We start from the raw sequence: 115,343 nt of genomic DNA, 5'->3' as shown, positions 1-115,343 counted from the left end.
GACATTATGGTTGCGGTGGCGTTGAAGCTGCTATGGGAGACGATCAGTTTGGCTTGATTGACAACTGGCTAGGGCATATTAAAGACACCATCGTCAAGCATCAAGCCGAGTTAGATAGCGTACCGGAAAGCGCACGTTTAGCGAAGCTGTGCGAATTGAATGTTATTGAGCAAGCAAAAAATGTAGCAAGAACAACCATCGTAAAAGATGCGCGTAAGCGTGGGCAAAATATTACCATTCATAGTTGGATTTACAGCCTGAAAAACGGAGAAATCACAAATTTAGGGTGTGATTTTTAACCTTAAATTCGGAGTGAATACTTACCTGAAAAGAGCCAGTTTCGCTGGCTTTTTTATCATCAATCATTATTTGAATGTGTAACCAGTTGAAAATAAATGTATTTTTCATTGTGGATTTTAGTTTCATAACTGTCACTTTATTGAACACTGTAAATAATTACTAACAAATTAAGGTAAATATTTACACAAAGTGCACCCATGAGCACAAGGCTTATGATATAACAAGAATAGCTCAAAAAGTGAGCTGTAAATGCGCTTATTTTGTTCGCAACATAAACGTTGAAGAAAACTAAAAAAGGGAATACACATGAAAAACAACAAGATTTTCTCTGTGGCTCTCACAGCCGCGGCCGTTAGTCTCGCGTTATCATCTACTGCCTCTCAAGCTCAGCAACAATCAGAAAATATCGAAAAAATTCAAATTACGGGCTCTCACATTCAACGCACTGATATGGAAGGTCCCTCTCCTGTTACGTCTATTGGTGCGGGTGATATTGCCAAAACAGGCGTGACTGATTTAATCGGATTATTCTCAAAGCTGCCTATTTCCGGTCAGGGAACATTTTCTACTCAGGGGAATAGTTCAGATGATACCGCGAACGGAGGATCGAGTGTCTCACTTCGAGGGTTAGGTGCTGATTCAACTTTGATTCTGGTGAATGGTCGTCGAGTGTCAGTTTCTCCTTTCGCGAAAGGCATTGATACTGCGTTTGTTGATATCAACAATATTCCACTCGCTGCGATTAAGCGTGTTGATATTCTTAAAGATGGTGCGTCTGCCATTTACGGCTCTGATGCCATCGCGGGTGTAATTAATATTATTCTTAAAGATGATTTTGAAGGCGTTGAGTTGTCGGCGAAGTATGGGGATACCTCAGGCGCTGGTGGCGAAGAGCAAAATGTTAGTATGGTTTTCGGTAGTAGCTCAGACAAAGCAAGCCATACCTTTATTCTTGATTATTTCGATCGAGAAGAAACGCTCAATGGTGACAGAGACTTTTCGCGTTCATCTAATCAGGCGGCGCTAACAGGTCGTCAGTTTGCGACAGATTTTAGGAGCTCGTCGGGTTATCCAGGTACCATTGAATTAGCGTCCGATCCAGCCACACGTATTCCAGATACGTTTGGTAAAGATCAGTGTGCGCCAGAAGATATTGATAATGTGGATAATCTATGTCGGTTCGATTACGGTCCGTTTGGCTCTATGTTTCCAAGTGTTGAGCGTTTTAGTTTTAACTATATGGGTAAGTTTGACATATCAGATTCATTCCGTATTTTCACCGAGCTAAACGGTCAGAATTCAAAGACCGTGGTAAAAGGTGCACCAAGTCCGAGTTTTGAAGAGCTGTTTATGTCAGCTGACAATCCAAACCATCCCTTTGCGAACGATCCGACTAGCGTCTTCTATCAGCAAGATCTGACTATGCGACGCCGTATGGTTGAAATAGGCGCACGTGAAAAACAAGTGGATACGGATTACTATCGCGCCATTCTTGGTGCAAATGGGGAGTTTGGTGATTGGAATTGGGAAGCCGCATACAGTTATATCAAGAGTGAATCAAACGAGTATGGTGCAGATGGATATCCAAACACGGTACGTATTCAGGAGTCTATAGATAACGGATCGTTCAATCCCTTTGAGCCGAGCAATACTTCACCAGAAACACTCGCTTATTTAGAAACCAATACGACACGTGTGGGTAAATCTACGAATCGTATTTATGACTTTAAAGTCAACGGCCCTCTTATGAAATGGGGGAATAACGATATCATGCTGGCTGTGGGTGCCGAATATCGCGAAGAAACGATTGAAGATAATCCAGATGATCAATTCTTACGTGGTGAGATTTTTGGTACGGAGTCTACCAAATCTGCTGGCGAGCGTGATAGTACAGCGATTTTTGCTGAGCTGGCCATTCCTGTATTGGATGAGGTAGAGGTGCAACTGGCGGTACGCCATGAAGATTACAGCGATTTTGGTACAACCACTGATCCAAAAATTTCATTCTTATGGTCTCCAGCAGATAACCTTTCAATCCGAGGTTCCTATGGCACGGCGTTCCGCGCGCCCTCATTGGTACAATTGGGTTTAGGTCGAACAGACGAGTCTCCGGAGGTGCTTGATAAGTTGCGATGTAACGCCATTGGTGACCCGAGCCACCGTAGTTGTAAGTTAGAAGAAAATATTGCGGTATTTCAGGGTAACCCAAATCTTCAGCCTGAAGAGTCTAAAAGCTACAATATTGGTGTGATCTATGAAATCACCGATGACCTAGATATTTCCGTTGATTATTATAGCTACGATATTGAAAACATCATCGACTCAGACACGCAGTACTTATTAGAGACGCAAGGTTTAGATGAAAATGTAGTGGTTCGTCGGTCTACGAATATTCCTGGCGATCCGGGTGAAATTGTGCAAATCAATGATTCATTTCAGAACATTGGAGACATAGAAACATCTGGGTTAGATATCGATCTTGGCTACCGTATGGAAACGGCGCATGGCGACTTTGACTTTGGTTTGGTGGCGAATTGGGTACTTGAGTTTGAAGAGCGCCGCCCTGGACGCATTGAGGCCGTAGAAGGTGACTATGAGCAGCCAGAACTACGTTGGACGTTATCTTCAGGCTGGACGCAAGGTGATTGGACAGCCAGCTTGGCTGTAAATTACATCGATAGTTTCCGCCAAGACTCGACGGTGCGTTTTCCAAAAGATGAAGACGGCAACATTGTAGCAACCCTGCCTGACGTGAAGTCAATGACAACGGTTGATACAACAGTAAGCTATCGGGGCATTGAGAATACCACGCTTACGTTGGGTGCAACCAACTTGTTCGATGAAGAACCTCCGTTCAGCTACAGTGAACTGACAGGTTACAATCAAGACGTGCATAGCGGTTTAGGACGTTTTGTGTACTTCCAGGCGAGCTATACTTTTTAATTTATAGCGTATAAGTGAATATGGCGTCCGTGTACACCTGTGCAGCGGACGCTTTTTTATTTGGCTTAACATACTTTGATGACGTTACCGATTACCGAAGCAATTATGACCCTTTTCACTGTTCGTTACGTTTAACCTGTCGAAATAATCGTCGAAACTAGATTATTTTTCGCTACCAAGTGATAACATACCGTTTTAATGCTGTTGGAGTTTTCCTTGTCTCTCCATAACCCCCACACTACAGAAGTAAACAAACCTGCATTGAGTTTGGCTGAATTTGTTTCGTTGATGGCGTTGATGACGTCCCTAGTTGCGTTAAGTATTGATGCGATGCTTCCTGCGCTTGATCGTATTGGGCTTGAACTTGGCAGTCAGAATCAGCAAGAAACCTATTTAATTGTATCGCTATTTTTTATTGGGATGGCATTTGGTCAGCTGTACTATGGTCCTGTATCTGATACAAAAGGTAGGCGGTACGCGATCGTATCTGGGTTGGTAGTATTTAGTGTGGGCACTGTGATATGTATGTTCGCACCCACGATGGAAATTCTATTGTTGGGGCGCGTGATTCAGGCATTTGGCGTGTCAGGGCCTCGAATTGCATCTTTAGCGGTTATTCGTGATCAGTACGCAGGTGATGCTATGGCTCGGGTGATGTCGTTTATCATGATGGTCTTTATTCTTGTTCCTATGATCGCACCATTATTTGGCCAACTCATCATGCTATGGTTTGAATGGCGGCACATATTTACCGCGTTTTTGTTTATTGGTTTTGCGGGTGGTGCTTGGTTTTTCTTACGGCAACCAGAGACACTGCCAGCAAATAAACGTCATGGGTTTAGCTGGGCTCGCCTTTTCGATTCAAGCAAGTTTATTCTGACTCACAAAGTGGTGATGGGTTACACCTTGGCAATGGGATTTATCTTTGGTGCGTTTGTCTCCTATCTTGGTGCTTCTCAAGCCATCTTTGACGGCATATATCACGTTGGACAGGCCTTTCCTCTTTATTTCGCCGTGTTGGCATTCTCAATCGGTTTTGCCTCTTTTGTAAATGGCAAATTGGTTATGAGGATGGGCATGTTTACGTTGAGTAAAATTGCTTTGGCCGGTGTCGTACTGGGAAGTACAACCTTGAGCATCCTGGCCCTATCCTACACGGGTAAACCCCCGTTGCCGATTTTTGTTATGGTGCTTTTCACCACTTTCTTCTTCGTGGGTATATTGTTCGGAAACTTAAATGCGATGGCGATGCTTCCGCTAGGACATGTGGCGGGATTGGGTGCAGCCATAATAGGCTTTATCAGTAGCTTTCTTTCTGTGCCGATTGCCATTTTCATTGGCAGCTATATTGTTGATTCTGTATCGCCGATGGTGATGGGGTTTTTGGTGTGTTCTATTGCTGCGTCAATTGCTGTGTTTTGGGCAGGTAATCCCCACCAAAAAGAGGATAGCCAAGAGATGCCAGAACAGGTAATCGAATAATCAAGGTACAACTCAACCAGTGAGAGTAGCGACATCAAGCGCCACTCTCGCAGGCTAAGTAAATGTATGTGCTTAATTTCTAAAAATTGTGTCGTGCGTAGCAATGTTATACATAAAAATCTACCCCTTGAGGCGTATAACAGAAACGCGAAGACGCATTAGTACTACTTAACTAAGCGAACAATTGGTGTGGTTTGAACGTGAGATTTTGACAAGTCTATAATTCGCGACATGCGCTCGCCATTTTTCATCTTGTCATAGTGCATACTTTTAACTTCTAAGTCGCGACAAAAATGACAGAAAGTATTGAAATCTTTGCGAGTAAAATCATCCCCTTCACGCGTCATTTGCGTGTCTATGTACATGTGGTCACCGTTAACTGAAAGAGTCGCTACAGCCGTGTAGGGATCTCCGTAGTTTTTCACACGTAACGCTCTGACCAACTTTACTTCGAAAATCCAGTCATCCATGTGGGTAAAACGTGATATTGACGGATTCATTGGCGTTCTCCACTAAGAACCATGTTTGTTATAAGTTAATTGGTATATGAATACCAAAGCTATGCAAAGCAAAGCTTATGCCACAGAACACATCGCCCGAGACATATAGGCACAACATGATAGAGAGACACGAAACTGTCGCAATTTAGCTACATTTGTTAGCTTGAAGCGCACGCGTCACGGGATGAATATTTCCACGAAAATAAAACGTGTTAATAATCATTCGGTTGGGTATAAGAAAAAATAAGAATGACTGTATCAAATTTGATACACTTACTTTTTACATTGTTGCCAACTTGTGTTTGTACTTATTGGTATCGGCGAATGCATAAAAGGCTTAAGTGATTATTTGCCTTATATTGCATGCACTTTAACACAAGTTATCGCTTACTTACGACGCGAATTTTTTCACCATCATTGCTCCTTTAATCAAATAACGTTGATGAACCAATCAAATCGCCTTCATGTTAAAAGAATCAATATTTATACCAAAGGGCGGGGTTATCTCATCCGATGAGAGTAACAGAGTGCTTTGGTATGCCGAGTTACAAAAATAAGGCTCTTGTTGCTTAAGTTGAAGTAAGCCTTCAAAATCAAGGAGAATATGCGCCACAAGACAACTCGTAATGTGGCTGCATATGCGTTCAAACCGGCAGTACATACAAGAAAAATAAAGGAAAAATCATGCATCCAAATAGACATGCTATTGCATTTGGAAGTCTCGTGTTTTTGGTGGTATCCGTTGTAGTGATTATTATTGGATTATTGTGGGCGTGGCCTAAATACAAAGTGTACAAAAAAGAAATGGATGGTATTGCAGCGCTCAAAGAGGCTGAGTGGAGTAAACAAATTCTAATTGAAGAAGCTAAGGCGAGAGAGCAGGCCGCTCTGATGCAAGCAAAAGCAAGGATTACGCTTGCGCAGGCCGAAGGCGAAGCGAAAATAGTCCAAGCCAAAGCAGAAGGTCAGGCAGACATAGAGCGCGCTAAAGCCGCCGCGGAAGCCAATAGAATTATCGGTGAGTCACTAAAAGGGAACGAAGAATACTTACGATATGTTTGGATAAAAGGGCTTCAAGATGGTAGTGGAGAACGTATATATATCCCAACAGAAGCAGGTCTTCCGATCTTAGAGGCGGGCAAGGCAAAGAATTAAGCTGCTAGGTACACAGCTTTGTCATGTTGATATTTGTCAGTAGTGATATCGAATTGCGAGCGCATGACAATAACCATGCGCTCGCAGTAATAACCTCATTATTTGGCGAGTTGTGCTTCCCATTCTGCCGACCATACTCGCAAAGGATCGAGCGTCACCATCAGTGACTTTCCTAATTCTGTTAGCTGGTAGCCATCTTGCGAAGTAAATATAAGCTTGGCTTCAGTGAGCTGTTTGATGCGGCTATTCAGTACTGACGGAGACATGCCGTCACACTTTTCTTGTAAGCCTCTGAAGCTCAGCGGTGTTTGATTCAATTCCCATAAAATTCTCATGTTCCATTTACGGCCCAGTAAATCAAAGGCAGCCATAATTGCGATGCCTGTTTGAGAGCCTCTAACTGGATTTTTGGGTAATGGTGTCGTCATGCTACTTGTGCTTCTAAAATCGTAGCGGTATAGTTTGCTACTAAATAAGTAGCATTATACGTATATTTAATCAACTAAGCGAGGAAAGCATGTTTTTGGTAGATATGAGTTTTACCGATATGGAAAAGATTACACCGGCGTTAACTGATGCTCATAGGCAGTATTTGCGGACACAATATGAGTCAAGTCAACTTTTGTTTGGAGGAAGAAAAGAGCCAAGAACAGGAGGGATGCTGATCTCAGCCCATAGCAGCAAACAAGAGTTACTCGGCATGTTGTCATCAGATCCGTTTATTAAAAGTGGTGCTGTGAGTTATTCAATTACGGAGTTTACGCCCGTGATGGCGTCCCAAAAATACATGAGCGTTGTGGCTGACTATGGGTGAGTATCTAATGCCGACACAAAAAAGCCCGACCAGAGGGTCGGGCGAAGGGGCTTGTTAAAGCACCTAACGACAGAAACGGGGGATAGTTACCATCATTCGTTAATTAATAATGGCTTTCATGTCTGTCATATACCCACGAAGGGCTTGACCTATGGTCTCTACACCATGGTTTCGTAAAGTCTGGTTTATGTTAATGAGTGTTTTGTTGTCTGCTTTATTCGAAGACGCGTCTATCCCTTGTCCTATTAGCTCGAGTGAAATCTCTGGCATTAACTGCTCACGTAACAAGGGGATTGCCGCATTGGCAAATAAGTAATTACCGTATTCTGCAGTATCTGAAATCACAACATTCATTTCATATAAACGCTTTCTGGCGATAGTATTTGAAATAAGTGGTGTTTCGTGAAGCGATTCGTAGTAAGCGGATTCTGGCAGAATGCCCGCTTCTACCATGACGTCAAACGCCAGCTCTACACCCGTTTTGATCATGGCTACGAGAAAGATGCCTTGGTCGAAGAAAGTTTGCTCGTCGATTTTACCTTCGTATGCTGGTGCATTTTCGAAGCCAGACTCTTTTGTTTCTTCACGCCATTTAAGTAAGTTGGCGTCGCCGTTAGCCCAATCATCCATCATGGTGCGCGAAAATTCACCACTCATAATGTCATCTTGGTGTTTTTCGAATAATGGACGTAAAAGCGTTGTCAGTTTTTCAGAAAGCGCATACGCCTTAATTTTAGCTGGATTCGACAAGCGATCCATCATGTGGCTGACGCCGCCTAGTTTAAGTGCTTCGGTAATCGCTTCTAAACCGTACTGAATCAGTGCCGCAGCATAGGCTTTATCCATGCCTTCCGACACCATTTTATCGTAAGCTAGAATGGCGGCAGTTTGCTGCATTCCACATAAAATGGTTTGTTCGCCCATTAGATCGGACTTTACTTCTGCTACAAAAGACGATGCTAATACGCCTGCGCGATCTCCTCCTGTTGCGGATGCAAGCGCTTTTGCTATCTCCCACCCTTTTTGCTCAGGATCGTTTTCTGGATGGACGGCAATCAGTGTCGGAACACCAAATCCGCGTTTATATTCTTCCCGTACTTCTGTTCCCGGGCATTTGGGGGCACACATTACCACGGTAATATCGTCGCGAATTTGTTGGCCTTCTTCGACGATATTAAAGCCGTGAGAATAACCCAGAGTCGCGCCTTTTTTCATTAATGGCATGACGGCTTCAACCACACTTGCGTGTTGCTTGTCTGGTGTCAGGTTATAAACCAAATCTGCTTCTGGGATTAATGTTTGATATGTGCCAACGGTAAAATTGTTATCGGTTGCACGAATATACGAATCGCGCTTTTCGTCAATGGCGGCTTGGCGCAACGCATATGACACGTCTAGCCCTGAGTCGCGCATGTTAAGGCCTTGATTTAATCCTTGTGCGCCACATCCGACAATCACGATTTTTTTGCCTTTCAAGGCGCTGCAGCCCGAAGAAAATTCATCGCGTTGCATAAAACGACATTGACCCAATTGAGTCAGCTGTTCACGTAGTGGTAACGAATTAAAGTAATTAGCCATAACATCTATTCCAAATTTCCAAGTCAGTGACGATCTTGCGATGTGAGAAGCATAGGCTAGTTTTCATATTGAATAAAATGATATATTTGCAAGTAAGTGTTGCATAAAGTGAAACAATGAGGCGTGTGATGGATTTCAAAAGTTTAGCGTTATTCGAACACCTCGCTACGAGTTTACATTTCGGTAAAACTGCGCAGGCTCGCCACGTTAGCCCGTCTACCCTGAGTCGCGTTATTCAGCGCTTGGAAGACGAATGTGAGACTTCACTGTTTGTTCGAGACAATCGAAAGGTAGCGCTGACACCGGCTGGTAAGCGAATGCTTGAATTTACGCAGCGAGTGCTGGCAGAGTACCAGTCTCTTAAATTAGAAATGGACGATCACGGTAAAGCGATACAAGGCGAGCTGAGTTTGTTTTGCTCAGTGACGGCCAGTCAATCTCACCTACCCCCATTGCTTGACCAATTTAGGCTACACCACCCTTTCGTGGAACTCACCCTAATCACAGGTGATCCTGCTGAATCAGTGAGTCATGTTGTGGAAAAAACGGTAGATACGGCCATTGCCATTCACACACCTGATTTTCCAGAAGACATGTCTTTTTACTCATTGGATACGTTGCCACTGGTGATGATTATGCCAAAATCCGTGGTGTATCAGAGTGTCAGCGATATCGACTGGCGAAAACACCCTGTAGTACTCCCTGAATCGGGGCCATCTAAACGGATTGTGCACCATTGGTTTGCCGAACAAGGTATTCGGCCCAAAGTGTATGCGCAAGTTGGCGGAAATGAAGCCATCGTTAGCATGGTGGCTTTGGGGTGCGGGCTAGGTATAGTACCAAAAGTGGTGCTAGAGCACTCAACGTTATTACAAAAGGTAAATTACCTTCCTGTGCCGACAATGGAGGCCTTCGAAATTGGTCTATGTTGTCTGTCTAAACGCGAGAAAGAGCCTGTTATCAGTGCGCTTATTGCGCAAATAAAAGCGCGTAATTGATACCGTTACAATGCCAATACCGTTCAATGTTGCTTTAGTCGAGCAAATATTGCGTCTAGTGCACGATAAGATAATGCTTCTTTGATATGCATTGCCGACACCTTTTCTGCTCCCCCTAAATCGGCGAGCGTGCGACTCACCCTAAGTACTCTGTGATACGCCCGCATCGACAGTCCCATTGTATCTATTGCATTGTGCAAATACGCTTCATCACTTTCCATCAAATTACACACCTCTTTTAGCAGAGCGCCAGACAGGTGCGCATTTAGCGTGTTTTGTCTGTGGTACTGACGTTGTTGAGCATCGAGAACGCGGCGGCGAATTGTTTTTGACGTCTCTTTGCTTTGTGCTTCAAGGCGTCTCAAATCGGCAGGATTGATTTGAGGCACATCGACTTGCAAATCAATTCGATCGAGAAACGGCCCAGACAATCGATTCAGATAGCGCAAAATCTGATCAGCAGACGAGCGTCCATCATCCATACTGCCCGTTGGACTTGGATTCATAGCCGCAACCAATTGAAATTGAGCAGGAAATGTGGCTTGACTAGCTGCTCTGGAAATACAAACTTTTCCAGCCTCTAATGGTTCACGAAGTACATCGAGTACATGGCGGTTGAACTCAGGTAGCTCGTCAAGGAATAGCACTCCCTTATGAGCAAGCGATACTTCACCGGGGCGAGGAATGCTGCCTCCTCCCACGAGTGCGGCCGCTGAGCTGGTATGGTGAGGCTGACGAAACTGTCGAATCTTCCAGGTGTCGGGCGATGCAGGTTTACCCATCACCGAGTGAATGGTGGCCACCTCAAGTGCTTCTTCGTCACTCAACGTGGGCAAGATGGTCAGCAGTCGACTCGCTAGCATGGTTTTGCCGGTGCCTGGTGGCCCACAGAATAGAATATTATGACGCCCAGCTGCGGCGATCTCTAGCGCCCTTTTGGCCAAAGATTGGCCGATAATGTCTGCCATATCTTCATCATATTGGCATACTGTAGGGGGGACATTTCCCTGAGTGACAGCCAGTTTTTCTGTGCCAGTGCAATGTAAAAATACGTCACGCAAATGTTTAGCGGGAAGCAAAGAGACATCACTGACTAGGGCTGCTTCTAGTTGGTTGTCTTGCGGTAGCAATAAGGGTCTTTGTGCATGCTTACAGGAGTGCGCTACGGGAAGGATGCCATGAATAGCACGAATTTCGCCAGATAATGCCAACTCACCCACGATCTCAGTGTTGTTCAAGCTTTGCGGATCTATTTGACCACTGGCCGCGGCTATGCCTAATGCAATTGCTAAATCAAATCGACCGCCCTCTTTGGGTAAATCTGCTGGCGCAAGGTTGACGGTGATTCGTTTAGCGGGAAATTCAAAACCTGCATTGATGAGTGCGGAACGGACTCTATCACGCGATTCTTTTACAGAGGTTTCAGGGAGCCCTACCATCTGAAATGCAGGTAATCCGTTGGATAAGTGCACCTCTATGGTTATGAGGGGAGCATCTATACCAACGCTGCCCCTTGAAAGCATAACGGCCAGTGACATTCGCAAATTCCTTTTGCTTTAACAATTTTCGCTAGCCTATCTCATTTAAAGTGGAAGCATCAGTCCAGATTTTTAGGCGGATGAAACACATTTAAGTGCCAATGATAACGCACTGCGAAGAGACGACTAACGAGTGTAGTAAGCATGGCTATAATCATGCAAATGTGGAGGTTCACATTGAGAGCGCTTGCAGCCACGTAGGCAACACCACCCAAAATACAGGTAGTGGCGTAGAGTTCTCCTTTTAAAACTAAAGGTACTTCGCGGCAAATAACATCACGTATCAGTCCGCCGAATACGCCAGTCATGGTACCAAACGCAATCGCGATTAAGGGCGTTACTCCAACATTCAATGCCTTTTGTAAACCCATAAGGTTGAAGAATGCGAGCCCCAACGCATCAGCAATGAGAAGGAATTTGAGTGGAAACCGATGACTTATGCGTAGCCATGCAATTGTGCCGAGTGCACCGATTAACACCGCGTAGAAAAAGCTTGGGTCATGAATCCAAAACACGGGTAGGTCTAAAATCATATCACGTAGTGTGCCCCCACCCATTGCTGTGACTGACGCGAGCACTACAACGCCAAAGCCATCCATGTGTTTTTTGTAGGCCATTAGCGTGCCAGAAATTGCAAATACTACGATTCCGGCAAGATCAATCCAATGCAACCATAACGACATAACAGGCTCCTATGATGGGTAAATATTATTATTTTGGCGATTAGATCACGCCATTGCTTGATTTATACGAGCGAAACATGATACCTCTATAAATAGTGACGACAAATTAAGTTATAGACCTATTCCAAGATGATCAACATGCGTGTCAATGTGGTCCAAGTCAGTGTGGTGATTCAACTGCGGGGATAGGTGTGTGCGTTCACAAAGATTTACCAAACCCTCGCAAGCATTTGCGGGGGTTTTTTCGTTTATAAAGACTGTAAAGTTAAAAACGCAATTGCGTTCGATAAGTTTAACATCGGTGCTCACGGTTTTACGCTGAAACACGTATTATTCGTAATCGTAAAACTAATCATGCGACGTTAACTATTCAACGTGCTGTCCCCTGCATTGAAAGGAAAAGAAAATGGCTAAAAAACCAGCAGATTTAATTTGGTTCAACGGTGAGATTATTCCATGGGAAAAGGCCACCGTGCATGTCATGACACATGCAATTCATTACGGTTCTTCAGTATTTGAGGGGATTCGTGCTTATAACACGCCCGATAAAGGCACCTGTGTTTTTCGTTTAGAAGAACACAACCGCCGTTTGTTCGACAGTGCGAAAATTTATCGCATGACAATTCCTTACACTCTCGACCAAGTGAATCAGGCGACGTTAGATATTATTCGAGAGAACAAGTTGAAGTCAGCTTACATCCGCCCTATCGCATTTTATGGTGATATTGGTATGGGTCTGCAAGTGCCTTTCGGTCAGGAAACTGAGCTTAGTATTGCGGCATTTGAATGGGGCGCGTACTTAGGCGAAGAAGCGCTTAAAAACGGTGTTGATGCTGGCATTTCCTCGTGGAACCGACTGGCAGCGAATACCATGCCAACGGGTGCAAAAGCGGGTGGTAACTATTTGTCATCTCAGCTTATTTCTATGGAAGCACGTCGTCATGGATACGGCGAAGGTATTGCATTAGATCGTAACGGATACGTGAGTGAAGGTGCAGGTGAGAATATTTTTGTTATCCGAAATGGCGTGGTAACCACCACACCTAAAACGGCTGCAATTTTACCGGGTATCACACGCGATACAGTGATTACACTACTGAAAGAAATGGGCTACGAAGTCCGTGAAGAGAATATTCCGCGCGAATCTATGTACGTTGCGGATGAAATTCTAATGTGTGGTACAGCGGCAGAAGTCACACCAGTACGTTCCGTTGACGGTGTTCCTGTCGGTAACGGTGGCCGTGGCCCAATTACAGAAAAAGTACAAAATATGTTCTTCGGTTTGTTCAATGGCACAACAGAAGACAAGTGGAATTGGTTAACGCCTGTATACAAATAGGCATTTTATGAAAGGATAGAGCATGCCCAAATTACGTTCAGCGACAACAACTCAAGGTCGCAATATGGCTGGCGCGCGAGCCTTATGGCGCGCAACTGGAATGAAAGAAACGGATTTTGGAAAGCCCATTATTGCGATTGCTAATTCGTTTACGCAGTTTGTCCCTGGGCATGTTCATCTTAAAGATCTTGGTCAGCTGGTTGCCAGAAGCATTGAAAAGGCAGGCGGTGTGGCCAAAGAATTCAATACCATTGCAGTAGATGATGGTATCGCGATGGGGCATGGCGGTATGCTTTACAGCTTGCCCTCGCGCGAAATTATCGCAGATTCGGTAGAGTACATGGTTAACGCGCACTGTGCCGATGCGATTGTGTGCATTTCGAATTGCGACAAAATCACGCCAGGTATGCTAAATGCTGCTATGCGTTTGAATATTCCCGTTATTTTTGTGTCTGGTGGCCCTATGGAAGCGGGCAAAACCAAGTTATCTGATCAGATTATTAAGCTTGATTTAGTCGATGCAATGGTGGCCGCGGCAGATCCTACTGTCGCAGATGCCGACAGCGACGAAATTGAGCGTTCAGCATGCCCTACCTGCGGCTCATGCTCAGGTATGTTTACCGCAAACTCGATGAACTGTTTAACTGAAGCCTTGGGGTTGTCTTTGCCAGGTAATGGGTCCACACTGGCAACCCACAAAGATCGGGAAAAACTGTTCTTACAGGCAGGTGTCGAAATCGTAAAATTGTGCGAACGTTACTATCAGCATGATGACGAGTCTGTACTTCCGCGCAATATTGCGAACTTTAAAGCGTTTGAGAATGCAATGAGCTTGGATATTGCCATGGGAGGTTCAACAAATACGATCCTGCATTTACTCGCAGCGGCTAAAGAAGGGGAAATTGATTTCACGATGGCTGATATCGATCGCCTTTCGCGAAAAGTACCGCATTTATGTAAAGTTGCGCCTGCTACGCCAGAATATCACATGGAAGATGTGCATCGAGCAGGTGGAGTGATGGCGATTTTAGCCGAACTTGAGCGTGCGGGCCTGCTGCATGGAGATGTGAACCATGTCTTGCGCGAATCATTGTCTGACGTGATTGCCAAATGGGATATCACTAATCCAGAAAACACCGACGCCCTGCACTTTTACCGCGCTGGCCCTGCTGGTATTCGCACCACGCAAGCGTTCAGTCAGGATTGTCGTTACGATACGGCCGATACCGATCGACAAAATGGATGCATTCGCCACCGCGATCACGCCTTTAGCGAAGAAGGTGGTTTGGCTGTGTTGTTTGGCAATATCGCGGAGCGAGGCTGTATTGTAAAAACCGCAGGAGTGGATGAATCAATTCACCGTTTTAGCGGCCCCGCACGAGTTTATGAAAGTCAGGAAGATGCGGTGGCGGGTATTTTGAGCGATGAAGTACAAGCCGGTGAAGTGGTAATCATCCGGTACGAGGGCCCGAAAGGTGGGCCGGGTATGCAAGAAATGTTGTACCCGACGTCTTACTTAAAATCAAAGGGTTTAGGTAAGGCGTGTGCACTTGTAACAGATGGCCGCTTTTCTGGTGGTACGTCTGGGTTGTCAATTGGCCACTGTTCGCCTGAGGCTGCAGCAGGAGGCGCGATCGCGTTGGTTGAGCCGGGTGATCTTATTGAGATAGACATTCCTAACCGCACCATCAATTTATGCGTCAATGATGACGTACTTGCTGAGCGTCGAGTACAAATGGAACAACGTGCTACGCCTTATGCACCTGTAGACCGTGAACGAGTTGTGTCGCCAGCGCTCAAGGTTTATGCCATGTTGGCGACCAGTGCAGATGAAGGTGCAGTGCGCGATCTGAATAAATTGGAGGGGTGATATGTCGTACACACCTCATGAGTATCTAAAAAAGGTACTGCTGTCGCCTGTCTATGATGTGGCGGTTCATTCAGATCTTGTTAGGCTGAATAAATTGTCTTCGCAATTAGAGAACGATATCTTTCTCAAGCGCGAAGATCAGCAACCCGTAAAATCGTTTAAGTTGCGTGGTGCGTACAACAAGTTGAGTGGGTTAACACAAGCGCAGCTTGATGCTGGTGTTGTGGCCGCGTCAGCCGGTAACCACGCTCAGGGAGTAGCGTATTCTGCCAAACGCAAAGGAATTAATGCTACCATCGTTATGCCTGATACAACGCCTGATATCAAAGTTGATGCCGTGCGCAGTTTTGGTGGTGCGCACGTGAATGTGGTATTGCACGGCAGTAACTTCGACCAAGCTAACGAGGAAGCGATTCGTCTTGCCACCGATGAAGGCATGACATTAATTCCCCCTTTTGATGATGAAGATGTCATTGTTGGGCAAGGGACAATTGGGCGCGAACTGCTAGAACAGAATCCCCACCTCGATACGTTATTTATCGCAGTGGGCGGTGGCGGTCTTGCCGCTGGTGTTGCCTATTACCTTAAGCAACTTAAACCAGAATTAACCATTATTGCTGTGGAGTCGGAAGATTCCGCCTGTTTACAAGCTGCATTAGAGGCTGGTCACCCCGTTACGCTGCCATCTGTGGGTATTTTCGCTGACGGAGTGGCGGTGAAGCGCATGGGAGAACATACCTTTGCGTTGTGTCAGCAGTATATCGACGATGTGATCACGGTAAACAGCGACGAAATTTGTGCGGCTATAAAAGACATATTTGATGATACACGTGTCATCGCAGAGCCAGCAGGGGCGTTGTCGGTCGCTGGTATTCGTAAGTATGTTGCCCAGCACGACACGCAAGGGCGAGTGATGGGAGGGATTTTGTGTGGCGCGAATATTAATTTTCATACGCTGCGCTATGTGTCTGAGCGCTGTGAGCTAGGCGAACAAAAAGAAGCAGTATTCTCTGTCACTATTCCCGAAAAGAAAGGGGCGTTCAAAGCGTTTTGTCAGGCGCTAGGCGGCAGAGTGATTACCGAATTCAATTACCGCTTTAGTCGAGATGAAAACGCGCAAATCTTTGTTGGCATTAAATTACGTGAAGGGCTGCAGGAATTTCAGGTGCTACATGAGCAACTGCATGGATTGGGATATCAGCCTATCGATCTCACCAACAATGAAATGGCAAAGCTACACGTGCGTTATATGGTGGGAGGACGCCCTCCTCATCAATTGCGTGAGCGCATTTACCGGTTTGAATTTCCTGAGCATCCCGGTGCATTAATGAAGTTTCTTAACACCTTAGGTGAGCATTGGAATATTACCCTGTTCCACTATCGAAACCATGGTGCTGCTGAAGGTTTAGTGTTAGCTGGATTTGAAGTAGATGCTGAACAGGAATTGTCGTTGCTAACGCACCTTGATGAACTAGGTTACGTTTATCTTGATGAAACTGCTAATCCTGCTTACCAGTCTTTTTTATCTCATCCAGCATGATGAAAACGGCATCGTACTGAGAGCGATTAAGGCGAGCTTAGCTCGCCTTTTGTTCAGTTTCATGCAGTAATTTTTCTAATCGTTGCTGAATTTCAGGTGCAATTAATCCGACAATCTCGTGTCTCAATGCTTCGCTAGTTGCACAATGCGTTAACTGACCGTCTTCTGATGCACCAATAATTTTTTGCTCTTTTAGTGCATTGATAAAGGTCGAAAGCACATTCTTATCATAAAACTCAGGAGAGCTAATGCCGTGCAATGCTGACAATCGTTCTGCCAGTAAACGCCCTTGCTTCTCTAGTGCGCCGCGGCTGAATTGCTTGTCTTTTTCAAGCAAGGTCAACACGATGGCATAACGATGCAGCGTCTCTTGTACACTTCTGTGAAGTAACCACAATGAATATGATTGAGGTGATGTTGCAGGTGGAGCGCAAATCTTCTCGCCGTCTTCCACCAATAATCCTTGGTTCACCATGGCAGAAATAAGTTGCTCTACATAGTGTTGGGCCGCATCTTGCGACATGTGAATAAACAATTCTCTTTGTAATAGCGGATACAGTTGACGTACCAAGGTGGTGACGACTGTTCGATCTGGTGATTGGTGAGCAACAACGATAGCAGCAATAAGCCCAGGTAAGGCCACCAAGTGCATGATGTTATTGCGGTAGTAAGTTAAGGCAACGGCATTGCTGCGTTCAAGCGATACAATCTCGCCAAAGCTATCTTGGGTTACCGCTATTTTATTTAACTTGAGGGTGTTGGTGACAATCTCTTTGCCAGAAAGAGCAGGCATACTCACCGACGCACTATATGGGCATGCCCTTAGTAAGTTAAGGTAATCATCAATGGCAGTTTCAAGTTCTTCACGGCTCATGGCGCGTTTTTTAGCCGACAGTAGACACAAAGCACACAACGACATTCCTGTTATCGCTGCTGACTGATTAATACGGAGCATGACTTCGTTTGCCAATGCATTGACCGTGGGTGTTAACCATTTGGGTTTTTTATCTGGATCGGCACTTTGTGAACGCCAGTCCTCTACTTTACTGTCGAGGAAGTTGTTGAGCTGAATTGGCTCACCAAAATTGAGAAAACCATGACCATAGTTTTTCAATTTGCGAATAGCTGAAAAGATTTGAAATGCTGATTCTTTCTTTTTCGTACTGCCTTTTAGCTCTTTAAGGTAGCTACCCACTTCCATGACGTGCTCATACCCAATGTACACAGGAACGATACTGACAGGGCGGTTGATGCCTTTAGTCACAGCCTGCACAGTCATAGCAAGCATCCCCGTTTTTGGCGGTAACAATCGGCCTGTTCTACTGCGGCCACCCTCAGCGTAGTACTTAACAGAATAGCCACGATTAAAAAGCAGCTCTAAATATTCTCTGAACACCGCCGTGTATAACTTGTTACCCGCGAAACTGCGGCGAATGAAAAATGCCCCACCTCGACGAAAAATCCCGCCAACTGGCCAGAAGTTTAAGTTAATGCCTGCGGCAATATGGGGTGTAACTAAGCCTTCATGATAAATTACATAGGTTAATAACAGGTAGTCCATGTGGCTGCGGTGACAAGGAACATAAATGATTTCATGGCCATTTTGGGCGAGCTCACGGACTTTGTCCGCATTGCCGACTTCAATGCCGTCGTAAATTTTATTCCAGATGCGTGTAAGTATGCGGTCACCGATGCGGATCAGGCCTTCTCGGTAGTCTGCAGCGATTTCATTAATGTAACTTTGTGCTGTCGCGCGGGCTTTGTCGTTAGATACTTTCTTGTGCTTGACCTCTTCTTCAATCGCTTTTCTGACGGAGTCTGAGCCAAGAATTGCGTTATTAAGATCTTGGCGTTCTAACAACGTAGGACCTGTTAGTGTTTGACGTTTACGATGAAAGTGAGTGCCCGCCAATCGAATTAACTTGTGAGCGATTTCTTCGTCTGTGCCTTTTAATTGTGTCATGGCTTTGGAAGATACCGCTTTGCTGTAGCAGACAAAATTATCGCGGCCTAAAAATAAAACGATAAAAATTTTTCGTAACCAGCTTGGTGATGCGCGATCGGCAAGTAAATCAGACCAACCAGATGAGGATTTACCCGGAGCTCTGCCCCAAAAAATAGACACGGGTACAATTTGCAGATCGACTTGCTCATCTTTGCGATGCAATCGGAACAAGCGTGTAAAGTCATCCGCAATGCTGGTAGGCTTGCTGGTGCCGCGAAAAACTGACTGAGGTTGTTGCAGAAATAGGCACGACTTGATATCTCGCTTACCGAGTTTGATAGGCTTGGTCGGATCGGGCAGGCCTAACGCATCTGCCGACATTTTCAATGCAACCTGATCGGTGAGCGAATTTGTACGTAAGAGATAAATAATTGGTTTGGATTTATCGATACCCAGCTCATTTTCAATGTCTGCTGGAATACTGTTTGCTCTCACAAGCCATTTAACAGGGGTAGAGATGATCGCTAGCAGCAACTTTTGCAGCCAAACCATATAACGTTAACCTCACTTTAAAAAAACGCGCGAAGGATAGCACGACCCGCACTAATTTGCTTGTCGTAAGCTACTTTTAGACTAAATCGATAATTTTTTCAGGTACAAACAGCCACTTAGCATATCGAAATTTCTAATAAAGAGCAGCTAAGACAGCACAAATCTGATAAGGGTTCCATTTTTATGCGAATAAAGGCAAGAGCACTGACACTGATTGAAACATTGCGAACCAGTTTTTGGTTCGTACCGTCCTGCATGTTATTAGGCGCGGTGGTTCTGGCAAAGACGCTAATAGAACTCGATAGAAATGAAGTTTTTCACAATATTACATTGCTCAAATTTGTGTATGAGAGCAATTCAGACACCATCGTTTCGTTATTGACGACCCTCGCTGGCTCAATGATTACCGTTACCAGTATTGTGTTTTCGATAACGGTGTTATCGCTGTCGATGGCTTCTCAACAATTTGGTCCGCGCTTGATACGTCATTTTATGGCTGACAATGGCACGAAAATGGTCATGGGAACGTTCTTAGCTACTTTTATTTATTGTATTTTAGTGGTGGAAGTGACCGATGAATTTGAGTCTCGTCAACAGGTACCGGGTATGGCAGTCTATGTCGCGGTATTGCTGAGTCTGGCCAGTATTGGCGTATTGATTTTTTACATTCATCACGTTGCACGGACTATACAGGCCGATCAGGTGATTAGTGATGTTCATCGTCGTCTAGATAACACCATTAATCGTTTATTCCCAAGCGATGACGATCAGGCGCAAGGTGTGGATTGTGACGCATCTGTCATCAACGAAGCAAAAGCTAAGTACCCGTGTGTGACGCATATATATGCAAGCGAGAGTGGTTATGTGCAGGCGATTGATTATGGTGGACTCAAGCAGATAGCGTGCTCACTTGATGCCTGTATTGTTGTTTCTCATCTGCCTGGTAATTATTTGGTGAAAGGTGCAAAACTACTGACACTGCATCACTTTGCAGTTAAAGCGTCTCTTGATCACGCGAGGTTCGAAGAAAACATAGTGATTGGTTCACAGCGCACGCCTGCGCAAGATCCGGAATTTGCGGTTCACCAATTGGTTGAAATTGCCGTTCGGGCTTTATCACCGGGCGTGAATGACCCTTATTCAGCCATTGCATGCGTTGATAACCTGTCGGCGATGATGTGCGAATTGACTCAAAAAACCTTCCCGTATCCGTATTTGGTTGATGACGATCGTGTGTTCAGAGTGGAGCGTAAGCCACTTACCTTCGCAGACATTGGTCACGCAGCCTTTGATCAAATTCGCCAATATGCCAAAGACAGTGTAGCGGTGACCATTCGGTTGATAGAAGGCTTAAGCCACATTACTGATAGTGTGAACAGTATTCAGCAAAAAACCTTTATTCAAGAGCAGCTTGCCAGTATTGAGCAGGCACAGAAATCTCAAGACAACGCTGATTGTGATAAAGAAGATATTTTTTCACGTATTGAAGCAGTACGCCGAAAATTGCGAGCGCTACGTGCGCTCGACAATAATGCAGTGTCTGTTGGACGTTAAGGATTTACGTTACGCTTAGCTGTGTTGGTGATATCTCGACGCGGCGCTGCAAATTTTCTAGCATTTTTTCTGATGGCAGGAAGAGGCGAATATCATGGGTGACGCTATCTAGCGCATCATAAATATAATCAAAATGTGTGCAACCTAATATTAAAATTTGCACACCACTTTTTACCAAAGCACTGGTAAGTTCGCGTAATGCATGAAGATTAACAATCATATCGGGATCGAGCCCCGCTTCTATGTCTTCAACAATTTGCAAGTTGCCAATCCCAATCACTTTGGCTGTTGGATTAGTTGCGAGGATGTTCTTTTCGATGTTTGCACAGCTTTGGCAATTGGCCGCCAGCAACCCGAAATTACGGTATTGATGAGTCAGGTTTTGGTACACCTCTAATGGCGTGACGACTGGCACAGGTGAGAAAGCATGAATGCGTTCAAGATCAATGGCCCCAGAGAGGGAGTTACAGTAAATCATGATGCAATTCACGCCTTCATTGACCAATGTCGTAATGGTTTGCTCTACAAGTTCGGTTAGGGTAATGCGATCAAGGGCTTGCAAATTGGTTTGCGCTTGCGGTGTGTGAGAAATGCTTAGACCGAACCCAACTGTATTTTGAGATTCAAGATAATTAAGACCAAATTGTGTGTCAGTCATTGTTCCCGCGATGACGCCAACCACCACGTGACTAGATTGAATTGTATTTTTTATCATGACTTCACCATCGATGTTTGTGAAACTGCTTTGTCAACGTTAGGAATCGTGTTTAGGAATTTGCGTGTTAACCAATCTAAGTACATGCCGTAGGGTCTTCCTAATAATCCAGCAATGAGACTCACGGTAAGTGCGGCTTTGAGCATCTCTATGCTATCAGCGCCCCCCAAGTACATGTTGCCCAAGTAAAGGGGCATTTGGAATGATAGAAATACCAGCGTATCGCCAAGGTATAATCGAAACCAATGTTGATGGTGCGATAACCCCAATTTGATGAACACGAATTCTCTCCACACACCAAAAGGGCGTGCCACCAGCGTATTGAGAAGCAAAGCTACCGCTCTGACTTTTACATGCTCTTGCCAGCTCATACCAGCAATGACGAGTTCTATTGGCAAAGCGACAGCATAGGAAAAGCTGTTCATTGCCCAAATATCAATGAACCTAACTCGCCACTTCTCAGAAAACTTTTCTCGCCACCGCTTCATTGCTACAAAACTACTCACATTTAACGTGGCGGGATTATTCAGTTGAAAGACGTTGATGTAAAGCGATTAACGGTGATTAAAACCTTAAACCATGTAAGGTTTTTGACACGCCTGATAGTAAAGCTATAACAAAGCCTAAACTGAAAAATCGAAATAAATCATTGAGATCTCCGCTATACTGGATATACTCACAGGTAAACTGTATGGAAAAACAGGCTGTTTATGCGTCCACTAACCCCCAGACAACAAGAAGTTCTCGAACTAATTAAAACGACCATGGCTAACACAGGTATGCCGCCAACGCGTGCAGAAATCGCACGTGAATTAGGCTTTCGTTCTGCTAATGCCGCCGAAGAGCACCTTAAAGCGCTTGCGCGAAAGGGGGTCATTGAAATTCTTCCGGGAACATCGCGTGGTATTAAACTGAATGTGCCTGCTAACGATGAAGAGGAAGAGCAAGGGTTACCGCTAATTGGTCGTGTCGCTGCGGGTGAACCTATTCTCGCGCAGGAGCATGTTGAATGTCATTATCAAGTCGACCCCAACTTATTTAAACCAAGCGCAGACTTTTTGCTTCGTGTAAATGGCATGAGTATGAAAGATATCGGTATTTTAGATGGCGATTTGCTGGCTGTACACAGAACAACCGATGTGCATAACGGGCAAGTGATTGTGGCGCGAGTTGAGGATGACGTTACCGTTAAAAGGCTCGAAAAGCGCGGCCGTGAAGTTCTATTGCATGCTGAAAATGATGCATTCTCGCCTATCAAAGTCGACCTAGCTTCTCAGCCTTTCAGCGTTGAAGGCATCGCGGTTGGCGTAATCCGAAACGCAGATTGGATGTAAACATTCCAGCGTCTTGAGTGATATTGCAGATTTAATGGATAGGTTTCTTCTTAAGTCTGCAATGTGCCTTATTAGCCAATCGACTGGCCTTCCCACCTATTTCCACTCCGGTATTTACTGTTCAGAAGAATTGCTAGGTAAATGAGTCATTTGCCGTAATCCCTAATAATTATCTCAGAGAAAATAAATTACCTTTACGATTGTGTGAAATATAATCAAAAAGATTAAAAAATAATAAAATTACTAGACTCCATCCTCTAAATTGAGTATTTCTTATACATCTTTTAACAAAAGAATAACAATAAGCTGTCAGAACATTAACCATCTTGTTGGGGTTTTAAGCCATACTCCTTAAAAGGAATAGGATAATGGACAGAGGAGGTGCTGAGTGAAACATGTGTTGTCTCGTGCGTTAATCTTTGTTCTGTCATCGTTGGCGATTTTGCCAGTGTTGGCAGCATCTGAAGACACCGTTGATGCATATCAACTGAACCTTAGGAAAGGAGTGACGGACATCAGCGGTGAGGTGTATGACCTTCACATGCTTATGTTCATCATTTGTGTTGTTATCGCCGTCATCGTATTTGGTGCGATGTTTTACAGCATACTGTTTCACCGAAAGTCTCGTGGGGTGAAACCCGCTAACTTTCATGAGAGTGTGAAAGTCGAAATTGCGTGGACAATTATTCCTTTTATTATTCTTATTTTTATGGCGATTCCCGCTACCAATACATTAATTGCGATGGAAGATACTGAATCGGCAGATGTCACGGTACTTGTGACGGGCTCTCAGTGGAAGTGGCACTATAAGTATATGGATAATGACGTGTCATTCTACTCAATACTCGCCACGCAACCTGAACAAATTCAGAATAAATTTGAAAAAGGCCAGAACTACTTACTTGAAGTTGACCGCCCTTTAGTGATTCCCACAGGCAAAAAAGTACGATTTTTAGTCACCAGTGACGATGTGATTCACTCGTGGTGGGTGCCCGATTTTGCTGTAAAAAAAGATGCGAACCCAGGATTTATCAATGAAGCGTGGACGAAAGTCAATACGCCTGGCATTTACCGTGGTCAGTGCGCAGAACTATGCGGAAAAGACCACGGCTTCATGCCAGTTGTTGTCATCGCCAAAGAACCCGCAGAATACGATGCTTGGATCGCTAAGCAAGAGGATATTCAACGTAAAGCCAAAGAAGAAGAACAAAAGCTTTTGGCCATGAATATGACAATGGACGAACTGATGACAACGGGTGAAAAAGTCTATCTTAGCGCCTGTGCAGCATGCCACATGCCAAATGGAGAAGGCTTACCAGGTGTGTTTCCTCCGTTAAAAGGCAGCCAAATGGTGAAGCATGATATGCAAGCCCATATCGATATTGTTGTTAACGGGAAATCCGGAACGGCAATGCAGGCATTCGGAAAGCAACTCAGCCTGAAAGAGCTCGCTGCGGTAATTACTTATGAACGTAACGCTTGGGGCAACAGCACAGGTGAAACCGTGCAAGCCAAAGATGTTAACGCGTTAATGAATGGCCAGTAGGAGATTGGAGATGAGTACAGTAACACACGACACCCAACACGACGCGCATCATCATGGCGCACCTACTGGAATAAAGCGCTGGTTATTTACCACCAATCATAAAGACATCGGCACGCTGTATTTATGGTTTGCCTTTATTATGTTTTTAGTGGGAGGGGCAATGGCGATGGTGATTCGGGCTGAATTATTTCAGCCGGGATTGCAAATAGTCGAACCTGACTTCTTCAATCAAATGACAACGGTTCATGGACTGATTATGGTCTTTGGTGCCGTGATGCCCGCTTTTACTGGATTAGCAAACTGGCTCGTGCCGATGATGATTGGCGCACCCGATATGGCGCTGCCCAGAATGAATAACTGGAGCTTCTGGATCCTGCCTTTTGCCTTCATTATTTTACTGTCTTCGCTGTTTGTTGAAGGAGGCGGCCCAGCATTCGGTTGGACGTTCTATGCTCCTCTGTCTACTACCTATAGTAGTGATTCTACGGCGTTGTTTGTATTTTCTGTCCACATCATGGGGGCGTCTTCGATTATGGGGGCTATCAACGTGATAGTGACCATCTTCAACATGCGCGCACCTGGCATGACATGGATGAAGATGCCGCTGTTTGTATGGACATGGCTCATTACCGCCTTTTTGCTAATCGCTGTCATGCCAGTGCTTGCGGGCGCGGTAACAATGGTGTTAACCGATAAGTATTTTGGCACGAGTTTCTTTGATGCGGCAGGTGGCGGCGACCCTGTGCTATTCCAGCATATTTTCTGGTTTTTCGGCCATCCAGAAGTTTACATTATGATTTTGCCAGCGTTCGGCATTATTTCGCAGATTGTTCCCACATTTTCTCGCAAAAAATTGTTTGGTTATGCCTCTATGGTGTACGCCACAGCGTCGATTGCATTATTGTCGTTTATTGTATGGGCACACCATATGTTTACTGTCGGTATGCCGCTGGCAGCAGAACTATTTTTTATGATGGCGACCATGTTAATCTCCGTCCCTACGGGTGTGAAAGTGTTTAACTGGGTCGCCACAATGTGGCGAGGCGCGTTAACCTTTGAAGTGCCGATGCTATTTGCCTTAGCCTTTATTGTGCTGTTCACTATTGGCGGCTTGTCTGGACTAATGCTCGCTATCACGCCAGTCGACTTCCAATACCATGACACCTATTTTGTCGTTGCTCATTTCCATTATGTACTCGTAACCGGCGCGGTTTTTTCCATTATGGCGGCAGTGTATTACTGGTTGCCTAAATGGACGGGCAAAATGTTTGATGTGACTTTGGCTAAATGGCATTTTTGGTGTTCGCTTATTTCAGTCAACGTGTTGTTCTTCCCCATGCACTTTATTGGCTTGGCTGGTATGCCTCGACGTATTCCTGACTATGCATTGCAATTTGCTGACTTTAATAAATGGATCAGTATTGGAGGCTTTGCGTTTGGTTTATCGCAATTGATTTTCTTGTGGCTACTGATTAAGGCGTGTCGCAAAGAGGGAGAGGCAGTCTCTCCACAAGTATGGGAAGGGGCTGAAGGGCTTGAATGGGAATTGCCATCGCCTGCGCCTTACCACACCTTTGAGACGCCGCCGGTTATCAAGTAAAGGCTAAGACAATGACCATGCAAAACACACCCAATCACAGCAAAATGGTACTCAAGTTAGTGGCGATTGTGATTGGGATGTTTGGATTCGGATTCGCCTTAGTACCTCTTTATGATGTGTTTTGCGATATTACCGGTATCAATGGAAAAACGTCGAATACTGCGAGTGTTTATCAGAGTGTAGAAATTGACGAGAGCCGTTGGGTAACGGTTGAGTTTATTACGCGGACAAATACAGGCATGCCCTGGCAATTCGAAGCCAAAACCAAGCGTATTCGCGTTCGGCCCGGCGAAATGAACGAAGTGGCATTTTATGTCAGAAATCCCCTTAACCGCCCCATTGTTGGTCAGGCCGTACCCTCGGTGTCTCCTGGCACTGCGGCAATTTATTTAAATAAAACAGAGTGTTTTTGTTTTAACCATCAGCCTTTAAATGGCAAAGAAGAAGCGCTGATGCCAATGAAGTTTTACGTAGACCCACAACTGCCAAAAGATATTACGTATTTTACAGTTCAGTACACCTTGTACGATGTGACTTCCTCTGCACAGGAAGTGGCGAGCAACCAAGGGTAAAAGGAGGACGACATGTCACAACAACAAGAATACGAAAAGTACTATGTGCCCGAACAAAGCCCTTGGCCAATCGTTGGTGCCGTCGCCTTGTTCTTGATTGCCGTAGGCGCTGGAAATTATGTAGTAGAGGTTACAAAAGGCAAGGATGGTTTTGGTGGATGGATTCTGGTAGCTGGGATTATCACATTACTGGTGATGCTTGTTGGGTGGTTTAACAATCAAATCCACGAATCTATGCAAGGTATGCACAGTAATCAGTTAGGACGCTCCTATCGACAAGGCATGGCTTGGTTTATCTTCTCGGAAGTGATGTTCTTTGCTGCGTTTTTTGGTGCACTTTTTTATGCCCGTGTCATTGCGGTTCCATGGTTAGGGGGCGCGTCAAATAATGAAATGACGGGGCAAATTTTGTGGCCAGAATTTGAGGCCGTTTGGCCGTTACTGAGAACACCTGGCGGAATTGAAACCACTGCAATGGGCTGGTATGGCTTACCCTTGGCGAATACGTTAATTTTACTTGTGTCCTCTGTTACCTGTCACTTTGCTCATGTTGCATTAGAAGAGAAAAACCGTGGGCGCTTAAAGCTTATGCTTGGTGTAACGATTTTACTTGGGCTTGCCTTTTTGTTGCTTCAAGTTGAAGAATACGTTTACGCCTATAGAGAAATGAATTTAACCCTTCAATCGGGCATATACGGCAATACCTTCTTTATGCTTACAGGTTTCCATGGGCTTCATGTGACCCTTGGAACGATCATACTTATCGTGTTGTTCTTTAGAGTATTGAAAGGTCATTTCACCCCAGAAAACCACTTTGCATTTCAGGCTGGTAGTTGGTATTGGCACTTTGTTGATGTGGTTTGGGTAATGCTGTTTTTCTTTGTTTATATTCTCTGATACCCAATACGTCACGGCCTAATAAGGCCGTGGATTCGGCGTTATAAGCCCTGTAGCGATGGCGAGTAGTAATACAACAATAATGATCACCGATGTCAGTACGCGTCTGCCAATATACTTACTCATTGGCTCACCATTGGGGTTGTTTTTCAGCATAATGACCATCGCCTTGAACAAATTAAACACCATGAAAATGAGCAGTAAGCCAATGATTATTTTTACCAACACGATGAACGCTCCCATATTATGAGTGTGTCGACAGTGCGTACCAATAAGTACTCTCGTCGAGGTCTGTGGGGCGCGATTGTCGCAGTTATCGCGTCGTTAACGATGACATCGCTCGGTATCTGGCAATTACAACGTGCCGATGACAAGCATCAGCGGCTAACTCAGATAGAGCAAAGGCAACAACGTGCGCCTCTTTCTATTTACGACCTACCAAAAAATCTTGATCAGGTTGAAGATTACCCCTTAACCATATCTGGAAATTGGCAAAAAGAATATATATTCCTGTTAGATAATCGAATAAATAATGGACGTGTTGGCTACGAAGTGCTTATTCCAATGGAGATGGACATGCGCTTTGTATTGGTTAACTTGGGTTGGATAAACGCACCTAAGTCGAGAAATGATTTGCCAGATATTAACGTGCAGGAATTACCCATGACGATCCAAGGTACGCTTTACTTGCCGAGGAGAAACCCCGCGATTACTGAAACCGCTAACTCAACTGATACCTGGCCAATGCGAATTCAGCAAGTTGATATTGCGTTGATGTCGCGTTTTTTTGGTAGTCCGCTAGCGCCTTTTGTCGTACTTGCTGACCCCGATGAGTCGTCTAAGTTTGTTCGTGAATGGACACCCGTGGTGATGTCTCCACAAAAACATCTTGGCTATGCCATTCAATGGTTCGCTCTGGCGGCCGCGTGCATTATTGTAACGGCCGTAGCGATAAGAAAAGGAATCCGATCTAATGACATCAAATAATGCGCCTTCCGCCACGTTTGAATCTAAAACGTCAAAAAATAACTTTGCAGTCATTGCCTTTATCATTGCGTTTATATTGCCGGTGATACTCGCTAAGTTTGCGCTGGATTATGATTGGTTTAATCGAGGAGCAACAAATAAAGGGGAGCTGCTCAACCCCGCATTAGACTTTAGTCCTATCAATTCCACTCACAGTCAAAAATGGCGTATTGCGTATATTATGCCGACTAACTGCGATCAATCGTGTGAAAACGCAATATTTAGTTTGTCTCAACTTCATCAGGCATTAGGCAAAGAACAAGATCGGGTAGAGTCGGTTATTGTATGGACACCCAACAGCGATGTGAAACGCGTGAGTGATATCGCTGCGGATCACCATTTTGCCTTGTTAATGAGTGAAGATGAAAAAGTAAACAATGTGTTTAACTCAGTCGAAACTGGTGGTATTTTCATCATTGACACGTTGGATAACGTCATATTGCGTTACCCAATACAACAACAAAAACAAGAAGCTGTGCTTAAAAGCCGCGATATTTTATCTGATTTGAGGAAGTTGCTAAAACTCTCCCGAATCGGTTAGGGGAATGGAAGTAATGAGAAAGTTGGTGTTGGCGAGTATCGCTTTAGCGTTTGTCGTCATTATTCTTGGCGCGTATACACGATTAACTGACGCAGGCCTTGGCTGCCCTGATTGGCCTGGATGTTATGGCCATTTAACTGTGCCGCAAACTGACGCCCGTATCGCCCAAGCAGAAGCCAACTTTCCAGAACGACCTGTTGAAGCTCACAAAGCATGGAATGAGATGATACATCGTTATTTTGCGGGGGCTCTTGGGTTATTTATTCTAGCCATCTTTGTTGTGAGCGTGGTTAAGCGCGGATACAACCAGCCGCTGAAATTACCGTTTTTCTTGCTGTGTCTAGTGATATTTCAGGCTGCACTAGGTATGTGGACTGTTACGCTGAACTTACTCCCCGTTGTAGTGATGGGACATTTGCTTGGTGGGTTTAGCGTGTTGGGGTGTTTATTTTTACTATACCTACGCTTAACGCCCTATCGTATTCCTGGTGGCGACCCGATGATGCAAAGTTTAGGCAAGTATAGCTTATTAGGAATAGCTATTCTTGTTGGGCAAATTGCTCTGGGAGGCTGGACATCAGCGAACTATGCTGCCTTGGCGTGCACCGAAATGCCAATATGCGAAGGAAACTGGCTGGCAAGGCTGGATATTGCTGGCGCATTTAGTGTGCCAGAAGCTGACAATTACGAGTATGGCGTCCATAACTATGCACAACGCATGACCATGCATATAGCGCATCGCTTTGGTGCCATTATCACGTTTATTTATCTTTGTTGGCTGGCATTGAAGCTCTATAAGTCTGCCTCATCCGGGCTTGTTAGAGGTTTGGCAGTACTGTTAACTGTTGTGGTTAGCGTGCAAATATTACTTGGCGTAAGCAATGTTGTATTTAGTCTTCCTATTTTTATTGCCGTTTTACACAATGCAACAGCGGCGTGTTTGTTACTGGTAATGATCTGCTTATGCTACACCCTTTATCGAAAAACATAGGAGTTTGGACATGGGTAAGTCACTCGCGGTTGAATCGAATAAATCTGCAAGCTATCGGCCTCAAACCACTTGGCGTGATTACTATGAACTTACCAAACCCAAAGTGGTATTGTTGTTGTTGCTTACGGCGCTAGTGGGAATGTGTTTGGCGACACCTGATTGGGTTGACCTTCAAGTACTGTTAGCGGGCATGATTGGCATTGGGTGTTTGTCATCTGCAGCCGCAGTCATTAACCATGTTGTCGATCACCGGATTGATGCGAAAATGGCACGCACCTTTAATCGTCCCGTGGTGAAGAAAAAAGTGTCACCTTCCCGCGCTATTGTGTTCGCGGCTACTTTAGCAGTGTTAGGTTTTCTTATTTTAGCGCTGTGGGTGAATACCCTCACCGCATGGCTTACGGTGTCTGGGTTGGTGGGGTACGCGTTTATTTATACCATGTATCTTAAGCGTGCAACGCCTCAAAATATCGTGATTGGTGGGCTTGCAGGCGCTATTCCGCCATTATTGGGGTGGACAGCAGTAACCAACCAATTGCACCCTCATGCGTTATTATTGGTTCTGATTGTTTTTACTTGGACACCCCCCCATTTTTGGGCGTTGGCCATACATCGGGTTAAAGACTACGAGCGAGCTGAGATCCCCATGCTTCCTGTTACCCACGGCGTAGAATTTACAAAAACGTCGGTATTACTGTACACCGTATTGCTTGGTATTGTGTGTTTATTGCCTTATTTAGTGGGGATGACGGGCCTTATCTACTTAGTTGGGTCAACGTTACTCAATGCTGGATTTTTATATTATGCTTGGAAACTGAAGTTTGCATGTGAAGACAGTACGGCAATGAAGACCTTTGGTTTTTCTATTGTGCATTTGATGGTACTGTTTGTGGTGCTTCTCATTGACCACTATTTTAAGTACAGCTTATGACACAACGTACTCTTGTTGGAATAATTGCCGCTATCGCTCTGATTTTAGGGGGAGTGTTATCCATTTATATTGCGCCGCCTGCACCTAAAGCGAATTACTTTCAAGCGTATCCTCAGCCAAGGGCACTAAGCGACTTTGGATTGACAGCGCATTCAGGAGAGATGCTTAGCCCTGATTGGTTAGAAGGGAAATGGACGCTTACCTTTGTTGGATACACGTTTTGTCCAGATATATGCCCAACTACACTGGTAGAGCTTAAACGAATTTACCCCGATTTGCAGTCAATACAATCAGAGCAGCCGATACAAGTGCTGTTTATTAGCGTTGATCCCGCACGAGATACCACAGAACGATTGGCTGAATACATTGCGTTTTTTCATCCAGAATTTGTTGCAGCTTCGGCCGAGCACAAAGTGCTTTATCCTCTGATCAGAAGTATGGGAATGATGTATGCCATCGCCGACGACACATCAGACGGAGAATATCTGGTGGATCACAGCGGTTCGGTGGTGGTAATTAATCCTAACGGCCACGTCGTCGGACGATTTAAACCTGTAATGGAGCCGGGAAAGCTCGCTGTTAGTGATGGCGAACAAATTATCACTGATATGCCTTACATATTGGAAAACTACGGCAATATATGATTCGACAAGCCAGTCCCGATGATGTACCGCAATTAGCGACGTTAGTGAAAATGTCTGGCAAAGCGAGCCTTACTGGCGTGCTAGATATTTCGCCGTCACTGTGTGCATCTCAATTTCTTCTTTTTGCGGTTGCTCAAGATAATGGGCATTTTAGTTATCGTCAGCACATCGTAATTTCGCCAGAGCCTTCAGATCCACAGCGGGCTATTCAAGGATGTGCGGCATACTGGCCGCGCCTTAACAATGCACAAATGCGAGAAGCAACCATAAGAACGTTTATTCATTTTTATGGTGAATTACACGTTAAGTCTGTGCTTTTGAAAGCCCAGTATCTTGATAAAGTTATCTGCCTGCCAGAGCCTGAAAATTTGCCCGTAGGGCATATTGCTATCGAAGAAAGTGCGCGGCGTAGTGGGAAAGGTACGGCGTTATTAAACGCGCTAAAAGCTAAAGCAATCGAACTGAATCGTCGAGGGTTGGAGCTAGATGTCGAGTGCCATAACCTCCCTGCTATCACCTTGTACGAACGATTTGGTTTCGCCATTACAGGACAACACTTTCCTTGCGAAGGCGGCAAGAAAATAGGGCTTATGCCCCACTTTCATATGAAACTGTCGTTGTAATTTTTGCTAGTGGCTTATTCAAGCCAACTTCCATCAGCGTTAGGAACAAACCACGGCTGAGAATACCAATAGAAACGCCCTGCTTGTGTTTTACTTGGCGCCGTGCAATTAATTCTGGTTCGGCCTGCAGCAAGAGGCTGAGGTGGCTTAATCACTACTGTAGTGGAAGTTTTGTCTGTCTCCATGAATTTACCATTGAAAAAGCAATTCACCTGAGACGTATTAAGATCGCTTGTTTCTAGCGTTATAATTTGTAATGGCTGCGTACCGATAAAAGGAGTGAAAGGATCTTGACGGGTTTTATTCGTTACCGGCATTGCCAGACTGTTAAGCTTTACTTTTAAGGTATCTAAATTGGCGTAAATACCCGCTGCGGCAAAGCGGGGTAACGCGCCGAAATCACTGAATGACGCTACTGCACCAGAGTGTTGCCCAAACCCAATATAGCCTAGCTCTAAAACGCGTTCTTTCAATGTTTGTGAATACTCACCATACGGATAAGCCAGCCATTTTGGGGCGTCTCCCAGTTGCTCAACAAGTGCTTGTTGTGCTTCATTAATATCTTGTGTGATGCGCTCAAGCCATTGATGTTGATCTTCGGTAGGCTTTTGCTCCAATAAGTGGCGGTGGTCGCTTGTGTGATTAGCAAACGTCACCCCTTCTTTACTCATTGTTTTTACCTGTTGCCAAGTCAGTTGATCATTCCGTTTTTCAATCTGTGGAGGGTTGATGAAAACCGTGTATGGAATCCCCTTTTCACGAAGTAACGGGTGCGCGTTTTCAAATATATTACGGTAACCATCATCAAAGGTGATTGCAACGGAACGCGGCGGCAGTGATTCGCCACGCTGTAACTTGTTCACCATTTCTCCCAATGCCATGACGTGGTGATGTTCGGATAGATAATCGAGGTGTTTTTTAAACTTCTCGGGTGAAATCGACGTACTGGCAGGCGTAGATGTGCTAACGTGGTGATAAACGAGAATCACACCGTTATCTTCACCCTGTGCTTTCGTTGCGACGAGGATTAGTGTAAATATCAGAACACAGTATTTTAAAATCAGTTTCATAAATAAGAACATTAATTCTTTATGGTCAAATTGTTTTCTAGTGTAGCAACATTTCTAGATAAAAAAGAGCACCTTCGTCTTCTTTCTCTAACGTTTCCTATGATACTGGCAAATATTACTACGCCATTAATAGGACTAGTGGATACGGCCGTAATGGGGCACTTGCCTGCGAGTCATTTTCTTGCAGGTGCTGCTATTGGCGCTTTGATTTTGACCCAACTTTATTGGGTGTGTGGATTCATCCGCATGTCTGCTACGGGACTGAGTGCCCAGGCTAAAGGGCAAAGTAACCTCGACGAAGCTGGTAGAGTCTTAGTTCAAAATGCCGCGATTGGGCTAATGATTGGTGCATTGGTGGTGATGCTGCAATCGCCACTTTTATCACTTGGCCTTTACTTTGCCGATGCCCAAGGCGAGCTATTAACCAGCGTGTCTCAATATTTTTATGTGCGAGTATGGGGGGCACCGGCGGCATTAATCAACCTAGCATTAATTGGCTGGCTCATTGGTCGACAATGTACACGCCAAGTCTTGATCATACAGATAGTTGGCAACCTGATAAATGCTGTACTGGATGTTGTTTTTGTATTTTACTTGGATATGCAGGTTGAAGGCGTAGCATTGGCAAGCGTGATAGCGGAGTACAGTATTTTAGTGTTGAGTATTGTGTGTATCATACAACGCATTCCCGCTATGCCATTTAGCTATAAATGGCTTCAGCCAAATGCGTTTACACAGGTATTTACGCTTAATACCGACATGTTAATTCGAAATTTGGCACTGCAAGCTTGTTTAGCCTTTGTCACTTATCAGGGCGCGAGGCTCGGAACGCAAATAGCCGCTGTGAATGCGATACTGATGCAATTTTTTGTTTTGATAGCGCTTGGGCTTGACGCTATCGCATATGCCGTTGAGGCATTGGTTGGTGAAGCAAAAGGCCAAAAAGATTTGAATCGAGTCAAATTAGATACGTATCGTGGCCTTTGGTGGTCTTCGTGCTTCGCAGCTTTATATGCATTGACCTTCTATTGTTGGGGCGAAGAGATAGTTCGCGTGCTTACCGATCAACAAGCATTGCAACAAGCATCTACTGAGTACTTGCCGTTTATTATTGTGTTACCACTAGTTGCCCATTGGTGTTTTTTGTACGACGGTGTATATATTGGGTTGACTCATGCGAAAACGATGCGCAATTCCATGGTAATCAGCGCGGTATTAGTATTTTTCCCACTATGGTGGCTGACTGAGAGTCTGGAAAATGTTGGCCTCTGGATATCCCTGTTAGGATTAATGTTAGCGAGGGGGCTTACTTTGGGGGTGGACTTTTATCGTCGAACAGTGTCGGGGAAATTCTAGGTTTATCAATGAACTTGGCAAAGCGGTTGGCGGCAATGCCTATGTAGCCTCTTGCCGCGAAACCCAAGCCGATGAGTAGAAATACCATGGCAGGAAGTTGGAACCACATCCAAAAGTAGGCACCAGCAAAAATGAGAAACGCACCAACACAAAATAAGATTAGGCCCAACTTAAACCGCATCCAGCTCTGTTCTGGGTTTTGGCCTAATCTAAAAATGATATGACGCACCATCATCTTTGTTGATTTAATCAGTAATACGAATGCTCTCCAGCTTCGTGCTCTGTGGCATCTTTTACCGCAGTCAGCTCCTCTGGGAACATTGACAGTAGTTGCTTCTCTATTCCTTCTTTTAAGGTAACATCTACCATCGCGCACCCGTTGCAACCACCACCAAATTGTAAAATGGCTTCACCTTTGTCAGTAATTTCCATTAGCATAACCTGACCGCCATGGTTGGCTAGTTGAGGGTTAATTTCGCTTTCTAGTACGTAAGTAACACGCTCCATCAAAGGCGCATCATCAGACACTCTTCGCGCTTTTGCGTTAGGTGCTTTAAGTGTAAGCTGAGACCCCATTTGGTCAGTAACAAAGTCAATTTCCGCATCATCAAGAAATGGCACGCTTTCTTGATCTACAACAGCATCAAAGCCATTGAAATTCAATTTAGTATCTGTATCTTCAACTGCGTCTGCTGGGCAATAAGACACGCCACACTCTGCACCTGGTGTGCCAGGGTTAACAACGAAAACACGGATATTCGTGCCTGCGTCCTGTTTTTCCAACAGTTTAACGAAGTGCGCTTGTGCGGCTTCTGTAATGGTGATCATAATAAAATCCTGACATCAAATATGATATATATCGTACCAAAATTACCTGACTAAAACACTCAAGTAATGGTGTCATTTCTTAGATTTTCAAATAATTAATTAGAATTAATTGCAATTCTTGCCCATTATTGGAATTTCTCCGACACTGAAATATCATGCACTTAACAAGAAAAATTAAATAGGATCAACACGATGCGATTTATGACGCTAATGGCTTGCGCGCTAGTATGGGTGAGTGGCGTAGCACTAGCAAAAACGGATCTCGACTACTTACCTAGTGACGTAAAATATGATGCCAGTATACCCAAACCGGCTGACATCCTTGGCGCCCCAGTAGGAGAGTGGCATGTTAGACACGATCAACTCGTTACTTATATGCGTACATTGGCCGAAAAGTCAGATCGTGTATCGTTAGTAGAAACGGGGCGAACCCATGAGAATCGTCCACTTTTATTGTTAGCCTTTACGTCGTCAGAAAATCAACAGAACCTAGATGCGCTGCGTGAAAAACATGTTGCAGTGGTGCGCAGTGGTAAAACGCCTGACGCGTCTTCTCCGCTTGTGCTGTGGATGGGATATAGTGTGCATGGTGATGAAGCTTCAGGCAGTAACGCTGCGTTATTGATCGCTTATTATCTTGCTGCCGCGCAAGGCGAAAAAGTGAATCAACTTCTTAAAGACAATGTCGTTTTGTTAGATCCTGCGTTGAACCCTGATGGGTTGTCACGATTTGCGCAGTGGGTCAACATGCATAAAGGGGCGACGCTGGTCAGTGATCGTGAACATAGAGAACATGTACAGGCATGGCCAAGTGGCAGAACAAACCACTACTGGTTTGACTTGAACCGCGATTGGCTATTACTGGTTCACCCTGAATCTCGTGCGCGAATTAAAGAATTCCAACGTTGGAGACCGCATGTTCTTACTGATTTCCACGAGATGGGAGCCGACTCGACTTACTTCTTTCAGCCAGGCATCGCGTCTCGTAAAAATCCTTGGACGCCAGAAGAGAATGTGACGCTAACCAACGCACTGGGCGAGTATCATGCAAAAGCCTTAGATGCTGCAAAGCAACTCTATTTCACGCAAGAGAGCTTCGATGACTTTTACTATGGCAAAGGCTCTACCTATCCTGATGCACAAGGCACGATTGGTATACTGTTCGAGCAAGGCAGTGCGCGCGGTCATTTACATGAAACGATTAATGGCGACAGAAGCTTCCCAGAAGCGATTCAAAATCAGGTAACGACTACTTTATCGACCTTTGACGGTGCGCTCGCGAACAAAGATAAGTTAATTGCGCATCAGCACACGTTTAATCAAGAAACTAACAACCTGATTAAAGATGATGAATTAACGGGTTACATGATTCGCGAGAGTCACGACAAAAGCAAAATAAAGCAATTGCTTGATGTTCTGAGTAAGCACGAAATAGAGGTTAAATCGTTACAAAAAGACGTAACGTTAGATAACATTAAATTTGCTCATGACAGCAGTTATTTTGTTCCCTTAGATCAACCCAAGTACCGCTTAATTAAGTCGATTTTCTCTGAGCGCAAGCGCTTCAAAGACAATACGTTTTATGATGTTTCTAACTGGAATTTGGCATTGGCCTACAACTTAGACTTCTATCCTGTTGATAAGAAATTATGGCGTAATATTCCAACGGAAACATTAAACGTTGCTCAGTCGAGCAAGCAAGAGAAGGTGCTAGAAAGTGCCTATGCTTATGCGTTTTCTTGGCAAGACAGCCAAGCGCCAGCAATGTTGCAAACCCTAATAAAAAATGGGGTAAACCCTCGAATTGCCGGGCAGTCGTTTGCAGCCAAAACCAGTCAGGGAGAAATCAGTTTTGCACAGGGCAGTATTCTTATACCGCGTGCCGTAATGCAGCCTGACAACCTAGCGGCTATCTTAAATGAGGCTTCACGTCAGCACGGGATCAAAATTTGGTCATTGATATCAGGGCTTACAGCACAAGGCATCGACTTGGGTAGCCGTTTTATGCTGCCATTAGAGATGAAGCGAGTCTTGATTGTGGGCGGAGAGCAAACTTCTCAGTATGAAGTTGGAGAGGCCTGGCATTATTTGGATAAAATCATTGGCATGCCTGTCTCGATTGTTGAATTATCACGCTTAGACTCTATCGATATGCGCCGATATTCACATATGATTTGGGTGAATGGGCGATACGGTGACGTCGATGAAGAACTCAGTAAAGAGATTGAACGCTGGGTGAAACAAGGGGGCGTGCTTATCGGCCAGAAAGCTGGCGCTAAATTGTTTGCTGAAAAAGGATGGTTAAAAGCAGAATTTGCAGAACGGAGTCTATTGCAAGATGCATTTAAAACGGATGATTTGCAATTTGGTGATCGTGAAGCGTTGCATGGTAAGCAACGGGTAGCGGGCGCAGTATTTAACACGCATTTAGATATCAGCCACCCATTGGCATTTGGGTATACACGAGACACGTTGCCAGTATTTAGAAATCATACCCATGTAATGAAGCAACCCGCCAAGCCATTTCTAATGGTCGCTCAGTACACAGATACGCCTCTTAGAGCAGGCTATGCTGCAGATGAGGTGGAAGACGTGATCGCTAACTCGGCTGCCATCGTGGCACATGCGAACGGCTATGGTCGCGTGATTGCCTTTGCTGATAATCCGGTGTTCAGAGGTTATTGGCTAGGTACGCGCCGTTTGCTATCAAATGCAATTTATATGGCACCGTTCATCGATGTGGACGGCTAATCGCTAACGCAAAGACGGTAATATGCATGTCAGGGTTAAGCGATTTTAACACTTGGCATGCATGATTCGCCGTAGCACCTGTAGTAATAACGTCATCCACTACTACGACGCGGTGACTGCCTAAAGGTCTTTTTTGACTAAATACATTGTTCATATTTTTCTTGCGTGAGGGCGCATCTAATGACGCTTGTTGTGGCGTTTCTTTGTGTTTTATTAATACTGGATCGATTGGCGCGTCTATCAAACGTGAAAGTGCTTTGCTTATTTCGTAGGCTTGATTGAATAGCCTTGAAGAAAGCCGTTTGTTTGATAAAGGTATGGGAATGATTCGCTGAGCGTTGATATAGCGCTGCATCCAACGTTGATGAATGTGAAATATCTGTGAAAAGCTTTGCTCTATTGCGAGCTTCCCGCTAAATTTATATTCAGAAATCAGCCGCTTCACGGGATGTATGTATTCTGTAGCGACATAGAGTTGATCGATAAATTTGCATTCTAGAGACTGTGCGGTTGAAGGTTCGTTCAGCATGTTCCCCTTCAATACATCCATATTAATAAATGGTAGATCGGCAATGCACACATCGCAGAGTGCATTTTCTGTGTGCTGATGACAAGCAACACACAGTTTCATCGGCAGTAATTGCGATATCATTCTACTAGTCAGACTTGTTTTCATTCCTTGAATCCCTAAACTTCCCATTTTTGTGCAATCCTTGCATTTGGTGTGAGTGTAAGCAGGTAGTGAAATGAAGACAAGTACACTTTTTACAGAGACGCGAGGCAATGGTCCCGATTTAGTGATGCTACATGGCTGGGGCGTAAATAGTGGCGTATGGCAGCCGATAAGCCATCTTCTCCAAGACCATTTTCGCGTTACTTACATTGACTTACCTGGCTTTGGACGTAATGCACACTATCCAATTATGCCTTACACACTGAATAATCTGTCTACAGTTGTTAGTGCCTACATACCAAGTAGAGCCCGTGTTTTAGGGTGGTCGATGGGAGGACTCCTCGCTCAGCATATTGCCTTGACACGTCAAGATTTAGCAGGACTGATTACCGTTGCTTCGACACCCAAATTTGTTTCTGAAGGCAGTTGGCCGGGAATTAAACCTGCGGTGTTGTCGATGTTTGAAAAGCAACTTAAAGGTGATTTTACAAAAACACTCGATCGCTTTCTGGCGATTCAGGCTTTGGGAAGCGCGTCAGCCAAAAACGATATTAAAACCATTCAACATCATGTTGAACAGCTCCCTATGCCATCTGAGGTAGCGCTGCATAATGGCTTAGTCATTTTATCTGAAACCGACTTACGCGAAAAAATGCAAACCATTTCTATACCGATGTTGCAGATCTTCGGCAAGCTCGACAGTCTTGTTCCCAAAGCAGCAATTGAATTAATGCAGCATAATCAAAATGTTACTCAGCACATTATCGATCATGCGTCTCATGGGCCTTTTATCTCCCATCCAGAGGCCTTTATCGATGGCCTATTGAATTGGCATCAGGGGCTATAATTGTCACCTCATTTGTCTGCGTGATCATTAAGAAAAGACTTCCAATTTCACGCGTTTTGTATAATAATTGTACAAGAGGTATGAGAGGGGTAGTCCATGTCTTTTGAAGTTTCGAACAATTTGCAGTCTGCCTTTGCGAGTGGCAATTACGGTTTGCAGAAAGCGTCTGAAGAGATCACTGAGGCGTCTTCTAACATCGCGCGTCAAAATATTCGTGAGTCCGTCGAGGCAGAAGGAAATGCAGCACGCCAAACGAACCCAGCTGACGCGGGTAATTCAACGCCACAAGCAAATACAGGCTCAAATTTAACCAACGATTTAATTTCGTTGAAAGAGAACAGTATATACGCACAAGCGTCTGCGAAAGTGATTAGTGTTGCCGACAGAACGATTGGGCGTTTAATTGATGAGATAGCGTAAACACGCTGTAAACAGATGAACATTGTAACTCCGCTTCCGACAAACATTATTTTTACAACGGCGAACGTTAACACCGAAGCGGCGCGCCGAGATAATGTCATGCGTGAAACTGTACCGCAAACGGCGGGTACAGAAAATTCTGCATCGGAATCTGGCTTAGGCTCCGAGTCTGACCGCGTCAAACAACCGGGTACGAATCAACAACCCGTTACTTACGAGCGACCTCAAAATCAGCAACAACAGAATGCAGAACGTGCTGATGACCAAGCGAACAAAGATAACGCTGAAGACCCCAGTGCTGGTAAGGAAGAAGCCGAGTCACGCCAACAACAGCAACAAGAGCAAGCTGAACAACGTGAAATTCGTGATTTAAAAGCGCGTGATTTAGAAGTTCGTAACCACGAGCAAGCTCACGCCTCAGTGGGTGGCCAATACGCAGGTGCGCCTAAGTACGAGTATGAAAACGGCCCTGATGGCAAGCAATATGCGGTTGGCGGTGAGGTGTCTATCGACATTTCTGAAGAAAGTTCACCGGAAGAAACCTTGCGTAAAATGCAGCAAGTTAAGGCTGCTGCTCTAGCTCCAGCGGAGCCGTCACCTCAAGACTTACGCGTAGCAAATGAAGCAACACAAAAAGCACAGGAAGCCCGTGCAGAGATGGCTGAGCAGCGCACTGAAGAGGCGCAAAAAGCTTATAACAGCGCGTTTGAAAATGCTGAGGGCCAATCAGGTACTGCGACCACACCTTCGCAGAATGTTCCCGATCTCGATGAAATCGTCGATGGGCGTGATATTGGCCCGCCGACTCGATCGTTAGAAGAGAGTGATCCCGTCGCTGAAGCTGTAGGCCTAGAAGTGGACGATAGCGAATATAAAGCGGCTGCGGCGATGCGTGAACGTTTGGCAAGCCGCGACGAACAAACATTGCAACGTGTTGCGGTGATTGAAGGCTTTTACGGTAGTGTCAGTGCACCTAAAGAAGATGGCCTCGCGCTTCAGGCATAAGATACCTAGCGTGTAATAAAGCTGGAAGAAGGTTATTTGCAGTGTGCGTTACACAACGCGTATCTTACCCTACATACCAACGCTCTTCTTGTTTTCCAATTACGTATTGTTTGCTATGCAAAGTGTCACCGTCAGATCTAACTATCAGAGCAGTGATCACCACACGCCTGTCTGATTACTATTCCATCATTGATAGAAACTGAGAAACCACGAGATTAAAAGTCATACAAAATATATGATAAGAGCGAAGTGAGTGCTTATTTAATAAGCGGGAAAAGTGGAATGACTCACTTCTCCCGCTTAACGATGACCTATGAGGGTTATTTGGTTTTTGCTTTCGCGAATGCATCTGCAAAGGCATTACCCATTGCACTATTGGCAGGTTGCGATTTGTCCTTGTTGCGGTTGTCTCGTTGAGGCTTCGCCCCACCCTTACCAGCATTACGGTTGGGTTTATTGTTACCAAATGCACCTTGTGCAGATTGGGTGTCGTCGTCTAAACGCATCGTGAAAGAAATACGCTTCCTACCTGCATCGACCTCTAATACTTTCACCTTCACAATATCGCCGGCTTTCACAACCTCGCGGGGATCAGATATGAATTTGTTCGTCATCGCTGAAATGTGCACCAACCCGTCTTGATGTACGCCCACATCAACAAATGCCCCAAAATTGGCCACGTTAGACACTACACCTTCGAGAATCATTCCAGGCTTTAAATCATTGATGGTGTCTACACCTTCTTTGAATTCGGCCGTTTTGAATTCAGGGCGAGGATCTCGTCCTGGCTTATCTAGTTCTTTGATAATATCCGTTACCGTTGGTAACCCAAACTCTTCATTGATGAAGTTATCTGGACTTAACGTTTTAAGTAAATCACTGTTACCAATCAGGTCATTGACCGCACACTTCGCAGTATCAACGATATCTTTTACGACAGGATAAGCTTCTGGGTGAACGGCCGATGCATCTAACGGATTATCACCATCAACGATTCGAAGGAATCCTGCAGCTTGCTGAAATGCTTTGGGGCCCAAGCGTTCAACTTTCTTAAGTACACTACGATTGTTAAAAGCACCATGTTGATCACGAAAGGCGACAATGTTCTGCGCTAACGTTTTATTCAGGCCAGACACATGAGATAATAAAGCCGGAGATGCCGTATTCACATCAACACCTACTGCATTTACACAGTCTTCGATAACGGCTTCTAGTGATTTGCCAAGTAAACTCTGGCTCACGTCATGTTGATATTGACCCACGCCAATGGCTTTTGGCTCGATTTTTACTAATTCAGCCAGTGGATCTTGCAAACGTCGAGCAATCGATACAGCGCCCCTTAGCGATACATCCATATCAGGCAACTCTTTCGATGCTAGCTCTGAAGCTGAATAAACGGATGCGCCCGCTTCGCTTACCATGATTTTCTTTAATCCAAAATCTGGGTTCGCTTTAATTAATTCAGCAACGAGTTTGTCGGTTTCGCGTGAGCCTGTACCATTACCAATACTAACCAATTGAACTTTATACTGTTTGCACATGCTGGCCAATGTGCGAATTGACTTGTCCCACTGGTTTTGTGGTGCATGGGGAAATATCGTATTGGTGGCTACGACCTTGCCCGTAGCGTCAACAATAGCAACCTTAACGCCCGTTCTTAGGCCGGGATCGAGACCCATAGTGACTTTCGCGCCAGCTGGTGCAGCCATCAGCAAGTCATTCAGATTTTTAGCAAATACCTGAATAGCCTCCTCTTCCGCACGTTCACGCAACGTACCAAAGAGTTCGGTTTCCATATGAAGCTGAATCTTTACTCGCCATGTCCATTGCACTACGCCTTGCAAGAATGCATCGGCAGGACGATTGGCAAATTGAAGATCATTATGATCAGCGATGATCGTTTCACAGTACGAGCTGCGATCGCCTTCGTCCTTTTCAGGATCGGCATTCAAACTGACTTGAAGCACACCTTCATTTCTGCCCCGAAACATCGCTAATGCTCGGTGCGAAGGCGCATTCATTAGTTTTTCACTGTGATCAAAGTAATCTCCGTACTTCGCGCCTTCTTTTTCCTTTCCGTCGATAACTTTACTGGTGATATGCGCATTGGCTTTTAAGTGCTTACGTACCTTTTGAAGGAGTTGAGCATCTTCGGCAAAACGCTCCATTAAAATGTACTTCGCACCATCGAGCGCGGCTTTCTCATCGTCGACACCCTTTGTAGAATCCACAAAGGTGCGGGCCTCTTGGCTAGGATCCAAATTTGGATTTGCTAATAATGCGTCTGCCAACGGCTCCAATCCGGCCTCTTTGGCGATTTGACCCTTGGTACGACGTTTAGGCTTGTAAGGAAGGTATAAATCTTCCAATTCGGTTTTATTTTCAACTAGGGAGATTTGCTTCGCGAGTTCGTCTGTCAGTTTACCCTGCTCTTCAATCGATTTAAGAATCACGCCTTTGCGTTCTTGCATTTCACGCAAATAGCCAAGGCGTTGGGCTAAAGTACGTAGCTGAGCATCATCAAGGCCCTTTGTGGCCTCTTTACGGTAACGGGCAATGAAGGGAACGGTTGCGCCCTCGTCAAGAAGTGTTACAGCGGCAGAAACTTGCGCTGGCTGCACCGACAGTTCGGCAGCAATTTTTTCAATAATCATTAGAATCCTTTAACAGGCTCGTTTACTCATTTTCTATAAACGAAATAACAATGGGGGCGAACCCCGTGATTACTAGGTGTGTTGATCTTTGCTTTACACGCTCAATGGCTGTTGCTTTTATTTCTGCAATCCCGCCACTATATAGGATTATCGATCCTTTATGTACAATATATCTAACCTGTAAACAAGGCTTACACGAATTAAAGCGAGAAAACCGATAAACATGAAACGGTCTAACTATATCACTCGAGATGGATGGGAAAAACTAGAGCGTGAACTACGATTTTTGTGGAAAGAAGAGCGGCCACGTGTGACACAAGCGGTTTCAGAAGCTGCTGCGTTAGGCGACCGTTCTGAAAATGCAGAATACATTTACGGCAAAAAGCGTTTGCGTGAGATTGACCGCCGAGTGCGCTTTCTCAGTAAACGGTTAGAACAGCTGACGGTGGTATACCCTTCCAAAGAACAGGAGGGTAAAGTCTTCTTTGGCGCTCAGGTGACATTAGAAGATGATAGTGGCGACGAATTTACCTATCACATTGTTGGTCCTGATGAATTTGACCCTAAAGAAAATAAAATCAGCATTGACTCACCGATGTCGCGAGCGCTTATTGGAAAGCAGGTGGATGACGAAGTCGATGTGCATACGCCTACAGGTCATAAGCACTATTTTGTTAGTCAAATTTGTTACAAAAAATAGCGAGACAATGACAGGAATTTTTGTGCATTTCAGCTAGTATTTAAGGTAGTTAAGTTGAATTCAATTGCCTCGTTCACCCGCTTTTGAATTCACCTTTACTGGCGCTGCCGCCAGTGTTGCTGCCGCACGACGAGCAGGTAAATTTATCAAAACATGTTTTAACGTACATTGAGATTGGTTAGGCAGTTATTGACAAAAATTATCTGGATAGGCTCCGGATCGTAGGTCAGCTGTAGAGGCCAAATGTGTAAGAGGGAATAAGGTTCAGCAGGGAAAATTAAGCTGAGAGTGTCATAAAACGAGCCGGGCTTTCGCCCGGCTTTTCATTATTCTGAAATGAGTCAGATTATTCTGCTGTCGTTGGCTCTTCTGCTTTAACGACTTCAAGTAGCTCTACTTCAAATACCAATGTCGCGTTGCTAGGAATTTGACCCGCTGCGCGCTCACCATATGCAAGATCTGAAGGAATGTGGAACTTGTATTTCGCACCTGGCTTCATTAGCTGTACACCCTCTGTCCAACCCGCGATTACGCGGTTAAGAGGAAAGATAGCTGGTTCGCCACGGCTATAAGAAGAGTCGAACTCAGTACCGTCCAGTAGTGTGCCTTTATAGTGTACTTTTACCGTATCAATAGCACGAGGAGATTGGCCTTCACCTTCTTGCATCACTTCATACTGAAGACCTGAATCAGTCGTTGTTACACCTTCACGCTTTGCGTTTTCAGCCAAGTATGCCTTGCCTTCTTCAAGATTAGCTTCGCCGTCAGCTTTTGCTTTAGCCGTCATCGCTTCTTGCGTGCGCGTTTTTAGCGACTCAAGCGTGGCTTGCATTTCTTCTTCAGTAAGCTGGCCTTTGTCTTGTATTGCAGCTACAAAGCCTTTCACGATAAGTGACTTATCAAGCATTACACCCATTTCTTCTTGCTGAGAAAGGTTTTGCTCAAGGAACTTACCCATATTTGCACCGATTGCATAGGCTTGCTTCTGATCGTCGGTCTCAAGTGTAACTTGCTCTACAAGCATTGGATCCGCTTTTTCTTGTTGACATGCCGTTAAACCGATTACAGAAGTAACCAGCATGGCGATCGCTGCCTTTTTCATTATAATTCTCCAAAAAGTAATAAAATCTACGCGTTTTACTGAGTTAAGTATGTCAACACTATGTGTTGCCGAGCGGTATGAATTTCAACACCTGCAACGCGAAAAGCTTATACTAAACGATGCGAGAAATTCCACAACCCAAAAAGGAAAACAGTCAATATGCGTTATTTGACTCTTTTGTTAACCATGTTGCTACTGCACGGATGTACTGGCGCAATCACAACACCTGAAGAATCTGTCATATTGGCAGAAGACGGGGCTTTGGCTGCCGATGTGTCATCAGACAATACCCTTGCGCTCATTTCCAGTGTTAACGATGGCATACTTGTTTGGGATATTACCTCGCGAGAAAAAAAATTCCAATGGAGCCATCAGGGCGAAGGCAATAATCTGGTCACAAATATTCATATTGCGCCTGATAATTCACATGCGGTCACGTCAGATCGAGAGGCCTTTGCGATTTGGAGTCTTATTTCGGGTGAGCCGATAGGCTTTTGGCGAATAGATGAATCGAGCATCCGAGATGTCGCCGTGAGTAATCAAGGACGCGGCATATTGGTGGGCCGAGGCAACGGCAAGGTGATGTTTTTTGAACACGAAACCGGTCGACGTATCGAGTTTCTGGGGCATCAAGAAAAGATCAACAGTGTGGCGCTCTCGCCGAATGGATTTTACGCATTAACGGGCGGCAATGACTACGTCGCGTATTTATGGGACACACGAACCGGACAAGTGATACATCGTTTTCCCCACAGTAGCCGAGTGACAAAGGTGGCGCTTGATGATCAAGGACGATACGCGTTTACCGCAGACAGCAAACGCGACGCGATTGTATGGGATGTACAATCAGGAGAAATGATCAGCAACTTATCGTTTATTCAGCGCCAAAAAATATTCAGTACGGCAAGATTTTCTCAAGATGGTAAATACTTGCTTACCGGTTCACCAACGCGCCGTGTTAACCTATGGAATATTGGCGATGGTAGCGAACATACGGAATGGAAAGTAACGCCCAAAAAAGGAAGTCGTCCTCAAAGCGCAGTCGTGTATGCGACAGGCTTCTTACCAAACAACAAATTACTCACTATCAGCAGCAGTGGTCTCGCTGAAGTGTGGTCACAGTGATACAAAAAGACATGACGAACGTAGAAGACAGATTAGAAGAGTTAGAAATGAAAGTGGCGTTTCAGGAGAACACGATAGAATCCCTGAACGACGCCTTGGCATCTCAACAGATCCAGATTGAAAAATTAGAATTTCAGCTGAGGCATGTTGTAGAGCGTGTTAAGCAGCTTAAACCATCGAATATTGCCTCTGAAGCTGAGGAGACGCCGCCTCCCCATTACTAACCTTGTTTCGTATAACTGACGTTGCAGAAAAAGGATATAGTTTTATGCAAGACTCGCCATCGACTCAAGACAAGGCCAAAACACTAGTATCTACATCGGGTGATCCCCTTCGAGGTAGCGCCGAAACAGACCGTTCTGTCGAACGTAAAATCGAGAATAGCGAATTCGTTTCTGTTATCGTTAAACGCACCGATGAAACATTTCGTCATCCAGATGATATTCTCGAAAATGCGATTCACGAAGGCATGGAGCAACACGCTAGGCCTGCATTTTCGTTGTTTCTATCTGCAATCGCAGCGGGCATGATTTTGTGTTTTACTGCATTGGCTGTCGCTGTCATGGCTACGATAGTAAGTGATTCCTCACATGGCGTAGGCCGAGTCGTGTTGGCTAGCGTGTACCCGCTGGGTTTTGTGCTGTGCATATTGAGCCGCACGCAGTTATTTACAGAGCATACCGCAACGGCTGTTTATCCTGTGTTAGACAAAAAAGCGCAATATTCCTCACTGTTACGTTTGTGGGTGATTGTCGCGGGCGGAAATATGGTAGGGGGCTTGATCAGTGCGAGCATGTTGGCTGCCGCCGATGGCGTGGTGGGTGCCGCTGAGGGCTACCTTAAATTGGCGCACCACATTATGGAGTTTCCCGCCTATTCACTATTCATTAGTTCGATTCTTGCTGGATGGTTAATGGCGCTAGGCGGCTGGTTAGTGTTAGCCACGCATTCTACCCTTAGTCAGATTATCAGTATTTATATTGTGACCTTTATTATTGGATTAGGTGGTTTGCACCATTCTATTGCTGGTTCAGTGGAATTATTTGCAGCGTATTTTGCTAATGACAGCATTGACTTTATGTCTTTACCGCCAACCATTGGCATTATTTTGCTCGGCAATATGGTGGGCGGCAGCGTGTTTGTTGCTGTACTAAATTATGGGCACATTCGCCATTCTCAACGTGGTGAGAAGAACGCAGCAGCGAGACGAGCGCCCAAAGCTAGCTAGCAGGAGATGGTCTCGTACACGATATGTGGCGTTATTCCGGTTTGAATACGCCAATCACGCTCTCATTTTCACGGGCATGACGAGTAACAGTGTCGTCTGCCTGTGTTTCTTGGTAATCACATTGCGTGCACTTAATTTTTTCAACATTATTTTCGGTATAAAGCATAATCGTGTCGAGCGCTTTGCACTCAGGGCAGGTTGCGCCCGCGATAAAACGTTTTCTTTTCATGATTAAGTCAAATTCTGATTGCTATCGGTAGTCGGATTTTTGCTATTATACGCGAATTTTCGCCATGGCAGTTCAACACGTATGATTCAAATTAACAGCCTTTCGCTAATGCGCGGCAGCAAAACTTTACTAAATGAGGCCAGCGCCACGATTTATCCGGGCCATCGTGTCGGACTTATTGGTAAAAATGGCTGTGGTAAATCCAGCCTTTTTGCGCTTCTGCGTGGTGAACTTCACCCTGATTCTGGTGAGTGTCTCATTCCCCAAGGCTGGCGCATCGTGTCTGTTGCGCAGGAAACACCAGCAACTGAACGGTCTGCAATTGATTACGTGATTGATGGAGACACGTTGTTTAGAGGGCTTCAGGCTCAATTACACGAGGCAGAAAATGCCCACGACGGAGAAAAAATCGCACACCTTCATAGTGAGCTTGAACAAGCCGGTGTGTATGATATTTCATCTCGCGCTGCCACTATCTTGGCTGGGCTTGGATTTACGAATGATGCGCTGAATCGCCCCGTTTCAGATTTTTCGGGCGGTTGGCGCATGCGTCTAAATTTGGCTCAAGCGTTGTTGTGCCCATCAGACTTGTTATTGCTGGACGAACCGACTAACCACTTAGATTTAGACGCGGTGATTTGGTTAGAGAAATGGCTGTCTCGTTACGAAGGCACATTGATTCTGATATCTCACGATAAGTCTTTTCTTGATAGTACTGTGTCTGAAATTGTTAGTTTTGAACAGGAATTATTATTCTCTTACACGGGGAACTATGCGTCCTACGAAAAACAACGTGCAGAAAGGTTACGCTTGCAAGACATTGAGTTTGAAAAACAGCAGGCAAAAATTGCGCACTTGGAATCCTTTATTAATCGCTTTAAAGCGAAAGCCAGTAAAGCCAAACAGGCTCAAAGTCGCATTAAGCAATTAGAAAAAATGGAAACCTTGCTACCTGCTCACAGCGATTCGCAATTTTCGTTTTCTTTTTTTGCGCCCCCCAAATTACCTAACCCATTGGTTAAAATGGAAGAAGTAGAAGTGGGGTATGATGAAACAGTTATTTTGCATCATCTTCATTTAAACCTTGTTCCGGGCTCAAGAATTGGATTGCTGGGACGAAATGGTGCGGGTAAATCAACGTTAATCAAGCTGCTTGCCAATGAGAAGCAGCCTATGGCGGGCGAATACCTAACGTCTACTGGGCTTAAAATTGGCTACTTCGCACAGCACCAGTTGGAATTTTTACGTCCAGATGATTCAGCATTGGCGCACTTGCAAAGACTCGATAAAAAAGCCACTGAACAATCGTTACGCGATTTTTTGGGTGGTTTCGGCTTTCACGGTGACGCGGCATTAGCGCCAGTTGCCCCCATGTCTGGTGGAGAAAAAGCTAGGTTGGTGTTGGCATTATTGGTATACCAAAAACCTAACCTATTGCTATTAGACGAGCCTACCAACCATCTAGACTTGGATATGCGACATGCATTGAGTCTGGCCTTGCAAGGTTTCGAGGGAGCAATGGTACTGGTATCTCACGATCGCTTTTTGTTGAATACGGTCTGCGATGATTTCTATCTCGTCGATCAAGGGCAGGTTGCGCCTTTCGCTGGAGATTTGGATGATTATAAGAATTGGATCCTGAAACCTGCGGCCTCTCAAGTACTTCAGTCTGAAGTAACTGACCAAGAAAGTGTTGACGCTAATGAACCCGCGAAAAGTTTAGATCGTAAAACGGTGAAGCGTTTAGAAGCCGAGTTTCGTCAGGCGACCTCAGGGTTGAGAAAGCAAATTCAGCGTTATGAGAGCGAAATGGATACGTTGCAGGCATCTCTTGAAAATGTTGAAAATACGTTATCTGACGCGACGTTGTATGAAGATGAAAACAAAGCCAAACTGAAAGAGGTATTGGCGGAGCAGGCACGTATTAAACAGGCCCTAGAAGAAAACGAAATGCAATGGTTAGATGCGCAGGAAGACCTTGAACAGCAACAGAAGGCATTTGATGCACGACTTAACGGCGAATAGTTTTTGGCAGTTTTCATTGCGCTTTTACGGGCAAGAAAACATTGAGAAAACCTGTATTACCTTACAAGAGCAATACGGTTTTAATGTGAATATATTGCTGTTATGCCGTTTTCTCGAGGAGTTTTCATTGACCCTTAATTCAGAGCAAGTGGGCAGTTTAATGCAATCAATTTCAGAATCTGAAACGTCATTGCGAGCTTTTCGATTGCGGCGCAAGCAAGCGAAGGGAACGAAAAAGTATGAGGTATTGCTACAGCAAGAGCTCGAGATTGAAAAAGTGCAACAATCTGCACTTATTCGCCATGTTTCGGATTTAGATTTAACATGCTCCCTGTTTCCAAATGTCGCAAGTTACGCGACTTACAAGGCAATTGACTTGAACAAAGTGACGGCGCTGGTGCCCTTATTAAATGCACTGAGCCGCTATGACCTAGCAACATTTATTTATAACAGTAATGACAAAATCTGAGAAAAACCAATCGCGCAATGCTCTATACGGGCGCGTGGTAAAAAGCACCTTCTCCCCACCTTGGTGGGCCAAGAATCGCCATATTCAGACTATCTTTCCTCGCTTTTTACAAAAGCGTAGAAAACTGAATGTAAAGCATCAGCAACTTGCGCTGCCTGACGGGGATTTCCTTGATATTTCTTGGGGAGAGAAGCCTGAAAATCAAAAAGGAATGGTTGTTCTTTTTCATGGGCTAGAAGGGTCGGTGCGTTCTCATTATGCTAATGACATGATGGCAGTGTTGAGAACAAGAGGGTTTTGGCCTGTGTTGATGCACTTTCGTGGTTGTAGCGGTCGTGCAAATACTCTTCCTAGAGCTTACCATTCTGGCGAGACAGAAGACGCGTTGTTTTTTCTGGAGTGGTTGAATAAGCAATATCCGAACATTAAAAAAAGCGCCATCGGCTTCTCGTTGGGAGCGAATATGCTGCTTAAGTTGTTAGGTGAAAACCCCATGCAACGGTTTGTGGAGTCTGCTGTAGCGGTGTCTCCGCCGCTTAGGCTAAGAGAGTGTGCTGATAGCATTAATCAGGGGTTTTCACGCGTGTATCAACGGTACTTACTTAATAGCATGGTGGCAAACTTAGCGAGAAAAATGCAGAAAGTCGATTTTGGGAATACATTGAAGCTTCTGCCAAATGAGTTGAAAAAGCTAAAAAGTTTCCGAGATTTTGATGAGCATGTCACCGCGCCCTTACACGGATTTAGTAGTGCGAACGACTATTACGCACGTTGTAGCGGGATTCAATTTTTACGTCAAATACTTACCCCTACATTAGTCCTACACGCCAAAGACGATCCCTTTATGAATGAGCATGTGATCCCTGCCCCTGCCGACTTATCTAGCGCCGTGCGTTATGAGCTAAGTGAGCAAGGTGGGCACGTGGGTTTTATGCACGGAACGCCATGGCGACCGACAATCTGGATGCATGAGCGCGTAGCAACATTTTTTGAAAGCCAGTTAGATATAAGTGTAAAACATGCGGTTTAGCATGTATTGCTTACTAAGGTAAATAGCAGTTATGAGAATACCCGTTTCAGAATTAGCGCCAGAGACACTATATAACATTGCGGAGTCATTTGTTCTAAGAGAAGGAACAGATTATGGCGAACAAGAGGTGGAGTTAGAGGTGAAAGTGAATGAGGTGATGGCTCAACTTCGTCATGGCGATGCTATATTGATTTATTCGGAATTACACGAGTCTATTGATATCGTTGACAAAGTCACCTATCAAACTCGATTAGATCAAGAGCGTGAATAAAAGTACAGCCTCTTACTCTTCGTATGAAGGAAGAGAGACACCTGAACTGATGTAATCATAATTCAGGCTGCCCCAGTAGAAATGGCGTTGAATAGGTTGCTTACTAACCTGTTATTCGCCTTTAAATATCAGGTTGAAGCTCACCGGTACGGTATAACTGATATTCGATAACCCTGCGATCTTTTGTAATGCATCAACGCCCCCATTAAGACCGAAATCACGCGCATCGATCAATACGGGTTTAATGCTGGTAGCAAGCAATTGATTGTCTATTAACTTTGTGACTTGAATGTCGAATGGAATCGCCTTTGATTTCCTCATAAGTGACAGGTTACCTTCCACCTGTATCTGGCGGGTTTCACCTGCTTTCATAGTGAATAATGAATGACTGATATCTGCGGTTAGCGTAGCGTGTTGGTTGTTGGCAACATCAAACAACATATCGCGCATGCGCGTATTTCGAATATCAATCATCGTATCCAATGATGCTAGATTAATGGCAACGCTGAGTTTGCCGTCAGAAGATAATGTCCCTTCTAGCAATCCAAAATGGTTGATTTCGCTAACGTGCACATTTTTTGTGGTAACAAAATGCAGTGAAGATGCATCGTTGTCGAGTGACCAGTTGGCTAGTGCCGCGCTAGAGGCAAGCGTAAGCGCCGCCAATAATGAGTATTTCATGTTAATTATCCATTTGATATTGAACGATATTCTTCCAGTCTACGTTAGGGTCACCCACGATAACAAAGTCTGGATTCGTTAAGCTGTCTCGTTGATTGTAAGATAAGGGCGAAAAGTCAGCCGCCATAATCTGCCCGCCCGCTTCACTAACAATACATTGCGAAGCGCCTGTGTCCCACTCTCCAGTGACGCCAATACGTAAAAATACATCTGCTTTGCCTTCGGCAATAAAGCATGCCTTTAAGGAGCAGCTGCCAAGGGGAAGCGTTTGGTAAATGCGGTTGTCATTCATTTGGCTCATGACCTTTTCACGTGCCTGCCGGCGGCTAATGGCAACCATAACAACACCGTCATGTGGGTCATCTAACTTGCGTACTTTGATGGGGCGATTTTCTAATGAGCTAGATTTAAACGCGCCCTGCCCTTTTGCTGCGTAATACAGAGTTTGTCCTGTTGGCCAATATATAACGCCAATCGTTGGCTCGTTATTTTCAACCAATGCTATGTTTACAGCAAAGTCACCGCTTCGAGCAATGAATTCCTGTGTGCCGTCAATAGGGTCAATGAGCCAATAACGCTGCCAATGTGACCTGTCAGATAGCATTCCATTGTTGGTTTCTTCCGACATAATCGGTATGTCAGGGGTTTCCTTGCTCAAAATCTGAGTAATAATGTCGTTTGCGTGATAATCGGCGGAAGTGACTGGAGAGTCGTCTTCTTTTTCATGTTCAGTGAAATCACCGCTATCGTAAATGGTTAGTATCGCTTTGCCAGCTTCTGTCGCCGCAGATTTTGCGATGTCTAGTAATCGGGTTCTGTCTTCGTCGGGCATTATCGTCCTCGTAACCATTGCTCAGCTAGAAACAGCGCGGCAATACAGCGGGCTTCAACGAAATCCTCTCGAGCGAGAAGTGCTTCTTTGTCTTTAATCGACCAACGGATTACCTCTAAAGGCTCCGGTTCATCGCCTTCAAGTTTTTGTTCGTACAAGTCATGTGCCACTACTATATTCATTGTAGCGTCGAAAAACGCAGGTGCCATGCTGACACTGTGAATATCATGCATATCTCGCGCAGCATATCCGACTTCTTCCTGTAATTCGCGATTCGCGGCTTCCAGTACACTCTCACCCGGGTCGATGAGGCCTTTGGGAAAACCCAAATGATAAGAATGGGTGCCTGCACCATACTCGCGCACTAGTAAAAACTCCTCCTCATTAATGAAGGGCACGATCATCACTGCACCTCTGCCACTGCCTGCCATGCGTTCAAACTGTCGTTGCGCACCATTGGAAAACTCGAGGTCAACACGTTCAACTCTAAAAAAGCCACTGCGTGCAATGATCTCACGTTGGTGGATCTGGGGAAGCGGTTTGTTCGGATCTATTTTGTTCATCAATGTATCAAATTACATATTCGCCATGTGATTGCTATTGCGTGTGTATTGTTCAAAATACTACACTTGCCGCTGCTGGTTGTTCAATGAGGAACCACAGGCTTGTTTTAGGCGCCGCTAATGTTTAACAAGGGGCTTGACCGTAGACGCAGGCTTTCTATTCAATTTGGAAAGATGCGTTGATTGCCCTTTACTTTATACTAAGGAAATCCACGTTGCCATACCTACCTTGGAACGAAATTCAGACCGTTTTGCTCGACATGGACGGTACACTTCTAGACCTTCATTTTGACAACCACTTTTGGTTAGAGCATGTGCCTACAAAGTTGGCTGAGCGCGAAGGTATACCTAAAGCGCAGGCACAAGCCTTTATGAATGAAGAGTACCAGAGAGTGATGGGCACATTAGAGTGGTATTGTTTAGATTATTGGGCTGATCGCTTGAAGATGAATATCGTTGAAGCGAAGCGTGAAATAGAGCATTTAATTGATATGCGCCCTGACACACTTCCTTTTCTTGATGCATTGAAAGCATCTGGAAGAGAGGTGGTATTAGTGACGAATGCCCATCCTGATTCTTTGTCTTTAAAAATTGAGCACACCAAGTTAGATGAACACATTGATACCTTAATTTCCACCCATGAATTTGGTGTAACCAAAGAATCTCAGGCGCTGTGGGAACAACTTCAAGCGCGACTAGGATTTGAAAATCAACGTACATTATTTGTTGATGATAGCTTAACGATTCTACATGCAGCACACACTTATGGCATTAAGCATCTGCTTGGCGTGAAAAACCCTGATAGCAAAATGCCTTCGAGAGAGATTGAAGAGTTTCCTGCTATTGATGACTATCGCATTTTGCTTGATGAGATTAAGAATAATCCAGTATAAATGAGAGGCATGGCATTTGCGCGCGCCGCGTCAGACAAAACTGGGCGCGCAAGTGCTACATTCGAGTTTACAATTTTACGTTGTAATACCCTTCACTGTCAGGTTGACCAAAAAACTTGGCGGCTTGATGCACTTCTGGAGGCAAGGATTCTTGCGGTTTGAATCTGCCTTCTACTCTGACGTTTAAATTCACAGGAACCCTCGCCGTGGCGCTTAATCCAAATGCATTGGGCTCGCTCACGTTGACCAATATCTCGCCGTTGTCACAGGCAATCGATGCATCGAAATTGCCCAGTGATATAGGACCTTTAGCGCCAGCAACCGTTGCTTTGAGCCATTGGCCGTTGCCAGATAGCGTATGGCATTGCTGATCATAATCCATCTCATCCAGCTGCAACTTGAATCGCCCTCCAGCATTCACTGGAACGGGGAGGGGCAGCTTGGCAATCACTAAATCGGTTGGCAGAAATAGTGTTAGATCCTGTGCCGTAATGTGCTGGGGGTTGAATACATTAATGCTAATCGGACCTTTTAATGAGATTGCCGTATTGTCACGGCTATTACCAGCGTCAATGTCGATAGACAATTTCCCGATTAGCAATTTCCATACAGAGATATCCCATGACACGTCGTCAATGGGGAGGCCCTGTACGACCAGCGTGTTCGCATGACCTTCCCATAATGTGCCACTGACACCATATAGTGCAACACTGGGATTTTGTTTAATGCGCCCCAAAATTTGATTGGCAGGGAGGTTGGCTACCAAAAAAAACAGATAAGCCAATACTGCTACAAGACTTAACGTGAGCGTGTTCTTCATGACTTCCCTAACTGTAAATTGCGGATTTTAACCAGCCCCGGCGCATCTGCTTGAGCAAGATCAATATCAATAATGGTGATGCCCATACTTTCTAGTGACTGAAGCCACGTGACAACATCGTTAAAAGGCACTTCATCTACCCACACCTTTAATATGTCATTTTGAGGTTGCATACGAGAAATCGTTATTTTGTATCGTCCAGCAGTTTGATTCACCGCTTGGGTTAATGAGCCAGTATATTGCGCGCCGCCGCGACTAGAACGCTTCAATTGAATCGCCTTGGCAGCATTTTTCTTTACCCAGCTTAGCTCAGATTGTTTGGCTTTTACTGCGGTTTCATTACGTTCGATCGCCGTATTAAGTGGAGACCAAACTAGCCAATAAAACATGCCAATAATGAATACCACTGAACAGGCTATTACCATGTATTGCTCACGCTCTGAGAGCTGCTGATATTTTTTTAATAGCTCTTTCATGGCTAGCTCCTAATGGACAGGGAACCGATAACTTGATTGTCTCGGTTATTAATTGCGCCAGGTTGCACTTCAAATCCTTGCGCTTCCGCAAGGCGTCTAAATTGTTCAAGTGCCTCAAAGTTCGACGCCACCGCTTGCATCCGTAACTCTGACCGTTTACTGTCAAAACGCAGCGTTTGAGGTTTGACATTAGATTGCGCAAAGGCGTCGCTCAATTGTGTTAACACGATGAGCATCGACAGGCCACTTCCGCCTTGCTCTAGCGAAGCCACCTTCTGCTTCATTTGGCTACGAACATTGACAATGCGCCTTGTTTCAGGAAATGCACGCTTAAACTCTTCCGTAATTTGCGCATTCAAACTCTCTTTTTCAGCAGTGAGAGATTGCAGAGTAACGGTTTTGTCTATCAATGAGGTTAGTAAAGCCACGCCCGCTAATATTGCAGCAAGTTTCCATTTTTGCCACGCACCCTGACTTTTTGCCCGCTTTATTTTATATTCACCCTGAAGTAGGGTGAATTTTTCTTTCAATGCACCTTTCGCCAAAATCTGCATTGGCAATTCCAGCTCGGCTTGTTGAGGGTGGGTGTTCGCGAGTGTCGATAGATCAGTTTCACCGTAGTTGTGAACCGTTATCGCCTCGGTTTGGTGTTTGGCATGAAACCCTATCGCATCAAGCATCCAGTTTGTATGGCCGCTCATGCCCTTCCAGCTGTCTTGACGAACTATGAGTTCGTCGCCCAATGCCACCATCGACCATTCATCTTCATGATGGGGCAACGCGAGTGTATCGGGCAAAATTCTAGTCGGATGAATTTCAGCGTCAGCTAACATGGCTTTATAACGAACCATATTTCGGTGCTGGATCACCGCAACACCTTGCGAATGATCCACTTTCGGACCAATAGCAAAGAAGTGTTCGTTGATGTCGCCAGAGAGCTCATCTTCAAGCATATAAGGAATAGCCTGAAGTGCTTTTCTGCTTGCTTTTGCGGGCATCTCTACCCACGTCATTAAGCACTCTGAACCTGGAATCAATACGATTGCCTGATGTTTGCCTGTGCGCTCGGGAAGTGACGCTAAGTCAGCAGGGCCTGCTAATTCACCCGAGGCGATAATATCTTTTTCACTGTCAGACCAAACCATCCAGTGAATGACAGGATTTGCGTCTGAGCCCAATCTGATGACCAATTCTTCCATCAGTATGCTCCTCCGAACTCGCGCCTGATGACTTTTACTTTATTGTTATCAAGTTTCAGAAGCGAGCGCATTCTAAAAGTGGCGTTATTGTAAACGCTCTTTGTGTCTAAGATAAAATGGTCGGTTGTAATATCGAACCAATCTTGTTTTGCGGCACTTAAATTAAGCGCCTGAATTTCTTGCTCAGCGAGAAACTTGCCTTTGTCATCATAACCATCTTGGGGACGGGAGTTAATGATGCGGGCGGCATCGCCCTCGCTTAAGTTGGTTAATGCCGCAAGCAATAAAGCATCATCTTTGCTTAGGGTATTAATGTTGATTTTAAGTTTTTCTTCGTTAGGAATAACGCATAAAAATGGCATAACGTTTACCGCCCAGTTGGGCTTTACACCGTTTATCAGTCTGAACTCTGACTTTGTCATCATCAAATTATTCGCTGGCAAGTAAGGAGGTAGCATAGATTCATAATCTGAATCTTCAGCTCCATAATTGCGAATATTGCTGTCTTCATCTAACCAGTCAGCCAGAGAATCAGTTACGACGTCTTGTGCGTAATTGTCTATTTCAAACTTGCGATTGGCGAGTAAATTTTTAAAAGCGGTTTTCACTTCTAAATGAGCTGCATCGTTAGGGTTGCTAGCGCGCAACGCATTCATATTAAAACAGGCGCGTGCATCTGATAAGGTGACTTCGATCACACCGCCTTCGACTGGATAGGTTAATGGCTCTGTCCATCCCTGCCCCTCGGCAATAATATTATTATTTTCTTTCATCAACTTAGTGATGGCACTTTTTGCGTACTGCTCTGCGCCTAGTGCGTACCAATAAGCCTGATTATTGTCTTTAATATTCGCTGCTCGCTTAATATTAAGCTGCAAACGGCTTCCCATTTCTGTCGCTAAAACAGCCACTAAGGCGACGACCATCAAAACGATAATGAGCGCGACACCTTTTTGCTTTTGAATCATGGGGTTCATATCATCTACCTATCTTAATTCAGCTCTGTCGGCATCAAAAATTCTCGGCGAATTTCGCCAAAATCTTTGTGTACCAACGTAATTGCGACAGCAATAGGTAAAGTAGGGCCGCGGTAACGCTCCGTCCAGCTATTAGGCTGGCTAGGATCCTTATTTGTATCTGCATAAAACTCGACCTGAAAATCAGATACATCTTCGAGTAATACGCGTATTTTGGGTTCGTGGCCGGCAACGTTATCGACGTAATTTCCGTAGAGTCGCTGAAGCTGGTCATCATACAGGCGATAAGCTACAGCCTGCATAGTGCTGCGCCGCAACATAAGCTGAGGATTTTGCCAGCCGCCTCTGACAAATCCTAACCCATCTGCCTGACTATCAAACAGGTCTTGATCACCCATAATCACATTGTTATTCTCTTGGTTTGGGATGCGAATTGCTCGCGGCATCGCTTGTGCGATATCACGCTCAATGGTGAGCATCGCTCGTTGCATATTCTGTAAGCGATCAAACTGTTCTGTTGAAAGCTCGTTGCTGTCAATGACAGTCGTCATCACTTCTGTAGAGGCAATACCAATCAGGCTGAAAATAGCCATCGCAATCAATACTTCTAGCAGTGTAAATCCTTTCACCCTAGCTTGCTGCATCACGAACTTTCCTCGGGCTTTGCCAGATAAGAGGTAACGCTGGTGACATGTGACTGAAACTGCTCATCTAAGCTAACGATTACTTCTACTGCGCGAAAATTTTTGTCATTCGTTTCTTTTACCCGTTGCTGCCAGTACCAAGTTCTGTCAGCCATTTCTTGTTTGCCTTTCTGATTATTTTTTGGTGGCCAAACAGGTTTAGCTTGAATTTGAACTAAACGGTTATTCGCAACCCATGTCGCAACAGTGATTTCTTCGATTTGACCAACGCTAGACAAGTGATCGGTAGCCGATTTCATAACGGCAGCCCCTGTCAGCGCGAATATCGCCAGTGCTACCATAACTTCAAGCAATGTAAGGCCGTTGTGTTTGGATAAGTTAATCATAGTGAATCCAGAGGCCCTTCTCGCGTGACGGGTGGCACGTCTTTACCCAGCACTTTATAGTAAACGGGATCGTCGTTACCAAAGTCAGGTTCATAGGCTAGCGACACCACAAAAGGGGTCATTTCACCGCTTGAAAATAGCATCACTTGTGGAGGTGGGTGTGGTTTATCTTCTTCTTCGCCAATCTCTACACCGGCATCACGCACAGACAATTCTTCATCAAATAGTTCGTCGTCGAATAAACTCTCTTCTGCTTCCCAAGGAAGATCATCAAGCTCTATCTGCATTTCTACATTTTCTGGAAGTGCATAAGTAGAGAACACTTTATCTTGTTCGAGAGGTTGCCATTTCTGTTCCTCGTCAAGTAGCAAAAAAGTATAACTTTGCTTTTCCTTGTCGAGATAGAGCCCGAGTTCCTGCTGATTCAATACGGCGAAGTCAGATGCCATATTAATGACGACCTGAAAGCGTGTTACTTCCTTTTCTAATCGTTCTGTTGATGAGGTACCAAATGCATTGAAAACAACATAGCCGACGGCCAAACCCATGAGTGTGAGCACCAGCATCACTTCTAATAAAGTGAAACCGCTTTGGTTGTTTTTAAAACATGCTGGTGCGCTCATCGTACGATTAATTCAAGAAATCGTTCAGGTTCCAATTGCCAATATCATCATCTGTACCAGGCTGTTGATCTGGGCCATTTGAGAAGATATCTATGTTGCTCATTTCACCCGGATTCAAAAGCTGGTATGGGTTGCCCCACGGATCTTCTGGTAAACGTTTAATGAAGCCACCATCGGGAAAATTACGAGGCACTGGATCAATAGTCGGTTGCTCGACTAATGCTTCTAAACCTTGTTCGGTTGTTGGAAAAATGTTGTTTTTCAGTTTGTACATTTCCAACGCGCCTTCAAGCTGTTGAATATCTACTGCGGCCTTTTTCAATTGCGCTTCTTCCTGATTGCCCAGAATTTGTGGCGCAACCATAGATGCCATTATTCCAATAATTAACAACACCACCATTACTTCAATTAAGCTGAAGCCTTGCTGCGTCATTCGCATCGTTTTCATTACTAAGTCACCATATTATTTAATGCTAAAATCGGTTGCAAAATTGCCATTACGATAAGTAATACTATTGCAGCCATGGTTACAATCAACAGAGGTTCGAACACCTTTAAAGACACGCCAACCAGTGCTTCGAATTCTCGGTCTTGATTGTCTGCGGCTCTTGCCAACATCTGTTGCAATTCACCGCTTCGTTCACCCGATGCAATCATGTGCATCATCATTGGTGGAAACATTTTCGTATTGTCTAATGCAGCACGCAGGCTAGAGCCTTCTTTCACATTGATTGCTGCATCTGCAATAGACGCTTTAATATGCAAGTTTTCCAGTACATCTCCTGAAATACGCATACTTTCCAAAAGAGGAACTGCACTCGCAGTGAGTATGCTCAGAGTACGGGCAAATCTAGCTGTATTCAGGCCTTTTGATACTTTACCAATTAAAGGTAAACGTAAGATGAATCGATGATAGCGTTTTTTCATTTTGGGTTGCTCCAAAATGCGCTGCAAGATAACAATAAACAAACCTATGCCGACCAATAAGAATAAGCCATAGTTTTGTAACCATTCGCTGATTGAAATCATCACCTTGGTGATTGTGGGTAAGTCTTGTCCCATATGATCAAATTGGCTAACAATTTTGGGAACCACAACCGTTAACAGCAAAATAACGATACCCATGGCAAAAAACATCATCAAAGAAGGATAAATCAAAGCCTGTGAAATTTGGCTGCGAGTTTGTTGACGTCTTTCTGTGTAATCCGCTAAACGGTTGAGAACGGTATCTAAATGCCCTGATTTTTCACCTGCTGCTACCATCGCGCGATAAAGCTGGTCGAACACGTAAGGGAATTCTGCCATTGCGTCAGCAAGGCCATGCCCTTCTACCACTTTACTTCGAACTGCCATCATCATATTTTTATGGCGAGGTTTATCGCATTGTTCAGCAACAGCAAGTAATGCCTCTTCGATGGGTAGAGCTGACTCAATCAGCGTGGCGAGTTGTCGAGTGAGCAATGCGAGATCAGACGCAGAAATTCGTGGTTTGAACAAGGTGAATCCCGAGGAGCTGCGCTTCTCTTTTTCTGCCACTTGCTCTACTTCTAGGGGGATTAACCCTTTTTCTCGCAGTTGCTGCCTGATTTGACGACCGTTATCGCCCTCAAGTACACCCGTTTTGTTGCGCCCGTTCCGATCGAGCGCTTTAAAAGCAAACGCAGCCATTAGTCTTCCCTGGTTACTCGCATAACTTCTTCGAGTGCGGTAAAGCCTTGTAGTACCTTGTTGCAGCCGTCTTCACGAATACTTGGGGTAAATTGCCTGATATGCTTCTCAATCGCTTGTTCTCCGTGACCGTTGTGAATCATGTCACGAATTTGTTCATCGACAATCAGCAACTCATGAATACCTGTTCGTCCGCGATACCCCGTTTGGTTACACGCCGCGCATCCTTTTGGTCCATAAATGATAACATGTTCATTTTCTGGTTTACCGAGTACCACTTTTTCTTGCTCAGTTGCAACGTGTTCTACTTTACAGTCAGGGCATAATGTTCGTACCAATCGCTGAGACAATACTGCTAACAGCGATGATGACAGCAAGAAAGGCTCAATGCCCATGTCTTCCAGTCGCGTAATGGCGCCGGCTGCGGTGTTAGTGTGAAGCGTAGATAACACAAGGTGCCCCGTTAAACTTGCTTGAACACCAATTTGCGCAGTTTCTACATCTCGGATTTCACCTACCATCACTACATCAGGATCCTGACGTAAGATTGCACGAAGACCGCGTGCAAAGGTCATGTCTACTCTGGCGTTGACCTGAGTTTGACCAATACCTTGTAAATCAAATTCGATGGGGTCTTCAACCGTCAATATATTACGATCTTTGGAGTTGATTTCACTTAGCCCCGCGTACAACGTAGTACTTTTACCCGAACCTGTTGGTCCGGTTACTAGAATAATGCCGTGTGGCTTACGAATCAGCTCAGAAAAATGCTGTCTATTCACCGCCGTCATACCCAAATCTTCAAGATTTAGGCGCGCGTTGTTTTTGTCAAGCAAACGCAACACGACGCGTTCGCCGTGGCTGGATGGCATGGTAGATACACGCACATCGACGGCTCGCCCTGCGATACGCAAGGTAATGCGTCCGTCTTGAGGCACGCGTTTTTCAGCGATATCGAGTTTTGCCATTACCTTAATACGCGACACTAACATCGATGCCATTTTGCGATTAGGGCGTAAGATTTCACGTAAGACACCGTCCACCCTGAACCGCACAACAAGTTGGGTTTCGAAGGTTTCAATATGAATATCCGATGCACCTTCTTTAATCGCTTCGCCTAACATGGCATTGATGAGCTTGATAATAGGTGCATCATCTTCACTTTCAAGCAAGTCTTCGGTGTCTGGTAATTCTTCCGCCAGCGCAAACAAATCGCTTTCATTGCCAATGTCTTCCATTAGCTGTTTAGCGGCTGAAGAGTCACGCTGAAATGCATTGGTTAATAACGATTCAAATTGATCAGATTCAATTTCGCGTAATTCAAAATCGGCTTGAAGAAAACGGCGTACTTCAGCAAACGTTTGTAGAGTTGCTTCATCAGTATGATAAACCACTATCGGATCTTCACCGACATCAACAAGCACCTTATGGCGCTTAGCAAAACTAAATGCGAGTTGCTGATGGGGCTGCGCCTCTTCCTCTTGTTCAATGTCGTCAAGAAGCGCTGCTTGATTCAGCGCTTCTTCTGCCATTATGTCTTGATTCTCCGGCGTCATATTTACTCGTCATCCTGATTTTCTTTTAGGATTTTCATATCTTTCTTGAGTAGATATTCCTCATAGGATGGTGGTAGCGCTAAAGACTCATCCCAATCTGGAATCACCGGGTGTTCTTGGAATGGCATTAGCGGAACCCCTTCGGCTTGACGTTTAAGCTGTTGGGCACGAATAAAGTTATACTTGCGCTGGCTGATCTTATTCATAGTAATCCCATCACGTACAATTTTTGGACGTATGAATACCATAAGATTGCGTTTACGTTTACTCGTAGACGTAGACTTAAACAAATGTCCCAGTATGGGAATATCACCCAGTAGCGGCACTTTAGACACGCTCTCTTGAACGTCTTCGTCAATTAATCCGCCCAGTACAATCGTACCGCCATCGTCAACCATAACGGTGGTTTTAATTTCACGCTTATTAATTGAAATATCTACTGACGTTGCGCCGCTGACTGAAGATACTTCTTGCTCAATCAATAGCTGTACCGCATCGCCCTCGTTAATTTGTGGCGTAACCTTCAGTTTTGTACCAACTTCTTTGCGTTCAACTGTTTGGAACGGGTTACTGTTGTTATTACCCGTTGATGCTCCCGTAATGATTGGCACTTCCTGACCAACAATGAAAAACGCTTCTTCGTTATCCATGGTTGTTAGGTGTGGCGTTGCCAAAATATTCGAGTTAGTGTCTGTGCTTACGGCTTGGACCACTGCGCCCCAGCCATCTTCAACTACACCCACCATAAAGCCGTTCAAGTTGCCTAACAGGTTGGCCAGTGGAGTCAAATCCCCTTCAACGGTATTGGTCGTTGGTACGGTTTCGCCGTTTGCCGTGATGGTGGTTTGGCGGGTTTCACGGTCTTCAGCTTGTCTTAATGCAACCCCTAAAGAACCAATACCAATCACGCCGTTAGTAAACTGTTGACCGCCTCCGTCTTCTGATGCCCATTGCACGCCCAATGTAGTGCCATCACCCTCGAATACTTCAACAATAATGGCTTCTACTTGTACTTGTGCGCGGCGTACGTCTAGTTGTCTGATGACTTCTTCAAGAGAGCGCATCATGTCAGGCTCAGCAGTAATGACCAATGCGTTAGAGTCTTCGTGTGAGTCAATACTGATGTCACGAGACTGACCGCTCCGACGTTGCTGGGCGTTGCCTTGCTCCTCTGCTTGAATACTTGCACTTACACCTTGTAGTACTTTTACTAAGTCTTCTGCTTTAGCGTAATTTAAAAAGATCACGCGCGTGTTGCCTGTGGTTTCAAGCTCTTGATCCATTCGGGTGATCAGTTTTATCAGTTTTTGACGGGCTTTATTATCACCCGTTACAATCACGCTGTTGGTACGATCGTCGGCGACCACTCGTGGTTCAGATTTGCCTGTCGGCTGGCCTTTGCCTTGAGATTTATTGATGTTTTCTACGATACGCACCATTTCTGATGCAGATGCATGCTTTAACTTCACGATTTCGATTTCTTCATCGCCCGCTTGGTCAACACGTTTAATGATTTCCACCAATCGATTTACCACTGCGGCACGGCCAGTTAGCATCATCACATTAGACGGGTCATGACTTACTACGTTACCGCCACCCGCTTGGTCGTTTAGCTGGCGGAGTATCGGAGATAATTCTCGTACAGGCACGTTATAAACCGGCACTACGCGGGTGATCATCTCATCACCGTCCATTGCGTTGCCCTCAATAACGGGAATATTCGAGGTTTTTGCGTCTTTAGAACGAACAACCTTTAAAATACCGCTAGGCATTTCAACGACAGCAAAATCGTAAACTTGTAATACGTTCAAAAAGAATTGGTAGTATTGCTCTTCGGTCAGCAAATCATAGCTACGGACACTGATCTTACCTCGAACATTCGGATCGATGATAATGGTCTTTTTTAAATTCTTACCAACAATGTTGATGAACTCGGTGATTTCAGTGTTCTTAAAATTCGGTGAATACTCAGCAGCAACGACTGATACAGACGCTGAATAAAATGCTGTTAGAGCAGCCAAACATAAGCCTTTAAAAAGCGAGCGGCTTGTTAGCTTCATAAAACTATCCTTAATTCTCTTCTTCTGTTGCAGAAAAATCTATATTTAGTGAGAGGGTTTCACCGCCACGATCCACCGTCATTTGTAATGTTTCTGCACTTCTCAGCTGTTTCATTGCTTCAATAGACTGTTGTGGATCGGCTAAGTTCAAGCCGTTAATTTCTGTCACAACATCTCCTGCGACAAACCCTGCCGCCTGGAACAGTTCTGGTTTTCTGCCAGGACGAACACGGTAGCCTCGCAATACGTTATCCACACGGTGTGGAGAGATTGCGATATAATCGGTAAAACTCATGGGACGCTTTTGCAAAGCCTGGCGTGCAGACTGTGCTTGGCTAGAAACCTGACGAGGTCTAGAGGGAGTGTTACTTCGAGTTGGAGTTGAGCGGTTGTTGCTCACCATTGTCGGAGTTTTTCCGTCTACGCCTTCCATCATGAGTGTCTCATTTCGGCTACCATTTCGGATGATAACGCGATCTTCGTACACTGCAGTTAGAAATGCGTTGGTTCCATCAATTTTATCGTTAATTCCATAGGTGTTCTGTTTACCCCGACTTTCGATTATAGCGGCTGCAACATCTGCATTGCTACTTGCTACTACACCACTTAATGTTAAATTTAATGTTGTTTTGGGTGCGTTGTCGACGTTAACGGGAACATCTTTGGGTTTTTCAGCAATGTTACCAAATAAGTTTAAATTTTTAACCTTGCTAATATTAACAAGTTGGTTACTTTTACCATTATTTACCCCGCCACGGGAAGTATTTTCTACATAATTTCCAGAATTGGCTTGTTCAGGGGCAGGGATAAGGCGCCAAGTTAGATCAGCCAGAAAGGCGATTAAATAAAGTGCGAGCAAAGCCACTACGATGTGACGCAACTGATTTTGGTACTTTCCTAATTGGAGCCAAAGCTGGTTAAGGTTATAATTAGCGACTGTCATTGATTTTTGTAGGCCTTTGCTCATCTTTCGAACCGCCAATAATAGCGAGTCGCCAAAGGGCTAACAACACTAATCCGTAAACATTACCAAAAAATTACAGAATTTAAGTAAATGAGTCGTAAAAAAACATCGCCAAAGACAGCTGAGTCAGAGAGCGAAGTCAGACTAGATAAATGGCTTTGGGCTGCTCGGTTTTATAAAACACGATCTGTCGCTAGAGAGATGGTGCAATCGGGAAAAGTACAGTATAACGGTCAACGTGCAAAGCCAGGTAAAGGGGTCGAATTGGGTGCAATAATTACGCTTCCAGCGGGATTCGACATGAAAGAAGTCGTGATTGAACAAATCAGTGATCAACGACGAGGTGCGCCGATAGCGCAGTTAATGTATCAGGAAACAGAGGCAAGTATCGAGCAACGCCAGCGAAATGCTGATGCACGAAAACTTAGTGCGTTCCATAGCCCGAAACCTGAACAAAAACCAGATAAAAAACAGCGCCGTCAAATTATTCAACTTAAACAGCAATAGTTAACTTTTATGACAAAAACCGATTTACTTCATCGATATCTCTTCAATCAGGCAAATGTGCGAGGAGAACTTGTTCAGTTACAGGAAAGCTATCGAGCTATTCTTGATTCCTATGCTTATCCACCTGCCATTCAGCAGTTATTGGGCGAATTGATGGCTGCCACCAGCCTGCTAACAGCAACCTTAAAATTTGAAGGCGATGTGTCATTGCAGCTTCAAAGCGAAGGGGCTGTTAGGTATGCGGTGATTAATGGTACTCATGATCAGAAAATGCGCGGTGTTGCGCGTTGGGATGAACAGCGTCAAACATTACCTGACACGTTTGCTGATATGTTTGAAAAAGGCATTCTTGTCATCACGATTACACCAAAAGAAGGTGAACGCTATCAAGGCGTTGTTGCGCTAGATAAACCCACACTGGCGGCGTGTATTGAATCCTATTTTGAACAATCTGAGCAGTTGGCAACCAAAGTATTGCTTCGCGCAAGAACGGGCGAATCGCCAGCTGCCGCGGGCATGTTAGTTCAGGTGCTACCGACAAGTAGTGAGGCGACGAATGCCGCAGATCGTCCAGAGTTTGATCATCTGGTGAAATTGACGGAAACACTCACGGACGAAGAACTGTTTACATTGCCAGCTCAAGAAGTGTTATACCGCTTATACCATCAAGAAGAAGTGGAGTTATTTACGCCACAAGAAGTACGCTTTCAGTGTACTTGCAGTAAAGAACGTTCTGCTGCAGCACTCGCAAATGTGGACAAAGCCGAGTTGCTAGACATCATCGCTGAGGAAGGCATGATTAAAATGAACTGCCAGTATTGCCACAAAGAATATACGTTTGACGCAATAGATGTTGAGGCGATTTATTCTGGTGGTAACACAAGTCCTGAAATGCATTAAGCCTCCGTTTCGATATCGACCACAAAACCCGCTTACAATATTGAGCGGGTTTTTTGTCTTAACACGCTACTTTTTGTTGAAACGGTATATTCATCGAAAAGAATATTTATTCATTCCAGCCGACGTGCTTTTACGTAAATTCAGATATTTCAATGGATGTAGAAAAAACAGACTAAATGGTTATGTAATAAAAAACTGAAAATTCTGAAAGTGCCAAGTTTTTGGTTGCCTATTTTATTTCTCTCTCACTTGCTAAAACCCTTTATAAATGGGACACTCGCGTGCATTCTTATTTCTGTAACCTAGTATGTAATATAACGGAATGCGCAACACTATGACTAAGCACCCAGCAAATCAAATGGTAGATCTTTCGATTCCTGAACTTGTTCGACACGCGATAAACCGAGGCGAAGGTACGTTTTCGGCGAATGGCGCGTTAGTGGTGAAAACCGGTGAAAGAACAGGACGTTCGCCTAACGATCGCTTTATTGTTAGAGAGTCGGACACAGAGAACGAGATTGATTGGGGCAAAGTAAACCGTCCATTCTCCTCAACAAAATTTGATGCGCTATGGGATCGGGTTGAATCACATTTAGTGGCAAAACCTTACTTTGTATCGCATTTACAAGTGGGTGCAGATCCCCAGCATGCGTTGCCTGTTGTGGTCAGAACCGAAACGGCATGGCAACACATCTTTGCCAACAATATGTTTATTCGCCCAGAGGCGTGGAATACAAATGATCAAACACCTTGGCAGATTATGAATGTGCCTGGGTTTGCTTGTGATCCTGAGCGTGACGGTACCAACAGTGACGGCTGCGTTATTATTAACTTTGCGCGAAAAGCCGTACTAATTGCCGGTATGCGTTATGCGGGTGAAATGAAAAAGGCGATGTTCTCAGTGCTTAACTTCTTGTTGCCTGCGAAAGATATTTTGCCGATGCATTGCTCTGCCAACGTCGGAGAAGACGGTGACGTAACATTGTTCTTTGGGCTATCTGGCACAGGCAAAACGACCCTGTCAGCCGATCCTAAACGCTTTTTGATTGGTGATGATGAACATGGCTGGGCAACGGGTAGTGTGTTTAATTTTGAGGGTGGATGTTATGCAAAATGCATTGATTTATCTGAGAAAAATGAACCTGTCATTTGGAATGCTATAAAGTTTGGCACCATCTTAGAAAACGTGGTGCTAGATAATCATGGCAAACCTGACTTTGCAGATAGCAGCCTGACACAAAACTCACGCGCTGCATACCCGTTAGAGCATATTGAAAAACGCGTTGAAGAAAATATGGCGGGTGAGCCACGTGCTGTTGTCTTTTTGACTTGCGATGTAAGTGGCGTGTTACCCCCTGTGTCTGTGTTGTCTGAGCATGCCGCTGCTTACCATTTCCTAAGTGGTTATACCGCAAAAGTGGGCTCAACTGAAATCGGATCTACCGCTGCCATTGAATCAACATTTTCTACTTGCTTCGGTGCGCCGTTCTTCCCGCGTCCAGCAGGTGTTTACGCTGAATTGCTTATTAAGCGTATCCGTGAATTTGGCGCCAAAGTTTATCTAGTTAATACTGGCTGGACAGGCGGTCCATATGGTGTTGGTAAACGATTCGATATTCCGACGACGCGCGCAATCATCGACGCGATCGTAACCAATCAACTGGCTGATGTAGAAACTCGACATATTGATTCACTTAATCTAGATGTACCCGTTTCCATTCCGGGTGTCGACAGTGCGGTGCTTGATCCTCGCGAAAGCTGGAGCGACAAAGAAAAATATGACGAATACGCAGAGCGATTAGCGCAAGAGTTCAAACAAAATTTTGCCAAATACGATGTGTCTGAAGAGATAGTAAAGGCGGGCCCGAAAGGCGAGTAACCCGCTTGTGAAGTGTTTTGTGCATCACGTTTGAAACTGTTTATTAGGCCCGTGTTATCACGGGCTTTTTTGTTTTTCGGACACCCTCTCTATGAGCTGTACTTGAGATGTTATTGCTGAATGAATACAGTGACTGCGCGCTACGAATTGCCGTCTAGTTACAGGCAGCCACAGAAGCTCGCTTGGAAAATGGCTATCTTCGGTTAAGCAGTTATGTCATTAATGGGGATTGAGACTTTCGCGATTAGGCCGCCATCGTGGTGATTGCTCAATACAATTTTGCCGTAATGCAAATCGACAATGCGCTTAATAATCGCAAGCCCAAGTCCAGAGCCTAGGCTGCCTCTGGCTTTATCGCCTTGGGTAAAAGGTTGAAATAGTGTTTCTATCTGGTTCTCTGGGATGCCTGGGCCATAGTCTCTAATGGTAAACCAAAGCATTTTTGATTTGCTGTCTATTCCGGAAGAAATATCAATGTCACGACTGCCATAACGAAATGCGTTTTCCATCAAATTGTCAATCACCCGTTTAAGTGCAATACGGCGAATCTTGATTTTAGGTAGGTGAGACAATTGCAAACTGACGTTATTTTCCTGACTTCGATTTCGGGCGTGTACGGCGTCACAAATAATGTCGTTAATGTCAGCGTCTTCACGTTGTTCTTCCTGATCTTGACGCACATAGTCGATGAACTGATCGATGATATCATTCATATCTTCGATGTCATTTACGATGCCTTCTTTAATCCAGTCTTGGTCCTCTGGAAGCATTTCAGTAGCAAGACGAATGCGGGTGAGTGGTGTACGTAAGTCATGAGAGATTCCCGCAGTTAAGAGTGCTCTATCATCTTCTAATTGCTTGATTCCTTTCGACATACGGTTAAATGCGGAGGTCACTTCGATCATCTCTGTTGAGCCTTCTTCCTTTAGTGGCTCCGGAAAACTGCCTCTTCCTACTTCGATGGCAGCGTGCTGCAACGCATGCAGAGGGCGGTTAAGTCTCCTTACGAATATCCAGCCACCTGCCACACTCAATATACCGATGACTAATAAATAGATGGTTAAAGGAGATATTTCGGTTTCTCCAATGCCAGACATAGGAAGTACGATCCAAAGATCTTCGTGTTGAGGTGGGTTAACCCAAATGCGATAAGGCTCTGTGGCACTTAAACGAACATCCGCCTCTCCATCAAGGTGTGCCGACAATTCTCGTGAGAAAAAACGGTAGTAGCGGGCCTGATTTAACCCTAGCTCTTCTGCCTGTGCTTGATTTAACACTGCAATACCGGTTTCTTGAAATAGACGTGCTTTAGCTTGCGGGTCAGCCAACTCTGCTTCGTGCAAGTAAAGGGTTTTGACCTGAGAAGCAATGAGAGAATTTATCTGCTCGTAATTGGGCTTAATAAAATAATAGGTCACCGACAGATACGAAAATACCTGATTGATGAGCAGCAGCACACCAATCAGCAATACCGTTTGACCAAATGCACTGCGGGGAAGAAGAGTCACGTCTTTGTTTGCTCACTGTTAAATGTGAAGTACGGAATCAGTTAGCACTGTCACCATCAGGCACGAAGACATATCCCAAGCCCCAGACCGTCTGAATATACCTTGGGTTTGCTGGATCATCTTCTAGCATACGTCTTAAGCGAGATACTTGAACGTCAATGCTGCGTTCTAGTGCGCTGTAATCACGACCGCGGGCAAGATTCATTAATTTATCGCGTGATAATGGTTCACGGGGGTGGGTCACCAGTGATTTTAACACGGCGAATTCGCCACTTGTTAGCGTGAGTGGCTCATCTCCTGCTCGCATTTCCCTCGTTGCGAGGTTGAGTTTGTATTTACCAAATTCAATAATTTGCTCTTCTTGAGAAGGTGCGCCCGGAACTTCTGTTGTTTTACGACGTAAAACGGCTTTAATTCGCGCTAGCAGTTCTCTTGGGTTAAAGGGCTTAGGCAAGTAATCGTCAGCGCCCATTTCAAGGCCGATAATACGATCAACTTCATCTCCTTTTGCGGTCAACATCACAATGGGGAGTGCGTTATCTTTTTGCCTCAGACGGCGACAAATCGACAATCCATCTTCACCGGGAAGCATAAGATCCAATACCATTAAATGAAAATTTTCTCGTTCTAGTAAACGATCCATTTGTTCTGAATTAGCAGCCGCGCGTACTTGAAAGCCCTGCTCAACCAGATAGCGTTCTAGCAAACTACGTAAACGCATGTCATCGTCAACGACGAGTATTTTTGGTGTCTCTTGTCCCATTCTCAGAATCCCATAGAAGCGTATAAGCCACTATAAAAGAAAGTACTGAATTACAAAAGATTAGGTGCGTAATGAAGTGACGCTGGATTGTTACAAAGTTTGTCTAACTTACGGTGTTATTTATCAAACACCCAATCCATTTGAAAGCCTGCTCGGCGCTTTTTGTCGAGCAACTCTTCGATCAATGGGCTTAAAATGAGCTCCATGGCTAGCCCCATTTTGCCTCCAGGTACCACCAATGTATTGATGCGTGACATAAAGGCACCGTCAATCATTTGCAGTAAATACGGAAAATCTACGTTTTTCATTTCTCGGCGAAAACGCACTACGACAAAACTTTCATCTTGGGTAGGAATTTCACGCGCGCTAAATGGGTTGGAAGTATCTACTGTGGGAACGCGCTGAAAATTCACATGTGTGCTAGAAAATTGTGGCGTTATGTATTTAAAGTAATCGTCCAAACTACGCACAATACTGCTCATAACGGCTTCGCGTGAGTGACCACGATCTGTGGTATCGCGAACGATTTTTTGTATCCATTCCAAGTTAACAATAGGCACCATGCCAACCAGTAGATCAACATGTTGAGCGACATTGGTTTTGTCTGTGGCAACGCCGCCATGCAAGCCTTCGTAAAATAGAAGATCTGTATTGTCAGGCAAGTCTTGCCACGGCGTGAAGGTGCCTGGCATTTGGTTAAAGGGAACGGCTTCATCAAAGGTATGTAAATATTGACGATGCTGGCCTCGGCCAGAATCACCATACTCACGAAACAATTTCTCTAGTAATTTAAAGTCGTTGGCTTTGGGGCCAAAGTAGCTGATGTGTTTGCCTTGTTCTTGAGCCTTACGAATTTCGACTTCCATTTCAGGACGTGTATATCGGTGAAAGCTGTCGCCAGCGACAATGGCGGGATTATTAATACTTAATTTACGGAAAATATGCCTGATAGCATTCGTTGTTGTAGTGGTACCCGCGCCAGAAGAGCCGGTAATAGCAATGATCGGATGTTTAACAGACATAGGACATTTTTTCGTTATGAGGAACGCTATTTATAAGCAATCGCGGGTGTGAAGGTCAAGTTATTTGGTGTACTAATGCCGTGATAGTTGTTATTCGCATGCGTGATATACCCTAGCGATTTACGTAAAACTTTGCTGTAATGGCACATTATGGGCAATAACGATAAGAAAGACCCGAATGGTAAGAGCGGGCTGGCGTGAATTTATAAAAACGCGTTTGCAGGCAACGTCAAACTTTCATGCTGTAGGCATTGAGTTCAGTGCGTCTGGCATTCAGATACTAATTTTAAAGCGCGCACCACAAGGTGTGGCAGTGCATAGCTGCCACTCATTGGCCTATGAAGGGTGGGAAACGGCATTAAGTACACTGGTTGAATCGCAAAAACTTCACTTTACGCCCACATTTGTCAGTATTCACCCTAACCTTTATCAGTTATTTCAATTGGAGCGCCCTCGCGTAGAAGACAGCGAAATGCGACAGGCGCTGAGTTGGACCGCCGCTGACGTGCTGGGACACGAACAACCTATGGCGATAGATTACTTTGATATGCCCGTTCAAACGTCGGGTGCCAATAAAGTGAATGTGGTTGCCGTTACTCAGTCTCATATTCAGTCTATTTGCGATGGTCTGAAGTCTGCCCAACTGTCATTAAAGAAAATCTCTGTGGCAGAATTGGATCTACTGCATCTAATAGATACTAATGAACAAGCTTGCCTCATCATCTTCCAACGACATGGAGGGGAGCTGAGTTTGGTGATAGCGAAACAAGGATGCATTTATTTTATCCGCCGCTTAAGAGGCTACGAAAACCTGTCTACATTGACGGAGCAAGCGCTAAACTTGGGGGTAATCGAAGAGTTGAGTGTCGAAATACAGCGATCGCTCGATTATTACGAAAGCCAGTTACGTCAAGCGCCAGTAAGGTTAGCAAAAGTTATCGTTGAGTCACGCGATGCTAACGCGCTCGAGCGCAGTTTGGAGAAAGCGTTACTGATGCCTGTTGAGAATATCATGGCAACGCTTAATCATACTTTCCCCTGTGACAGCGATTTTTATGCGGTCAGTCTGTCGGCCGCAATGACGCAAGAACGAGGGCGTATTGACCTGCCTTCGCAGGCTCGAGCAGGTGCAGTATGAAAACGCACGTTAACTTTTATACCGACGAATTTAAACCCAACATCGTATTGATTAATCCTGTGTTTGTGTTGCTATTGTGGCTTGTCATTCTGAGTGGAGTGTGTTTTTTATGGGCTGGTGTTACCTATTCTTTGCAACAAGATGAGCGGGTGTTAACCTCATTAAATCGTCAGGTAAATGAGCAACAAAAAGTCGTTGATGCTTTGTCTACAGCGGCCGCAACGCGCACAGAAAACCCTAGATTACAGGCGTTATTATCTGAAAAATTAGCGAACAAAGAGATGCAAACCGCCATTCTTCAAGCACTAGATAGTCGTGAGACACAGCAACAGGTTAATTACGCCCAAATGCTGATAGATATGGCGAAGTATCCCTCAGAAGATTTATGGATTACGCACATGTACTTACGTTCGGATAAGACCGAGATTATGGGACATGCGTTGAATTCTGCTGCCGTTCCAAAGTGGATTGTTTCGTTAAGCGCTATGCCGTTTTTTCGAGGCAAGCAATTTGCTTCGGCGGTAATCACGCGCGAAGGTGAAACGAATAATGGCACGCTTGCATTTACGGTAAGCTCTGAAATTGCACCTTCGGGTAGCTCCGTTCCTAAGGTGTTAAAGCAAGTCAACGAGGTGCGCCAATGACGCTGACTTTTCAACGCTATGCTGACTATTTTTATGCGCTGTCGTTGCGGGAAAGAAGCCTCATTATGGTTGCTGGTGGCATTCTGATTCTATTGGTTGGCTTTGTGTTCCTATTGGAGCCTGCGCTTATCGCCCGCGATAAGCGGTTGTCTGAGATTGAGGCTCAGTCTCAGGCATTGTCGGCGCTAGAACAGCGAATAACTCAGTTAAATATGGCGTTAGCCACCGATCCGGACGCACCGATTAAATCTCAAATTCAACAACTTGATACCGAAGAGGTGCAATTTACGCAGCGCTTGGCACAATTTACTGATGCGCTAGTGCCACCAGAGTCGATGGCTGGATTACTGGAAACGGTTCTAACCGAAACCCATGATGTCACGTTGGTTTCAATGCGTTCTTTGCCGCCAGTACCATTGTTAAGTGAAACTGAGGTAACACAGACGTCTTCTCTGAATGTATATCAACACGGCATGACACTCAGGGTAGAAGGGCAGTACTTCGCCATTCAGCGCTATCTGGCCAAGTTGCAGGCATTGCCTTGGCAGTTTTATTGGCAAGGGTTAGAGTATGAAGTGACGCGCTACCCGCTTGCACAGGTCTCGATTGAGTTGTATACACTGAGTATGAGCAATGCATTTATAGGAGTCGCACATGCGCCGTAATTGTCAACGCGCGTCAAACGCACGATGTCAGGGGAATCTTGTAGGTGTATTTTTCTGCATGATAGCCGTGAGTGGTTTGTTCATCGTGTTAACAACCGCTCACAGTGCCATTGCAAAACAACCTGACGTCGTCCTCGTTGATCCCACCCGACCGTTGATAAAAGCGCCGCGCGCCCAAGCAAATGAGGATGAAGATCTATCTGATACCGACCTGAACGTTAATGCCATTTTCTTTTCTGAGCATAGCCGGAAAGCGATCATTAACGGCAAGACTGTGTACGAGGGCGATAATGTAAGAGGGATGACATTGATTGCCATTCGCCCCTCTGGTGTTACGCTGAAACATGCTCAGCATACGCTCACTCTTTATACTAATAATAACAACGTAGCAAAACATGTATCATCAAAATTCTAAATGGTTGATCGCCCTTTTTCTTATCTTACTCGTTGGCTGTCAGTCGACGGAGGATACACCAGCGGTAACATCGATTGATGCTGCTATGGCAGAAATGCAAGCGCAGCAACCCCAAGCCGCTCGACCGCAAGCGTTGGGAACGATTCCTCCCGCCATTGAAAACTTGTTAGCTCCAACATCTGCCAGAGCAACGCCGTCTTTATTCGCTGAAGAAAAGTATGATATTAGCGCAGAGGCTGTGCCTGCGCGGGCGTTTTTTACCAGCCTGGTATCTGATTCGCTTTATAGCGTTGCCGTACACCCTGAGGTGACAGGTGACATTTCACTTCATTTGAAACAAGTCAAAATGGATGAGGTGTTTGAGCTAGTTTCAGAGATGTATGGCTATGAAATTCAGAAAAAAGGTCAGGTGTATCGAGTTTTTCCTGCTGGAATGCGAACGGAAACCATCTCGGTTAACTATTTATTGATGGAACGAGAAGGCGCAACCCAAACAAGTATCACGACTGGCGGGATTTCTCAAACCAATGGAAATGGTTACAATAACAATAATGGCGTAAATAACTTCAGTGGGAATAGCACCAATTCTAGTAATTTAGGGGGAAATCGCTTCACCAATAACGTGAACGGCACCAATATACAAACCCGCACGGAAACGAATTTTTGGTCTGACTTACAAGCCACGCTTCAAGCCATGATTGGGAATGAAGATGGCCGCTCGGTCATGGTGACGCCGCAGGCTGGTTTGGTAACGGTACGCGCATTGCCTTCAGAAATTCGTGGCATAAAACGTTTCTTAAAAACCTCTGAAGAGATTGTACAGCGTCAAGTGGTATTAGAGGCTCGTATTATTGAAGTGGCTTTGAACGATGAATTTCAGCAAGGTATTAATTGGAATAAAATCGTTAAAAATGCCGACGATCTCATAGCCAATACGGGAGACACCGATTTAACTTTTTCTACTACGTCAGGAAATTTCGGCAATGGCATCACTGCTGCGTTGGGCGGCATTACCAGTTTGTCTTTCGTGAACCAAAACTTTTCAGGCGTGCTGAGCTTGTTGGAAACACAGGGAAATGTGCAAGTGCTGTCTAGCCCACGTGTGACGGCTACCAATAACCAAAAGGCGGTGATCAAAGTCGGAGATGATGAATACTTTGTCACTGAAGTATCGAACCAGAACACGATTACGTCTGGCACCACAACAGTCACTCCTAATATCGAACTGACGCCATTTTTCTCAGGTATTGCCCTTGATGTCACGCCACAAATTGATGATGAGGGAAGTGTGTTGCTGCATGTGCATCCCTCAGTGATTGAAACTCAAGAGCAAGAAAAAATCGTTACCCTAAACGAAGAGCGGTTTGTCTTGCCATTGGCGCAAAGCAATATTCGAGAATCTGATACTGTGATTCACGCGCGTTCTGGCGAAATAGTCGTGATTGGCGGTTTGATGCAATCTATGGTGTCGAATCAGCAGTCGAAAACGCCTTTACTGGGTGACATTCCCATTCTAGGCAATCTGTTCAAAGGTAAGCGCGATGTAGAGAGCAAAAAAGAACTGGTGATCTTGCTTAAACCGACGGTTGTAAATGCCAATACATGGAAAGAGCAACTTAAGAGAAGTCAGACGCAAATGGCCGACTGGTTATACGTGGAATAGCAACATGTATTTGTATCATTTTGGGATAAACGAACTGCCTTTCACGTTAACGCCCAATACCAGTTATTTTTTTGGTTTACCGTCTCACAAAGAAGCGATGAACGTGCTGATGATGGCGCTGAAAACGGGAGAAGGCTTTATCAAAGTAACGGGTGAAGTCGGTACAGGTAAAACCCTGATTTGTCGAAAGCTATTGAACGAGTTACCCGCGCACTTTGTTACCGCCTATATTCCTAATCCGTATTTATCTCCTACTGAGTTGCGCCGTGCAGTCGCGTCTGAATTGGGAGTTGAACTGACAGAACATTGTGATCAGCAAGTGTTTACGCAGCGCATTCAGGCACGTTTAATTGACATTCATCAGCAAAATAAAAGTGTGGTGTTACTTATCGACGAAGCCCAAGCTTTGCCCACTGAAAGTATTGAAGCCTTGCGTTTAATGACTAATTTGGAGACGGAGTCGCGCAAATTACTGCAAGTGGTATTGTTTGCCCAGCCAGAGCTGGATGAAAAGTTGGCGATGCCTGAGTTACGCCAACTTAAGCAACGTATTACGTTCTCTTACCAATTGGTATTAATGAACGCCGATCAGGTTTATCAATATGTTCGACATCGTATGCGCGTCGCTGGCGCGAAACATGACAACATATTTAACCAACGTGTGTGCAAACTCCTGTATCGTTCAAGCCACGGAACGCCTCGCATTGTAAATGTGCTGTGCCATAAAGCGTTGATGTTAGCGTACGGAGAAGGCAAGCAGTCAGTCGATACAAAGCATGTGCGACTCGCGGCACAAGATACGGAAGCTGCGGATGATCTTCCGTCTCCTTATTGGCAAGTGGCCAGCGTGTTGGCGTTTGCTGGTGCCGTGGCGTTGGCGGGTGTAGGTTGGTCGTTAGGTATGTTCGCATGAGTGTCGTGAATAAAATGCTGAAGGATCTTGACGCTCGTCAGCATACTCAACAGCAGCAGGCTGATTATCAGCCATCCTCGTCATCAGCGACCAAACCAGTACTGGTCGTATTGGTGGTTGTGATTAGCATTATAATGGCATGGGTGTTTATTCCAGCGTTTTCTGATGTTAACGAAATAGAACACAGTGAACGGGCAGGGTTTGCGGAACCTGTGATAAATAGTGCTACTAAGTTAAGCCAGGTCAATGAGAGACAGGCCAAGGTAAGTAACCTCACAAACCCTAGAGCGTCAGTTGTACCTAAACTGCCTTCTGATGTGGGTGATATTGCCGAGTTGGGGGTAGATTATACCGATCCTTCGACTACTTCGTCTTCTGAGGTGGCACAACCGACAATGTCAGAGGTGAAGTATCAGCATAATGTTGAATCGGATACAGTAACCGCGACTGATTTAGCACAAACGATGGACGCTGAATCGATAGTTCAACCTGACACGCAATCTGAAGCGATTATTACTGCACATCAACCCAATGACCTAACTAATACGCAGTTAAGGCAGCAAATCCGCCTTGCAGTACAAACGCGGGATCACCTGCACGCTATCGCATTATTGAACACACTGATTCAGCGCGAGCCAGAGAATGTTGATGCCATTAAGCAGCAAGCCTCACTGTTATTTGCGGTTGGTGATAGTAAACAAGCGATACAAACATTAGAAACCGCTATTGTTACATTTGAACAAAAGCCAGAATTACGCATGATGCTAGCCAGACTATTCCACCAACTTGCACGACCTCGTGATGCACTGACGGTACTGAATGTTGCAATTCCGATGGCGAATCTAAGTCTGGATTACATCGCATTAAGAGCTAACCTAGCGATGACGACAGAGCAGTTTGAGATTGCGCTTCAGGATTATCAATATTTGGTTACAGCCTCGCCCGAGCATGTACCTTGGTGGATAGGATACGCTATTTCTTCAGAGCGCATGGGTCACTTTCATCAAGCGCATGATGCCTATTTGTATGTTAGCCAGAGTGCAGAACTGACGCCTGACATTCGAACTTTTGTAAGCCAGCGAATTGCGTATTTGACGGAGAAAACGTCATGAATCAAAGCCGTACGAAAATTCGCTTAGGTGATCTACTCGTTAAAAACCACATCATTAGTGAGCAACAACTGACCGAGGCACTGGCGCAGCAAAGCGCGTCTGGTCGAAAACTGGGGCAAGTACTCGTTGAGCATAAGTTTGTTAGCGAGCAGCAACTACTCACGTTTTTGTCACAGCATTTGAATGTACCGCTCATTGATATTCAAACCTATCGCGTGCGCCCTGAAGCAGTGAAACTCCTGCCAGAAGTGCAAGCGCGGCGACATCGTGCCATTGTGTTGGAGAATAAGGGTGATCGGCTGTTGGTAGGCATGAGCGATCCGGCAGATTTGGCTGCGATAGATGCGTTGTCAGCATTACTACCTAAGCCTGTTGACGTGGCGGTGGTGAGTGAACGTCAACTGTTCGAAGCGTTTGATAACTTTTATCGACGAACAGAAGAAATTGCTTCTTTTGCCCAAGAGTTGGCGGAGGAGTATCAACAAGATGATGCATTTTCGCTTACGGAAGGCTTGGATGACGAGCAAGACACTGCGGTGGCTAGGCTGCTGCAATCCATCTTTGAAGATGCGGTACAAACAAAGGCATCGGATATTCATATTGAGCCTGATGAGCAAATTTTGCGGATTCGGCAGCGCGTAGATGGCGTATTGCAAGAAAATATAATCAAAGAGAAAAATATTGCTTCGGCGCTGGTATTGCGTCTAAAGCTTATGTCGGGGCTGGATATATCCGAAAAGCGATTGCCTCAAGATGGACGCACGCAAATTCGAATTAAAGGCCATCAGATTGATGTGCGTGTGTCTACCATGCCTGTACAGCATGGTGAATCGGTGGTGATGCGTTTGTTAGATCAATCGGCAGGATTACTCACCCTAGAGCAAACAGGCATGCCAGCACCGATGCTAGCGCGATTGCGTAAATTGATTCATCGTCCGCATGGCATGATATTGGTAACAGGGCCGACAGGCTCAGGTAAAACTACGACCTTGTACGGGGCGTTATCTGAATTAAACCGCGCTGAATCGAAAATCATTACCGTAGAAGACCCAGTGGAATATCGCTTACCACGTATTAATCAAGTGCAAATCAACCCAAAGATCGGACTCGATTTTTCTAATATCTTGCGTACCACGTTGCGTCAGGATCCCGATATCATCATGGTAGGGGAAATGCGTGATACTGAAACGGTTGAAATCGGATTGCGTGGCGCATTGACCGGGCACTTGGTGCTATCAACGTTACATACTAACGATGCCATTAGTAGCGCAATTCGGCTGCTGGATATGGGCGCACCAGGATATTTGGTGGCGAGTTCATTGCGTGCTGTGGTTGCACAGCGATTGGTTCGGCGACTTTGTAGCAATTGTACTGAAGAATACATACCCGACGCAGAGGAACGCTTTTGGCTCAGCCATATCGACCCCAACGCAGCATCAGTCGTGTTTAAGCGAGGATCAGGGTGTCAAAACTGTAATCACACTGGCTATCGTGGGCGTATTGGTGTGTTTGAATTGCTAGAAATGAACGAGGCAATGATGAGCGCCCTTAAAGCTTCAGACACGAATGCCTTTGGGCTGGCCGCAGAGAAAAGTGCGGGGTATATGCCTCTTTCTCATGTTGCCTATTCATACGCTAAACTTGGCATAACCTCTGTTGAAGACGTGTTAACGTTGGTAGAAATGGTGTCAGAGAGTGAAGCGCAGCCGCTGGCTGAAACGGTAGACGTCGAGATGTCGTCTGGCGAGGTCGGGGACAATGACGACGTTTAATTATACAGCCCGTAATGCCCAAGGGCAGCATTTGCAAGGTGAGATAGATGCATCTGACCAGCGTCAAGCTGCGCGCATGCTAGTGGCGCGCGATCTAACACCGATTGACATACTGGCTGCGCATACAACATCAAATGCAGAAAATACATCGTCACGTGATAATGCTCTTTTTAGTTCATCCACCTATGCCGGCCAATTTAGTCTGCTGGTCCCGCGCGTTAAACTGGATGATTTGATTATCTTTGCCAGACAAATGTATTCACTCACTCGATCTGGCATTCCTATTTTACGCGCAGTTCGTGGCTTGGCTGACACTACGAATTCCAAGCGCATGCAACATGCATTGCATGACGTTTGCGGCCAACTTGAGCGTGGACGAGCCATATCTGCTGCGCTAAACCGCCATCCACATATTTTCAATCAATTGTTCGTCAGTATTGTGCATGTCGGAGAAAACACCGGTAAGTTAGATGACGCATTCTTACAGCTGTCTCAATACCTTGAACGAGAACAAGAAACACGTAAACAAATTAAAACCGCCACGCGTTACCCCCTGTTTGTGGTAATGGCCGTTGTTATCGCACTTGTGGTGATGAACATGCTGGTGATCCCCATTTTTGCAGACATGTTTGCTAAGTTTGGTGCGGAATTACCGCTCATGACACGTATTTTGATTAGCTCGTCACATTTTTTCATGACCTTCTGGCCTTTGTTACTCGCAGGCACTGTCGCGCTGGTTTTTTTTACACGGCGATATTTGGCTACCGAACAGGGGAGGTATCAATGGGATGCTCGAAAGCTATCGTTGCCCATCGTTGGTAATATTTTTGAACGTACCTTGTTAGGTCGATTTTCGCGTAGCTTTTCAATGATGCTATCTGCCGGTATTCCCTTAACTACGGCGTTATCCTTGGTGGCGGAGGCGGTAGACAATACCTTTATGGCATCTCGTATTACAACGATGCGCCGTAATATTGAAAAAGGGGAAAGCCTCACGCGCGTAGCGAACAACAGTGAATTGTTTACGCCGCTAGTCATGCAAATGATCGCAGTGGGTGAAGAGACTGGTCGTGTTGATGAGTTGCTGACCGAAGTGGCGGAATATTATGAGAGGGAAGTGGATTACGATTTAAAAAGTCTGACCGCGAAAATTGAACCCGTGCTCATTTCAATTGTAGCAGGCATGGTATTAGTGCTTGCCTTGGGAATTTTTACGCCAATGTGGGACATGATGGGCGCCTATCGAGGAGTTAGATAAATGGACAAACAAGAGCGAGCCATTGAATCTACATCGGGTTTATTGAAAAAACTGGTTGTGCTGATTGTATTTGTAGCTGTTATCGTTGGCTTCATTATGTATTTGAATGACAGCGAGCCAAACTATAAGCGAATTACAATGAATAATTTGGCCGCACAGTTTCAAAAAAGCGTGACAAATGCCCATTGGCAATGGCAAGCAGAGGGAAGACCGCCTATCGTTGTAGTGATTACTTACGAAAATACCACCGATACCGAAGGGGCACTGATAGAAAAAGAGCGTCGTCCTATGATCATGAGCCATTTGGGGTGGCCTAGAGTTGAACCTACCAGTGAAGGCTGCGAGAAAACTTGGGATATGGTGCTTAACCTGCCGTTAATGGTTGAAGGGTTTAAGGTCTATGGTGAATATTACGACGGCGTGAAAATTACGGGTAATGCACTGGATTCATATTGTCGGTTCCGCATGTCAGTGGGGCCTTACTTTGACTACCACGTTTATCGAGGTGATGTGGGAAAGGTGCAGTCGTAATTGTATGGGTCGCCATTGTGCAGTAGAAAAACGTTAACAAAAAGAGGGAGCGTGAGTGTGATAAGTCGAACAATAAATGGACGCTCAGAGCTGGGCAAATCGGCGGGATTTACGCTTATTGAATTGGTCATTGTAGTTGTCGTTCTTGGGTTACTGGCTGCGACGGCATTACCGAGACTGCTCGATTTTACTGAAGAGGCAGAAGATGCCACGGTGGAAGGCGTTGCAGGTGGATTTGCAACAGGTGTTGGGCTGGTACGCGCACAATGGGAAATTGAGGGGCGTCCGTCTGATAATCAGGGAACCAATGCGACTTTTGTCACTATTGAAGGTATTCAGGTGGCCGTCGACAAAGACACAGGTTACCCAACTGGACAGTTAAACAGCGACGCCAGTAGCGAAGATACGCAAATGAATGATTTGGATTGTGAAAGTATATTTAACCTGATCATGCAAAGTGCACCGACGATCTCGTCGAATTGGGCACAGCGGCCGTTCGAAGATCATCGCTACTTTACACGAGCCAGCGAAGGCACGGGTTCCGGTGGAAATGATCAGTGTTATTACTATTTAAGCCGAACAGTACGAAATCTGACGGCTGAGCCGACCAATAACGGTCAAGGCAATGGGTTTGTTTACGACCCTCGCATTGGTCAGGTGATTGTATTTAGTAACAACTAATACGTAATGTGTACCCATGTATTAACTCAAATACGTATGGGGCATAGGCGCGACTTACTTTATTGAGCAAACTATAACAACAATATTGGGGTAATTAACATGCAACAACGCGGCTTTACATTAATTGAATTGATCATCGTGATCGTCATTTTAGGCGTGCTCGCAGTGACTGCGGCGCCACGATTTTTAGATTTGGGTGGTAATGCGCGAAGTGCAGCCATGCAAGGGATTTTTGGTGCGGTGCAATCCTCTACGCAGATTGCCCGCGCAGCATTGTTAATTCAACCCAACCAAACTGTGTCGATTGAGGGGGTCACGGTACAGTTTTTCGATAACGATCCATCCACGTCAACCGGTGATGCGCCAGCCATTAACGGGTACCCTCATGCCGAGGAAATGTGCGCGTTGATTGGATTGGCGGCGCAAGATGGTAATACGGCGGCGGCCAATCAAGTTGGCACGATTGGCACTCAGGTCGCTGGTGACAACATATCTTGCAATATGAACGGTACCACCAACGCAATCACTATTCGTGATGACAGAGCTCCTGAACCTGATGATTGCAGCGTAGTCTACACAGAGTCTACGGCGGCCAATGTTGCGCCTGTTGTGACACTAGATGTGACAGGTTGCCAAGCATAATCATTCGTGAACGATACAGTAGAGCAACTCTATTTTAACCGAGGCTTCACGCTGGTGGAGCTTGTAACGGTGTTGCTCCTGCTTGGTGTGCTCGCCATTGCTGTTGCGCCACGATTTTATAGCACAGGTATTGCTGAACAGACGTATCAGGCACGTTTAATTAGTGCGCTGCGATATATGCAGCAACGTGCGATGCAAGATAGCCGAGCATTCTATTGTTATCAGATTAACCTTCAAGAAGGAGCGAACTCTCAATTTGGGCCGCGAACCTTGAATTATTCTGGCAACCCTCTGGCTACTTGTTTGCCGGGTATTGGTAGTGAAGATGATGCTAATTTTTTACGCACTGAACCAGGTGAAATGGCAGAAGACAATGTCGAGTTAGTGTTAGCAAAAGACTCGGGAGGCGTGAACAATGCATTTGACCCTTACGTTCGGTTTACATCAAAGGGGTGCACCACCCAAGATGGGCTAGCCTGCAGCCTTCGTCAACGCATTGAAGTGCGTGGCGTAACGTCGTCACGTTTTGTGTGCATCGAACCAAACGGGTATATTCATGCCTGTGATTAAGGTTACGCCTTTGATTTCATATCATCTTAGACATCGCGCAAACGGGTTCACGCTCATTGAGCTTGTGCTCGGCATTATTGTATTTGCGATTGTGCTAGTCATCGTTACCACATTGATAGCGCCGCAAGCCAGCAAAAGTGTTGATCCGATTATTCAAGTCAGAGGCGTTGAATTGGCGCAATCGCTAATTAACGAGATTGCGGCCAAGTCATTTGATGAACATTCCGACCGAATTAACGGCACCGCGCGTTGTAATGAATCTGGTGTGCTGTGTACGCCAAGCAATCTTTTTGGCCCAGATGCTGAAGGCGGAAGGCCGAACTTTGACGATGTTGATGATTATCATGGCCTCATCATACAAGGTGATTCGTTAACAGACTCCAATGGATCACCGCTCGTATTGGATGGCGTACCTCTATATGCAGGCTATACGGTAACGATTAACGTTATCTACGATGGTGATTTTGACGGTGAACCCGATACGCTGCAAACCGCGAAACGGGTGGCCCTATCAGTGACAACGCCATCTTCGTCGATCTTAGAGTTTGCCTTTTACAGGACAAATTTCTGATGCTTGGGCAAACTCATCGAGGGTTTACGCTGGTTGAAATTGTCGCTGTTATGGTTGTGCTTGGCATTGTGTCGTTGGGGGTAAGTCGTTACATAGGCACAGGCACACAAATCTATGCTGATGCTGTAGCGCGTGATCGTCTTTTAGGCGATAGCCGCTTTGTGGTTGAGCGTATAAATCGCGAGCTTCGCGGTGCATTGCCTAATAGCGTGAGAGTGTCGGGAAACAGTAATACTGGGCATTGTATTGAATTTGTTCCTGTCGTGTGGAGCAGTGTTTATTTCGATATTCCCGTCGCGCCAGAGCCGGCTAGTGATACGTTTGATATAGTGAGTTGGGATCCGGTGTCTCCCGATCGCTATTTTTACGAATCTCAGCATGAAGTTGTGATATATCCAGTGACTGCAAATGATGTGTATATTAGCCCATTACACCGTATTGGACTGGCGACTGAGCCTAGCGTGTCGTCTAATGTGGCTACACTGACCCTTGAGGCCGAACATCGATTTGCAACTGACTCGCCTAGCGCTCGTGTTTATATTGTTGATACGCCAGTCAGTTTTTGCGTCGTCGCAGGCCGCATTACCCGGCATGCTAATTACGGCTTTTTTGCTGCGCAGCCGTTATTTCCAAACGCAGGTGAAGTGGTGGCAGAGCATAATGCCAATACATTGTCGAACGTGGCCGGTAACACCTTTGGTGATCCATTCACGGTAACACCAGCAACGCTTACCCGAAATGCCGCAGTGGTTGTGTTGCTGAAGTTTGCGCAAAGTGGCGAGTCCATTACGTTTTATAACGAGGTGCATCAGCCCAATGTACCTTAATGCGCACTCAAACAATTCTGTAAAAGATATAAGATCACTGTCTGGGTTGGCAGCGCAGCGAGGCAGTTTATTGGTAGTGGCCGTGTTTGTTGTTGTTGTGTTCTCGCTTATTGGCTTAGTGATGACACGCATGTTGGCAGCCTCTGCACAAAATACCGTGGTAGAAGTGTACGGTTTACGCGCGTTAAATGCTGCACAATCTGCGCTTCAGCAAAAAGTAGCGCTTGCGTTTCCCGTGACTGGCGCAAGCACGTGTGATGACAGTCTTGCGTTAGATTTATCTGCGCAAAATGGATTCGAAGGATGTTCCGCGACAGCAACCTGCGCTTTGACGCCATTCACCAGCGAGAACATTGATTACTATCGTTTTGAAGCGACGGGTGTATGCGTGGCTGGCGAGATTGTTACCAGCCGCAGAGTAAAAATTGATGCTAAGGTTAATCCGTGATGTGGAGCCGAGTGTCTATTCTTGTATTTTTGCTGAGCTTTACGGTGGCAGGGCAGGCAAAGCTGATTTCTCATTGGCCTTTTGATCTGTGTAGCCTTTCGGGTGACGAGAATGAACTTGTCGATGTTGAAAGCGGCATACATGGCACCGGTGTGGGTATGCTCGAAAGCGAATTTTCGGGGCGTTTCTGCCAATCTCTGCGCTTCGATGGCAAGGGTAGCCACGTAATTATTCCTCACAACAAAAAATTTGAAGTTAACAATGGGGCGATTGCTTTTTGGTTCAAAGCACCAGAACTGTCTCATTCTCATCGGCGTTCACGTGGTGGCATGGCGCTGTTTTCCAAAGATTCTGATGGCACCGATAACGGTGGCGACCACCTGACTATTTGGGTCGATAGCGATGGAGGACTGTTTGTTCGCCACCAGTCAAAAAATACCAATTATGATATTGACACCTCTCGTGCAATCACTGTTACAGAGGGCCAATGGCACCATTTGGTGTACACCTTTGGTAGCAAAGGCATGCATGTGTATATCAATGGGCGACTGTACGGCTTTAATGATACCGCGAAGCTGCGCCTGAAAAACAATGTTGAACCCATTATTCTTGGTGCCAATGCATGGCTGACAGATAATTCAGAGAGCCTGCCTAGCGACCTAACCGATCACTTTAACGGTGAAATAGATGACGTTCGGCTGTACAACAAACAGCTTGATATTGCTGATGTCAGAACGTTGTATGAGCAGTCAGACTACGCTTGTGTGTCATGTCACAATGTGCATCATTTTCAAATTCAACATGATGGTGCAGGGCTAACTTGCGAAGCGGAAACGGTGTTTATCAAAGCGTGTGCAAATGCAGACTGTTCGCATGTTTATGATCAGGATGCCTCTGTCACGCTGTTACCGGTGCAACAAGACGTAGTGATCCCTGCCAATAGCCAAGGCGTCAGTGTCGCGTTTCGTCAATCAACCCCAGAAATCGTGTCTCTTGCCGTAGGCTCATCAACACCATCAGCCGCGTATTCTTATCAATGTTTACGGAATGACGGTGTCGCAAATTGCACGTTACCTTTTACCGATGCAGGACTAAAAATAGTTAACGCGACAGGCGCTATAACTTTACCCACTCAGGTTGCAGGACGTGAATTCTCTACGATGTCGGTTCAGGCGGTAAAAGACAATGAGGGCGTGTGCCAGGCGCTGCTAGAGGGTGAGCGCTCGCTACAAGTGCAATTTCAGTGCGCTGAACCAAACCAATGTAAAACACCGCTGAATGTGAATGGCGTAGACATCAATTCGGGGAGTCATGCTTTCACGCCAGCCAATTTTAGTCAGGCAAGTGCAGCGCTAAATCGTATTTCATACCAAGATGCTGGCCGAATAGGATTGAAATTATCTGTTGTCGTTGACGATGTGACGTTGACGTCGGGGTGGCAGCAAGTCAACGTTATTCCTTACCAGCTCAGTCTTGCTAAAACGTCGGTTAATCGCGGTACGCGAGCAGGACACACGTTTGATATTGTGATTGAGGCGCTGTCTGAGACGGGCGCAGTGTTGCCGAATTATCAGCCTGAAAATTTGCAAATGAGCGTAGTGAGAACAGATGCATCGCCGTATTCAGGGTTGCTTGATTATGGTAGCGGCAGTTTATCTAGCCAAACATCGCAGACGTTTAGTGCTGCACCGCTGGTCAATTTTAGCCAAGGCGCTGCAACGCTGAATGCACGTTATATGGAAGTGGGAAGCGTGGCGATTGATGTTCGCGATGTGAATTATTTAGGCACTCACCTTACTATTCCGAGTGCGGGTGCGACTACGCTAGGCACGTTTATTCCTGCCTACTTTGATGTGCAACGAGAGACCTTGGCTGACATAAAGGTTCAGCATGCCCACAGTCAATTTTCATATTTTGGGCAACCCATTGGCTTTGTGGAAGCGCCAAGTTATATCGTCAGCGCTGTGAATGCGACGGGTCAAATCACCAAAAACTATGATGCGATTTTTGATTGGCAACTTCCAAGCACATTTTCCGACTTATCTGTCACTGATAATGGCTATGCAGCTGGGTTGACTATCCATCAACCAGCACGACCAGAAACCGTGAAGATGACCGCTGGCGTGCGACAATTTAACCTTCACGATATTCAGTATTTATATAATCGGACGATAACGCCTATTGCCCCCCACGTTGCCCAGTTGCGCTTGGAAGTGGGCCCGACGCTGTTCAGTCGCGTGTTGGAAGGGCAAACGGTATGCTTTGATACAGAGGGTGATGGCGATTGTGACGGGTTTGTTGTGGCGTCGGTTGTCGCTGAGTCAGCGGATTCGACCTTACGCTGGGGGCGTTTGGTGTTAGAGAACACCTCCGGCTCTGAGCTTGAAAACAAAATTGTGCCAGTGAATGTGCAGTATTATGTTGATGAAGGTCAGGGCTTCGTGCGTAATGTCGATCATACTGGACTCACGCCATTCTCAATCACGCCCCAGCAGGTGAGCATGAAGCATATGTCGTCATCGTCTGAAGACATTACTGATGCAGTTAACATTGCATCTTCGCAATTTAGGTTTGTGAAAGGTAGTTCATTAGGGCATGGTGGCATTTTCGTGAATCAAGCGGCAGATACCCGTTTACGAAAGCGTGGTATTGTTACCATTGAACTTCGGTCAGATCTGCTTAGTTGGGATGATTATCTTGATTTTGATTGGAATGGCAATGAATCAGGAAAAGGCAACCCAAGTGCGCAAGTCACCTTTGGTATATACAGAGGAAATGACAGAATTATTTATTGGCGAGAGGTCTTTGACTAGTGCAAATTGATACCTAGGTATAAAATTTAAAACCTAATGCAAATAGTTGAGTGTAAAAATACAAAGGCGTGCTAAATTCAACAAATCTAAGCATTATTTTGTGTTTTGTGGCGGGAATACGCTTGCGCTTTTTGCGTCAACTCAATAGCATAGACGATTGGTGTAGCAACTTTTGGGCAAATCCTAAATAAAAGTGTTAAGCTACAAACAGAATAAAAACAATACGCAGTATGCCATTTGGCGATAAGTTTGGAACTGGACAATGAATCGAATAGCACATTTGGCCTTAGCCGTCGCTGTCACGCTGTCTTCTTCTGTAGTGGTTGCTTCTGCAAACGCTGCTGACATGTCAGTGACAGAGATAGAACAGCAAATTGCGCAAACACAATCTGATTATGACAATTATCATAAGAATCTCGAGGCTGAAGAGGCCGTTGCTAGAGAGCTAGAGCGTGAGCTGGAAGCATTGCGTGAAAATGCCGCATTGGCTGATGTTGATCGTCAGGCTGCGTTGATTGAAATGAATCTTCAATACGAGCGAATGGTAGAAGATCCAACGCTCGATATCACAGGCGTACAGAAAAAATACCAAGAAGCTGTACTCGCCCACAAGCGTCTTAAAGACGCAATCACTGATAAATACAACGAGTGGCAAAACAAGTTGCGTGCGGTTGAGCAGTTGCAAGTGTCAAAGCACAGCCTGTTGAATACGCTTGAAAGCTTAAAAGAGAAGCTGAATAGTGCCCGTATCGACCGTTTGTATGCGGAATTTAACCGTAAAAACAGCGTTACCGTCAGCCATAATGTGGTGTGTGATCGTGATGAAACCATCAACAAATGTATGGAACGCGGTAAAAATTTGGCGAAGCAAAAAGCGTCTAAGCGTTTCTTAGACGAGCTTTATGACAGCTTGAGCGACAAAGTCGAAGCTGAGCGCCGTCGTTCGTCTTCTGATGCGTACGTGCAGGTATTACGTAGTGAAGTTACAGACAGCAACTTCAGCGGCATGGGTAATTTCAACGTACAAATGGCGGTGGAATTACAAGGTAACCTGAAACGCAATGAAGGTTGTCAGTTGTTAGGGCTAGACAAACGTTACTGTGTTGGCGCAAAAAATAAAGCGCAGGATGTCGCTGAATTGGTCACAGAAACCTCTACTGCCGTGGCGACCGACGAATCTGTTATGCACGAGCTAACTGTGCGTTCAAACGTCTACGACGATGAAGTCTTCATTGACGGCGTTTCATATGGTTCGACGCGCCTACAAATTATGTTGCCTGCCGGCGAACATGATATCGAAGTTGTTAAGCGCGGCTTTGAACCTTATCGTCAAACGATTAACCTGAATGAAACACGCACCCTGCGCGTCGATTTAGAGCGTGCTAAGCACACCTTTGCAAAAGGTGAGCGTATTCAAGATATTTTAGCTGGCGATATCCCAGGACCAGAGCTGGTTGTGATTCCAGCGGGAACATTCCGCATGGGAGACATCAACGGGGTAGGTTTGGAAAACGAACGTCCCGTGTCAACACAAGATCTGATGAATTCTTACGGTATGTCTGAATTTGAAGTGACCGTGGGTGATTTCGAGAAGTTCGTAGAAGCGACCAGTTACGTGACTGAAGCTGAAAAAACCAAAGGCTGCGCTTATTATGAGAATGGCAAGGCCGTCTGGGCTGAGCAGCGCAACTGGCGTGCACCAGGTTTTGTGCAAACTGAAAAAAGCCCCGTTGTATGTGTTAGCGTGAATGATGCTCAGGCCTACGTAGATTGGCTATCGGAAGCAAGCACTCACCGTTATCGTTTGCCTACCGAAGTAGAGTGGGAATATGCTGCACGTGCAGGCACTGAATCTGACTATTGGTGGGGTAACGGTGTTGGTACAGATAATGCGAACTGTGGCTGGTGCGGTAGCCAATGGTCTAATGTTAGCACTGCTCCAGTAGGCGCATTTGAGCGTAACGACTACGGCTTATACGACACGGTCGGTAATGTGTGGGAATGGTCTACGAGTAATCGTGCTCAGGCAGGTGCTGTCGTAAGAGGCGGTGCGTGGAACTTTGCTCCGCGTTTAGCCCGCGTATCAACCCGTATGGAAATAGATCCAGAGTTCCGCTCAAATTATATTGGCTTCCGAGTATTACGCGAACAGTAAGCGTATAGCGAGAGTCTAAAAAAATCCCGATTTATATCGGGATTTTTTGTATCTGCTTATCATAAGCGTGCGCAGTCTATTTATTGTCTTTGTTGTTTTCTGGTTTCCACGCACGTAATGGCCTTGAATACGAGAAAGATGTGACCGAATTTTAATCGAAAATACGGTAAAGCTTGATTTATTTGAACTATTTGTGCTTGAAAGGGATCTCATTACTTGCTGAACCCAGAGGGCATTGGTAAAGTTAGCGAAATAAAACACTTAATCACTCAGGATGCGGTTACTCCATGTTTAAAAAGCTTCGAGGAATGTTTTCCAACGACCTGTCAATCGACCTCGGTACAGCCAACACGCTTATCTATGTAAAAGATCAAGGCATCGTACTTAACGAACCTTCTGTGGTGGCGATACGTCAAGAACGCGCTGGCGGGCCAAAGAGTGTCGCGGCCGTGGGTGGTGAAGCGAAACGTATGTTAGGACGTACGCCAGGCAATATCAAAGCTATCCGCCCTATGAAAGATGGTGTAATTGCAGACTTTTACGTAACTGAGAAAATGTTACAGCACTTTATTAAGCAAGTGCACGACAACAATTTCTTACGTCCAAGCCCGCGTGTTTTGGTGTGTGTGCCTTGTGGTTCTACGCAGGTTGAACGCCGCGCGATTCGCGAGTCAGCACTGGGAGCTGGAGCAAGAGAAGTGTACCTTATCGATGAACCGATGGCTGCGGCAATTGGTTCTGGCCTACCAGTGTCTGAAGCGACAGGCTCTATGGTTGTTGATATCGGTGGAGGTACAACGGAAGTCGCCATTATTTCACTTAACGGTGTGGTGTACTCTTCGTCTGTGCGCATCGGGGGTGATAAATTCGATGAAGCGATTATCAACTACATCCGCCGTAATTTTGGTTCATTGATTGGTGAAGCAACAGCGGAGCGTATCAAGCACGAAATCGGTGCAGCTTACCCAGGCGAAGAAGTGAAAGAGATTGAAGTGCGTGGACGTAATTTGGCTGAAGGTGTACCAAGAGGCTTTACGTTAAACAGCAACGAGATACTTGAGGCGCTTCAAGAACCATTGACGGGTATTGTATCTGCGGTAATGGTTGCACTTGAACAGTCTCCACCGGAATTAGCCTCTGATATCTCAGAGCGAGGTATGGTGCTAACTGGCGGTGGTGCATTATTAAAAGATTTAGATCGTCTACTGATGGAAGAAACCGGTATTCCCGTTGTGATCGCCGATGATCCGCTCACCTGTGTAGCCCGTGGTGGCGGTAAAGCATTTGAAATGATCGATATGCACGGCGGAGATTTGTTCTCTTACGAATAAGCGGTCAAGTGCTGGGCTAAAGGCTCAGCACGCTGTTTGCGCAGCAGGGGAGTATCTGTACAGAGTTTTCTCTATCAATGCAGACACGGTCAATAAAAATTTAAACTAACGCGAATCTGTTCTGCAAACATGAATACAATATTCACTCGAGGTCCTTCAATTACTATCAGGCTAGTGATTGCCTTGGTATTGTCGGTGGTGTTGATTGTCGCAGACCATCGTTTTGATGCGTTTTCTTCCTCCAAAGTTTACCTTAATTCTTTAGTAACCCCACTTCAGTATCTGGCGAGTTTACCCGAACAAATGCTCAGCGCTAGCGCTAGCCGTTTAGCGAGCCATCAGCGTTTATTACATGAGAATCGCGAATTAGTAAAACAAGCGACCCTTATGAATGAAAAGCTCCAGCGCTACACGATTTTGCAGCAGGAGAATAACCGGTTGCGTAAGTTGTTAGGCTCACCAGTTCGCCAAGACATGCAAAAGATGATCGCGGAGCTGATGGCTGTTGATAATAATCCTTTTAGCCATCAGATCGTTATTGATAAGGGCGCAATTCACGGCGTCTATGAGGGACAATCGGTACTTGATAGCAAAGGAATCGCAGGCCAGATACTGGATGTTGGCACAGCCACGAGTCGCGTATTGCTGATTGCTGACTTGACCCACGCAATACCTGTGCGTATTGAGCGCAACGATGTGCGAATAATCGCGACGGGAGCCGGACGATTGGATGAATTGCTGCTAGAACATGTCCCTCACAGTGCAGACGTACAAGAAGGTGATGTACTCATTTCCTCTGGTTTAGGCAATGTCTTTCCAGAAGGCTACCCTGTGGCAAAAATTACTTCCATTGTGAGAGATGAGGGTCGCCCGTTTGCGCAAGTTCGTGCTGAACCGATGGCACAATTAGACAGGCTTAAATATTTACTGTTGTTATGGCCAGAAAACGCACCTAAGCAACCTGTATTTGCGGAAGAGGGATAAATATGAATTTTCGCAACTATGCCATTGCACTGAGTATTATTGCTGCCCTCGTATTACAAATTATGCCGATGCCTGCGTCAGTCGATCCATTTCGCCCCGATTGGGTCTTTTTGGTATTAGCGTATTGGACGCTTGCTCTCCCAAACAGGGTGAACGTCGGCGTTGCGTTTATCAATGGTCTTCTATTAGATATCTTACTAGGCACTGCGCTTGGCGTGCACAGCTTTGCCATGTGTAGTTGCATATTTGTATTGGCTGCGAATTATCAACGCTTAAGAAATTATTCCGTGTGGCAACAATCGGTGATCGTTGGTTTACTCGCCGCACTTTATCACCTCATTGTTTTCTGGCTGCAATATTTGCTTACTGATGTGAACTTCTTGTTCAGTTATTTATGGCCTGTGTTTACTTCAATGGCATTGTGGCCTTGGATTTTCTCATTGCTTAGAAAAGTTAGACGACAACTCAGGATAACCTGATGGATAACTACTCTCTCATACTGGCATCTAATTCACCGAGACGTGCTGAGCTTTTATCGCAGCTTCAGGTAAGGTTCACCAAACATCCCGTAGATATAGATGAAACGCCATTTCAGAATGAATCTGCGATTTCATTGGTGAAAAGACTATCGTTAACTAAGGCGCGAGTAGGCTTTAAGCAAGCCGATGTAAATTTGCCAACCTTGGGTTCTGATACCGTTGTTGTCTATGCTGGACATATCCTCGGCAAACCGAGAGATTTTGACGACAGTAAACGCATGTTGTCGCTTTTGTCGGGCAACACACATCAAGTCCTTACGTCAGTGGCCGTGGTTACGAACGATAACGCAGTTGAGAAAACTGTTATCACGGACGTGACGTTCAAATCGCTTAGCGAAAAAGAAATCGCATGGTATTGGCAAACGGGAGAGCCTCAAGACAAAGCTGGAAGTTATGGTATTCAAGGCTTGGCTGGACAGTTTGTAACAGAGATACGTGGCAGCTATAGCGCAGTGGTAGGGTTACCGTTGTATGAGACCCGTCAATTGTTAAATGAAGTGGGAGTCGGTTTTTGTGAGCGCTGAATTACTGATAAACGTTACCCCCTCAGAATCACGGGTAGCACTGATTGAAAGTGGCATTCTTCAAGAGATCCACGTAGAACGCCATACAAAAAAAGGCATAGTAGGCAATATTTATCGTGGCAAAGTAAGCCGGGTACTGCCGGGTATGCAAGCCGCGTTTGTTGATATAGGCCTTGAAAAAGCAGCATTTTTGCATGCGTCTGATATTGCCTTTCATTCCGAGATTATTGAAGAAGTCTCGTCTTCTCACATACAAAAACAAGATATCCGTGAGTTAGTGCGTGATGGACAAGACATTGTCGTTCAGGTGGTCAAAGATCCCATCGGTACCAAAGGCGCGCGCTTAACAACCGATATCACCTTACCCTCTCGTTATTTGGTATTCATGCCCAGTGTCACTCACGTTGGGGTATCGCAGCGCATAGAGGAAGAAGCTGAACGTGACCGTCTTAAACATATCGTTCAGGAGTTTTGCTCTGAAAATGGCGGTTTTATTGTAAGAACGGCTGCTGAAGGTGTCGGCGATCAGGAGCTGATTCAAGATGCAGAGTTTTTACGTCGGTTGTGGGCCAAGATTCAATCTCGCCTTAGCAAACGTAAGTCTAACGTGCTCTATGAAGACTTACCTGTTGCCAGACGCGTGCTACGAGACTTTGTGGGCACGGATTTAGATCGTATCCGAATAGATTCAAAATTGTCTTTTCAAGAATTGCAGAGTTTTACCAAAGAGTATGTGCCTGAGCTCAATAGCCTGCTGGAATACTATCCTGGTGAGCGGCCAATATTCGATTTGTATGATGCTGAAAATGAGATTCAGCGTGCATTAGAGCGTCGAGTCGATTTGAAGTCGGGTGGGTATCTGATTATTGATCAAACGGAAGCGATGACAACGATAGATATCAACACTGGCGGTTTTGTTGGGCATCGTAACCTTGAGGAAACCATCTTTAATACCAATATCGAAGCGACACAGGCGATCGCTCGTCAGCTGAGATTACGCAACCTTGGTGGCATGATTCTGATTGATTTTATCGATATGGTAGATCCTGATCATAAACGACGCGTTCTGCACAGTTTGGAAGTGGCCACCAGTAAAGATCGTGCCAAAACCAATATTCACGGATTCACAGCGTTAGGCCTCATTGAGATGACCCGCAAGCGAACCCGAGAGAGTATCGAGCATATACTGTGCGGTGATTGTCCAGTGTGTAAAGGCCGTGGCTCGATTAAAACAGTAGAAACGATTTGTTTTGAAGTCATGCGGGAAATTGTACGAGTAAATCGTGCCTATGATGCCGACAAGTTTGTTGTTTATGCGTCGCCTGCCGTGGCAGAAGCACTATTGGGCGAAGAATCGCATATGCTTGCGGAACTTGAGGCCTTTGTTACGAAACAAATAAAGGTACAAACAGAAACGCTATATAACCAAGATAAGTTTGATGTGGTAATGATGTGAAGTCAGCCTCGTATATTGCAGCCTACATAGTTAAAAAACTTTGGACGACCGCCGCGGTGATGCTGGTGTTCGTGGCTGTGGTGATGAGTCTACTTCGTTACTCACTTCCATATATGGATGGTCAAAAAGATCGTCTTCAAAACTGGTTAAGCCAACAATATGGCGTTGAGCTGGCCATTGGTGAGCTGTCTGCTGGCTGGAGCGGCATTGGCCCGACATTACTACTGCGTGACATTTCATTACAACAAAGTGAACGCTCACCGATTAGTTTAGATATCAAAGAAACGCAAGTAGAACTCGATTTTTGGGGGTCTGTATACGCCAGAAAAGTCCATTCTCGCCAGTTTGAGTTAAATGGGCTCACCCTTACGATCGACATTGACCAACTTGAGGGGGGAGGCAGTGACTATCCCATCGTCGAAGCGTTGCAAAGCTTGTTTCTAGAGCAGTTACAAGATTTTGCGATTAACGATAGCCGCATAGGTATTTTTACCAAAGATGACGCTCAGCTTATTGATATTCAGCGGCTCCGGTGGATAAATAGCGACGACAGGCACCAAGGCGTAGGCGAGTTACGTGTTGTGGAATTGGCGTCTAATTCGGCCTATTTCGGTCTAGAATTGTATGGTGCTAAAGATGCGTTAAATGGCACATTTTATGCGAAAGGCGAAGATCTCGACTTAGCACCTTTACTGAACCAGTTAACAGGTGAGCACCTCACGTTGAAAAAGAGCCGAGGCAACTTCGCGTTATGGGCGGGTATCAACAATAGTGCCATTGCAGATGTTCAGGTCGAGCTAGGCGACAGTCAATTTGATTTCAAAACACAAGAGGATAGCGTGTCGGCTGCGGTTAAAGGCGGCATGTTAACGGCTATTCCGCATTCTGGAGGGTGGCGGTTTGCTGTTGATAATCTTGCACTACAAATAGAAGATGAAAGCCTAATTTCAAGCTGGTATGGCGATATTAGCCAGTCAGGTGCGTTGCATATTAGCAATCAATCTCCAGTGCCTGTGTCTGCTATGCTGCCTGCTGCAGCCCTTATTGCAGACCCTGATACAGTAAAAACCATACAATCTCTTGCTCCAACAGCCAAAATTTCTCATCTTGCCATGTTGATGGATGACACCGTATCGCTGACGATGCGCTTTGAGGATTTCAGTTGGCAGCAACACGCTGATATTCCGGGTTTGGCAGGCTTACAAGGGGAATTGAATTGGTTTGATGGTCACGGTCATTTGGCGTTTTCTGCTGGTGAACAAACCCTTCGTATATCTAACGTGTTAGACGATGATTTGCCCTTTCAATCTCTAAGTGGAGAAGTCTCAGTATCGGCCCAAGAGCAGGATTGGGACATTTTTCTCGAAGCACTCCAGTTTAAGAGTGACGTTGTTTCACTGACCGCGCAAGCGCGTTATCGAACGGCTGATAATAATCTCGCTATTTTATCTAATGTGTCTCCATTGGCTGTTCAACGTGTAAAAGCGCTCTTTCCTGATTTAATGGGGCAAGATACTAAGCGATACCTCAATCGCGCGTTGCAAGCGGGACAGATTCAATCTGCAAAATTGATCTGGCAGGGTAGCCCCTCATCATTTCCTTTTAATGATAACGACGGAGTGTTTCAAGCCGCAGTTGAGATTCAACATGCGGATTTTTCTTTCGATGCTGATTGGCCTAGCTTAACGCAATTAGATATTGATTTATTGTTTGAAAACGAAACGTTATTTATGCGCAGTGAAGCGGGCACGATAGCGGGGGTCAACTTAGAAGATTTGCACGCGGTGATACCATCATTAACAGCAGCTGCGGTATTGTCTATTGATGCTAAGGGTTTTGGGCAAGGCGATGCTGTTGCGGCACTCATGCGCGATAGTGAGCTAGCTGATTCTGTTGGAGAAGCCCTTACTACGGGTGTGCAGGTAAATGGCTTATTAAATACGGATTTGAATCTTCATATTCCGCTGTCTGGGGATGATGTCATTGCTAGCGGAACGGTGTATTTATCTAACAATGAAGTAATGGTGCCGTCATTGGACATGAAATTCAGTGATGCCAATGGAACGGTAACCTTCGTTAATGACAAAGTGACAGCAGAATCATTACAAGCTAATTTGCTAGAGCAAGCTGTAAATATTCAGTTCAAAGGTCAGCAATCTGCCAGTGCCTATCTTGCGGATATTGACGTTGAAGGTCAATGGCAGGTAGCGCCGTTATTATCTGAATTTCAAGCGGGCCTTGCTCAACACGTTGACGGTGAAGTGCCTTGGCTGGCTAAGGTATCTTTGGTTTTACCGGAAGAAGGTTATGACTACACCTTCAGTTTGGCAAGTCAATTAGAAGGGGTAACGTCTGATTTACCCGCTCCTTTTGCGAAAACGGCTGACTCCGTGCTTCCCTTTGCGATTCGTGGTAAAGGCAATCAACAAGCGTCAAATATTGTGGCAACGTTGGGACGTGAGGTGAAGTTTACTGGGGTCTTACCTCACAATGAAATGCAGTTTTCTCGTGCCCATTTGTCTATTGGCGAAGAAGAATTCGTGAGTATGGGGCTAGGGTTCAGCGTTTCTGTGAGCCTCGATGAGGCTGATTTTTCCTCGTGGTATGGTGCGGTCTCTGCCTTAGTAGACAAGATGCCTGGCACCGATAAGCCAATCTTGTCCGAGCCAGATAGAATTTATGTAGACGTGCGAAAACTGACGGCCTTTGGAACCGAACTAAATAAACTGGAATTGGTTGCGAAACATCAGACTGACAATTGGCTGTTGGAGTTCAATTCACGGCAGGCTAGAGCAACGGTCACCTTGTTTGATGACTGGGACAACGAGGGGGTGCAAATAGACGCAGACTTTGTTCGCCTAGATGAACTACCTGACAATGCCTATCAAGATGGCGAGGCTCAGCAGGAAATCGCGTTATTGTTACCGCCAATACGGTTTAACTGTGGCGATTGTCAGATCCTTAATAAACCACTGGGTAACGTTAATCTTAGTCTTAAACCGACTAAGCATGGAATGAATATCGCCTCGTTACGTTTACTGAATGATCATGGGTTGTTGCAAGCGACAGGGGCTTGGACCATCAATGAAGGGGTTGCAACAACGTCATTATCTGGCGATTTGAATAGTGATGACTTTGGCGCGTTATTAAAAGGGTTTGATGTGGAGTCTGGTATTAAAGACTCAGAAGCCGATGTTTCGTTTGATTTACGTTGGAATGATGACCCATACAACCTAGCTCTAGCATCGTTAAATGGTGATATTACTTGGCGTTTAAGCGACGGCTATTTAACAGAGGTGAGTGACAAAGGCTCGCGTTTGTTCAGTGTGTTGAGTTTGCAATCGCTGGTCAGAAAGCTCAGTTTAGATTTTAGAGACGTGTTCGCCAAAGGCTTTTTCTACGACAAGATGGGCGGCAGTTTCCAGATTGAAAATGGTAAAGCCTATACGCAGGATACGGTGATTGATGGCGGCGCGGGTGAGATGACCATCGCAGGGTTCACCGATTTAGATAACCGCGCACTGAACTATCAAATCAGCTTCACTCCCAATGTCACCTCCAGTTTGCCATTGTTAGTGTATTGGATGGTAAATCCAGCTACGGCTATCGCTGCGCTCGCGATAGACCAAGTGCTTACCGAGGCGAAAGTGATTTCGAATATTCGTTACTCAGTGACGGGGACGCTAGATGAACCTGTATTTTCTGAACTAGACCGAAAAAGCAAAGACATCAGTTTACCCGCGCAAACCACGCCGCCAGAAGCACTTCCTCCAACTGACGACCAAAATGGTCAGTTTGAGGGCGTTGAACAATTAGAGCCCCTAACGTTAGAGGTGGAAAATGGCTAACCTTATCGCCCTTCAGATGGTGTCAGAACCTGATATCGAGGCTAATTTTACGCAGCTTGAACACATCTTGCGCGGGTTGAGTATTCAGACGCCAACATTGGTCGTGTTGCCTGAGTGTTTCGCGTATTTTGGTGGCAAAGATAAATCTTTGTTAGATATTGCTGAAGAACCGAACAACGGGCCTATTCAAAGTAGGCTGACACAACTGGCAAAAGCCTACGGTGTTTGGCTCGTAGCAGGCACTATTCCCTTGAAAGTGGAAGGCGAGTCACGCTTTACGGCGTCATCGCTTCTAATTAACGATAAGGGTGATGTGCTGTGTGATTACCAGAAAATTCATTTGTTTGACGTTCAGGTAGATGACAATACAGGCAGCTATCAAGAATCTAAATATACGAAAGCAGGCACAGAGTTAAAGGTGATCGAGACGCCTTTTGGCCGCTTAGGCATGTGCGTGTGCTACGACATTCGCTTTGCGGGTATGTTTAACGCAATGGCGCAGATTGACGTACTTGTTGTACCTGCTGCATTTACCCAAAAAACGGGCGAAGCCCATTGGCATAGCTTATTGCAAGCTAGAGCCATCGAAAATCAATGTTATGTCGTGGCTGCTAATCAAGGTGGTGAGCATGCAAATGGGCGGCAAACATTCGGGCATTCGTGTATCATTTCACCATGGGGTAAGATTTTAGCTGAAATCGACTACGGCGCAGGGAGTATATCCTCGTCCCTTGATTTCGCACTTTGCGAGCAAATTCGAACGTCTATGCCTGTTGCTCAGCACAATAAATTCAGGAGTCACCTTGACTAATTTAGTGGAACAAAACCTACTCACGCAATCTGAGCTTGATCGCGATATCCTTCAATCGACATTAAATGTGATTCAGCAGCACAATAATGATTTTGCTGATTTGTATTTTCAGTCTAGCCAGCATGAAAACTGGGTACTTGAAGACGGTATTATCAAAGATGGCAGCTATAACATCGAGAAAGGTGTTGGTGTAAGAGCAGTGAGTGGCGAGAAAACGGGGTTTTCTTATTCCGATGAGATCTCACCAGAAACACTAAAAAAAGCCGCTGTTGCTGCGCGCTCAATCTCGTCAGAAGGTGGCGCTCACAAAGTGAAGGGGTTCAATCCCGTCACTGCTGATACCCGCTACTTTGACCAAAATCCCCTTTTGGGAATGGAAGAGCACGCCAAAATCTCATTACTACAGTCGGTTGACCAATACATTCGTCAGCAAGAGCCACTTGCCGTTCAAGTGATTGTGAGTTTAAGCGGTGTGTATGAAGAAGTGTTGATCGCTGCCACCGATGGCACGTTTGCTACTGATATTCGCCCTTTAATTCGCCTAAACTGCTCAGTTTTGGTGGAAAAAAATGGCCGCAGAGAGCGAGGCAGTGCCGGAGCGGGTGGTCGATTTGCTTACGATTATTTCAATGAAATGGATGCTACTAAGCCGCGTTACCAAACCTTGGCCGATGAAGCGATTCACATGGCGCGAGTCAACTTAGACGCCATTGATGCTCCTGCTGGCATTATGCCTGTTGTACTGGGTAATGGTTGGCCAGGTGTATTGTTGCACGAAGCGGTAGGGCATGGTCTTGAAGGAGATTTCAACCGAAAAGGTGCATCTACCTTCAGTGGTCGTGTCGGTGAACGTGTAGCGGCAAAAGGTGTAACAGTTGTAGATGATGGCACCATTGCCAATCGTCGTGGTTCATTAACGGTTGACGACGAAGGCACTCCTTCTCAGTATAATGTACTCATTGAAGACGGAATTTTGCAAGGCTACATGCAAGACAAACTCAACGCGCGTTTAATGGGTGTAGCACCAACTGGGAACGGTCGTCGAGAGTCTTATGCTCACCTGCCTATGCCACGCATGACCAACACATACATGTTGGCTGGCGAGCATTCTCAGGAAGAGATCATCTCAACCATCGATAAAGGCATTTTTGCGCCTAACTTCGGCGGTGGCCAAGTCGATATCACGTCTGGAAAGTTTGTGTTTTCTAGCTCTGAAGCCTACTTAATTGAAAAAGGGAAAATTACCGCTCCCATCAAAGGCGCGACCTTAATTGGTAATGGTCCCGAAGTGATGCAAAAGGTATCGATGATCGGCAATGACCTTACTTTAGATAAAGGTGTCGGCGTGTGTGGTAAAGATGGGCAGAGTGTGCCTGTCGGCGTAGGTCAACCGTCTTTGAAGATTGACGAACTCACCGTAGGCGGCACAGCCTAGTCTTATTTTTTCAGACGCAGCCAGCGTGCCGATAAGCGAAGATACAATTTATCGGCACGGCTGTAATACGCAATTAAACTCGCAAGAAAGACTTAGTCCTGCATCGCATCTTTTAAATACTGAAAAAGTTCACGTGCGGCTTTAGGAGGCTTGTTCTGCTCTTTCTGTTTTTTTGCCATGCGTACTAACTGGCGTAACTTTTGGCGATCCAAGTCTGGGTATTCTACCAGTAAAGGTTGAATTGCATCGTCTCCCTGCGTGAGTAACGTATCGCGAGTTTGTTCAATTTTATGAAAGGCCTTATTCGCCAACTGGCTGCTTGCCTGCAATTCTGCCAGCGCTTGTTCAATCGGCGCAACATCGCGCTGACGTAACAATTTGCCAATAAATTGCAGTTGTCGACGGTAACCGTCTTTTTTCTTGTTAATTTTACGCGCTAGCTCAACCGCTTCTTCAAGCTCGTCATCCATTGGTATTTTTGCTAATGCTGCTGAACCCAGCTTAACAAGCTCTTCCCCCAGTTTCTGTAAGGCATGCGCCTCTTGTTTAATCTGAGTTTTGCTCTTAAATTCGGGTTCTTGTTGGTCAATTTCGAAATCTGTATCAGTCATAGAGTTATCTTTAGTGTTACACTATCTACAAATTGTAACTCACCAGCGCCTCTGGTGGTAATAACGATAATAAAGTGATCAAATATGCAGATGCAAAAGCAATTAACGGATTTAAAGCAAGCCGTCGAAGATGTACTCACATTAGCAAAAAAACGTGGTGCTACTGCCGCTGAAGCAAGCATTTCAAAAGTGCAAGGCATAGCAATTGGATCTCGTTTAAAAGAAGTGGAAACGGTTGAATTCACCAACGACGGTGGATTGGGTATCACGGTTTATCAAGGAAACAAAAAAGGCAGTGCCTCTACTGCCGATTTAAGCCGCGACGCACTTAATCTCACCGTAGAAAAAGCCATTGAAATTGCGAAGCATACGGGTGAAGACCCATGCTCTGGCCCAGCAGATAAGGCATTAATGGCATTTGAACATCCTGATCTAGACTTATACCATCCCGAAGCATTAGACACTGAAAAAGCCATAGAGATGGCCATCGCTGCTGAAGAGGCTGCACTAAGTGCCGATTCTCGCATTATTAACTCTGATGGTGCGTCTTACAACGCGAATCTAGGCGCAAAGGTATACGGAAACAGCCATGGGTTTATTGCGGGTTATCCGAGTAGCCGCTTTAGCATGAGTTGCGTGGTCATTGGTGAGCAAGACGGCGACATGCAACGCGATTACAGCTACACGGTGTCTAGAAAGGCCAGTGACTTGGTACTGCCAGCACAAATTGGTAAAGAAGCCGCACAGCACACGGTTAGCCGTTTAGGCGCAAGAAAAATCAAAACGGCGAAAGTGCCTGTGTTGTTTCATCGCGAGTTGGCTCCGGGCTTATTAGGGCATTTTGTGTCTGCTATAAGTGGCGGAAGCTTGTATAGAAAGTCATCATTTTTACTTGATCATGTAAACAAGTCTATTTTTCCCGAATGGTTCAATATTGTTGAAAAGCCGCACATTCGTAACGGGCTTGCCAGCTCTCCGTTTGACAACGAAGGGGTGGTGACTAAAGATGCAACCATTGTCGATGCTGGAATATTGCAACAGTACTTGTTAACTAGCTATTCAGCCAGAAAGCTTGGCTTGCAAACAACTGGTCATGCGGGCGGCATTCACAATTGGATTGTGAAAGACACCGGTCAAGACGACCAAGCCATGCTCAAAGAAATGGGCACGGGCTTACTAGTCACTGAAGTGATGGGGCAAGGCGTTAACATTGTAACGGGTGATTATTCACGCGGAGCAGCCGGATTTTGGGTAGAAAACGGAGAAATCCAATACCCAGTGCATGAAATTACCATTGCCGGCAATTTGAAAGATCTGTTCCAGCGCATCGTTGCCGTTGGCAGCGAAAAAGAACTTCGTGGCAGCATCCAAACGGGTGGTATTCTCATCGATGAAATGCAGGTAGCCGGAAGCTAAAGATTTATCACTCTGCGTGAGGCTCTTGTTTGGTTTACGCAGAAGAGATGACAAGGGCGGTTGATAGAGCAACGAAAGTTACACTTGTCAGACAATTCGCCTTGTTTTGTGAATCCAATGCCTCGCCTTCGCGGGGCCGCCTACGTCAAATTAACGCCTTCTGCCAACAAACCACAACCGCCATCGTGTATTAAGGAACTATAATGAGTTGTTCAAAACTCTCCTTCAATGACTTTTTGAGTGACAGTGGTTTAGATAAATACTATAAAAATGAATCGTCACTCGACTTACGCCTTTATCACGATCTGAATGTATTTGGAGACGTTGCTGAAAGCTATATTGAATTATTGCAAGACCAGTACGGTGTTGATATCTCAAAATTTAAATTTGATAACTATTTCCCCCATGAGTATGTGGGGGACAATGCCTATCAAAGAGTCCTTTTTTGGTTTTTTCCTTTTTTAAGATCCCAAAAAGAAAGTCGTGTTGAGTTTCAAGGTTTAACTTTACGTAAAATAAAAGATTCAATGAACTCTGGTTATTTAATTTAATTCTCGTTTAAATCCAAAGCCTCGTCCTAAGGGAGCGGGATTTTTAGCCTCTTACCAATACTTTTAAGGCTCCCACTAACAAGCCATAATCGTCACTTAAAAGTACGAATTAGCAAAGGCACACATTACAGCGTGTAAAGCCAAAGGCGGCCATACCGGGCATTCATTCGATACAGGTAAAGGGTTGAGTTATATGCAGGCACGATACTATGATCCAGTCATAGGTCGTTTCTACTCGAATGATCTGGTAGGTACTTTGGAGCATTTATGCGGGACTAGAGCAATGCATGGCTTTAGTCGTTACGCATACGCAAACAACAATCCGTTTAAATTCATTGATCCCAACGGAGAATCAAACATACTAGCCCTAACCCCAACGGGGAACCATGACAGCATAATTGAAACAGGGAAAGTTTTGGATAAATTTGGGAAAAATTATTCAGATATGCGTGATGCAAATACCATAGGTGCTGACAAGTATTGTCATTGTAAAGCAAATTGTGAGGCAGCGATTAGCTCAGATTTGGGTGAAGAATTATCTGAAGTTATAAGTGATACGAGAGAATGGACTGACCAGAATATTAAGGGCGATTCTGAGGAATCGAGTGCAGCCGATCAAGAAGCCAATAAACAAGGAAGGGATGCAGGAAGTGAAATGAGGAAACAACAACAGCCTCAGGCATGCCCAGTCGCTTGTGGAGATCTGAAACTGGAGGCCTTGGATGAAAAATACTAGGTTTAAGGTTAAGAAAATCATTTTCTGGACTTTATTAATTTTCATAGTTTTATCTTTGTATTTTTACCTGAAAGAACAATTTGAAATAGACTCATGCTTAGACCAAGGCGGGAAATGGGACTACGCCGCTAAGCAGTGCTTGTTTGCAGAGTAAATAATTTGAATTAGTCTCAGACATAATCAGACACATCTTGTTGAAAAGAGAAGATGAAGTGGATGATATCGGCTATACCGGGCATAAGTTCGACACAGATATAGGGTTGAGTTATATGCGGGCACAATACTGTGATCCAGTCATAGGCCGTTTTTATTCGAATGATCCGGTTGGCACTCTGGAACATTTAGGCGGAACTGGGGGAATACATGGCTTCAACCGTTACGTTTACGCTAATAACAACCCTTATAAATATACAGACCCTGATGGAGAGGCCGTTCAATTTATAGTCGGGGCAGTTATTGGTACTGCAACGACATATAATTCAATTAAAGACTCAGATATGAGTTTTGGTCAAAAAGCTGGAGCGATGGCAGTTGGAACTTTAGTCGGAGGTGCCTCGGGTGGTATCGGAACATTAATCAATATGGCAAAAGGAGCTGGCGCGGTAGCATCATTAACAACTGGTGCGTTAGCAGGCGGAGGAAGCGAAGCCACTACTCAACTGATCAATGGTCAAGAAATAGATGGCGCCGACATAGCTGGAGCAGCATTAGAGGGAGCTGTAGCGGCGGTTAGCGGTAACGTTGTTGCTGGCGTTACAGTTCAAGGCAATGCAAAGTCTCAAGTAGCCCAAGAGGTTAAAGAGCAGGCTACTGCCATTGTGGAAACTGCAACTGCGGGTCTAGTACAAATGGACGTCGATGAACTTCAAAAGGACTAATCGTTCAAATAACTAAAAATTATAAAGGGCAACGATGATTGCAAAAAAATATGTTCACGCTTGGCTTGTTATAAGCACTCTCTCTATATTTGTTGGCTTGTATATAAACTATGTTTTTATTGTAAAAGATGGTGGGGTTCCAGATAAAGCAGAGTTGACTGTAATTAGTGGCCAACTCACTGCTTTTGAAACTAAGACCAACGGTATCAAATTTAAATTGAGTGGATTTGAACCTGCACTTATTGTTAAAACAAAAAAGGAGCGTCTTAAATTGTTGGAAGTTTTTGAAAGCTCTCAAAGTAATACACTGTTTGAGGTGTTGGTTGATAAAACGAAGGAAGAATGTCGGCAAATACTCGGTTACTCTTGCTCGGTATGGAGCCTTCAAATTGAAGAATCAAGCTTGTTTGATTACGGTACTTCGGTAAAACAAGCTCAAGAAAACAATGATCGCATAGATATATTTTCAAAGGTTTTGATTGTTGTTGGAGTTATCGGATCATTTGCATTGGCTTTATTTAGAGTAAAGTTAAACAAAATCAAATAAGGTAAATTTTGACTTTTGAATCTAGCCCTCCGCACTCGCGGAGCTACCACCATCTCATTGACTGCTTTGATGAATTTCACTAACAAGCCACAATCGTCGCGTAAAAGTACAAGATAGTAAAGGTGCAATTTACAGCGCATACAGCCAAGGCGGCGTATTGCTGTATCAAGACACCCCAGCAGGTGGCGTAAACAATATTTATCTGGGTAGCAACTGATTGCCAAAAACGGCTATATTCCGAAGGCAGGCAGTAATCAACATTACCGAGCCTTTGGAGCGAGTATTGAAGGTGAAGTGGATGATATCGGCTATACAGGGCATAAGTTCGACACAGATATAGGGTTGAGCTATATGCAGGCACGATACTATGATCCAGTCATAGGTCGTTTTTATTCGAATGATCCGGTGGATGTTTTGGAACATATGCAGCGTGGCAACCCTGTACATGGATTTAATCGTTATACCTATGCAAACAACAACCCATACATATATGTTGATCCTGATGGGAAATATGGTATCAATCCTGCTAATATCCAACAGCAAAAGTGGTTGCGAAATGACCCAATTGGTAAAGGGGTAAGCAAAGCTGTGCAACAGGTTTCAGGTCTTGCTCCCGGTTTAGGTGATATGATTGCCGTTGGGGAAGCAATCGCAGAAGTGGCGAATGGTGATGTCCCGATTGACAATGCTGCGAGTGCAGGTGCTTCTAAAGGTGCCGAAGCGCTGACTGATAATGCCATGGAAGACTTTAGTCCAAGTGAAAATCCTAAGAAAGACCTTATCAAGGCGGTTGTAAAAACAGTGGTTGGTGCTGTTGCAGGTGACCTAGTGGACACGGGCGTAGAAGATATAGATAAACTTGCCAATAAGGAAATTGATCAATCACAGGAGTTCAAAGACGATGAACAAAGATGAAGACAAACCATCCAATGGCTTAGGGTATATTGCACTATCATTTGGATTAACGTTAATCTTATTTTTCATTTACAATAGTGGCAATATTTCGATAAAAGGTATCGAGAGCAATGTGGAAACAGAACCAACGGCTTTCTACGCTACTTTAGCGGTACTTTTCACACTTTGTTTATTAATATTTGCATACGGAATCTCTGAATTTATTAAGTCAAGAAAGAGAGATAAAGGCGATAATTCGACTTGATTTTTGAATCCAACCACATCGCCTCGCACTCGCGGAGCTACCACCATCTCATTGACTGCTTTGATGAATTTCACTAACGAGCCATAACTCGTCGCGTAAAAGTACAAGATAGTAAAGGTGCAATTTACAGCGCATACAGCCAAGGCGGCGTATTGCTGTATCAAGAAACCCCACAGATTGAATAAACAACATGTCTTTGGGTAGTCCAAAAAATGATTTCAGAGTTAGGAGGTAAAAAGCCATGATGAAGGAGTCTTTGGAAAAAGCATTATGCAGGTGTTTTAAGAAAGGCGTTAGTCTTACTGAAGCTAGGCATGTGTGTATTGCTCTGTATTGTTCTGCCTCCTATTTACCATCTGTTAATAGTTCAGAACTAAATAAGTCAAATATTGCAAAAGTCTTCAGTGAGTTAGCCAAAACTGGCTTGGTTCGTGGCTTAGGTTGTAATAACAGTGATTCTTTTGATTCAGACTATTGGCTTGGTCAAATTGATGAAGCTTTTAAACGTGACAATTTCTACGATAAAAACATTGTTACGTCTATTTTGGGATAAAGTTTTTTGAATGTTGAAACCAAAGCCTCGCACTCTCCGGGCTGCCAAAGTCAAATTAACGATGATTATGAAACTGGTGGTATAGACAAAATCGAACATGATAGATTAGTGAAAGAAGCAAGAGATAGGCTGTATCAGATTTTGAGAGAAATTCAAAAGCACTAGCTTTCTAATTGTTTGCCACGGTTTATTTTCGAGTAAGCCATTAAAAAGAATCAAACTTCTAATGACGGGGATATTGTTATTGGATTATGGGGTGAGGATGAAAACTATTAAGACAAAGACACTAGAGAGCCTTTTTCCGGGAGATGAACAACTAGCTGTTTCGGTTCTAGAAGAAATGAAGGGCGTGACAGCCGCAGTAGATTCTCTGAGTGCTCTCATATCAAAAGAATTACCGAGAGAACAAAGTGTAAAGCTAGTAAGAGATATAGCTAATTCCTATGGAGGTTTTATTACGAGTTTAGTGTTGCCCATTTACTTAAAGTTTCCACACTTAGACAAAGAACCAGAAAACTTAAAATCCAGTAAAGAAAGCTGAGTTGAACTTTGTACATAGAGGAAATATCTTGAAAGAAGGAAAAGATTCTCTCATGGGAAGAATATCCATTTTGCATCCCACTGATAAAGAATTTTGAAAAATTGCAATTTTCAAAAAGTGTGACGTTTATTGTCGGAGAAAATGGTAGTGGCAAGTCTACTATTGTAGAAGTTATTGCTCTAGCGCTAGGCTTTAATGCCGAAGGTGAAACCAGAAATTTTAATTTTCTACTAATGATTCTCACTCAGTTCTTCATAATTACTTGAAAGTCTGTCGTTCGGGAGGATTACCAGGTGAAGTGGATGATATCGGCTATACCGGGCATAAGTTCGACACAGATATAGGGTTGAGTTATATGCAGGTACGATACTATGATCCAGTTATCGGGCGGTTTTATTCGAATGATCCGGTTGATTCGTTGGGGCATATGTTGCGTAGCAATCCTATACAAGGATTCGGCAGATACACTTACGCCAACAACAATCCGTACAAATATGTTGATCCTGATGGTGAAGCTGGTGTCTTAGGATTTATTGCTGGGGTTGGGTTAGAGATTACTCGACAAGCTTTAACGGGGGAGCTTAAAGACACAAGTCTATCTGGAATAGCTAAAAACGCAGGTAAGGCGTTAGTTTCTGGATTTGCAGGTGCTACTGGGGCTGGCCTCGCAACGAAAACTGCGCAGCTAGGTAACGTACTTAGGGTGACAGCAAATACGGCGGCAGGTGGGGCGATAGGTGCAACATCAACAGTCGCCAACAATGCTATTGATGGAAACAACTTAACTGACAATGTTGGAGTTGGAACTGTACTTGGAGCCGCTGGAGGAGCTGCAGGAACGATTGTCGGTGATGCAATTGATGCTGGCACTGCCGCACTTAAACAAAAGGCATTTAACGCAACTTCGGTTGCAGATCAAAATCTAACACAGCATATTAAAGGAGCTACGGGTGGTGGTGCTAGCTCAACATCAGTTGGTGTTGGTGACGTACTAGGAAATGTTGCCTCGAATGCTGCTGGCGTTGCGGACTCTTGTGGAGTGAAAGATCAATGTTAGATGCAAACAAAAAGAAAATTTCGATTGCTTACTTAATTGTCTGTATGCAGGGAATTGGCGTAATAGTTTTGGGGGGATTTTTTGAGTTGCTACTGTTTTTAGGAAATTACTTGAATTTATTATCCTACGATTCTAGCTTCCTTATTTTTACATGCGCTTTAGTAGTTGGAGTTGTCATGATGCTGTTTTCATCAGCTAAACTTTGGATTAAATTGAGAAGACGAACATCGAAAGTTTAGGCTGCTACTTTTGAATCCAAAGCCTCGCACTCGCCAGGCTGCCAAAGTCAAATTAACGCTTCCCGCTAACAAACCACAACCGTCGTGTCAAAGTACAAGATAGCAACGATAGTCCATGCAGGGGTATACAGGAATAACGATGTGACGCTGTATTAAGCAACCTCCGCCGGTGGCGTAAACAATATGTAACTGGGTAGAAAACTGATTGCCAAGTATGGTTATATTCCAGAGACAGACAGCGGTCTGCACTACTGAGTCTTTAGAGCGAGGGACTGTAACAGCAATAGGGTTAAAAAAACCTAACGGAGCTATAGTTGGCTTTTATAGGCCTCACAATAGTTTGGTAGCGCATCATGATAAGCAACATATCATTCATCAGGCTAGTGGATGAGGTCGTGGAAATTTCCCAAGCAAGGGGCCTCGTCATCCTTCACAGTTAGACAGAAAAGTAAAATAAATTTTGGGAAAAAAGTGACAATTTTAACTTTTTTCTAAAAGAGATAGCTGCTTTTAAATCAAGTGTGCAACTTACCTGCGAAGAGGCTCAAATAGTAAAGGAGCAGATAGCAACGGTATTTAGTGCGACAATTGTTATTTATGGCGTGGTAGAATTGTTGGAAGTGAACTTTTAACCTAGTAAGTTGAAGAGCTAGATTATGGATTTTAAAGTGATTGCAAAATACAGTTTGCTTCTTTATTTATCTTTAATGCTGTCGGGTATACCGATAGGATACTTTTTTGAAGATATAGACCAATCAGGCGAAAAGTTCCCAAGCTGGGTTGTTTTCTATAAGTACGCTGTTATATTTTCTATAAGTATTTTGTGTTTTTATTTTCTAGAAAAATCTTCGAAAAGTATGCCTGCTACTCACGGCGTGTTCGTTATCTTTTTCGTGTCTGCTTTTTCTTTCATTGTGGACTTTACCATGTCAATTAAATTTAATTTTTTATTGTGGTTTACAGACGTTGGTATTGTATTTTTATCCCTAATTGTGCTGCATGGAGCTTCTACTTTACGTAGGCCGTGTCAAAAACATCCTGAATAGAAAATTTTGAATCCGTTGCCTCACGCTCGCGGGCTGCTACTGTTTGATTATTATCACTGACAATTCCCACCAACAAGCCATAATCGTCGCGTAAAAGTACAAGATAGCAACGGCGCAAACAACAACCCATACAAATATGTTGATCCTGATGGAGAAGAAGTGAGGGCCATATACAATATTGATACTGGTGTTCTTACTATGAGAGATAGAGATACAGGACAAAGAATAAGAGTAAATGCTGAATCTGGTGGCAAGCCTTTTGGAGCGCCTATCGAAGTGGGCGTATACGACATTTTGTACACTCCAAGAGAGAAATTTTTCCAGTTAGAGCCTCTAGATGCTATTAATGATACTCATTATGCAACTGGCAGAGACTTATTTAGACTCTATGAACCGGGCGTAACCATTGGATCTATCGCTGCTAAAGGTGATGAAGATTGGTCTCAAGTTAATGGTATGCAGAGTAAGACATCAACTGGCGAAGTAACGGTAGATAGTAAATCTAGGAATCCGTTTGCTAGTTCGACGGAATCGTCTACAAGATTTGGCCAATTGAAAGTCGTAAAAGTGAGTGGACGAATAGAATCTCAAAAGCTTAAAGAACAGGAACGGTAGCGCTATGCATAAATTTGTTCTAACTATCACTTCTTTAGCAACGCTCTGCTCTATCGGGTATTTTTCGTTAATAGCTTTTGATATGTCTGTAATGGTATCGAAGAATTGGAGGCACGAACAGTTTTTGTTTTTACAAACTAGCACTGTTGCAAGCGTTATTTCTTTGCTCGTGGCTACTTCGTTAGTAAGTTACTTTCTTAAATTAAATTCAAAGAATATAATTTTTGGCTTAAATTTTACACTTCTCTTGGTTTGGTTATTTTTACTAATTTTTGGAATTGTAGGAATAATTAACTAACTGTTTAATTTGAATCTAACGCTCCGCACTAGCGGGGCTACTACCATCTCATTGACTGCTCTGATGAATTTCACTAACGAGCCATAACTGTCGTGTAAAAGTACAAGATAGCAAAGGTAATCGATGCAGCGGCATACAGCCAAGGCGGCGTATTGCTGTATCAAGACACCCCAGCAGGTGGCGTAAACAACATTTACTTGGGTAGCAAAATGATCGCCAAAGACGGCTTTATTCCAAAAACAGGCAGCGGTCTGCATTTCTGAGCCTTTGGAGTGAGGGACTGTAACAACAATTGAGTTAAAAAAGCCTAAAAGAGCTAAAGTTGGCGTTGATAGATCTCACAGTAGTTTGGGATCTCATCATGATAAGCAACATATTATTCGGAAGGCTGGTGGATGAGGTTGAGGAAATTTCCCAAACGAGGAGTCTCGTCGGCCTTCAAGGTCAAACAGAAAAGATTAATACACTTGGGGAACGAATGACAATTTTAACTGAAGTTCTAGAAGAGGTAGCTGCATTTGAATCAATTGTGCAACTTACCTGCGAAGAGGCTCAGATAGTTAAGGAGCAGATAGCAGGAAGGTATGTCCAAGACCACAATAAACTATGGTTTTGGGAGTCTTTGAAAGGGCAAGCAAGTAGAATTACTTATGATGGCGAAGATGGTTTAGCGCTGATTAGTAAAGCTATACTGGGAAATCCAACCCTTTATATAGCGTTAACTGACGACGAGTTTCCTCCTTGGCCTGTACTGAAAGGTAATAAAAATGATATTTTGGGATTAATTAGTGAACTACGTTTTTTTGAGTATTTTCTTACGATCCCACCTTTTGAATGGGTGATTTTTGATAACCATCATAACCAACTTATTGGTGTAAATATCGAATTAGAAAATCTGTAGGCAATATATTTAGGCCAAGTATAAACTACTTTTTAAATCCATAGCCTCACCCTCGCAGAGCTTTTTCTCTTAAATTAATGAGAATGAAGATATCCCTAGCGCCCAAAAAGAAAAAGCCGAGACCCTTGAGGGTATCGGCTTTTGAAAGGATGGAAGAGTGGATTGGAAGCTTTACGCTGCGCTTTTCATCTCTTCTTAACGTATGTTAGACGTCAACCTGTCCACAGAAGCGGTAACCTTCGCCGTGAATCGTGACAATCAAATCTTCGCTGTTTTGCTCAGATTCAAAGTGTTTACGGATGCGTCGGATGGTCACATCTACGGTACGGTCATTCGGGCGAAGTTCGCGGCCAGTCATTTCCATGATTAGCTGCTCACGAGTGAGTATTTTGCCCGGATTGCTCAAAAATAGGTGTAACGCACGAAACTCACTGCGTGGCAGTCTGAACTCGTTACCACTTGGTGAAATAAGGCTTCTGCTATCGCCATCTAGCGTCCAGCCGTTGAAGCTTACGCGGCTTGGTAAGTCGTCGTCTTCAGCACTGCTGGTGGTGCGCGCTAGAAGGTTGCGGGCTCTGATGGTTAGCTCTCTTGGGTTAAATGGCTTGGTAAGATAGTCATCTGCGCCAATCTCTAGCCCTAGAATACGATCTACATCGTTATCACGGCCAGTCAGAAAGATAAGACCAACATTTTTTCTGTCTCTTACTTCGCGCGCAAGAATAAGTCCATTTTTGCCGGGTAGGTTGATATCCATGATCACCAAATTAATGGCGTTGTTTTCAAAAAAGTCGTGCATTTGTTCGCCATTTTCGGCTTCAAATACGTTGTACCCTTCGGCCTCGAATAAACTTCTTAACGTGGTGCGGGTTACGACTTCGTCTTCAACTATTAAAATATTCGGCGTCTGCATGGTGTTCACACTATCTTTAAACGTAAAATCAACAATTTAACCGACCTGCATCGGGGCAAGCCTGTCTCTATTCGCTACTGTGTACTTGTACTTTAGCTAAGTAGAAAAATTACACAACGTGTTAAGTAAATTTAAACATAGCGAATGGTAATTGTAATACAAGGTTGGGATGTATCTGCGAATTACAATTGCTATTTTATATTATTTTTCACGTGATAACAGGGAATTATCAATTATTTGGAGGTTAACTGATTGTGATAAGTTCAATTGCATCACGTAACTTTATTACCAACAACACACAACCACTACCCACGTTTCACTGCGCTTTCTGCGTCAAGTCGTTTTACTGGGAAAATAATCTGAAACTCAACGCCGCTTCCTTCCTGGCTATTGATTGAAATTGAACCATTGAGGGCTTGTGTTACCAAGTTATAAACCAAATGCATCCCCAAGCCACTGCCACCTTGCCCGCGCTTGGTTGTGACGAAGGGATCGAAAATGCGTTTGCGCAAATGTTCCGGAATGCCTTTGCCGTTGTCTTTGTATATGAGTTTGAGTTTGTTATCGTCTATTAACGATACATCGATATCAATCTCGCCAGAGTCCATAAATTCAAAACCG

General features: G+C 44.9%; 114 protein-coding genes (2 of these 114 cut by a window edge). 78 read left to right on the top strand and 36 right to left on the bottom strand.

Annotated elements, in window-relative coordinates; genetic code table 11:
- The 3 genes from can to OE749_RS14270 all read left to right on the top strand — a co-directional run.
- Window positions 1–299, top strand: the 3' portion of a protein-coding gene (can, locus tag OE749_RS14280; RefSeq protein WP_263713142.1) for a carbonate dehydratase. 289 nt of this gene lie to the left of the window's left edge; only the last 299 of its 588 coding nucleotides appear in the window; its start codon lies off the left edge, out of view; its stop codon occupies window positions 297–299.
- A 307-nt stretch (window positions 300–606) separates the two neighbouring features.
- Window positions 607–3,243, top strand: a complete 2,637-nt coding sequence (locus OE749_RS14275; RefSeq protein WP_263713141.1) for a TonB-dependent receptor plug domain-containing protein — start codon at window positions 607–609, stop codon at window positions 3,241–3,243.
- 216 nt (window positions 3,244–3,459) lie between these two features.
- Entirely contained in the window at window positions 3,460–4,725 is a 1,266-nt protein-coding gene (locus OE749_RS14270; protein ID WP_263713140.1) for a multidrug effflux MFS transporter, read from the top strand.
- Window positions 4,726–4,889: 164 nt separating this feature from the next.
- Here OE749_RS14270 and OE749_RS14265 read toward each other — a convergent pair whose 3' ends face one another.
- On the bottom strand, window positions 4,890–5,225 hold the full coding sequence (locus tag OE749_RS14265; protein ID WP_263713139.1) for a hypothetical protein: 336 nt from the start codon (window positions 5,223–5,225) through the stop codon (window positions 4,890–4,892).
- A 684-nt stretch (window positions 5,226–5,909) separates the two neighbouring features.
- On the opposite strand from OE749_RS14265, the gene OE749_RS14260 reads away from it, so the two are divergent.
- A complete protein-coding gene (locus tag OE749_RS14260) occupies window positions 5,910–6,380 on the top strand; it encodes an SPFH domain-containing protein (protein ID WP_263713138.1) in 471 nt (156 codons plus the stop codon).
- A gap of 98 nt (window positions 6,381–6,478) precedes the next feature.
- Here OE749_RS14260 and OE749_RS14255 read toward each other — a convergent pair whose 3' ends face one another.
- Window positions 6,479–6,808, bottom strand: coding sequence for a winged helix-turn-helix transcriptional regulator (locus OE749_RS14255; protein WP_263713137.1), 330 nt, complete (start codon window positions 6,806–6,808; stop codon window positions 6,479–6,481).
- Between the two features lie 89 nt (window positions 6,809–6,897).
- Between OE749_RS14255 and OE749_RS14250 the strand changes: the two genes are divergently transcribed.
- Window positions 6,898–7,194, top strand: coding sequence for a YciI family protein (locus OE749_RS14250; RefSeq protein WP_263713136.1), 297 nt, complete (start codon window positions 6,898–6,900; stop codon window positions 7,192–7,194).
- A gap of 99 nt (window positions 7,195–7,293) precedes the next feature.
- Here OE749_RS14250 and ilvC read toward each other — a convergent pair whose 3' ends face one another.
- On the bottom strand, window positions 7,294–8,772 hold the full coding sequence (ilvC, locus tag OE749_RS14245) for a ketol-acid reductoisomerase (protein ID WP_263713135.1): 1,479 nt from the start codon (window positions 8,770–8,772) through the stop codon (window positions 7,294–7,296).
- 128 nt (window positions 8,773–8,900) lie between these two features.
- On the opposite strand from ilvC, the gene ilvY reads away from it, so the two are divergent.
- A complete protein-coding gene (gene ilvY, locus OE749_RS14240; RefSeq protein WP_263713134.1) occupies window positions 8,901–9,770 on the top strand; it encodes an HTH-type transcriptional activator IlvY in 870 nt (289 codons plus the stop codon).
- Between the two features lie 23 nt (window positions 9,771–9,793).
- On the opposite strand, the gene OE749_RS14235 is transcribed toward ilvY, so the two are convergent.
- Together OE749_RS14235 and OE749_RS14230 are read right to left on the bottom strand one after the other, a co-directional pair.
- Window positions 9,794–11,308 (bottom strand): YifB family Mg chelatase-like AAA ATPase, encoded by a 1,515-nt coding sequence (locus OE749_RS14235; protein WP_263713133.1) that lies wholly within the window; start codon window positions 11,306–11,308, stop codon window positions 9,794–9,796.
- A 59-nt stretch (window positions 11,309–11,367) separates the two neighbouring features.
- A complete protein-coding gene (locus OE749_RS14230) occupies window positions 11,368–11,991 on the bottom strand; it encodes a trimeric intracellular cation channel family protein (RefSeq protein WP_263713132.1) in 624 nt (207 codons plus the stop codon).
- A 406-nt stretch (window positions 11,992–12,397) separates the two neighbouring features.
- Between OE749_RS14230 and OE749_RS14225 the strand changes: the two genes are divergently transcribed.
- Genes OE749_RS14225 through ilvA form a run of 3 tightly spaced genes read left to right on the top strand, consistent with a single transcriptional unit; the run spans window position 12,398 to window position 16,740 of the window.
- The gene (locus tag OE749_RS14225; RefSeq protein WP_263713131.1) at window positions 12,398–13,330 is read left to right on the top strand and encodes a branched-chain amino acid transaminase; all 933 of its coding nucleotides are present in this window, start codon (window positions 12,398–12,400) and stop codon (window positions 13,328–13,330) included.
- Window positions 13,331–13,352: 22 nt separating this feature from the next.
- The gene (gene ilvD, locus OE749_RS14220; RefSeq protein WP_263713130.1) at window positions 13,353–15,200 is read left to right on the top strand and encodes a dihydroxy-acid dehydratase; all 1,848 of its coding nucleotides are present in this window, start codon (window positions 13,353–13,355) and stop codon (window positions 15,198–15,200) included.
- Between the two features lies 1 nt (window position 15,201).
- Complete coding sequence (gene ilvA, locus OE749_RS14215; RefSeq protein ID WP_263713129.1) at window positions 15,202–16,740, top strand: threonine ammonia-lyase, biosynthetic; 1,539 nt, start codon at window positions 15,202–15,204, stop codon at window positions 16,738–16,740.
- A 37-nt stretch (window positions 16,741–16,777) separates the two neighbouring features.
- On the opposite strand, the gene plsB is transcribed toward ilvA, so the two are convergent.
- Window positions 16,778–19,237 (bottom strand): glycerol-3-phosphate 1-O-acyltransferase PlsB, encoded by a 2,460-nt coding sequence (gene plsB / locus OE749_RS14210; protein ID WP_263713128.1) that lies wholly within the window; start codon window positions 19,235–19,237, stop codon window positions 16,778–16,780.
- Between the two features lie 183 nt (window positions 19,238–19,420).
- On the opposite strand from plsB, the gene OE749_RS14205 reads away from it, so the two are divergent.
- Complete coding sequence (locus OE749_RS14205; protein ID WP_263713127.1) at window positions 19,421–20,791, top strand: DUF2254 domain-containing protein; 1,371 nt, start codon at window positions 19,421–19,423, stop codon at window positions 20,789–20,791.
- A 4-nt stretch (window positions 20,792–20,795) separates the two neighbouring features.
- On the opposite strand, the gene OE749_RS14200 is transcribed toward OE749_RS14205, so the two are convergent.
- Both OE749_RS14200 and alaE read right to left on the bottom strand, forming a co-directional pair.
- A complete protein-coding gene (locus tag OE749_RS14200) occupies window positions 20,796–21,506 on the bottom strand; it encodes an aspartate/glutamate racemase family protein (RefSeq protein WP_263713126.1) in 711 nt (236 codons plus the stop codon).
- Window positions 21,503–21,994, bottom strand: coding sequence for an L-alanine exporter AlaE (gene alaE, locus OE749_RS14195; protein ID WP_263713125.1), 492 nt, complete (start codon window positions 21,992–21,994; stop codon window positions 21,503–21,505). The genes OE749_RS14200 and alaE overlap by 4 nt, the downstream gene beginning before the upstream one ends.
- A 222-nt stretch (window positions 21,995–22,216) precedes the next feature.
- Between alaE and lexA the strand changes: the two genes are divergently transcribed.
- From lexA to OE749_RS14170, 5 genes are all read left to right on the top strand, one after another.
- Window positions 22,217–22,840 (top strand): transcriptional repressor LexA, encoded by a 624-nt coding sequence (gene lexA / locus OE749_RS14190; protein ID WP_263713124.1) that lies wholly within the window; start codon window positions 22,217–22,219, stop codon window positions 22,838–22,840.
- A gap of 433 nt (window positions 22,841–23,273) precedes the next feature.
- Window positions 23,274–24,386, top strand: coding sequence for a cytochrome c oxidase subunit II (gene coxB / locus OE749_RS14185; protein WP_449757742.1), 1,113 nt, complete (start codon window positions 23,274–23,276; stop codon window positions 24,384–24,386).
- 10 nt (window positions 24,387–24,396) lie between these two features.
- A complete protein-coding gene (gene ctaD / locus OE749_RS14180) occupies window positions 24,397–25,986 on the top strand; it encodes a cytochrome c oxidase subunit I (protein ID WP_263713123.1) in 1,590 nt (529 codons plus the stop codon).
- An 11-nt stretch (window positions 25,987–25,997) separates the two neighbouring features.
- On the top strand, window positions 25,998–26,558 hold the full coding sequence (locus OE749_RS14175) for a cytochrome c oxidase assembly protein (protein WP_263713122.1): 561 nt from the start codon (window positions 25,998–26,000) through the stop codon (window positions 26,556–26,558).
- A 12-nt stretch (window positions 26,559–26,570) separates the two neighbouring features.
- A complete protein-coding gene (locus tag OE749_RS14170) occupies window positions 26,571–27,455 on the top strand; it encodes a cytochrome c oxidase subunit 3 (protein ID WP_263713121.1) in 885 nt (294 codons plus the stop codon).
- A gap of 18 nt (window positions 27,456–27,473) precedes the next feature.
- On the opposite strand, the gene OE749_RS14165 is transcribed toward OE749_RS14170, so the two are convergent.
- Entirely contained in the window at window positions 27,474–27,683 is a 210-nt protein-coding gene (locus OE749_RS14165; protein WP_263713120.1) for a DUF2909 domain-containing protein, read from the bottom strand.
- A gap of 18 nt (window positions 27,684–27,701) precedes the next feature.
- Between OE749_RS14165 and OE749_RS14160 the strand changes: the two genes are divergently transcribed.
- Genes OE749_RS14160 through OE749_RS14135 form a run of 6 tightly spaced genes read left to right on the top strand, consistent with a single transcriptional unit; the run spans window position 27,702 to window position 32,211 of the window.
- On the top strand, window positions 27,702–28,442 hold the full coding sequence (locus OE749_RS14160; RefSeq protein WP_263713119.1) for an SURF1 family protein: 741 nt from the start codon (window positions 27,702–27,704) through the stop codon (window positions 28,440–28,442).
- Entirely contained in the window at window positions 28,429–29,022 is a 594-nt protein-coding gene (locus tag OE749_RS14155; RefSeq protein ID WP_263713118.1) for a hypothetical protein, read from the top strand. Before OE749_RS14160 ends, OE749_RS14155 begins: the two co-directional genes overlap by 14 nt.
- Before the next feature lie 13 nt (window positions 29,023–29,035).
- Entirely contained in the window at window positions 29,036–30,013 is a 978-nt protein-coding gene (locus OE749_RS14150; protein ID WP_263713117.1) for a COX15/CtaA family protein, read from the top strand.
- A 10-nt stretch (window positions 30,014–30,023) separates the two neighbouring features.
- Entirely contained in the window at window positions 30,024–30,944 is a 921-nt protein-coding gene (gene cyoE, locus OE749_RS14145) for a heme o synthase (protein WP_263713116.1), read from the top strand.
- A complete protein-coding gene (locus OE749_RS14140; protein WP_263713115.1) occupies window positions 30,941–31,588 on the top strand; it encodes an SCO family protein in 648 nt (215 codons plus the stop codon). Before cyoE ends, OE749_RS14140 begins: the two co-directional genes overlap by 4 nt.
- Window positions 31,585–32,211, top strand: a complete 627-nt coding sequence (locus OE749_RS14135) for a GNAT family N-acetyltransferase (protein ID WP_263713114.1) — start codon at window positions 31,585–31,587, stop codon at window positions 32,209–32,211. The genes OE749_RS14140 and OE749_RS14135 overlap by 4 nt, the downstream gene beginning before the upstream one ends.
- A gap of 14 nt (window positions 32,212–32,225) precedes the next feature.
- On the opposite strand, the gene OE749_RS14130 is transcribed toward OE749_RS14135, so the two are convergent.
- Window positions 32,226–33,281, bottom strand: a complete 1,056-nt coding sequence (locus OE749_RS14130) for a polysaccharide deacetylase family protein (protein ID WP_263713113.1) — start codon at window positions 33,279–33,281, stop codon at window positions 32,226–32,228.
- Window positions 33,282–33,302: 21 nt separating this feature from the next.
- On the opposite strand from OE749_RS14130, the gene OE749_RS14125 reads away from it, so the two are divergent.
- Window positions 33,303–34,637: an MATE family efflux transporter gene (locus OE749_RS14125; protein ID WP_263713112.1), complete on the top strand. Its 1,335-nt coding sequence runs from the start codon at window positions 33,303–33,305 to the stop codon at window positions 34,635–34,637.
- A gap of 249 nt (window positions 34,638–34,886) precedes the next feature.
- Here the strand turns inward: OE749_RS14125 and nfuA are convergent, their stop codons facing one another.
- On the bottom strand, window positions 34,887–35,465 hold the full coding sequence (gene nfuA, locus OE749_RS14120; protein WP_263713111.1) for a Fe-S biogenesis protein NfuA: 579 nt from the start codon (window positions 35,463–35,465) through the stop codon (window positions 34,887–34,889).
- Between the two features lie 192 nt (window positions 35,466–35,657).
- Between nfuA and OE749_RS14115 the strand changes: the two genes are divergently transcribed.
- Entirely contained in the window at window positions 35,658–38,216 is a 2,559-nt protein-coding gene (locus OE749_RS14115) for a M14 metallopeptidase family protein (RefSeq protein ID WP_263713110.1), read from the top strand.
- Here OE749_RS14115 and OE749_RS14110 read toward each other — a convergent pair.
- On the bottom strand, window positions 38,197–38,892 hold the full coding sequence (locus OE749_RS14110; protein ID WP_263713109.1) for a ComF family protein: 696 nt from the start codon (window positions 38,890–38,892) through the stop codon (window positions 38,197–38,199). The genes OE749_RS14115 and OE749_RS14110 overlap by 20 nt on opposite strands.
- A 70-nt stretch (window positions 38,893–38,962) precedes the next feature.
- Between OE749_RS14110 and bioH the strand changes: the two genes are divergently transcribed.
- The 3 genes from bioH (at window position 38,963) to OE749_RS14095 (ending at window position 41,161) form a co-directional block, all read left to right on the top strand.
- Entirely contained in the window at window positions 38,963–39,736 is a 774-nt protein-coding gene (gene bioH / locus OE749_RS14105) for a pimeloyl-ACP methyl ester esterase BioH (RefSeq protein WP_263713108.1), read from the top strand.
- A gap of 96 nt (window positions 39,737–39,832) precedes the next feature.
- Window positions 39,833–40,156, top strand: a complete 324-nt coding sequence (locus OE749_RS14100; RefSeq protein ID WP_263713107.1) for a hypothetical protein — start codon at window positions 39,833–39,835, stop codon at window positions 40,154–40,156.
- Between the two features lie 15 nt (window positions 40,157–40,171).
- On the top strand, window positions 40,172–41,161 hold the full coding sequence (locus OE749_RS14095) for a putative metalloprotease CJM1_0395 family protein (RefSeq protein ID WP_263713106.1): 990 nt from the start codon (window positions 40,172–40,174) through the stop codon (window positions 41,159–41,161).
- A gap of 320 nt (window positions 41,162–41,481) precedes the next feature.
- On the opposite strand, the gene OE749_RS14090 is transcribed toward OE749_RS14095, so the two are convergent.
- Window positions 41,482–43,815: a Tex family protein gene (locus tag OE749_RS14090; RefSeq protein ID WP_263713105.1), complete on the bottom strand. Its 2,334-nt coding sequence runs from the start codon at window positions 43,813–43,815 to the stop codon at window positions 41,482–41,484.
- A 223-nt stretch (window positions 43,816–44,038) separates the two neighbouring features.
- Between OE749_RS14090 and greB the strand changes: the two genes are divergently transcribed.
- On the top strand, window positions 44,039–44,515 hold the full coding sequence (greB, locus tag OE749_RS14085) for a transcription elongation factor GreB (protein WP_263713104.1): 477 nt from the start codon (window positions 44,039–44,041) through the stop codon (window positions 44,513–44,515).
- Window positions 44,516–44,861: 346 nt separating this feature from the next.
- Here greB and fkpA read toward each other — a convergent pair whose 3' ends face one another.
- Entirely contained in the window at window positions 44,862–45,617 is a 756-nt protein-coding gene (gene fkpA, locus OE749_RS14080; RefSeq protein WP_263713103.1) for an FKBP-type peptidyl-prolyl cis-trans isomerase, read from the bottom strand.
- A 159-nt stretch (window positions 45,618–45,776) separates the two neighbouring features.
- Here fkpA and OE749_RS14075 point away from each other — a divergent pair, with 159 nt between their 5' ends.
- From OE749_RS14075 to OE749_RS14065, 3 genes are read left to right on the top strand one after another with little or no spacing between them, the layout of a single operon-like run.
- Window positions 45,777–46,742 carry a WD40 repeat domain-containing protein gene (locus tag OE749_RS14075; protein ID WP_404828180.1) on the top strand — a complete coding sequence of 322 codons (966 nt, stop codon included), beginning with the start codon at window positions 45,777–45,779 and terminating at the stop codon, window positions 46,740–46,742.
- Between the two features lie 11 nt (window positions 46,743–46,753).
- A complete protein-coding gene (locus OE749_RS14070; protein WP_263713102.1) occupies window positions 46,754–46,966 on the top strand; it encodes a SlyX family protein in 213 nt (70 codons plus the stop codon).
- Window positions 46,967–47,010: 44 nt separating this feature from the next.
- The gene (locus tag OE749_RS14065; protein ID WP_263713101.1) at window positions 47,011–47,970 is read left to right on the top strand and encodes a formate/nitrite transporter family protein; all 960 of its coding nucleotides are present in this window, start codon (window positions 47,011–47,013) and stop codon (window positions 47,968–47,970) included.
- 31 nt (window positions 47,971–48,001) lie between these two features.
- Here the strand turns inward: OE749_RS14065 and OE749_RS14060 are convergent, their stop codons facing one another.
- Window positions 48,002–48,199, bottom strand: coding sequence for a YheV family putative zinc ribbon protein (locus tag OE749_RS14060; protein ID WP_263713100.1), 198 nt, complete (start codon window positions 48,197–48,199; stop codon window positions 48,002–48,004).
- A gap of 81 nt (window positions 48,200–48,280) precedes the next feature.
- Here OE749_RS14060 and OE749_RS14055 point away from each other — a divergent pair, with 81 nt between their 5' ends.
- Genes OE749_RS14055 through OE749_RS14040 form a run of 4 tightly spaced genes read left to right on the top strand, consistent with a single transcriptional unit; the run spans window position 48,281 to window position 51,994 of the window.
- Entirely contained in the window at window positions 48,281–50,224 is a 1,944-nt protein-coding gene (locus OE749_RS14055) for an ATP-binding cassette domain-containing protein (RefSeq protein WP_263713099.1), read from the top strand.
- On the top strand, window positions 50,202–50,693 hold the full coding sequence (locus OE749_RS14050) for a TIGR02444 family protein (RefSeq protein WP_263713098.1): 492 nt from the start codon (window positions 50,202–50,204) through the stop codon (window positions 50,691–50,693). Before OE749_RS14055 ends, OE749_RS14050 begins: the two co-directional genes overlap by 23 nt.
- Window positions 50,680–51,723: a hydrolase gene (locus tag OE749_RS14045; RefSeq protein ID WP_263713097.1), complete on the top strand. Its 1,044-nt coding sequence runs from the start codon at window positions 50,680–50,682 to the stop codon at window positions 51,721–51,723. Before OE749_RS14050 ends, OE749_RS14045 begins: the two co-directional genes overlap by 14 nt.
- Window positions 51,724–51,754: 31 nt before the next feature.
- Window positions 51,755–51,994, top strand: a complete 240-nt coding sequence (locus OE749_RS14040; protein ID WP_263713096.1) for a YheU family protein — start codon at window positions 51,755–51,757, stop codon at window positions 51,992–51,994.
- Between the two features lie 111 nt (window positions 51,995–52,105).
- On the opposite strand, the gene OE749_RS14035 is transcribed toward OE749_RS14040, so the two are convergent.
- Genes OE749_RS14035 through nudE form a run of 3 tightly spaced genes read right to left on the bottom strand, consistent with a single transcriptional unit; the run spans window position 52,106 to window position 54,070 of the window.
- Window positions 52,106–52,675: a YceI family protein gene (locus OE749_RS14035; RefSeq protein WP_263713095.1), complete on the bottom strand. Its 570-nt coding sequence runs from the start codon at window positions 52,673–52,675 to the stop codon at window positions 52,106–52,108.
- Between the two features lies 1 nt (window position 52,676).
- Complete coding sequence (gene cysQ / locus OE749_RS14030; protein WP_263713094.1) at window positions 52,677–53,507, bottom strand: 3'(2'),5'-bisphosphate nucleotidase CysQ; 831 nt, start codon at window positions 53,505–53,507, stop codon at window positions 52,677–52,679.
- On the bottom strand, window positions 53,507–54,070 hold the full coding sequence (nudE, locus tag OE749_RS14025) for an ADP compounds hydrolase NudE (RefSeq protein WP_263713093.1): 564 nt from the start codon (window positions 54,068–54,070) through the stop codon (window positions 53,507–53,509). The genes cysQ and nudE overlap by 1 nt, the downstream gene beginning before the upstream one ends.
- Window positions 54,071–54,285: 215 nt before the next feature.
- On the opposite strand from nudE, the gene yrfG reads away from it, so the two are divergent.
- Window positions 54,286–54,963, top strand: a complete 678-nt coding sequence (gene yrfG, locus OE749_RS14020; RefSeq protein ID WP_263713092.1) for a GMP/IMP nucleotidase — start codon at window positions 54,286–54,288, stop codon at window positions 54,961–54,963.
- Window positions 54,964–55,030: 67 nt separating this feature from the next.
- On the opposite strand, the gene OE749_RS14015 is transcribed toward yrfG, so the two are convergent.
- Genes OE749_RS14015 through gspC form a run of 12 tightly spaced genes read right to left on the bottom strand, consistent with a single transcriptional unit; the run spans window position 55,031 to window position 66,339 of the window.
- Window positions 55,031–55,783 (bottom strand): type II secretion system protein N, encoded by a 753-nt coding sequence (locus tag OE749_RS14015; protein WP_263713091.1) that lies wholly within the window; start codon window positions 55,781–55,783, stop codon window positions 55,031–55,033.
- Window positions 55,780–56,259 (bottom strand): type II secretion system protein M, encoded by a 480-nt coding sequence (locus OE749_RS14010; RefSeq protein WP_263713090.1) that lies wholly within the window; start codon window positions 56,257–56,259, stop codon window positions 55,780–55,782. The genes OE749_RS14015 and OE749_RS14010 overlap by 4 nt, the downstream gene beginning before the upstream one ends.
- Before the next feature lie 2 nt (window positions 56,260–56,261).
- A complete protein-coding gene (gene gspL / locus OE749_RS14005; protein ID WP_263713089.1) occupies window positions 56,262–57,458 on the bottom strand; it encodes a type II secretion system protein GspL in 1,197 nt (398 codons plus the stop codon).
- Window positions 57,458–58,435: a type II secretion system minor pseudopilin GspK gene (gspK, locus tag OE749_RS14000; protein ID WP_263713088.1), complete on the bottom strand. Its 978-nt coding sequence runs from the start codon at window positions 58,433–58,435 to the stop codon at window positions 57,458–57,460. The genes gspL and gspK overlap by 1 nt, the downstream gene beginning before the upstream one ends.
- Before the next feature lie 14 nt (window positions 58,436–58,449).
- The gene (gspJ, locus tag OE749_RS13995) at window positions 58,450–59,079 is read right to left on the bottom strand and encodes a type II secretion system minor pseudopilin GspJ (RefSeq protein WP_263713205.1); all 630 of its coding nucleotides are present in this window, start codon (window positions 59,077–59,079) and stop codon (window positions 58,450–58,452) included.
- The gene (gene gspI / locus OE749_RS13990; RefSeq protein WP_263713087.1) at window positions 59,079–59,465 is read right to left on the bottom strand and encodes a type II secretion system minor pseudopilin GspI; all 387 of its coding nucleotides are present in this window, start codon (window positions 59,463–59,465) and stop codon (window positions 59,079–59,081) included. The genes gspJ and gspI overlap by 1 nt, the downstream gene beginning before the upstream one ends.
- Entirely contained in the window at window positions 59,462–60,088 is a 627-nt protein-coding gene (gspH, locus tag OE749_RS13985) for a type II secretion system minor pseudopilin GspH (protein WP_263713086.1), read from the bottom strand. The genes gspI and gspH overlap by 4 nt, the downstream gene beginning before the upstream one ends.
- Before the next feature lie 7 nt (window positions 60,089–60,095).
- Window positions 60,096–60,536, bottom strand: coding sequence for a type II secretion system major pseudopilin GspG (gene gspG / locus OE749_RS13980; RefSeq protein ID WP_263713085.1), 441 nt, complete (start codon window positions 60,534–60,536; stop codon window positions 60,096–60,098).
- A gap of 2 nt (window positions 60,537–60,538) precedes the next feature.
- Window positions 60,539–61,756, bottom strand: coding sequence for a type II secretion system inner membrane protein GspF (gene gspF / locus OE749_RS13975; RefSeq protein WP_263713084.1), 1,218 nt, complete (start codon window positions 61,754–61,756; stop codon window positions 60,539–60,541).
- Window positions 61,756–63,288 carry a type II secretion system ATPase GspE gene (gene gspE, locus OE749_RS13970; protein ID WP_263713204.1) on the bottom strand — a complete coding sequence of 511 codons (1,533 nt, stop codon included), beginning with the start codon at window positions 63,286–63,288 and terminating at the stop codon, window positions 61,756–61,758. The genes gspF and gspE overlap by 1 nt, the downstream gene beginning before the upstream one ends.
- A gap of 26 nt (window positions 63,289–63,314) precedes the next feature.
- Window positions 63,315–65,372 carry a type II secretion system secretin GspD gene (gspD, locus tag OE749_RS13965; RefSeq protein WP_263713083.1) on the bottom strand — a complete coding sequence of 686 codons (2,058 nt, stop codon included), beginning with the start codon at window positions 65,370–65,372 and terminating at the stop codon, window positions 63,315–63,317.
- A gap of 10 nt (window positions 65,373–65,382) precedes the next feature.
- Window positions 65,383–66,339 (bottom strand): type II secretion system protein GspC, encoded by a 957-nt coding sequence (gspC, locus tag OE749_RS13960; protein WP_263713082.1) that lies wholly within the window; start codon window positions 66,337–66,339, stop codon window positions 65,383–65,385.
- An 87-nt stretch (window positions 66,340–66,426) separates the two neighbouring features.
- On the opposite strand from gspC, the gene hslR reads away from it, so the two are divergent.
- The 3 genes from hslR to OE749_RS13945 all read left to right on the top strand — a co-directional run bounded on the left by hslR (window position 66,427) and on the right by OE749_RS13945 (window position 69,622).
- Complete coding sequence (gene hslR / locus OE749_RS13955) at window positions 66,427–66,843, top strand: ribosome-associated heat shock protein Hsp15 (protein ID WP_263713081.1); 417 nt, start codon at window positions 66,427–66,429, stop codon at window positions 66,841–66,843.
- Between the two features lie 9 nt (window positions 66,844–66,852).
- Window positions 66,853–67,743: an Hsp33 family molecular chaperone HslO gene (hslO, locus tag OE749_RS13950; RefSeq protein ID WP_263713080.1), complete on the top strand. Its 891-nt coding sequence runs from the start codon at window positions 66,853–66,855 to the stop codon at window positions 67,741–67,743.
- A gap of 334 nt (window positions 67,744–68,077) precedes the next feature.
- Window positions 68,078–69,622 (top strand): phosphoenolpyruvate carboxykinase, encoded by a 1,545-nt coding sequence (locus tag OE749_RS13945; RefSeq protein ID WP_263713079.1) that lies wholly within the window; start codon window positions 68,078–68,080, stop codon window positions 69,620–69,622.
- 203 nt (window positions 69,623–69,825) lie between these two features.
- On the opposite strand, the gene envZ is transcribed toward OE749_RS13945, so the two are convergent.
- The 3 genes from envZ to OE749_RS13930 form a co-directional block, all read right to left on the bottom strand.
- Window positions 69,826–71,130 (bottom strand): two-component system sensor histidine kinase EnvZ, encoded by a 1,305-nt coding sequence (gene envZ, locus OE749_RS13940; protein WP_263713078.1) that lies wholly within the window; start codon window positions 71,128–71,130, stop codon window positions 69,826–69,828.
- A gap of 37 nt (window positions 71,131–71,167) precedes the next feature.
- Window positions 71,168–71,893, bottom strand: a complete 726-nt coding sequence (gene ompR, locus OE749_RS13935; RefSeq protein WP_263713077.1) for an osmolarity response regulator transcription factor OmpR — start codon at window positions 71,891–71,893, stop codon at window positions 71,168–71,170.
- Between the two features lie 116 nt (window positions 71,894–72,009).
- Window positions 72,010–72,915 (bottom strand): phosphoribulokinase, encoded by a 906-nt coding sequence (locus OE749_RS13930; RefSeq protein ID WP_263713076.1) that lies wholly within the window; start codon window positions 72,913–72,915, stop codon window positions 72,010–72,012.
- A gap of 178 nt (window positions 72,916–73,093) precedes the next feature.
- Between OE749_RS13930 and OE749_RS13925 the strand changes: the two genes are divergently transcribed.
- The 26 genes from OE749_RS13925 to tldD all read left to right on the top strand — a co-directional run bounded on the left by OE749_RS13925 (window position 73,094) and on the right by tldD (window position 102,661).
- A complete protein-coding gene (locus OE749_RS13925) occupies window positions 73,094–74,053 on the top strand; it encodes a hypothetical protein (RefSeq protein WP_263713075.1) in 960 nt (319 codons plus the stop codon).
- On the top strand, window positions 74,050–74,697 hold the full coding sequence (locus tag OE749_RS13920) for a PilN domain-containing protein (protein ID WP_263713074.1): 648 nt from the start codon (window positions 74,050–74,052) through the stop codon (window positions 74,695–74,697). Before OE749_RS13925 ends, OE749_RS13920 begins: the two co-directional genes overlap by 4 nt.
- Window positions 74,694–75,362, top strand: a complete 669-nt coding sequence (locus OE749_RS13915; protein WP_263713073.1) for a type II secretion system protein M — start codon at window positions 74,694–74,696, stop codon at window positions 75,360–75,362. Before OE749_RS13920 ends, OE749_RS13915 begins: the two co-directional genes overlap by 4 nt.
- On the top strand, window positions 75,352–75,777 hold the full coding sequence (locus tag OE749_RS13910) for a general secretion pathway protein GspB (protein WP_263713072.1): 426 nt from the start codon (window positions 75,352–75,354) through the stop codon (window positions 75,775–75,777). The genes OE749_RS13915 and OE749_RS13910 overlap by 11 nt, the downstream gene beginning before the upstream one ends.
- Window positions 75,758–77,440, top strand: a complete 1,683-nt coding sequence (gene mshL / locus OE749_RS13905; RefSeq protein ID WP_263713071.1) for a pilus (MSHA type) biogenesis protein MshL — start codon at window positions 75,758–75,760, stop codon at window positions 77,438–77,440. The genes OE749_RS13910 and mshL overlap by 20 nt, the downstream gene beginning before the upstream one ends.
- 4 nt (window positions 77,441–77,444) lie before the next feature.
- Window positions 77,445–78,353 carry an ExeA family protein gene (locus OE749_RS13900; RefSeq protein WP_263713070.1) on the top strand — a complete coding sequence of 303 codons (909 nt, stop codon included), beginning with the start codon at window positions 77,445–77,447 and terminating at the stop codon, window positions 78,351–78,353.
- Entirely contained in the window at window positions 78,350–79,465 is a 1,116-nt protein-coding gene (locus OE749_RS13895; RefSeq protein ID WP_263713069.1) for a tetratricopeptide repeat protein, read from the top strand. The genes OE749_RS13900 and OE749_RS13895 overlap by 4 nt, the downstream gene beginning before the upstream one ends.
- Window positions 79,462–81,237, top strand: a complete 1,776-nt coding sequence (locus OE749_RS13890) for a GspE/PulE family protein (RefSeq protein ID WP_263713068.1) — start codon at window positions 79,462–79,464, stop codon at window positions 81,235–81,237. The genes OE749_RS13895 and OE749_RS13890 overlap by 4 nt, the downstream gene beginning before the upstream one ends.
- On the top strand, window positions 81,224–82,495 hold the full coding sequence (locus tag OE749_RS13885; protein WP_263713067.1) for a type II secretion system F family protein: 1,272 nt from the start codon (window positions 81,224–81,226) through the stop codon (window positions 82,493–82,495). The genes OE749_RS13890 and OE749_RS13885 overlap by 14 nt, the downstream gene beginning before the upstream one ends.
- Window positions 82,496–83,026 carry a hypothetical protein gene (locus tag OE749_RS13880; RefSeq protein ID WP_263713066.1) on the top strand — a complete coding sequence of 177 codons (531 nt, stop codon included), beginning with the start codon at window positions 82,496–82,498 and terminating at the stop codon, window positions 83,024–83,026.
- Window positions 83,027–83,077: 51 nt separating this feature from the next.
- Window positions 83,078–83,707, top strand: coding sequence for a prepilin-type N-terminal cleavage/methylation domain-containing protein (locus tag OE749_RS13875; protein WP_263713065.1), 630 nt, complete (start codon window positions 83,078–83,080; stop codon window positions 83,705–83,707).
- A gap of 99 nt (window positions 83,708–83,806) precedes the next feature.
- The gene (locus OE749_RS18585; protein WP_318527884.1) at window positions 83,807–84,349 is read left to right on the top strand and encodes a prepilin-type N-terminal cleavage/methylation domain-containing protein; all 543 of its coding nucleotides are present in this window, start codon (window positions 83,807–83,809) and stop codon (window positions 84,347–84,349) included.
- A 6-nt stretch (window positions 84,350–84,355) separates the two neighbouring features.
- Window positions 84,356–84,919 carry a prepilin-type N-terminal cleavage/methylation domain-containing protein gene (locus tag OE749_RS13865; RefSeq protein WP_263713064.1) on the top strand — a complete coding sequence of 188 codons (564 nt, stop codon included), beginning with the start codon at window positions 84,356–84,358 and terminating at the stop codon, window positions 84,917–84,919.
- Window positions 84,906–85,490: a type IV pilus modification PilV family protein gene (locus OE749_RS13860; protein ID WP_263713063.1), complete on the top strand. Its 585-nt coding sequence runs from the start codon at window positions 84,906–84,908 to the stop codon at window positions 85,488–85,490. The genes OE749_RS13865 and OE749_RS13860 overlap by 14 nt, the downstream gene beginning before the upstream one ends.
- Entirely contained in the window at window positions 85,490–86,317 is an 828-nt protein-coding gene (locus OE749_RS13855; RefSeq protein ID WP_263713062.1) for a PilW family protein, read from the top strand. The genes OE749_RS13860 and OE749_RS13855 overlap by 1 nt, the downstream gene beginning before the upstream one ends.
- Window positions 86,307–86,765 (top strand): type II secretory pathway protein, encoded by a 459-nt coding sequence (locus OE749_RS13850; protein ID WP_263713061.1) that lies wholly within the window; start codon window positions 86,307–86,309, stop codon window positions 86,763–86,765. Before OE749_RS13855 ends, OE749_RS13850 begins: the two co-directional genes overlap by 11 nt.
- On the top strand, window positions 86,765–89,578 hold the full coding sequence (locus tag OE749_RS13845; RefSeq protein ID WP_263713203.1) for a LamG domain-containing protein: 2,814 nt from the start codon (window positions 86,765–86,767) through the stop codon (window positions 89,576–89,578). Before OE749_RS13850 ends, OE749_RS13845 begins: the two co-directional genes overlap by 1 nt.
- Before the next feature lie 262 nt (window positions 89,579–89,840).
- Window positions 89,841–91,733: an SUMF1/EgtB/PvdO family nonheme iron enzyme gene (locus OE749_RS13840; protein WP_263713060.1), complete on the top strand. Its 1,893-nt coding sequence runs from the start codon at window positions 89,841–89,843 to the stop codon at window positions 91,731–91,733.
- Between the two features lie 287 nt (window positions 91,734–92,020).
- Window positions 92,021–93,064: a rod shape-determining protein gene (locus OE749_RS13835; RefSeq protein ID WP_263713059.1), complete on the top strand. Its 1,044-nt coding sequence runs from the start codon at window positions 92,021–92,023 to the stop codon at window positions 93,062–93,064.
- A gap of 129 nt (window positions 93,065–93,193) precedes the next feature.
- Window positions 93,194–94,048: a rod shape-determining protein MreC gene (gene mreC / locus OE749_RS13830; protein ID WP_263713058.1), complete on the top strand. Its 855-nt coding sequence runs from the start codon at window positions 93,194–93,196 to the stop codon at window positions 94,046–94,048.
- A gap of 2 nt (window positions 94,049–94,050) precedes the next feature.
- Entirely contained in the window at window positions 94,051–94,527 is a 477-nt protein-coding gene (gene mreD / locus OE749_RS13825; protein ID WP_263713057.1) for a rod shape-determining protein MreD, read from the top strand.
- Window positions 94,527–95,111 carry a Maf family protein gene (locus tag OE749_RS13820; protein WP_263713056.1) on the top strand — a complete coding sequence of 195 codons (585 nt, stop codon included), beginning with the start codon at window positions 94,527–94,529 and terminating at the stop codon, window positions 95,109–95,111. The genes mreD and OE749_RS13820 overlap by 1 nt, the downstream gene beginning before the upstream one ends.
- Window positions 95,101–96,567, top strand: coding sequence for a ribonuclease G (rng, locus tag OE749_RS13815; RefSeq protein ID WP_263713055.1), 1,467 nt, complete (start codon window positions 95,101–95,103; stop codon window positions 96,565–96,567). Before OE749_RS13820 ends, rng begins: the two co-directional genes overlap by 11 nt.
- On the top strand, window positions 96,564–100,415 hold the full coding sequence (locus OE749_RS13810; protein ID WP_263713054.1) for a YhdP family protein: 3,852 nt from the start codon (window positions 96,564–96,566) through the stop codon (window positions 100,413–100,415). The genes rng and OE749_RS13810 overlap by 4 nt, the downstream gene beginning before the upstream one ends.
- Window positions 100,408–101,226 (top strand): carbon-nitrogen hydrolase family protein, encoded by an 819-nt coding sequence (locus OE749_RS13805; protein WP_263713053.1) that lies wholly within the window; start codon window positions 100,408–100,410, stop codon window positions 101,224–101,226. Before OE749_RS13810 ends, OE749_RS13805 begins: the two co-directional genes overlap by 8 nt.
- On the top strand, window positions 101,219–102,661 hold the full coding sequence (gene tldD / locus OE749_RS13800; protein ID WP_263713052.1) for a metalloprotease TldD: 1,443 nt from the start codon (window positions 101,219–101,221) through the stop codon (window positions 102,659–102,661). Before OE749_RS13805 ends, tldD begins: the two co-directional genes overlap by 8 nt.
- 92 nt (window positions 102,662–102,753) lie before the next feature.
- Here the strand turns inward: tldD and yjgA are convergent, their stop codons facing one another.
- On the bottom strand, window positions 102,754–103,272 hold the full coding sequence (gene yjgA, locus OE749_RS13795; RefSeq protein ID WP_263713051.1) for a ribosome biogenesis factor YjgA: 519 nt from the start codon (window positions 103,270–103,272) through the stop codon (window positions 102,754–102,756).
- 90 nt (window positions 103,273–103,362) lie between these two features.
- Here yjgA and pmbA point away from each other — a divergent pair, with 90 nt between their 5' ends.
- The 14 genes from pmbA to OE749_RS13725 all read left to right on the top strand — a co-directional run bounded on the left by pmbA (window position 103,363) and on the right by OE749_RS13725 (window position 113,809).
- The gene (gene pmbA, locus OE749_RS13790) at window positions 103,363–104,688 is read left to right on the top strand and encodes a metalloprotease PmbA (RefSeq protein WP_404828182.1); all 1,326 of its coding nucleotides are present in this window, start codon (window positions 103,363–103,365) and stop codon (window positions 104,686–104,688) included.
- Between the two features lie 203 nt (window positions 104,689–104,891).
- Window positions 104,892–105,239: a DUF1493 family protein gene (locus OE749_RS13785; protein ID WP_263713049.1), complete on the top strand. Its 348-nt coding sequence runs from the start codon at window positions 104,892–104,894 to the stop codon at window positions 105,237–105,239.
- A gap of 124 nt (window positions 105,240–105,363) precedes the next feature.
- Window positions 105,364–105,975, top strand: a complete 612-nt coding sequence (locus OE749_RS13780) for an RHS repeat-associated core domain-containing protein (RefSeq protein WP_263713202.1) — start codon at window positions 105,364–105,366, stop codon at window positions 105,973–105,975.
- A 212-nt stretch (window positions 105,976–106,187) separates the two neighbouring features.
- A complete protein-coding gene (locus tag OE749_RS13775; protein ID WP_263713048.1) occupies window positions 106,188–106,853 on the top strand; it encodes an RHS repeat-associated core domain-containing protein in 666 nt (221 codons plus the stop codon).
- Window positions 106,854–106,887: 34 nt separating this feature from the next.
- Complete coding sequence (locus OE749_RS13770) at window positions 106,888–107,400, top strand: hypothetical protein (protein ID WP_263713047.1); 513 nt, start codon at window positions 106,888–106,890, stop codon at window positions 107,398–107,400.
- A gap of 213 nt (window positions 107,401–107,613) precedes the next feature.
- Entirely contained in the window at window positions 107,614–108,315 is a 702-nt protein-coding gene (locus OE749_RS13765; RefSeq protein ID WP_318527887.1) for an RHS repeat-associated core domain-containing protein, read from the top strand.
- A complete protein-coding gene (locus OE749_RS13760; RefSeq protein ID WP_263713046.1) occupies window positions 108,302–108,559 on the top strand; it encodes a hypothetical protein in 258 nt (85 codons plus the stop codon). The genes OE749_RS13765 and OE749_RS13760 overlap by 14 nt, the downstream gene beginning before the upstream one ends.
- A 241-nt stretch (window positions 108,560–108,800) precedes the next feature.
- Window positions 108,801–109,112 (top strand): hypothetical protein, encoded by a 312-nt coding sequence (locus tag OE749_RS13755; protein ID WP_263713045.1) that lies wholly within the window; start codon window positions 108,801–108,803, stop codon window positions 109,110–109,112.
- 6 nt (window positions 109,113–109,118) lie between these two features.
- Window positions 109,119–109,277, top strand: a complete 159-nt coding sequence (locus tag OE749_RS13750; RefSeq protein ID WP_263713044.1) for a hypothetical protein — start codon at window positions 109,119–109,121, stop codon at window positions 109,275–109,277.
- A 97-nt stretch (window positions 109,278–109,374) separates the two neighbouring features.
- Window positions 109,375–109,653: a hypothetical protein gene (locus OE749_RS13745; RefSeq protein WP_263713043.1), complete on the top strand. Its 279-nt coding sequence runs from the start codon at window positions 109,375–109,377 to the stop codon at window positions 109,651–109,653.
- 44 nt (window positions 109,654–109,697) lie between these two features.
- Window positions 109,698–109,919, top strand: a complete 222-nt coding sequence (locus tag OE749_RS13740) for an AAA family ATPase (protein WP_318527886.1) — start codon at window positions 109,698–109,700, stop codon at window positions 109,917–109,919.
- Between the two features lie 32 nt (window positions 109,920–109,951).
- Window positions 109,952–110,710, top strand: a complete 759-nt coding sequence (locus OE749_RS13735; protein WP_263713042.1) for an RHS repeat-associated core domain-containing protein — start codon at window positions 109,952–109,954, stop codon at window positions 110,708–110,710.
- Between the two features lie 1,483 nt (window positions 110,711–112,193).
- On the top strand, window positions 112,194–112,610 hold the full coding sequence (locus OE749_RS13730) for a hypothetical protein (RefSeq protein WP_263713041.1): 417 nt from the start codon (window positions 112,194–112,196) through the stop codon (window positions 112,608–112,610).
- A gap of 620 nt (window positions 112,611–113,230) precedes the next feature.
- Entirely contained in the window at window positions 113,231–113,809 is a 579-nt protein-coding gene (locus tag OE749_RS13725; RefSeq protein WP_263713040.1) for a DPP IV N-terminal domain-containing protein, read from the top strand.
- Between the two features lie 205 nt (window positions 113,810–114,014).
- On the opposite strand, the gene arcA is transcribed toward OE749_RS13725, so the two are convergent.
- Both arcA and OE749_RS13715 read right to left on the bottom strand, forming a co-directional pair.
- Window positions 114,015–114,722 carry a two-component system response regulator ArcA gene (arcA, locus tag OE749_RS13720; RefSeq protein ID WP_263713039.1) on the bottom strand — a complete coding sequence of 236 codons (708 nt, stop codon included), beginning with the start codon at window positions 114,720–114,722 and terminating at the stop codon, window positions 114,015–114,017.
- Window positions 114,723–115,027: 305 nt separating this feature from the next.
- Window positions 115,028–115,343 carry the 3' end of a sensor histidine kinase gene (locus OE749_RS13715; RefSeq protein ID WP_263713038.1) on the bottom strand. The gene runs 1,328 nt beyond the window's last position, so the window shows 316 of its 1,644 coding nt (coding positions 1,329–1,644); its start codon lies beyond the right edge, outside the window; the stop codon is at window positions 115,028–115,030.

This window comes from Fluctibacter corallii (genome assembly GCF_025751585.1).
GTDB lineage: Bacteria > Pseudomonadota > Gammaproteobacteria > Enterobacterales > Alteromonadaceae > Fluctibacter_A > Fluctibacter_A corallii.
This window is presented reverse-complemented; position numbering and strand designations above follow the sequence as displayed.

What these genes read in the sequence shown, in the direction of transcription:
- OE749_RS13915 (WP_263713073.1), top strand. Translation starts at nt 74,694, where the DNA reads ATGACGCTGACTTTTCAACGCTATGCTGACTATTTTTATGCGCTGTCG.
- plsB (WP_263713128.1), bottom strand. Translation starts at nt 19,237, where the DNA reads ATGGTTTGGCTGCAAAAGTTGCTGCTAGCGATCATCTCTACCCCTGTT.
- arcA (WP_263713039.1), bottom strand. Translation starts at nt 114,722, where the DNA reads ATGCAGACGCCGAATATTTTAATAGTTGAAGACGAAGTCGTAACCCGC.
- OE749_RS14100 (WP_263713107.1), top strand. Translation starts at nt 39,833, where the DNA reads ATGTCTTTTGAAGTTTCGAACAATTTGCAGTCTGCCTTTGCGAGTGGC.
- OE749_RS14095 (WP_263713106.1), top strand. Translation starts at nt 40,172, where the DNA reads ATGAACATTGTAACTCCGCTTCCGACAAACATTATTTTTACAACGGCG.
- hslR (WP_263713081.1), top strand. Translation starts at nt 66,427, where the DNA reads ATGAGTCGTAAAAAAACATCGCCAAAGACAGCTGAGTCAGAGAGCGAA.
- pmbA (WP_404828182.1), top strand. Translation starts at nt 103,363, where the DNA reads ATGCAAAAGCAATTAACGGATTTAAAGCAAGCCGTCGAAGATGTACTC.
- OE749_RS13760 (WP_263713046.1), top strand. Translation starts at nt 108,302, where the DNA reads ATGAACAAAGATGAAGACAAACCATCCAATGGCTTAGGGTATATTGCA.
- gspL (WP_263713089.1), bottom strand. Translation starts at nt 57,458, where the DNA reads ATGGAAGAATTGGTCATCAGATTGGGCTCAGACGCAAATCCTGTCATT.
- OE749_RS14115 (WP_263713110.1), top strand. Translation starts at nt 35,658, where the DNA reads ATGCGATTTATGACGCTAATGGCTTGCGCGCTAGTATGGGTGAGTGGC.
- OE749_RS13845 (WP_263713203.1), top strand. Translation starts at nt 86,765, where the DNA reads ATGTGGAGCCGAGTGTCTATTCTTGTATTTTTGCTGAGCTTTACGGTG.
- nudE (WP_263713093.1), bottom strand. Translation starts at nt 54,070, where the DNA reads ATGAACAAAATAGATCCGAACAAACCGCTTCCCCAGATCCACCAACGT.
- OE749_RS14060 (WP_263713100.1), bottom strand. Translation starts at nt 48,199, where the DNA reads ATGAAAAGAAAACGTTTTATCGCGGGCGCAACCTGCCCTGAGTGCAAA.
- OE749_RS14225 (WP_263713131.1), top strand. Translation starts at nt 12,398, where the DNA reads ATGGCTAAAAAACCAGCAGATTTAATTTGGTTCAACGGTGAGATTATT.
- OE749_RS13925 (WP_263713075.1), top strand. Translation starts at nt 73,094, where the DNA reads ATGGTAAGAGCGGGCTGGCGTGAATTTATAAAAACGCGTTTGCAGGCA.
- OE749_RS13785 (WP_263713049.1), top strand. Translation starts at nt 104,892, where the DNA reads ATGAGTTGTTCAAAACTCTCCTTCAATGACTTTTTGAGTGACAGTGGT.
- OE749_RS14250 (WP_263713136.1), top strand. Translation starts at nt 6,898, where the DNA reads ATGTTTTTGGTAGATATGAGTTTTACCGATATGGAAAAGATTACACCG.
- OE749_RS14125 (WP_263713112.1), top strand. Translation starts at nt 33,303, where the DNA reads ATGGTCAAATTGTTTTCTAGTGTAGCAACATTTCTAGATAAAAAAGAG.
- OE749_RS13885 (WP_263713067.1), top strand. Translation starts at nt 81,224, where the DNA reads ATGACGACGTTTAATTATACAGCCCGTAATGCCCAAGGGCAGCATTTG.
- OE749_RS14040 (WP_263713096.1), top strand. Translation starts at nt 51,755, where the DNA reads ATGAGAATACCCGTTTCAGAATTAGCGCCAGAGACACTATATAACATT.
- OE749_RS14135 (WP_263713114.1), top strand. Translation starts at nt 31,585, where the DNA reads ATGATTCGACAAGCCAGTCCCGATGATGTACCGCAATTAGCGACGTTA.
- hslO (WP_263713080.1), top strand. Translation starts at nt 66,853, where the DNA reads ATGACAAAAACCGATTTACTTCATCGATATCTCTTCAATCAGGCAAAT.
- OE749_RS13945 (WP_263713079.1), top strand. Translation starts at nt 68,078, where the DNA reads ATGACTAAGCACCCAGCAAATCAAATGGTAGATCTTTCGATTCCTGAA.
- OE749_RS14010 (WP_263713090.1), bottom strand. Translation starts at nt 56,259, where the DNA reads ATGAAAGAGCTATTAAAAAAATATCAGCAGCTCTCAGAGCGTGAGCAA.
- OE749_RS13890 (WP_263713068.1), top strand. Translation starts at nt 79,462, where the DNA reads ATGAATCAAAGCCGTACGAAAATTCGCTTAGGTGATCTACTCGTTAAA.
- gspK (WP_263713088.1), bottom strand. Translation starts at nt 58,435, where the DNA reads ATGAACCCCATGATTCAAAAGCAAAAAGGTGTCGCGCTCATTATCGTT.
- OE749_RS13880 (WP_263713066.1), top strand. Translation starts at nt 82,496, where the DNA reads ATGGACAAACAAGAGCGAGCCATTGAATCTACATCGGGTTTATTGAAA.
- ilvY (WP_263713134.1), top strand. Translation starts at nt 8,901, where the DNA reads ATGGATTTCAAAAGTTTAGCGTTATTCGAACACCTCGCTACGAGTTTA.
- OE749_RS13900 (WP_263713070.1), top strand. Translation starts at nt 77,445, where the DNA reads ATGTATTTGTATCATTTTGGGATAAACGAACTGCCTTTCACGTTAACG.
- alaE (WP_263713125.1), bottom strand. Translation starts at nt 21,994, where the DNA reads ATGAAGCGGTGGCGAGAAAAGTTTTCTGAGAAGTGGCGAGTTAGGTTC.
- OE749_RS14230 (WP_263713132.1), bottom strand. Translation starts at nt 11,991, where the DNA reads ATGTCGTTATGGTTGCATTGGATTGATCTTGCCGGAATCGTAGTATTT.
- gspH (WP_263713086.1), bottom strand. Translation starts at nt 60,088, where the DNA reads ATGAGCGCACCAGCATGTTTTAAAAACAACCAAAGCGGTTTCACTTTA.
- OE749_RS14260 (WP_263713138.1), top strand. Translation starts at nt 5,910, where the DNA reads ATGCATCCAAATAGACATGCTATTGCATTTGGAAGTCTCGTGTTTTTG.
- OE749_RS14110 (WP_263713109.1), bottom strand. Translation starts at nt 38,892, where the DNA reads ATGAAAACAAGTCTGACTAGTAGAATGATATCGCAATTACTGCCGATG.
- OE749_RS14150 (WP_263713117.1), top strand. Translation starts at nt 29,036, where the DNA reads ATGAGAAAGTTGGTGTTGGCGAGTATCGCTTTAGCGTTTGTCGTCATT.
- OE749_RS13840 (WP_263713060.1), top strand. Translation starts at nt 89,841, where the DNA reads ATGAATCGAATAGCACATTTGGCCTTAGCCGTCGCTGTCACGCTGTCT.
- yjgA (WP_263713051.1), bottom strand. Translation starts at nt 103,272, where the DNA reads ATGACTGATACAGATTTCGAAATTGACCAACAAGAACCCGAATTTAAG.
- OE749_RS18585 (WP_318527884.1), top strand. Translation starts at nt 83,807, where the DNA reads ATGCAACAACGCGGCTTTACATTAATTGAATTGATCATCGTGATCGTC.
- OE749_RS14050 (WP_263713098.1), top strand. Translation starts at nt 50,202, where the DNA reads ATGCACGACTTAACGGCGAATAGTTTTTGGCAGTTTTCATTGCGCTTT.
- gspE (WP_263713204.1), bottom strand. Translation starts at nt 63,288, where the DNA reads ATGGCAGAAGAAGCGCTGAATCAAGCAGCGCTTCTTGACGACATTGAA.
- gspI (WP_263713087.1), bottom strand. Translation starts at nt 59,465, where the DNA reads ATGATTAACTTATCCAAACACAACGGCCTTACATTGCTTGAAGTTATG.
- OE749_RS14035 (WP_263713095.1), bottom strand. Translation starts at nt 52,675, where the DNA reads ATGAAATACTCATTATTGGCGGCGCTTACGCTTGCCTCTAGCGCGGCA.
- OE749_RS14140 (WP_263713115.1), top strand. Translation starts at nt 30,941, where the DNA reads ATGACACAACGTACTCTTGTTGGAATAATTGCCGCTATCGCTCTGATT.
- OE749_RS14055 (WP_263713099.1), top strand. Translation starts at nt 48,281, where the DNA reads ATGATTCAAATTAACAGCCTTTCGCTAATGCGCGGCAGCAAAACTTTA.
- OE749_RS14255 (WP_263713137.1), bottom strand. Translation starts at nt 6,808, where the DNA reads ATGACGACACCATTACCCAAAAATCCAGTTAGAGGCTCTCAAACAGGC.
- cysQ (WP_263713094.1), bottom strand. Translation starts at nt 53,507, where the DNA reads ATGCCCGACGAAGACAGAACCCGATTACTAGACATCGCAAAATCTGCG.
- OE749_RS13895 (WP_263713069.1), top strand. Translation starts at nt 78,350, where the DNA reads ATGAGTGTCGTGAATAAAATGCTGAAGGATCTTGACGCTCGTCAGCAT.
- gspG (WP_263713085.1), bottom strand. Translation starts at nt 60,536, where the DNA reads ATGAAAACGATGCGAATGACGCAGCAAGGCTTCAGCTTAATTGAAGTA.
- ctaD (WP_263713123.1), top strand. Translation starts at nt 24,397, where the DNA reads ATGAGTACAGTAACACACGACACCCAACACGACGCGCATCATCATGGC.
- fkpA (WP_263713103.1), bottom strand. Translation starts at nt 45,617, where the DNA reads ATGAAAAAGGCAGCGATCGCCATGCTGGTTACTTCTGTAATCGGTTTA.
- greB (WP_263713104.1), top strand. Translation starts at nt 44,039, where the DNA reads ATGAAACGGTCTAACTATATCACTCGAGATGGATGGGAAAAACTAGAG.
- OE749_RS13805 (WP_263713053.1), top strand. Translation starts at nt 100,408, where the DNA reads ATGGCTAACCTTATCGCCCTTCAGATGGTGTCAGAACCTGATATCGAG.
- OE749_RS14130 (WP_263713113.1), bottom strand. Translation starts at nt 33,281, where the DNA reads ATGAAACTGATTTTAAAATACTGTGTTCTGATATTTACACTAATCCTC.
- ilvC (WP_263713135.1), bottom strand. Translation starts at nt 8,772, where the DNA reads ATGGCTAATTACTTTAATTCGTTACCACTACGTGAACAGCTGACTCAA.
- OE749_RS13910 (WP_263713072.1), top strand. Translation starts at nt 75,352, where the DNA reads ATGCGCCGTAATTGTCAACGCGCGTCAAACGCACGATGTCAGGGGAAT.
- lexA (WP_263713124.1), top strand. Translation starts at nt 22,217, where the DNA reads ATGCGTCCACTAACCCCCAGACAACAAGAAGTTCTCGAACTAATTAAA.
- gspD (WP_263713083.1), bottom strand. Translation starts at nt 65,372, where the DNA reads ATGAAGCTAACAAGCCGCTCGCTTTTTAAAGGCTTATGTTTGGCTGCT.
- OE749_RS14045 (WP_263713097.1), top strand. Translation starts at nt 50,680, where the DNA reads ATGACAAAATCTGAGAAAAACCAATCGCGCAATGCTCTATACGGGCGC.
- nfuA (WP_263713111.1), bottom strand. Translation starts at nt 35,465, where the DNA reads ATGATCACCATTACAGAAGCCGCACAAGCGCACTTCGTTAAACTGTTG.
- gspC (WP_263713082.1), bottom strand. Translation starts at nt 66,339, where the DNA reads ATGAGCAAAGGCCTACAAAAATCAATGACAGTCGCTAATTATAACCTT.
- OE749_RS14090 (WP_263713105.1), bottom strand. Translation starts at nt 43,815, where the DNA reads ATGATTATTGAAAAAATTGCTGCCGAACTGTCGGTGCAGCCAGCGCAA.
- mreC (WP_263713058.1), top strand. Translation starts at nt 93,194, where the DNA reads ATGAATACAATATTCACTCGAGGTCCTTCAATTACTATCAGGCTAGTG.
- ilvD (WP_263713130.1), top strand. Translation starts at nt 13,353, where the DNA reads ATGCCCAAATTACGTTCAGCGACAACAACTCAAGGTCGCAATATGGCT.
- OE749_RS13920 (WP_263713074.1), top strand. Translation starts at nt 74,050, where the DNA reads ATGAAAACGCACGTTAACTTTTATACCGACGAATTTAAACCCAACATC.
- cyoE (WP_263713116.1), top strand. Translation starts at nt 30,024, where the DNA reads ATGGGTAAGTCACTCGCGGTTGAATCGAATAAATCTGCAAGCTATCGG.
- bioH (WP_263713108.1), top strand. Translation starts at nt 38,963, where the DNA reads ATGAAGACAAGTACACTTTTTACAGAGACGCGAGGCAATGGTCCCGAT.
- OE749_RS13860 (WP_263713063.1), top strand. Translation starts at nt 84,906, where the DNA reads ATGCCTGTGATTAAGGTTACGCCTTTGATTTCATATCATCTTAGACAT.
- OE749_RS13770 (WP_263713047.1), top strand. Translation starts at nt 106,888, where the DNA reads ATGATTGCAAAAAAATATGTTCACGCTTGGCTTGTTATAAGCACTCTC.
- OE749_RS13835 (WP_263713059.1), top strand. Translation starts at nt 92,021, where the DNA reads ATGTTTAAAAAGCTTCGAGGAATGTTTTCCAACGACCTGTCAATCGAC.
- OE749_RS14275 (WP_263713141.1), top strand. Translation starts at nt 607, where the DNA reads ATGAAAAACAACAAGATTTTCTCTGTGGCTCTCACAGCCGCGGCCGTT.
- mreD (WP_263713057.1), top strand. Translation starts at nt 94,051, where the DNA reads ATGAATTTTCGCAACTATGCCATTGCACTGAGTATTATTGCTGCCCTC.
- OE749_RS13850 (WP_263713061.1), top strand. Translation starts at nt 86,307, where the DNA reads ATGTACCTTAATGCGCACTCAAACAATTCTGTAAAAGATATAAGATCA.
- OE749_RS14065 (WP_263713101.1), top strand. Translation starts at nt 47,011, where the DNA reads ATGCAAGACTCGCCATCGACTCAAGACAAGGCCAAAACACTAGTATCT.
- OE749_RS14075 (WP_404828180.1), top strand. Translation starts at nt 45,777, where the DNA reads ATGCGTTATTTGACTCTTTTGTTAACCATGTTGCTACTGCACGGATGT.
- OE749_RS13755 (WP_263713045.1), top strand. Translation starts at nt 108,801, where the DNA reads ATGATGAAGGAGTCTTTGGAAAAAGCATTATGCAGGTGTTTTAAGAAA.
- OE749_RS13745 (WP_263713043.1), top strand. Translation starts at nt 109,375, where the DNA reads ATGAAAACTATTAAGACAAAGACACTAGAGAGCCTTTTTCCGGGAGAT.
- OE749_RS14170 (WP_263713121.1), top strand. Translation starts at nt 26,571, where the DNA reads ATGTCACAACAACAAGAATACGAAAAGTACTATGTGCCCGAACAAAGC.
- OE749_RS14160 (WP_263713119.1), top strand. Translation starts at nt 27,702, where the DNA reads ATGAGTGTGTCGACAGTGCGTACCAATAAGTACTCTCGTCGAGGTCTG.
- OE749_RS13820 (WP_263713056.1), top strand. Translation starts at nt 94,527, where the DNA reads ATGGATAACTACTCTCTCATACTGGCATCTAATTCACCGAGACGTGCT.
- gspJ (WP_263713205.1), bottom strand. Translation starts at nt 59,079, where the DNA reads ATGCAGCAAGCTAGGGTGAAAGGATTTACACTGCTAGAAGTATTGATT.
- OE749_RS13855 (WP_263713062.1), top strand. Translation starts at nt 85,490, where the DNA reads ATGCTTGGGCAAACTCATCGAGGGTTTACGCTGGTTGAAATTGTCGCT.
- OE749_RS14155 (WP_263713118.1), top strand. Translation starts at nt 28,429, where the DNA reads ATGACATCAAATAATGCGCCTTCCGCCACGTTTGAATCTAAAACGTCA.
- OE749_RS13730 (WP_263713041.1), top strand. Translation starts at nt 112,194, where the DNA reads ATGAGAGATAGAGATACAGGACAAAGAATAAGAGTAAATGCTGAATCT.
- mshL (WP_263713071.1), top strand. Translation starts at nt 75,758, where the DNA reads ATGTATCATCAAAATTCTAAATGGTTGATCGCCCTTTTTCTTATCTTA.
- gspF (WP_263713084.1), bottom strand. Translation starts at nt 61,756, where the DNA reads ATGGCTGCGTTTGCTTTTAAAGCGCTCGATCGGAACGGGCGCAACAAA.
- ilvA (WP_263713129.1), top strand. Translation starts at nt 15,202, where the DNA reads ATGTCGTACACACCTCATGAGTATCTAAAAAAGGTACTGCTGTCGCCT.
- OE749_RS14200 (WP_263713126.1), bottom strand. Translation starts at nt 21,506, where the DNA reads ATGATAAAAAATACAATTCAATCTAGTCACGTGGTGGTTGGCGTCATC.
- OE749_RS13930 (WP_263713076.1), bottom strand. Translation starts at nt 72,915, where the DNA reads ATGTCTGTTAAACATCCGATCATTGCTATTACCGGCTCTTCTGGCGCG.
- OE749_RS14265 (WP_263713139.1), bottom strand. Translation starts at nt 5,225, where the DNA reads ATGAATCCGTCAATATCACGTTTTACCCACATGGATGACTGGATTTTC.
- OE749_RS14070 (WP_263713102.1), top strand. Translation starts at nt 46,754, where the DNA reads ATGACGAACGTAGAAGACAGATTAGAAGAGTTAGAAATGAAAGTGGCG.
- OE749_RS14175 (WP_263713122.1), top strand. Translation starts at nt 25,998, where the DNA reads ATGACCATGCAAAACACACCCAATCACAGCAAAATGGTACTCAAGTTA.
- OE749_RS14205 (WP_263713127.1), top strand. Translation starts at nt 19,421, where the DNA reads ATGCGAATAAAGGCAAGAGCACTGACACTGATTGAAACATTGCGAACC.
- ompR (WP_263713077.1), bottom strand. Translation starts at nt 71,893, where the DNA reads ATGGGACAAGAGACACCAAAAATACTCGTCGTTGACGATGACATGCGT.
- OE749_RS14015 (WP_263713091.1), bottom strand. Translation starts at nt 55,783, where the DNA reads ATGAAGAACACGCTCACGTTAAGTCTTGTAGCAGTATTGGCTTATCTG.
- OE749_RS14235 (WP_263713133.1), bottom strand. Translation starts at nt 11,308, where the DNA reads ATGTCACTGGCCGTTATGCTTTCAAGGGGCAGCGTTGGTATAGATGCT.